The 81,870-nt window shown below is 72.7% G+C and carries 77 protein-coding genes, 2 tRNA genes and 1 pseudogene; 46 read left to right on the top strand and 34 right to left on the bottom strand.

Features of this window, described 5'->3' with window-relative positions:
* Together ABZ340_RS06855 and ABZ340_RS06850 are read right to left on the bottom strand one after the other, a co-directional pair.
* Positions 1-2,165, bottom strand: a 2,165-nt coding sequence (locus tag ABZ340_RS06855) for a tetratricopeptide repeat protein (protein ID WP_358780681.1), incomplete at its 3' end; no start/stop codon positions are given.
* Positions 2,162-2,581 carry a hypothetical protein gene (locus tag ABZ340_RS06850; protein ID WP_358780680.1) on the bottom strand — a complete coding sequence of 140 codons (420 nt, stop codon included), beginning with the start codon at positions 2,579-2,581 and terminating at the stop codon, positions 2,162-2,164. The genes ABZ340_RS06855 and ABZ340_RS06850, both read right to left, overlap by 4 nt.
* Before the next feature lie 186 nt (positions 2,582-2,767).
* Between ABZ340_RS06850 and ABZ340_RS06845 the strand changes: the two genes are divergently transcribed.
* The 3 genes and pseudogenes from ABZ340_RS06845 (at position 2,768) to ABZ340_RS06835 (ending at position 3,825) form a co-directional block, all read left to right on the top strand.
* Positions 2,768-2,899 carry a hypothetical protein gene (locus tag ABZ340_RS06845; protein ID WP_358780679.1) on the top strand — a complete coding sequence of 44 codons (132 nt, stop codon included), beginning with the start codon at positions 2,768-2,770 and terminating at the stop codon, positions 2,897-2,899.
* A 198-nt stretch (positions 2,900-3,097) separates the two neighbouring features.
* Positions 3,098-3,367 carry a type II toxin-antitoxin system prevent-host-death family antitoxin gene (locus tag ABZ340_RS06840; protein WP_358780678.1) on the top strand — a complete coding sequence of 90 codons (270 nt, stop codon included), beginning with the start codon at positions 3,098-3,100 and terminating at the stop codon, positions 3,365-3,367.
* Positions 3,357-3,825 (top strand): annotated as a pseudogene (locus ABZ340_RS06835) (type II toxin-antitoxin system VapC family toxin). The gene ABZ340_RS06840 and the pseudogene ABZ340_RS06835 overlap by 11 nt, the downstream one beginning before the upstream one ends.
* Before the next feature lie 642 nt (positions 3,826-4,467).
* On the opposite strand, the gene ABZ340_RS06830 reads toward ABZ340_RS06835, so the two are convergent.
* Positions 4,468-5,016, bottom strand: coding sequence for an NUDIX domain-containing protein (locus ABZ340_RS06830; protein WP_358780677.1), 549 nt, complete (start codon positions 5,014-5,016; stop codon positions 4,468-4,470).
* A gap of 29 nt (positions 5,017-5,045) precedes the next feature.
* The gene (locus tag ABZ340_RS06825; protein ID WP_358780676.1) at positions 5,046-6,383 is read right to left on the bottom strand and encodes a transcriptional regulator; all 1,338 of its coding nucleotides are present in this window, start codon (positions 6,381-6,383) and stop codon (positions 5,046-5,048) included.
* 128 nt (positions 6,384-6,511) lie between these two features.
* On the opposite strand from ABZ340_RS06825, the gene ABZ340_RS06820 reads away from it, so the two are divergent.
* The 6 genes from ABZ340_RS06820 (at position 6,512) to ABZ340_RS06795 (ending at position 9,656) form a co-directional block, all read left to right on the top strand.
* Positions 6,512-6,937, top strand: a complete 426-nt coding sequence (locus ABZ340_RS06820) for a hypothetical protein (protein ID WP_358780675.1) — start codon at positions 6,512-6,514, stop codon at positions 6,935-6,937.
* Positions 6,934-7,107, top strand: coding sequence for a hypothetical protein (locus ABZ340_RS06815; protein WP_358780674.1), 174 nt, complete (start codon positions 6,934-6,936; stop codon positions 7,105-7,107). The genes ABZ340_RS06820 and ABZ340_RS06815 overlap by 4 nt, the downstream gene beginning before the upstream one ends.
* Positions 7,108-7,400: 293 nt before the next feature.
* Positions 7,401-7,637, top strand: a complete 237-nt coding sequence (locus ABZ340_RS06810; RefSeq protein WP_358780673.1) for a DUF397 domain-containing protein — start codon at positions 7,401-7,403, stop codon at positions 7,635-7,637.
* A gap of 70 nt (positions 7,638-7,707) precedes the next feature.
* A complete protein-coding gene (locus ABZ340_RS06805; RefSeq protein ID WP_358780672.1) occupies positions 7,708-8,226 on the top strand; it encodes a hypothetical protein in 519 nt (172 codons plus the stop codon).
* A 14-nt stretch (positions 8,227-8,240) separates the two neighbouring features.
* On the top strand, positions 8,241-9,137 hold the full coding sequence (locus ABZ340_RS06800) for a cupin domain-containing protein (protein WP_358780671.1): 897 nt from the start codon (positions 8,241-8,243) through the stop codon (positions 9,135-9,137).
* Between the two features lie 204 nt (positions 9,138-9,341).
* Complete coding sequence (locus ABZ340_RS06795; RefSeq protein WP_358780670.1) at positions 9,342-9,656, top strand: hypothetical protein; 315 nt, start codon at positions 9,342-9,344, stop codon at positions 9,654-9,656.
* 43 nt (positions 9,657-9,699) lie between these two features.
* On the opposite strand, the gene ABZ340_RS06790 is transcribed toward ABZ340_RS06795, so the two are convergent.
* A complete protein-coding gene (locus ABZ340_RS06790; protein ID WP_358780669.1) occupies positions 9,700-10,164 on the bottom strand; it encodes a hypothetical protein in 465 nt (154 codons plus the stop codon).
* Positions 10,165-10,412: 248 nt separating this feature from the next.
* Positions 10,413-11,339 carry a hypothetical protein gene (locus ABZ340_RS06785; RefSeq protein WP_358780715.1) on the bottom strand — a complete coding sequence of 309 codons (927 nt, stop codon included), beginning with the start codon at positions 11,337-11,339 and terminating at the stop codon, positions 10,413-10,415.
* A 418-nt stretch (positions 11,340-11,757) separates the two neighbouring features.
* On the opposite strand from ABZ340_RS06785, the gene ABZ340_RS06780 reads away from it, so the two are divergent.
* On the top strand, positions 11,758-12,525 hold the full coding sequence (locus ABZ340_RS06780; protein WP_358780668.1) for an IS5 family transposase: 768 nt from the start codon (positions 11,758-11,760) through the stop codon (positions 12,523-12,525).
* A 95-nt stretch (positions 12,526-12,620) separates the two neighbouring features.
* On the opposite strand, the gene ABZ340_RS06775 is transcribed toward ABZ340_RS06780, so the two are convergent.
* Both ABZ340_RS06775 and ABZ340_RS06770 read right to left on the bottom strand, forming a co-directional pair.
* Positions 12,621-12,693, bottom strand: a tRNA-Arg gene (locus tag ABZ340_RS06775).
* Positions 12,694-12,965: 272 nt separating this feature from the next.
* Positions 12,966-13,238, bottom strand: a complete 273-nt coding sequence (locus tag ABZ340_RS06770) for a GntR family transcriptional regulator (protein WP_358780667.1) — start codon at positions 13,236-13,238, stop codon at positions 12,966-12,968.
* A 368-nt stretch (positions 13,239-13,606) separates the two neighbouring features.
* Between ABZ340_RS06770 and ABZ340_RS06765 the strand changes: the two genes are divergently transcribed.
* Entirely contained in the window at positions 13,607-13,876 is a 270-nt protein-coding gene (locus tag ABZ340_RS06765) for a hypothetical protein (protein ID WP_358780666.1), read from the top strand.
* Between the two features lie 126 nt (positions 13,877-14,002).
* Here the strand turns inward: ABZ340_RS06765 and ABZ340_RS06760 are convergent, their stop codons facing one another.
* The 4 genes from ABZ340_RS06760 to ABZ340_RS06745 all read right to left on the bottom strand — a co-directional run bounded on the left by ABZ340_RS06760 (position 14,003) and on the right by ABZ340_RS06745 (position 19,222).
* The gene (locus tag ABZ340_RS06760; protein WP_358780665.1) at positions 14,003-14,638 is read right to left on the bottom strand and encodes a TetR/AcrR family transcriptional regulator; all 636 of its coding nucleotides are present in this window, start codon (positions 14,636-14,638) and stop codon (positions 14,003-14,005) included.
* 117 nt (positions 14,639-14,755) lie between these two features.
* Positions 14,756-15,742, bottom strand: coding sequence for a DsbA family protein (locus ABZ340_RS06755; protein ID WP_358780664.1), 987 nt, complete (start codon positions 15,740-15,742; stop codon positions 14,756-14,758).
* Between the two features lie 75 nt (positions 15,743-15,817).
* On the bottom strand, positions 15,818-17,527 hold the full coding sequence (locus ABZ340_RS06750; RefSeq protein ID WP_358780663.1) for an IclR family transcriptional regulator C-terminal domain-containing protein: 1,710 nt from the start codon (positions 17,525-17,527) through the stop codon (positions 15,818-15,820).
* Positions 17,528-17,833: 306 nt separating this feature from the next.
* Positions 17,834-19,222 (bottom strand): M6 family metalloprotease domain-containing protein, encoded by a 1,389-nt coding sequence (locus ABZ340_RS06745; protein WP_358780662.1) that lies wholly within the window; start codon positions 19,220-19,222, stop codon positions 17,834-17,836.
* Positions 19,223-19,545: 323 nt separating this feature from the next.
* On the opposite strand from ABZ340_RS06745, the gene ABZ340_RS06740 reads away from it, so the two are divergent.
* Positions 19,546-20,190 carry a helix-turn-helix domain-containing protein gene (locus ABZ340_RS06740; protein WP_358780661.1) on the top strand — a complete coding sequence of 215 codons (645 nt, stop codon included), beginning with the start codon at positions 19,546-19,548 and terminating at the stop codon, positions 20,188-20,190.
* A gap of 266 nt (positions 20,191-20,456) precedes the next feature.
* A complete protein-coding gene (locus ABZ340_RS06735) occupies positions 20,457-21,986 on the top strand; it encodes an MFS transporter (protein WP_358780660.1) in 1,530 nt (509 codons plus the stop codon).
* A gap of 263 nt (positions 21,987-22,249) precedes the next feature.
* Here the strand turns inward: ABZ340_RS06735 and ABZ340_RS06730 are convergent, their stop codons facing one another.
* Complete coding sequence (locus ABZ340_RS06730; RefSeq protein ID WP_358780659.1) at positions 22,250-22,765, bottom strand: MarR family transcriptional regulator; 516 nt, start codon at positions 22,763-22,765, stop codon at positions 22,250-22,252.
* An 89-nt stretch (positions 22,766-22,854) separates the two neighbouring features.
* On the opposite strand from ABZ340_RS06730, the gene ABZ340_RS06725 reads away from it, so the two are divergent.
* The 3 genes from ABZ340_RS06725 (at position 22,855) to ABZ340_RS06715 (ending at position 26,903) form a co-directional block, all read left to right on the top strand.
* Positions 22,855-23,640, top strand: coding sequence for a class III extradiol ring-cleavage dioxygenase (locus tag ABZ340_RS06725; RefSeq protein ID WP_358780658.1), 786 nt, complete (start codon positions 22,855-22,857; stop codon positions 23,638-23,640).
* A gap of 669 nt (positions 23,641-24,309) precedes the next feature.
* Positions 24,310-25,308 (top strand): sigma-70 family RNA polymerase sigma factor, encoded by a 999-nt coding sequence (locus ABZ340_RS06720; protein WP_358780657.1) that lies wholly within the window; start codon positions 24,310-24,312, stop codon positions 25,306-25,308.
* Positions 25,309-26,186: 878 nt separating this feature from the next.
* On the top strand, positions 26,187-26,903 hold the full coding sequence (locus ABZ340_RS06715; protein ID WP_358780714.1) for a TetR family transcriptional regulator: 717 nt from the start codon (positions 26,187-26,189) through the stop codon (positions 26,901-26,903).
* A gap of 72 nt (positions 26,904-26,975) precedes the next feature.
* On the opposite strand, the gene ABZ340_RS06710 is transcribed toward ABZ340_RS06715, so the two are convergent.
* Entirely contained in the window at positions 26,976-27,980 is a 1,005-nt protein-coding gene (locus ABZ340_RS06710; protein WP_358780656.1) for a YafY family protein, read from the bottom strand.
* A 62-nt stretch (positions 27,981-28,042) separates the two neighbouring features.
* On the opposite strand from ABZ340_RS06710, the gene ABZ340_RS06705 reads away from it, so the two are divergent.
* The 4 genes from ABZ340_RS06705 (at position 28,043) to ABZ340_RS06690 (ending at position 33,866) form a co-directional block, all read left to right on the top strand.
* Positions 28,043-29,569: an MFS transporter gene (locus ABZ340_RS06705; protein WP_358780655.1), complete on the top strand. Its 1,527-nt coding sequence runs from the start codon at positions 28,043-28,045 to the stop codon at positions 29,567-29,569.
* 355 nt (positions 29,570-29,924) lie between these two features.
* A complete protein-coding gene (locus ABZ340_RS06700; RefSeq protein WP_358780654.1) occupies positions 29,925-30,686 on the top strand; it encodes a DeoR/GlpR family DNA-binding transcription regulator in 762 nt (253 codons plus the stop codon).
* Positions 30,683-31,630, top strand: a complete 948-nt coding sequence (pfkB, locus tag ABZ340_RS06695) for a 1-phosphofructokinase (RefSeq protein ID WP_358780653.1) — start codon at positions 30,683-30,685, stop codon at positions 31,628-31,630. The genes ABZ340_RS06700 and pfkB overlap by 4 nt, the downstream gene beginning before the upstream one ends.
* 148 nt (positions 31,631-31,778) lie before the next feature.
* Positions 31,779-33,866, top strand: coding sequence for a fructose-specific PTS transporter subunit EIIC (locus tag ABZ340_RS06690; RefSeq protein WP_358780652.1), 2,088 nt, complete (start codon positions 31,779-31,781; stop codon positions 33,864-33,866).
* A 234-nt stretch (positions 33,867-34,100) separates the two neighbouring features.
* Here the strand turns inward: ABZ340_RS06690 and ABZ340_RS06685 are convergent, their stop codons facing one another.
* From ABZ340_RS06685 to ABZ340_RS06675, 3 genes are all read right to left on the bottom strand, one after another.
* Entirely contained in the window at positions 34,101-34,883 is a 783-nt protein-coding gene (locus tag ABZ340_RS06685) for a DUF6227 family protein (RefSeq protein ID WP_358780651.1), read from the bottom strand.
* A gap of 157 nt (positions 34,884-35,040) precedes the next feature.
* A complete protein-coding gene (locus ABZ340_RS06680; protein WP_358780650.1) occupies positions 35,041-36,258 on the bottom strand; it encodes an Ig-like domain-containing protein in 1,218 nt (405 codons plus the stop codon).
* Positions 36,259-36,530: 272 nt separating this feature from the next.
* Positions 36,531-37,592, bottom strand: coding sequence for a P1 family peptidase (locus ABZ340_RS06675; protein WP_358780649.1), 1,062 nt, complete (start codon positions 37,590-37,592; stop codon positions 36,531-36,533).
* A 127-nt stretch (positions 37,593-37,719) separates the two neighbouring features.
* On the opposite strand from ABZ340_RS06675, the gene ABZ340_RS06670 reads away from it, so the two are divergent.
* The 3 genes from ABZ340_RS06670 to ABZ340_RS06660 all read left to right on the top strand — a co-directional run bounded on the left by ABZ340_RS06670 (position 37,720) and on the right by ABZ340_RS06660 (position 39,755).
* Positions 37,720-37,926, top strand: coding sequence for a hypothetical protein (locus ABZ340_RS06670; protein ID WP_358780648.1), 207 nt, complete (start codon positions 37,720-37,722; stop codon positions 37,924-37,926).
* A gap of 207 nt (positions 37,927-38,133) precedes the next feature.
* Positions 38,134-38,496 (top strand): YciI family protein, encoded by a 363-nt coding sequence (locus ABZ340_RS06665; RefSeq protein ID WP_358780647.1) that lies wholly within the window; start codon positions 38,134-38,136, stop codon positions 38,494-38,496.
* The gene (locus tag ABZ340_RS06660; RefSeq protein ID WP_358780646.1) at positions 38,493-39,755 is read left to right on the top strand and encodes a DUF6596 domain-containing protein; all 1,263 of its coding nucleotides are present in this window, start codon (positions 38,493-38,495) and stop codon (positions 39,753-39,755) included. Before ABZ340_RS06665 ends, ABZ340_RS06660 begins: the two co-directional genes overlap by 4 nt.
* 197 nt (positions 39,756-39,952) lie before the next feature.
* Here the strand turns inward: ABZ340_RS06660 and mscL are convergent, their stop codons facing one another.
* The 6 genes from mscL to ABZ340_RS06630 all read right to left on the bottom strand — a co-directional run bounded on the left by mscL (position 39,953) and on the right by ABZ340_RS06630 (position 46,300).
* Positions 39,953-40,465: a large conductance mechanosensitive channel protein MscL gene (gene mscL / locus ABZ340_RS06655; protein ID WP_358780645.1), complete on the bottom strand. Its 513-nt coding sequence runs from the start codon at positions 40,463-40,465 to the stop codon at positions 39,953-39,955.
* A gap of 138 nt (positions 40,466-40,603) precedes the next feature.
* Positions 40,604-41,137, bottom strand: coding sequence for an RcpC/CpaB family pilus assembly protein (locus tag ABZ340_RS06650; RefSeq protein WP_358780644.1), 534 nt, complete (start codon positions 41,135-41,137; stop codon positions 40,604-40,606).
* A 458-nt stretch (positions 41,138-41,595) separates the two neighbouring features.
* Positions 41,596-42,438: an S-methyl-5'-thioadenosine phosphorylase gene (locus ABZ340_RS06645; RefSeq protein WP_358780643.1), complete on the bottom strand. Its 843-nt coding sequence runs from the start codon at positions 42,436-42,438 to the stop codon at positions 41,596-41,598.
* Between the two features lie 182 nt (positions 42,439-42,620).
* Positions 42,621-42,932 carry an FmdB family zinc ribbon protein gene (locus ABZ340_RS06640; RefSeq protein WP_358780642.1) on the bottom strand — a complete coding sequence of 104 codons (312 nt, stop codon included), beginning with the start codon at positions 42,930-42,932 and terminating at the stop codon, positions 42,621-42,623.
* Between the two features lie 67 nt (positions 42,933-42,999).
* The gene (locus ABZ340_RS06635; protein ID WP_358780713.1) at positions 43,000-44,295 is read right to left on the bottom strand and encodes an MFS transporter; all 1,296 of its coding nucleotides are present in this window, start codon (positions 44,293-44,295) and stop codon (positions 43,000-43,002) included.
* 442 nt (positions 44,296-44,737) lie between these two features.
* The gene (locus tag ABZ340_RS06630; protein WP_358780641.1) at positions 44,738-46,300 is read right to left on the bottom strand and encodes a potassium/proton antiporter; all 1,563 of its coding nucleotides are present in this window, start codon (positions 46,298-46,300) and stop codon (positions 44,738-44,740) included.
* A gap of 346 nt (positions 46,301-46,646) precedes the next feature.
* Here ABZ340_RS06630 and ABZ340_RS06625 point away from each other — a divergent pair, with 346 nt between their 5' ends.
* Positions 46,647-49,496 carry a penicillin acylase family protein gene (locus tag ABZ340_RS06625; protein WP_358780640.1) on the top strand — a complete coding sequence of 950 codons (2,850 nt, stop codon included), beginning with the start codon at positions 46,647-46,649 and terminating at the stop codon, positions 49,494-49,496.
* Positions 49,497-49,597: 101 nt separating this feature from the next.
* On the opposite strand, the gene ABZ340_RS06620 is transcribed toward ABZ340_RS06625, so the two are convergent.
* Positions 49,598-50,212, bottom strand: coding sequence for a 5-formyltetrahydrofolate cyclo-ligase (locus tag ABZ340_RS06620; RefSeq protein WP_358780639.1), 615 nt, complete (start codon positions 50,210-50,212; stop codon positions 49,598-49,600).
* 91 nt (positions 50,213-50,303) lie between these two features.
* On the opposite strand from ABZ340_RS06620, the gene galU reads away from it, so the two are divergent.
* The 7 genes from galU to ABZ340_RS06585 all read left to right on the top strand — a co-directional run bounded on the left by galU (position 50,304) and on the right by ABZ340_RS06585 (position 55,893).
* Positions 50,304-51,206, top strand: a complete 903-nt coding sequence (gene galU / locus ABZ340_RS06615; RefSeq protein ID WP_358780638.1) for a UTP--glucose-1-phosphate uridylyltransferase GalU — start codon at positions 50,304-50,306, stop codon at positions 51,204-51,206.
* 5 nt (positions 51,207-51,211) lie between these two features.
* Positions 51,212-52,549 carry a gephyrin-like molybdotransferase Glp gene (gene glp, locus ABZ340_RS06610; RefSeq protein WP_358780637.1) on the top strand — a complete coding sequence of 446 codons (1,338 nt, stop codon included), beginning with the start codon at positions 51,212-51,214 and terminating at the stop codon, positions 52,547-52,549.
* Positions 52,550-52,635: 86 nt separating this feature from the next.
* Positions 52,636-53,145 carry a cyclic pyranopterin monophosphate synthase MoaC gene (gene moaC, locus ABZ340_RS06605; protein WP_358780636.1) on the top strand — a complete coding sequence of 170 codons (510 nt, stop codon included), beginning with the start codon at positions 52,636-52,638 and terminating at the stop codon, positions 53,143-53,145.
* Positions 53,142-53,642 (top strand): MogA/MoaB family molybdenum cofactor biosynthesis protein, encoded by a 501-nt coding sequence (locus ABZ340_RS06600; protein ID WP_358780635.1) that lies wholly within the window; start codon positions 53,142-53,144, stop codon positions 53,640-53,642. The genes moaC and ABZ340_RS06600 overlap by 4 nt, the downstream gene beginning before the upstream one ends.
* 20 nt (positions 53,643-53,662) lie before the next feature.
* Positions 53,663-54,328, top strand: coding sequence for a GNAT family protein (locus tag ABZ340_RS06595; RefSeq protein ID WP_358780634.1), 666 nt, complete (start codon positions 53,663-53,665; stop codon positions 54,326-54,328).
* Between the two features lie 173 nt (positions 54,329-54,501).
* Positions 54,502-55,719: a gephyrin-like molybdotransferase receptor GlpR gene (glpR, locus tag ABZ340_RS06590; protein ID WP_358780633.1), complete on the top strand. Its 1,218-nt coding sequence runs from the start codon at positions 54,502-54,504 to the stop codon at positions 55,717-55,719.
* A 100-nt stretch (positions 55,720-55,819) separates the two neighbouring features.
* Positions 55,820-55,893 (top strand) — tRNA-Ala (locus tag ABZ340_RS06585).
* 164 nt (positions 55,894-56,057) lie between these two features.
* Here the strand turns inward: ABZ340_RS06585 and ABZ340_RS06580 are convergent.
* Both ABZ340_RS06580 and ABZ340_RS06575 read right to left on the bottom strand, forming a co-directional pair.
* Positions 56,058-58,472: an ABC transporter permease gene (locus ABZ340_RS06580; RefSeq protein ID WP_358780632.1), complete on the bottom strand. Its 2,415-nt coding sequence runs from the start codon at positions 58,470-58,472 to the stop codon at positions 56,058-56,060.
* Positions 58,466-59,224: an ABC transporter ATP-binding protein gene (locus tag ABZ340_RS06575; protein WP_358780631.1), complete on the bottom strand. Its 759-nt coding sequence runs from the start codon at positions 59,222-59,224 to the stop codon at positions 58,466-58,468. Before ABZ340_RS06575 ends, ABZ340_RS06580 begins: the two co-directional genes overlap by 7 nt.
* A gap of 230 nt (positions 59,225-59,454) precedes the next feature.
* Here ABZ340_RS06575 and ABZ340_RS06570 point away from each other — a divergent pair, with 230 nt between their 5' ends.
* Both ABZ340_RS06570 and ABZ340_RS06565 read left to right on the top strand, forming a co-directional pair.
* A complete protein-coding gene (locus tag ABZ340_RS06570; RefSeq protein ID WP_358780630.1) occupies positions 59,455-60,735 on the top strand; it encodes a sensor domain-containing protein in 1,281 nt (426 codons plus the stop codon).
* Entirely contained in the window at positions 60,699-61,367 is a 669-nt protein-coding gene (locus tag ABZ340_RS06565; protein WP_358780629.1) for a response regulator transcription factor, read from the top strand. Before ABZ340_RS06570 ends, ABZ340_RS06565 begins: the two co-directional genes overlap by 37 nt.
* Before the next feature lies 1 nt (position 61,368).
* On the opposite strand, the gene ABZ340_RS06560 is transcribed toward ABZ340_RS06565, so the two are convergent.
* Positions 61,369-61,845 (bottom strand): GNAT family N-acetyltransferase, encoded by a 477-nt coding sequence (locus tag ABZ340_RS06560; RefSeq protein ID WP_358780628.1) that lies wholly within the window; start codon positions 61,843-61,845, stop codon positions 61,369-61,371.
* Between the two features lie 87 nt (positions 61,846-61,932).
* Between ABZ340_RS06560 and ABZ340_RS06555 the strand changes: the two genes are divergently transcribed.
* A complete protein-coding gene (locus ABZ340_RS06555; protein WP_358780627.1) occupies positions 61,933-62,736 on the top strand; it encodes an exodeoxyribonuclease III in 804 nt (267 codons plus the stop codon).
* 34 nt (positions 62,737-62,770) lie between these two features.
* Here the strand turns inward: ABZ340_RS06555 and ABZ340_RS06550 are convergent, their stop codons facing one another.
* A complete protein-coding gene (locus ABZ340_RS06550; RefSeq protein WP_358780626.1) occupies positions 62,771-63,487 on the bottom strand; it encodes a MerR family transcriptional regulator in 717 nt (238 codons plus the stop codon).
* Between the two features lie 133 nt (positions 63,488-63,620).
* Here ABZ340_RS06550 and ABZ340_RS06545 point away from each other — a divergent pair, with 133 nt between their 5' ends.
* The 4 genes from ABZ340_RS06545 (at position 63,621) to ABZ340_RS06530 (ending at position 67,414) form a co-directional block, all read left to right on the top strand.
* Positions 63,621-65,249, top strand: coding sequence for an NAD(P)/FAD-dependent oxidoreductase (locus ABZ340_RS06545; RefSeq protein WP_358780625.1), 1,629 nt, complete (start codon positions 63,621-63,623; stop codon positions 65,247-65,249).
* Complete coding sequence (locus ABZ340_RS06540; protein WP_358780624.1) at positions 65,246-66,247, top strand: alpha/beta hydrolase; 1,002 nt, start codon at positions 65,246-65,248, stop codon at positions 66,245-66,247. Before ABZ340_RS06545 ends, ABZ340_RS06540 begins: the two co-directional genes overlap by 4 nt.
* Positions 66,244-67,137: an SDR family oxidoreductase gene (locus ABZ340_RS06535; RefSeq protein WP_358780623.1), complete on the top strand. Its 894-nt coding sequence runs from the start codon at positions 66,244-66,246 to the stop codon at positions 67,135-67,137. Before ABZ340_RS06540 ends, ABZ340_RS06535 begins: the two co-directional genes overlap by 4 nt.
* Before the next feature lie 103 nt (positions 67,138-67,240).
* Complete coding sequence (locus ABZ340_RS06530) at positions 67,241-67,414, top strand: hypothetical protein (RefSeq protein ID WP_358780622.1); 174 nt, start codon at positions 67,241-67,243, stop codon at positions 67,412-67,414.
* A gap of 173 nt (positions 67,415-67,587) precedes the next feature.
* Here the strand turns inward: ABZ340_RS06530 and ABZ340_RS06525 are convergent, their stop codons facing one another.
* A complete protein-coding gene (locus tag ABZ340_RS06525; RefSeq protein ID WP_358780621.1) occupies positions 67,588-70,884 on the bottom strand; it encodes a S41 family peptidase in 3,297 nt (1,098 codons plus the stop codon).
* A gap of 322 nt (positions 70,885-71,206) precedes the next feature.
* Between ABZ340_RS06525 and ABZ340_RS06520 the strand changes: the two genes are divergently transcribed.
* Together ABZ340_RS06520 and ABZ340_RS06515 are read left to right on the top strand one after the other, a co-directional pair.
* Complete coding sequence (locus tag ABZ340_RS06520; RefSeq protein WP_358780620.1) at positions 71,207-71,809, top strand: TetR/AcrR family transcriptional regulator; 603 nt, start codon at positions 71,207-71,209, stop codon at positions 71,807-71,809.
* A 116-nt stretch (positions 71,810-71,925) separates the two neighbouring features.
* A complete protein-coding gene (locus ABZ340_RS06515) occupies positions 71,926-74,151 on the top strand; it encodes an MMPL family transporter (protein ID WP_358780619.1) in 2,226 nt (741 codons plus the stop codon).
* Positions 74,152-74,225: 74 nt separating this feature from the next.
* On the opposite strand, the gene ABZ340_RS06510 is transcribed toward ABZ340_RS06515, so the two are convergent.
* The gene (locus ABZ340_RS06510) at positions 74,226-74,642 is read right to left on the bottom strand and encodes a PIN domain-containing protein (protein ID WP_358780618.1); all 417 of its coding nucleotides are present in this window, start codon (positions 74,640-74,642) and stop codon (positions 74,226-74,228) included.
* Positions 74,639-74,935, bottom strand: a complete 297-nt coding sequence (locus tag ABZ340_RS06505) for a type II toxin-antitoxin system VapB family antitoxin (protein ID WP_358780617.1) — start codon at positions 74,933-74,935, stop codon at positions 74,639-74,641. Before ABZ340_RS06505 ends, ABZ340_RS06510 begins: the two co-directional genes overlap by 4 nt.
* Positions 74,936-75,143: 208 nt before the next feature.
* On the opposite strand from ABZ340_RS06505, the gene ABZ340_RS06500 reads away from it, so the two are divergent.
* Positions 75,144-75,644, top strand: a complete 501-nt coding sequence (locus ABZ340_RS06500; RefSeq protein ID WP_358780616.1) for a YbaK/EbsC family protein — start codon at positions 75,144-75,146, stop codon at positions 75,642-75,644.
* Positions 75,641-76,486: an EamA family transporter gene (locus ABZ340_RS06495; RefSeq protein WP_358780615.1), complete on the top strand. Its 846-nt coding sequence runs from the start codon at positions 75,641-75,643 to the stop codon at positions 76,484-76,486. The genes ABZ340_RS06500 and ABZ340_RS06495 overlap by 4 nt, the downstream gene beginning before the upstream one ends.
* A 39-nt stretch (positions 76,487-76,525) precedes the next feature.
* Here the strand turns inward: ABZ340_RS06495 and ABZ340_RS06490 are convergent, their stop codons facing one another.
* Positions 76,526-77,443: an alpha/beta fold hydrolase gene (locus ABZ340_RS06490; RefSeq protein WP_358780614.1), complete on the bottom strand. Its 918-nt coding sequence runs from the start codon at positions 77,441-77,443 to the stop codon at positions 76,526-76,528.
* A gap of 117 nt (positions 77,444-77,560) precedes the next feature.
* On the opposite strand from ABZ340_RS06490, the gene ABZ340_RS06485 reads away from it, so the two are divergent.
* From ABZ340_RS06485 to ABZ340_RS06470, 4 genes are all read left to right on the top strand, one after another.
* The gene (locus ABZ340_RS06485; RefSeq protein ID WP_358780613.1) at positions 77,561-78,190 is read left to right on the top strand and encodes a TetR/AcrR family transcriptional regulator; all 630 of its coding nucleotides are present in this window, start codon (positions 77,561-77,563) and stop codon (positions 78,188-78,190) included.
* Positions 78,191-78,348: 158 nt separating this feature from the next.
* Positions 78,349-78,696, top strand: a complete 348-nt coding sequence (locus ABZ340_RS06480; protein ID WP_358780612.1) for a DUF1330 domain-containing protein — start codon at positions 78,349-78,351, stop codon at positions 78,694-78,696.
* A 136-nt stretch (positions 78,697-78,832) separates the two neighbouring features.
* Positions 78,833-79,108 (top strand): DUF1876 domain-containing protein, encoded by a 276-nt coding sequence (locus ABZ340_RS06475; RefSeq protein WP_358780611.1) that lies wholly within the window; start codon positions 78,833-78,835, stop codon positions 79,106-79,108.
* Positions 79,109-79,264: 156 nt separating this feature from the next.
* A complete protein-coding gene (locus ABZ340_RS06470) occupies positions 79,265-80,080 on the top strand; it encodes a hypothetical protein (RefSeq protein WP_358780610.1) in 816 nt (271 codons plus the stop codon).
* Between the two features lie 19 nt (positions 80,081-80,099).
* On the opposite strand, the gene ABZ340_RS06465 is transcribed toward ABZ340_RS06470, so the two are convergent.
* Together ABZ340_RS06465 and ABZ340_RS06460 are read right to left on the bottom strand one after the other, a co-directional pair.
* Complete coding sequence (locus ABZ340_RS06465) at positions 80,100-81,296, bottom strand: serine hydrolase domain-containing protein (protein WP_358780712.1); 1,197 nt, start codon at positions 81,294-81,296, stop codon at positions 80,100-80,102.
* A 97-nt stretch (positions 81,297-81,393) separates the two neighbouring features.
* Entirely contained in the window at positions 81,394-81,840 is a 447-nt protein-coding gene (locus ABZ340_RS06460) for an organic hydroperoxide resistance protein (protein WP_358780609.1), read from the bottom strand.
* Between the last annotated feature and the right edge of the window lie 30 nt (positions 81,841-81,870).

Below are 81,870 nucleotides of genomic sequence, written 5' to 3'. Positions count from 1 at the left end.
CACTGGGTGAGGGTGGTTTCGTACAGGGGGATGGCTCGCTGTAAATCCCCTGCCGCCTGGTAGGCGCCGGCGAGGTTGTTGCGGCTGGCCAGGGTCTGGGGGTGGGTGTCGCCCAGGATCTGTTCGCACTGGGTGAGGGTGGTTTCGTACAGGGGGATGGCTCGCTGTAAATCCCCTGCCGCCTGGTAGGCGCCGGCGAGGTTGTTGCGGCTGGCCAGGGTGTGAGGGTGGGTGTCGCCCAGGACCTGCGCACGCTGGGTGAGGGTGGTCTCGTACAGGGGGATGGCCCGGTGGAGGTCTCCTGCCGCCTGGTAGGCGCCGGCGAGATCGTTGCGGCTGTTCAAGGTCTGGGGGTGGGTGTCGCCCAGGACCTGCGCACGCTGGGCGAGGGTGGTCTCGTACAGAGGGATGGCTCGCTGCAGATCCCCCGCCGATTCATAGGCGTAGGCGAGGTTGTTGCGGCTGTTCAGGGTGCGGGGGTAGGTGTCGCCCAGGACCTGCTCGCGCTGGGTGAGGGTGGTTTCGAACAGGGGGATGGCTCGCTGTAGATCCCCCGCCGCCTGGCAGGCGAGCGCGAGGTTGTTGCGGCTGGTCAGGGTGTGGGGATGGGTGTCGCCCAGGACCTGCTCGCGCTGGGTGAGGGTGGTTTCGAACAGGGGGATGGCCCGCTGTAGATCCCCCGCCGCCTGGCAGGCGAGCGCGAGGTCGTTGCGGCTGATCAGGGTCTGGGGGTGGGTGTCGCCCAGGACCCGCTCGTACTGGGCGAGTGCGGCCGCGCGCAGAGGGATGCTGTGGGCGTCGCGTCCCTGGTGGTACAGGTACTGCGCGGCGGCGTGGTAGGTGTCGGCGGTGTGGGGCGATGCCGGGCTGTGGGGCGGTGTGGAGTCGGCGACGGCGACGACGTGGGGCAGGAACTGTTCCCACCGTGAGTGGTCCGCGCCCTCGTCGGGCATGGCGTGCAGGATGAGGAGTTCGGCGTCCTGCCGGCCGGGCGGGTACCCGTCGGAACCGGCGGGCCGGTGACGCAGGACGGTCTGCACGAGGCGGTGGACGCCGATGCTCTGGCGGTCGGCGCTGTAGGCGATCATGTTGTACGCGTACAGCGCGCCCAGGGCCTCGCCGAGGGCGAGCGGGTCGGGGCAGAGCGGGGCGAGCAGGGCGCGGGGGATGGCGTCGGGCGCCAGCCAGGCCACGGCGTTCAGCAGGGTGACCGCCTGGGGGCTGCGGCGTTCCACGGCGGTCAGGGTGTGGTGCCAGATGCGGGCGATGGTGCGTTCGGGATCGATCCCGCCCGCGGCCGCGTCCATGACCTGCCCCAGCATCCGCCGGTAGTCGGCCGGCGGGGTGCCGGTCTCGAACAGGTAGGCACCCGCCTGCTCCAGCGCCAGCGGCAGACAGCCGAGGTCGGCGGCCAGGGCGGCGGCGTCCCGGCGCTGTGCCGGCGTGGGGGTGTGTTCCGGCCCGAAGGCGAGGGTGCACAGCAGGTCCACGGCCGCGTCGGGATCGAGCAGGCCCAGGGGCATGGTGGGGGCGATGGCGTGCCAGCCGGTCGCGGTGCGGCTGGTGGCCAGGTGATGCCCGTCCGGGAGGGCACCGAGGTAGTGGCGCAGGTCGGCGGGGTCTTCGACGTTGTCGAAGACGAGCAGCCAGCCGGGGTGCCACTGCAGCCACAGCATCGCCCACGCCGCCCGCTCCTGCACACCCGTGGCCGCGGCCCACTGCGGGCACAGCCGCGTGGCGAGGGAGGCCAGGCCGGTGACGATCTGCTCGGTGCTCGTGGCGTTGATCCACCACACCAGCGTGTACGTACGCCGGTAGGTGTGGGCGTAGTGCAGGGCGAGCGTGCTCTTGCCGATCCCGCCCAGCCCGTGGACCGCCCGCACCCCCGGCACCTGGGTGACCGCGGCCTCCCCCTCGGCGGTCAGCAACCGGCGCAGCTCGGCGAGCTCGTCCCGGCGCCCGACGAACACGCCGGACGCGGACCCGGGCAGGTTCCCGGCGCCCGGCGGCGCGTCCACCTCTCTGGCCCAGCGCACCGCCTCGGCCGGCAGCACCACCACCCGGGCTCCGTCCCCGGTGACCGCCACCCCGACATCGCCGCCCACCGCCATGGACCGGGCCCCCGTCGCCTGAGGGCCCTTTCCGGCTGTCGTCCTGTCCGTCATGGCCGGATCGTCGTGTGGTCCCCGGTGACGGCCGTGCCGATGGTCCTGGCGGCGATCGACCGCTCACCCGAGGCCGTCACCTGTACCGTCTCCCCGGCCGCGGGCAGCAGCCGGGCCAGTTCCGCCAGCAACTCGGCGTCCTCGCGCAGCGCACGCCTGACCTGCAGGCGCACAGCGGCCGCCGCGTCCGCGTCGTCCGGCGCCTCGGCCGCGTCCTGGACCGCGGCCTCCAGCTCCGCCCGCCCCCGCTCGTCCCGGCGGCGCCACACCGCCTGCAGGATGCGCCGCCCCAGATTCGCCGTGGCATCCACCGCCGCGCTCTCCGCCCGCGTGAACACCGCCGCCCCGTACGCACTCACCGCAGTCGCCAGATACGGCCCCGCCTGCTCCACCAACTGCACGATCTCGGCGCTCACTCGACCCCCCGGTACTCGCGGCCACAGGTGACCCAGCGTAGGAACACAGCCCTCGCTCACACAGCCCAACGCGCAAATCACCCCGAGCGGTTCCACCCGCCGCCCGGGCGGCAGATCGCGGAAGCCGGTCGTCTGGATGCCGGCGTACTGGCCGAAGCATCCGCCGGGGTTCTCGGACCGAACACGGTGAGGGCGCCCCCTGACGTCGTCGCCCGCTCCGCAGAGGCGCTCGGCGGGAGGCCGGCCCTGGTCGCGGACTTCGGCGACCACGCCCTGCACATGCCGGCCGGCGGTGATCAGAGCAGTGCGGCGGCGTAGCCGTCTCCGGGTGGCGGCCTTGGTGAGACCGCGAGCGCTCGGAGCCGGGACGGTCAGGGAGTGCTTCGGCTGCCCATGACGACGGCCGGTCAACCCGGCCGCTCGCCGCGTCCACGGCCGGAAGTTCGTCAGCGCAGGTTTCCAGTGCGTGGTGCTACCCGGTAGCACCACGCAGCACCGCACGCTGCCGTGGTGGATATGGGCGTTCAGCCCGAAATCACCCAGCGGGATCTGCGCAACCGGTCCCGAGAGATCATGGACGCCGTACAGGGCGGCCAGTCGTTCACCGTCACCCGTGACGGACACCCGACCGGGCAGCTCGTCCCTCTGCGGCGACGCCGTCGATTCGTCTCCCGCCAGGAGTTCGCCGCGATGTCCAGGACCGCTCCCGACATCGACCTCGACACGTTCCGCGCCGACCAGGGCGCCACGGCTGAGACCTACCTGGACGATCCCTATGCCCGCTGATCGCTCGACGTACGAGCAGGGACTCCTCGACACCGACATCATGATTCTGCGCCGATGGGTGGCTCCCGAGGAACTCCCGGACGAAATGGCGATCACCGCCATCGCCCTGGCCGAGCTGTCCGCCGGTCCGCACGAGGTCCGTCGCAACGACGAACAGAGCATCTACGACGAACACGTCGAACGCGCCCGCAGGCTCGACGTCCTTCAGCGCGCCGAGAACGAGTTCGACCCCCATCCCCTTCGACGCCGACGCGGCCCGCATCTACGGCCGTATCTGCGCGTCGGTGATCAGCGCCGGCCGCAAGCCACGTCGCCGGGTGGCCGACCTGATGATCGCCGCCATCGCCGTGGCCGAGGACCTTCCCCTCTTCACCACCCACCCCGACGACTTCAAGGGGCTGGACGATCTCCTCACTGTCGTGCCGGTCACCCGACCGAAGGTGCCCCACGAAGGCTGATGCCAGGGGGCCAGGCCGATGGGAACGCAACGGACCCTGCGCTGCGAGCGCGGCACGGACACGATCACGCAGCAGGGCCGGTTCGGACGGTAAGCCCCCGAACCGGCCCTTTGCCGTGTGCCCCGGCAGGATTCGAACCTGCGACCCCCGCTTTAGGAGTTAGATCACGCCTCGGCACTGCCGGGGAGCTACCCGGCGCCACTGGCCATGCCGGACCGCCTATGCGTGCTGGTGTCCGACGCCGTTGATGTCACTCGTGGATGTCAGAACAATGCAACCCCGCGCGCTCGCTGGCACGATGGGCCCGTGGTCGATCTGGAGCGCATCAAAGCAGAGAGTGTGGCCTGCTTCCGAGCACTCGATGAGAACGCCACCCTGCGGGCCCGCAGGGCGAGCCCGGGCCGCAGGGACCCCAGGGTGAGCGGGGCCCGGCCGGGCCGGACTGCCCCGACGGGTACAGCCTCCAGCCGCCGGCCGACGACCCTGATGCCCTGGTGTGCCGCCGGGACGGCGCCCCGCAGCCCGAGCCGACCACGACGACGAGCCCGCCCTTGATCCTGAGCGACCGCCGCCGTCTGTAAGAACCGCCCCCTGCATGGCTCTTCGCGGGCCGTGCAGGGGGCTGCTTCGTCATGCCTGGGATCAGCGGAGGCGGAGGTGGTGGAGCATCAGCAGCGCGGCTACGGCGTTCGCCGACCGGACCTCGCCACGGGCAATGAGCTCGGGAACCGCGGCCAGCGGCACCCACTCGCGACGTGCGGACTCGAAGTCGTCACGGGGCTCGCCCACCTTCTCGGCCCGGTCTGACCAGTACACCCGGTGGTGACTCGTGGAAATGCCCGGCATCGGGTCGACCGTGAGCAGCAGGCGCATCGGGCCCGGGCGCCAGCCAGTCTCTTCCTCGAATTCCCGCGCCGCCGCCGCAGCCGGGTCCTCGCCCTCGCCGGTCCCGCCCGAAGGTAGCTCCCACCCCCACGCGCCCGTGATGAACCGGTGCCGCCACAGCAGCAGCACCTCGTTCGCCTCGTTCACGACCGTGGCCACGGCGACCGGCCGCAGGCGGATGACGGTGTGGTCGAGGTGCCGGCCGTCGGGCAGCTCCACGTCGGCCATCGTGACCTTCACCCAGCGGTTTTCGTACACGGTCCGTTCGGACAGGTTGCGCCACTCGGACACTGGCTTGCCTCTCATCGGGTACGCCACCTATCCCAGCACACCGGTCACATCGGGATGCGCAGGGTGTTGTTGATCCGTTCGACGACCTCGGCGGTGGCGCTGCTGTCCAGGCCGACCATGCCGCGGCGCAGCTTGACCAAGCGGTCCCGCAGCCGCTGGGACTCCATACCCTGCATGGAGTCGAGCACGGTGCGGGCGGTGGCCGCCGCCAGCTCGGCGTCCCCGGCCCGTAGCTGGCAGTCCGTGAGCGTGGCCAGCCGGTGCACGCGGCCCCGCTCGTGCGTCTGGGTGGCCACAGCCTCGGCGGCGTACGCCTGCGCGGGGCCGGTGTCGCCGAGCCTCATGAGCGCGTCCGCCATGTTCGCCTCCAGGAGGCCGGGTTGCACATAGCCGGTCTCGGCCGGTTCCTCGTCAGGCCGGATCTGTCCGGCGGCCGTCTCCGCGGCCGTCATGGCGCGGCGGGCCGAGGTGTGGTCGCCCATGCGGGAGAACGCCTTCGCCTGCATCGCGTGCAGATCGCAGGCCAGCGCCGGGGAGATCGCATGCCCGGCAGTCCGCAGCCCGGCCTCGGCGAAGGCGACCGCCTGCCGATACTCCCGCATGTACAGCGCCTGGTTGACCAGCAGCGCTATCACGTACCCGCCGAACGCCCGGTCGCCGCTGGCCTTCGCCAGGCGCAGCGCCTGGTGGAAGTACCGCTGTGCGAGGCCCTGGGCGTCGGAGTCGTACGAGCAGATCCCGGCGACGGCAACCAGGCCGCCGACCGCGCGGTGCAGCTCCCGCCCAGTCGCGTCGGAGTAGGCGCCGCGCAGCAGCGGCGCGGTCTCGAAGTTCAGAAACTGGAGGACGCGGGCCTTCGTGGCGACGCCGCCGGCCTTCCGGTACATCTGCTCGTAATGGGCGCGGGCGCCGCGCAGCTGCTCGACGTCGGACATGCCGACGCGGGGAGTACCGTCGCGGGAGACATCGGCATCCTCGGGCGGGTTCTCCCACTCCCACACCGGCCCGACGGCCGGAAGACCGGTGATGACAGGCGTCTGCCGGAGGTCGGGGCGCTGCTGGTGGTCGCCGCGCCAGAGCGCGGTGGACCGTTCGATGAAACCGGCGAGCGGCGTACTGCTGGGCGGCGGGGTGTTGTCGTTGCCCATGCCGATGTCCTCCAGGGTGAGCGACCGTCCGAGGCGGGCGGAGAGGACGTCACAGATGAGCGTGGGGGTGAGGCCCCGGGGCAGTTGCCCCTTCAGCCAGCGGATCACCGAGCTGTGGTCGTAGCGCAGGGTCAGGCCACGAACGGCGCCCGCCTGGTTGATCCGCGCGGCCAAGCCCTTTCGGGAGACTCCAGCCTCGTCGAGCAGTGCGTCAAGAAGTGTGTTCGGCTCCATGCGTGCCCCCGGCTCACTCACTGTGTGGAGCCTAACGACGGAACGATCACACAGTGTGTGAATCCAGCGATGCGACTCGCACTCCGTACACACTCCCGCACCGGAGGTCAGGTCGACAGCATCGCCTCATGACGACGCACACCAGGGCCGCCGAGCCCGTAGAGACGGAGCCCGGCGTGCTCACCGACCTGCCACGGTGCCGCTCGCTGGCCAGCTCCGGAACGAGCCTGGCGAGCACCACCCAAGAGATCCCGCCCGAGGTTCTGGCCCTGCTCGTCCTGCCCGACTTCGACACGCTGACCTCGGACCAGGTTCGCGGTGCCGTCTGCGTGTGGGGCACGGAGCGGCTCACCACGGAGACCTCCGTCGACCTCGGCGAGCAGACCGGCGAGGCCGGGCACTGGTGGCCGCGAGCCTGCCACCAGCACGCCGGCGTACGCGCGTACCTGGCGCTCTATGCGCACGTCGCCCTGTGCGAGCCCTGCGTCGACGACGTCGGCCAGTGCGAGACCGGCCGCGCCCTGTCCCGGCTCATCAGGCGATACCGACGATGACGACGCCGACCCAGTACACCGCCGAGCAGCTGCGCGCCGCCGCCGAGAGTGCTGGCCGCGCGGCCGGCTACTGCTGGCTGCCGCACCCGGAGAGTGGGCTGCACTGCACCCGGCCGCCGCACCAAACCGGCCCCCACGAGCACACCTACCGGCACATCGAGTGGCACTGACTCCCGCCGGCATGCGGTGCTCCCCGCTGGCCGTGACCCGAGGCATCGCTGATGGCGTTCACCAGCTCGTGGAAGACCGCGACCCGCGGCCGGTCGACCCGCCGCTGAACTTCTCCCTCTGCACCGCCCGCAGACCAGGGCGGTGCCCCAAGCCCCCGCCCGCCGGCATCGCCTGGTGGACGGGTCTGCAAGGCGCCCGCCCCAGGCCCCAACCCTGGACAGGTCGATCCCTGGGGCGGACGGCATCACGGCCGGAGACCGTCTCTCCAACCTCAGATCACTGGAGGTCAGTGATGAAGGACCTGTACGAGCTGCCCGTGGCCGACACGCCCGTCAAGAAGTGGTGCGGCGGCAACCTCGGCGGCGACAACGAGACCTGCGTGGCCACCATCCCCCTCGCCGGTGTCGCGGACGCGTTCGCCGTCGTGGACTCCAAGCCCGCGGGTAGCGGCAAGGAGCTGCGCATGACCGGCGCGGAACTCGACTCGTTCGCCATCGAATGGGCCCGGAGCCGGGGCCTGGCGCTCTAGGCTGACCGTCCACCTCACGCACCTCACGGGCCGCCCTTGCGCGCGGGGCGGCCCGTCCCGGAAGGACGCCATGACCACCATCGCACCGGAGGAGCCGAGGCTGACCAGCCAGACCTGGCGCGGTCACTGGCACGGTTTCGGGCCCTGGATCGGCGACCCGAAAGCGTACGCCGCAGAGGGGAACAGGCGCCCCGCCCATCCCGTCTTGCCCGTAGCACCGGACATCGTTGACCGGTACCACAAGGCCGCGCAGGAGTTCAGCACCGGCACCCTGCCTCCGCTGATGACCGGGCACTGGCTGCTGAAGAAGGCGCAGGTAACTCGCGCACTGACCTGGACGGACGTCGGTAAGGCCGTCGTCTGGCTGGAGCAGCAGTACCTCGAAACCCCGCCATTCGAGCGGACGGACGGACAGCAGGCGTACGTGGGGCTGGACGTCACACTGGCGTACGCGCGGGACGCGCTGCCACGCGGCGTCGATGTCTCCTGCGTCTACTACACCCCGTCCCGCAGCCTGTTCGCCGCCCAGATCGTCTGCTGCCCGAGCCTGCACCACCCGGATCTGCCCTGCCCGCTGCCGCCCTCATGACCCGTGAGGAACCCGTGTCGCTTCGCTTGCTGCTGCCCCCCGAAGGGGTGAAAGACCTGCTGGCCTCCTGGCCCGACCAGCCCCGCGTGTACGAGCGCGGACGGACGAAGGTGGACGAGGCCATGAGTCTCGACCACTTCACCGAACTGATCGAGACCGGCTGCGTACCACCCGACGAGATCGCCGTCATCAAGGCCGGCCCGTCCAACCGAACAGCGTTCCTGACGAACGGCCGCACCGACCCGACCAAACTCAGCCGACTGCGGGACCAGGGCTACACCATCCGCTTCGGGAACATGCAGCGCTGGCTGCCCGCCTTTCACCGCATCTCGCAGGACATCCAGCAGGAGACCGGCTACTCGAACTACATGCACGCCTTCCTCACGCCCGCGGGCGAGCAGGGTCTGCTGCACCACTGGGATCAGCAGATGGCCGTCATCGTGCAGGTGGCCGGCACCAAGACCTGGCAACTGTGGAAGCCGCCGGTCGAGGCCCCGATGCGGGAGTACCAGGAGTCCTTCCGTGTGTGGCGTGAGGAGTTCATCCCCATGTGGGAGGCGGCCGGCCCGGACCTTACGGTCGAGCTGACGGCCGGGCAGACCCTGCTGCTGCCCCGAGGCTGGGTCCACAACCCGCACGCCCTGGACCAGGAGCAGCCCAGCCTGCATCTGACCTTCGCCATCCGCGAGCGCACTCCGCTCTGGCTGGCCGAACAGCTCATCGCGCGGGCGATCGAGGAACCGGACTTCCGCCGGATACTCCTGCCCGCACACCTCGAACTGCCCGCCCTTGTCGATCAGCTGAGAGATACGCGGCAGGCCCTCACGTCCTTCCTCAGCAAGCTGGACATGACCGAAATGGCACAGCGGACCCGTCTGGCGGCCCTCACCGAGCTGGAGTACACCACCTGACTGCTCCGCGCCGTCGCGCCGACCCCGCCCCTCCGCTCCCTCCGTGGTGGAGAGGCGGCCCGTATCCCCCCCGTCGGAGGCGGGCCGCTCACCGGACGAAGTCCTCCAGCGGCACACCGATCGCCTCGGCGAGCCGAATCAGTTGATGTCACTCGTGGATGTCAGAACAATGCAACCCCGCGCGCTCGCTGGCACGATGGGCCCGTGGTCGATCTGGAGCGCATCAAAGCAGAGAGCGTGGCCTACTTCCGAGCGCTCGATGAGAACGCCACCCTGCGGCACCACTTCCGCCACGCTGACGAGGAGGGCGGCTTGTGGTACATCGAGGCCGTACCCGACCGCGGCGAGTTGATCGTCATCAAGCAAGCCGAGCTCACTTCGGCAGGACAACTCCACCGGTACAGCTGGGAGTACCTGGAGGACGAGCACGGTTGCCTGACAGACCAGGCGATCGATCCTGAGGAAGACCCGCTGGAAGCCGTCACAGTCGATGAGTTCCAGCGGGTGTGGGCTCGGTAAGCGCGCCTGACGACCCCTACGTGCAGAGGCGCTGGCAGGCGCATCAGAGATGGCGCTTGGACGCGCTGACCAGTCGACTGATGTCGTCGCGGGTCTTCACCCTGCGCTGGTCCAGTTCGGTCCTGCTGTCCGTCTTGGGCAGGGCTGTGACGTCCGCAAGTGCAGCTTCTGCTGCCTCGCTCAAGGCGTCGTCATCGGTGAGCATCTGCACCCGGAAGAGAGCTTCTTGGGCGTTGGAACGCAGGTCGTATGCGCGGATTCGCACCACGCTGGGGTCCTCGTGCGGTGGTTGTTCGTGTTCGCAGAACCAGAGATGTACCAGGCAGCGGCGGTAGTTGATGAGTGCGCCGGCGTAGGCGGAGTGAGCATCGAGTCGCTCCTGGCGGAGCCTCTCATGGCGGGTGAACTGATGCCCCTTGTCGGTAGTGCGCTGCTGAAAAGCCAGGGTGAGCCCCGAGCCGAGCAGAGTCCCCAGAACGGCTATGGCACTGGCGATGATGGTCTCCACACCCCAAGCTGATCACGTATCGCCGACCGGACACAGTACCCGCTCTGCTCTTACGCCATCGTGATCTCCAACTGTGGTGGTGGGGTGCTTGAGCCTGGCCCGAGCCGTTCACCTGTGTTCATGCCCGGTTGGTCGGAGGGGTGGACAGGGCTCGGAGCCTCCCCTGAACGGCTGTGAACGGGGCTGAATAAGACGGTAAGTGAGACGGTGCCGCCGGGGCAGGCCGTTCAGGTCTTCCCAGGTGTCGCTCAGCTTGCCTGTGCCTTGTCCGCCAGCACGGCGAGGTCGGCGGTGTCTTCGGACGGTGGTGCCTCGACGGTCACCGGCTGGTTGATGTCGAGGAAGGTGATGGTCAAGTCGAGGGGGGCGCCGTCGGTGAAATCGAGCGGCTTGCCCTCGGTGTCGCCCCGTGTGGCGCGCGTATCGCCCCGCATGCGGAACTGCTTGGTGTGGTTGTCGTCTCCGATCCACAGATCCATGGTGAGCATGTCGTCGATGCGTAGCATCATGAACTGATCAAGGTTGTTGATCTGGCGCTCTCGAGCCGCCTTGTTCGCGGCAGCGTCACGGGCGGCTCTGATGTTGCGGCTGGTGACCGTTCCTCTGTAGTGAGTGGTCCGGGTTCCGCCGATCGTCTCCGTCCCAATCCTTCGCACGTCCTTGGAGGCGGTCAGGATCATGGACTGCGTGGTCGGGTTACCTTCAAACTGAGCCGGCAGTACCTGGTAGGACTGGTTGTCCATCGCGCCGTGTCCCCATACGGCCGGATGGGCGCTGAACCAGCTCTTGCCGTCCAGCTTTCCGGAGCTGATCGCAGTCCCGCTGACGTACATCACCTCGTCGACGAACCGGATCTCCAACTGGCCTTCTCTGCCCTGGTCGGTCGCGTTCATCTTCATCTTCATGACCGCCGGTTCCGTGCGCATGGATGCCTCGGCCTCCAGCCGGCCCTTCTCCGGCACGGTCCCGGTGACCCGGTAGTGGAGCGACGTGATGCGCTCAGAGTTCGCCGCCGCCTTCGCCACGGCCGTCGCAGGTGTCACCGTAGGCGAGCCCTCACTCGCGGAGTCACTCGCCGAGCCCCCTCCGCAGGCAACCGTTCCGCCAGCGAGCAGCACAGCGGCGAACGCCACGCTCGTCACTCTGCGCGGTACGGAACCACGCAATGAAATCATCATAATTCCCCCCGGAATCAGGTGGCTGAACCATTTCAAGGCTGCGAGGGTATCCCGGCGTGTGTCCTGTGATCGCTGAAGTTCTGGTGGGTCACGCGACAGACCGCACACGCCTGCCCACACGAGGCTCTGCGGACTCGGACTCTCAGCTCGGGAAGCTGCGAACATTTGCGGGTGGTTCGGCCGCTGACCTGCGCTGATGGTTGACCTGCACCCTCGCCGGTGCCGCTGGCTTTCACCGTGACTCTCCGCTGTTCCCCGCTCGATCTGGTGCGCTTGTGGTGCGGGGCCGACGGACACCGTGGCAGTGAGCCCTTTCCAACCTGGGCGCTGGACAGGACGGTTGGGCTGCCAGGCAGGTGAAGCCCCTGGTAGATGGGTTTTCGACCAAGAGAACCGTCTCCACCAGAGGCTTCATGTGCTTGTCTACCCGTCGGGCATCGACGTGTCCAGCTCTGCCCTGCGCTTCCTGTCCGCCAAGCTCCGCCGACACCGTCACGAGCTCGGAACCCGGTGGCGGCGCCTGAGCCCGGGCCGGCAGGCCCTGCTCACTCTCGCCCACCTTCGCAACGGCCTTCCGTATGCCCGGCTCGCGGCCGGGTTCGGCATCGGCACCACGACCGCCTACCGGTACGTCGCCGAGGCCGTCGAACTCCTGGCCGCACTTGCCCCAGCCCTCGAGGAGGCAGCCCGTACGGCATCGACGAAGGCATTCGTGCTGCTGGACGGCACCCTGCTGCCCATCGACCGCATCGCAGCAGACCGCCCCTTCTACTCCGGCAAGCACAAGAAACACGGGATGAACGTGCAGATCCTGGCCGATCCGTCCGGTCGGCTGCTGTGGGCCTCTCCGGCTCCGCCCGGTGCCGTCCACGACGTCCGGGCCGCCCGTGAACACGACATCGTCCGCACGCTCACGGACGCTGGCATCAAGTGCTGGGCCGACAAGGGATACCGAGGCGCCGGAGGCACGGTCCGCGTCCCGTACTGGGGACGCTGGGAGACACTTTCCCGAGGTCAGAAGGCTGTCAACCGGTCTCACGCCAAGATCCGGACCCTGGTCGAGCAAGCCGTCGCCACCCTCAAGTCTTGGCGACTCCTCCGCAAGCTGCGGTGCTCGACCACTCGCGTCACAAGCCTCGTCCGAGCCATCGTGACTCTGCATTTGGCCAGCTCAGGCCAATGATGGAAAAGGCTCAGTGGCACGCGTGTGGCACGGCCTCGAACACGATGAAGGGCCAGCCCGGGAGGAAGCCCCTCCTGAGCTGGCCCTTTGCTCTGTGCCCCCGGCAGGATTCGAACCTGCGACACCCGCTTTAGGAGAGCGGTGCTCTATCCCCTGAGCTACGAAGGCGGGGCCTGCGGAAGACCTTGCTGGAGATCCATTGAGTGGATCTTCAGGCCGGTCGCGCAAGCCTGCTGGTCGGACGGTTCCCGCGACGCCCGCCGGGAAGCCCCGGACAAGGGTGTCGCCGGATGCCCGGCTGACTGATGACAGGGTAGCGGATGCGTCTGCTTGGGGGTGGGGCATGGGCCTGCGCTTTCCCGTGGCAGGGAACGCGTGCGGTGGCTGGCGAACGGATGGAGCGCTTCGCCGGCCCCTCGGGCTCGGCTGCGGGGCCTTGCCTATGCGGAGGGCTCGGAGGTTTCAGGGGAGGGCGGCAGAGGGTCGACCACGAACGACCCGCGAGCGCGCACGGTTACGACCAATCCCCTGTCCCGGAGGATGTCCAGCGCGCGGCGGACGGTGCCCGGGCCGACCTTGTAGTCGTGCGTCATCGTCAGCTCTCCGGGGAGCCGGGTGCCGGGCGGGTACTCGCCGGAACGGATCTTCCGTTCGATGATCGCGGCCAGCTGTTCGTACACATACTGCGGCGAGTCGGGGCTGATCTTGTCCACCTTTTGACCGTAGAGCGCCACCCTCCACTGCGCATTACTTAGTACTACTACCAACCACTACCCACCACTACCGTCAGAAGGGTAAGGTTCGGGCTCAGCCAGAACGCCCCGACGGGAAGGGTGAGAGCTTCCGCGCCGGGGCTGAGCCGACTGAGTAGGAGTCGACCTATGCGCAGCCTACTGGCCGCGATCCTGCACTTCCTTCTGCCTCCGAGTGGGGCGCACCGTGCCGACGCGCCGCCGCTTCTCGCCGCCCGTCCGGCCGTTTCCGGACGACGTCCCGTGTCTTCGTGTCCGCATACGGAGATGATCGCCGTCGACGGTCTGCCTCTGGTCCGGCCGTACGTCGCCGTGTGGGAGGCCGCCGTATGAACGGGTGGCGTCCCCGCAGCATCGGTGTCGATCCGGCCACCGGCAAGGAGGCGTTCGTGGTCGCGCGCCCCGGCGGCTACCTCGAGACGCTGGCCGACCTGCATGCCCTGGAGGCAGCCGCCGTGCTGGTGGCGGTCGTCGGGGCCGTACTGGAGTCGGGTGAGGCTTCGGATGTCGAACTCGCCGCCTTCGTGTCGCCGTTGCACGCGGCGCTCGACGAGTGCGTCGGCATGATGGCGGATCGGGTGGAACGGATGGATCGCTGAGGTTGGTGGGAGGGGCGGTCGTTCGGCCGCCCCTCCCGAGGGGCGGGAGTGGAAGCCGAGGGTGTCGGGTCCCGGCGGGGCGCCTGGACGGGTCAGGGGCGAGGCCGGGTCAGGGGCGAGCCCGGGTCAGGGGCGAGGCCGGATCAGGGGCCAGGCGAGGCGGGCCAGGTGGTCGGGGCTGAGGGGGGTGTCCGGGGCGCCGGTCGCGTCGAAGGTTCCCTCGGCCCAGTGGGTGATCAGTGCGACCAGGCCGCCGCTGACGTAGTGGGCGCGTACGGCGCTGTCGATGCCGTCGGCTCCTGTGTCGAGGGCGAGTTGTTCCCGCCACGCCTCGGCCAGGCGGCGTTCCAGGCGGGCGGTGAAGCGGGAGCTGCCGTCCTCGCCCAGCATGCGGGCGTACAGGGGGCGGTGGCGGGCGACGTGGGTGAAGAGGGTGACCAGGTGGCCCGGCGGGGTGTCCGCGTCGGGTGCCCGCCGGTCGTCCGCGGCCGGCGCCGTACGGCAGGCGCGGACCGCTTCGACGAGGGCGCTCATGGCGCTGTCCGTGGCGTCGAGGAGCAGGTCGTCGCGGTCCTTGTAATGGAGGTACACCGTCGCCCGGTTGACCTCGGCGCGCTTCGCGATGTCCGCCATCGTGATCGTGTCCAGGTCGCGTTCGGCGGACAGGTCCAGGAGCGCGGTGCGCAGTCGGGCCCGGGTACGGCGGACGCGGGGGTCCAGGGAGCCCTCGGAGTCCTCGTGGGGGTGGGGGGCGTTCGGCATGCGGGCAGCTTTCACGTCTCGTGCCGTCAAAGCAACGTGTGTCGTGGGAGGGAGGGGAGGGGCGTGGGGTGTGTTCGGTGGTGGGCAGCGGGCGGTGGGGGAGGCGGGGGTTTGGGATCAGTGGCCGTACGACGGTGTCATCGCCGTCGCCAGCCGCAGGTGTCCCGCCGCCTCCGCGCTTCTGCCCTGGCGCTCCCGGGTCCGGCCCAGCAGCAGGCGGGCGTAGGAGTCGTCGGGGGAGGTGGCGACCAGGTCCTCCAGGGTCGCCGCCGCTCTGCCGAGCTGGGCGGAGTGGAAGTAGGCGCGGGCGGCCAGCGTGCGGACGCCGCGGTCCGTGGCCGTGGTCCGGTCCTCCAGGAGGGGGGCGAGCAAGGTGAGGCAGCCCAGGGGGTCGCCGAGGTCCAGCAGGGACTCGGCCTCGCGGAAGCGGCGTACTTCGGGAGGGAGGGGGCGTTCGGTCTCGCCCGCGGTGGCGTGGAGGAAGTCGGTGATGACCTCCGGCGGCTGGGCTCCGGGGAGGGCCCGGCCCGCGACGACGAGGGTCGGCGAGGTCTTGATGCCCCTGGCCTTCCCCGACAGCAGCAGTTCCCGGACGGTCCGGTCGCCCGCGCCCTGGGCCAGGAGGTCGCCGCCCTGCAGGAAGCCGGCCTGCCGGGCGATGTCGGTGAGCACCTCGGGGGCGCTGATGTCGCGGGCCTCGGTGAAGTGGGCCCGCAGCAGGCCCTCCGCCACGGTGTTCTGCAGGGAGGACCCGCCCTGTTCGTGGGCCACCGCCAGGAGGCGGTGGGCGTCGTGGCTGTTCGCCCGCCAGGCCGCTCCCCAGTGCGGGCCGATGCCCTCCTCCGCGGCGATGCGCGAGACCCGTACCCGGTTCTCGGCCGGCGAGAGGCCCGGGGAGCACTGCCGCAGCGCCCCGTCCACCAGCGGGTCGCGCAGTTCCCCGGCGAGCGGAAGGGCGCGGGGCGGGGCCATCGGGTCGATGCGGAAGGGGCGCCAGACGACCTCGACCGGCTCTCCCCGCCAGTCGGCCAGGGCCCGCTCCAGGCGGCGCTTGCCGATGTATGCCCACGCGCAGACGACGTCCGCCCAGATCTCCGCTCTCATGCCCGCGTACGTTATTCGACGCCTGTCGTTTAAGCAACAGGTGTCGTGGAGGGTGGGGGGACTCTCGTGGGGGCGTCAGGTCAGGGGGACTCGTCTGAATCTCCCCGCCACCCGCAGGTCGCCCTCGATGCGGTCCGCCGTCTCCCTCAGCTCCGGCAGGATCTCGTCGACGCACGCCTCCAGCGTGCGCCGGGCCGCGTGCATCGCCACGTTCACCGCGGCCACCGTCCGGCCCGTGCCGTCGCGGACCGGGACCGCGATCGAGCGCAGGCCCTCCTCCAGCTCCTGGTCGGTCAGGGCGTAGCCCTGCGCCCGGACCCGGTCCAGCAGGCGGGCCAGCTCCGCGGGGTCGGTGACCGTGTGCGGGGTGAGGGGGCGCGGGTCGCCGAGGGCGCGGTCCGGTGCGGGCAGGCCGGCCAGCAGGACGCGGCCCAGGGCGGTGGCGTACGCCGGCTGCCGGGTGCCGACCGTGATGTCGACGCTCATCACGCGGCTCGGGGTCACCCGCGCCGTGTACTGGATGTCCGCGACCGGGCCGGGGGCCGTCGCCGGGCCGCCGGGGCCCGGCGACGGGCGGTCCGACAGGACGGCCAGGGACGCCGACTCCTGGACGCGGTCCGCCAGGGCGGCCAGGTGGGGCTGGGCGATCTGGGGGAGGGACGTGCGGGAGAGGGGCGGGAAGCCGAGGGAGAGGACCCGGGGGGTGAGGGTGAACGCGCGGTCGGAGGCCGGCGCCACCAGGCCCGCGTACTCGTACGTGATCAGTGCCCGGCGGGCCGTCGCCCGGGCCAGGCCCGTGGCCTTCGCGACCTCGGCGAGGGTCAGCTCCGCCCGGCCCTCACCGAAGGCGGTCAGGACGGTGAGGCCGCGGGCCAGCGACTCGACGAACTCCCGGCCCAGTTCCTGCTTCGACGCCCCCGTCCAGCCGGCCAGGCCCGAGGGGGCCGCGCCGGGTACCGGCGGCGGCGCGGTGCGCAGGTCGTCCTCCATGCGGGCCACCGCCGACCGCAGGCGCGGGAGGAGGGTCTCGCGCAGCCCCTCGGCCGTGTGGCGGCTGGTGTGGCTCACCACGCTCGCCACGCACGCCACCCGGCCCGTACGGGGATCGCGCACCGGTACGGACACGGCGACCAGGCCGGGCTCGATCAGCTGGTCGTCCAGCGCCCAGCCCTCGGCCGCCGCCCGCGCCGTACGACGTTCGAAGTCGGCGTCGGGGGCGGGCCGTTCGGCGGGCGGTACGGCGGGGAAGCCGTGGTCGTGCGGGTCGGCCGCCCGGCGGGCGCGCCAGCGGCGCCAGTCGGCGTCCGTCCACTCGGCCGCGAACAGCGGGCCCGGCGCGGTGCGTTCGGCCGGGAGCAGGTCGCCGATGCGGAAGCTCAGGGACATCGCGCGGCGGCGGGTCGCCTGGTGGATGAAGCGGATGCCGTCCCGGTCGCCGACCGCCAGTGACACCGACTCGTCCAGCTCGTCGGCGAGGGCGTCCGCGCGCGCGTCCAGCAGGGCGGGCAGGCGCAGGGCGGCCAGGTAGGCGTTGCCCAGCTCCATCAGGCGGGGGGCGAGGGTGACGTCCCGGCCGTCCGGACGGACGTACCCCATGCGGGAGAGCGTCGCCGTGATGCGGTCGACGGTGGAGCGGGCCAGGCCGGTGGCCCGTTCCAGGTCGCTGAGGCTGAGTGTGCCGCCCGCCTCGGTCAGCCGCCGCAGTACGGCGAGACCGCGCAGCAGCGGGGCGACCGCCTCGGCGGGTACGGCGCCGGCACCCTCGGGGGTGTCCGTCGGGGGCATGGGGGGCATCGGGGGCATCGGGTCTTTCGGTGCGGCGGTCGGGCGTCCGTCGGGGTGTCCGTCAGGTGTCCGTCGGGGTGTCCGTCGGGGTGTTCGTCAGGTGTCCGTCGGGGCGTCCGTCGGGGTGTCCGTCGGGTGTCCGTCAGGGCGTCCATCAGGGGCGGGGAGGCCCCTACGGTAATCCGCCGGTTGCTTTGCCGGTTCCTTCGCCGGTTTCTCTGCCGGTTCCTCTGATCTTCTCTCCGCCGGTTCCTTCGGTGCCTCTGTCGGGCCCCGAGTGCTTGGGTGAGGACAGGTCGGATCAGGTCAGCTCCGTGTCACCCGTACCCGGTGGTCTCCCGACAGATCGGCTCCCGCCACCACGATCGTGATGCCCCGGTGGGGATCCTTGAAGGTCTCACCGGGGGTGAAAGCGGCATCGGAGAGCTCCGCGTGCACGTTCGGGGCGCGGGTGCAGCCGCCGCTGTCGCGGAGGGAGTCGTACACCCGCACCGGGCCCATCCCGGTGTCCACGTCCGCGTCGACCTTGTAGACGAGCACGCCCGGCCGGCACACCACCTCGTCGTTGCCGCCGCGGGTGCGCAGTTCGACGGCGTAGCCGGAGCGGGCGTCCAGGGGGACGAAGACCAGTTTCGAGCCGCCCGCGCGGGCGAGCGGGGTCAGGGTGTACTCCCTCGTGCCGGGGGTCGCCGCGCAGTGCACCTGGGCCGCGTCCAGCCAGCCCAGCTTCCACTTGTGCCAGCCGAGCAGGTCGTTGTTGGCGCCCCAGTCCTCGCTCATGATGTCCCAGTGGCCGACCGCGCCCCCGCCCTCCTGGGTGTAGAGGTCGGGCAGGCCGAAGACGTGGCCGTTCTCGTGCGGCAGGACGCGGTAGCCGGTCTTGTCGTAGGAGCCGGAGCCGTCGTCCTGGCGGGAGTAGACGAAGGACGCGTTCGCGACCGGGACGCCGTCGGCGATCGGCGCCTCGGGGTTGCCGGCGAAGGTGACGGACAGGACCGTGTCCAGGGCGGAGGGGCCCGCGTTCGGGGTGACCAGCACGTTCATCAGGTCGTACGCGCGGAAGTCGACCTTCGCGTCGGACGCCGCCACGATGTCCTGGACCAGCTCCCGGTAACCGGGGTCGAAGGGGGCGCCGCGCTCTATGCCGTACTCCCGGAACGGCTTCGGCATGCGCAGCCAGTCGCGGATGGGCGTCTCGGGGCGGTAGTCGAGACGGCCGTAGGAGCTGGTGCGGAACCACTGCTCGGTCTGCGGGAAGAACTCGCGGTAGCGGTCCAGGGCGCTGCCCTGGCCGGGCGCGTCGGAGAAGTCGATCATCAGGGTCAGGGCGCGGACGGTACCGGTGGAGCGGGCATAGCTGCCGGAGGTGGGGACGCCCTCCGACATCTGGACCTCGGGGCCGCCGCTGATCATGCAGGGGCCGTGTGCGGAGGAACGCGAGAGGGAGACCGGGCCCGCGCCGGGCGGTGTGGTGCCGGGGGCGAGGTGCCCGGTGCCGGCGGAGGTGCTGACGGCGAGGGTGAGGGCGGTGACGGTCGCCAGGGCGGCCACGCGGCGGGGGGTCGTCGGGGTGGCCGGGTGACGGGAGTCCGACGGGACGGCCGGGTGACGGGAGTCCGACAGAGCGGCCGGGCGGCGGGTGTTCGGCGGGGCGACCGGGCGGCGGAGGCGTATCCGACGGCGCTGCGCCTGCATGCGGACCTCCCGGGCCACCACGGCAGCCGCCGGTCTCCGGCTGCACCCCTTGCGATCACCCTGGTCCGAGGGGTGCGCGGGCGCGCGTTGAAGGAGACCGATCGTGGGTTTCCCGCCGGTAGCCCACACTGGGGATGTGGCGCAGACCACAGAAGAATGTTCGGTGGGGCGGAAATAACCGGGGAGCGTTTCCCCGTTTAGTCGAGTGTCCGAGCGAAACGGGGACTCGGTCCCCGGATCGTGACCGTCCAGTTCTTCCCGTCGAGCTCTTTTCGTCAAGCTCTTTCCGTCAAGTTTTCCCGTACGTCCCGAAGGAGTACGCCGTGCAGACCGCCTCCCCCGTACCGCGCAAGGCGACCCGGCCGCGCGCCGACGCCCTGCGCAACCGGGAGCGGATCGTCGCCGCCGCCCGGGAGATGTTCGTCGAACACGGCCCCGATGTGCCATTCGACGAGATCGCCCGCCGGGCCGGCGTCGGCAACGCCACGGTGTACCGCAACTTCCCGGACCGCGACGCCCTCGTCCGCGAGGTCGTCTGCTCGGTCATGGACCGCACGGCGCAGGCGGCCGAAGACGCGCTCGCGGAGAACGGCGACGCCTTCGCGGTGCTGGAGCACTTCGTGCACACCGCCGCCGACGAGCGGATCAGTGCCCTGTGCCCGATGGTGTCCAGCACGTTCGACCAGCACCACCCCGACCTCGTCGCCGCCCGTGCACGGGTCGAGCGGCTCGTCGCCCGGATCATGGACCAGGCCAAGGCGGCCGGGCAGCTCCGCGCCGACGTGGGCGTCGGCGACCTGATGGTCGCCATGGGCCAGCTCAGCCGTCCACCGGCCGGTACGCCGTGCTTCCGGGTCGACCGCTTCGTCCACCGGCATCTGCAACTGTTCCTGGACGGGCTGCGGGCACCCGCCCGCTCCGCCCTGCCGGGAGCCGCCGTGACCCTGGAGGATCTGCGCCAGGCCTGATCGATCAGTTCAGCGCTTCTCCCCAGTCGTCACTCCCGGTACCGGTACCGGCCCCGGCCCCGTGCCGGGTGTCGGTTCTCCTCTCAGCTCCTCTTCCGAGTTCCGAGTTCCGAGTTCCGAGTTCTCCTCCGAGTTCCGAGTCCTCTGACACGTCCTCTTTCGTTTCCGTCGTCGCGTCTCCCTCACCAACCACCGACCGTCCCGAAGTCCCGAAGTCCCGAAGCTTCGAGGTTCTGAAGCTCCGAAGTCCCGAAGTGGGTACACCCATGTCTGAAACAGCCCTCAAGGCTCCCGGCGCCGCCGACCCCGGCCGCTGGAAGGCGCTCGTCTTCATCGCGCTCGCCCAGCTGATGGTCGTCCTCGACTCGACCATCGTGAACATCGCCCTTCCCTCCGCCCAGCAGGACCTCGGCATCTCCGACGGCAACCGGCAGTGGGTCGTCACGGCCTACGCCCTCGCCTTCGGCGGCCTGCTGCTGTTCGGCGGCCGGATAGCCGACCTGTGGGGCCGCAAGCGCACGTTCGTCACCGGCCTGGCCGGCTTCGCCGCGGCCTCCGCGCTGGGCGGCGCGGCCACCAACGAGGCCATGATGTTCGGCTCCCGCGCCCTCCAGGGCGCCTTCGGTGCCCTGCTCGCGCCCGCCGCGCTCTCCCTGCTCGCCGTGATGTTCACGGACGCCAGGGAGCGCGCCAAGGCGTTCGGCATCTACGGCGCCATCGCCGGTGGCGGTGCCGCCGTCGGCCTGATCCTCGGCGGTTTCCTCACCGAGTACCTGGACTGGCGCTGGACGTTCTTCGTCAACATCCCGTTCGCCGTGATCGCCGCGGCCGGTGCCTGGTTCGTCGTCCGTGAGCCGGAGGGCAGCCGCAACCGCTCGGCGCTCGACATCCCCGGCGTCATCCTGTCCACCCTGGGCCTGGTCGCGCTGGTCTACGGCTTCACCCGCGCCGAGTCCGAGGGCTGGGGCGAGGGCGTGACCATCGGCATGTTCGTCGCCTCCGCCGTGCTGCTGATCGCCTTCGTGCTGGTCGAGGCGAAGGTCAAGGCCCCGCTGCTGCCGCTGCGCGTGGTCACCGACCGCAATCGCGGCGGTGTCTACCTCTCGCTCGGTCTCGCCATCATCGCGATGTTCGGCCTGTTCCTCTTCCTGACCTACTACCTCCAGGTCGTGAAGGGCTACTCGCCGGTCAAGACGGGCTTCGCCTTCCTGCCGATGGTCGCGGGCATGATCACGGGCTCGACCCAGATCGGCACCCGCCTGCTGACCCGCGTCCCGCCGCGTCTGCTGATGGGCCCCGGCTTCCTGGTCGCCGCCGTCGGCATGCTGCTGCTGACCCAGCTGGAGATCAACACCTCGTACGCCGGTGTGCTGCTGCCCGGCATGCTGCTGCTGGGCCTCGGCATGGGTACGGCGTTCATGCCGGCCATGTCCATGGCCACGCAGGGCGTCCGTCCGCAGGACGCCGGTGTCGCCTCCGCGATGGTCAACACCTCGCAGCAGGTGGGCGGCGCCATCGGTACCGCGCTGCTGAACACGATCGCCGCCTCCGCGACCACGTCCTACATCACCGACCACATCGGCTCGGCGACCTCCCGGTCGCAGCAGCAACTGGTCCAGCTGGAGGGCATGGTGCAGGGCTACACCAGTGCGATCTGGTTCGCCGTCGGCATCCTCGTCGTGGCCGCGGCCATCGCCCTGACCTTCGTCAACGCCGGCCGGCCGAACATGTCCGCGGTGACCGAGTCCGGTGAGGGCGCCGAGGGCGAGGTGCGGGTGCCGGTCATCGCCCACTGACGGCGACGGTCCGGACGTATCCCTCCGGACGTATCCCTCCGGACGTATCCCTCCGGATGTACCCCTCGGGTCGCTGCACCGCGCCGCGTCGCGCCTCGTACGGGCGGGGAGGGGACGCCCCGTCCGTACGTCCCTGGGCCTGTCCCGCCGCGCGCTCGGCGCGGCCGGGACAGGCCCGCTCCCTTTCCGCGCGCTCGGCGCAGCCGGACGGTCCTTTCCGGGTGCTCGGCGCAGCCGGGGCGGATCCGCTCCCTGTCGCGCGGTCAGCGCAGCCAGGGCAGGTCCGCGCCCGATTCGCTGGGCTGGAGTCCCTCGGCGATGATCCGCATGATCTCGCCGAGGGACTTCTGCTGCTCGGGGGAGAGGCGGTCGAACACCGCTTGGCGTACGGCGTCCACGTGGCCCGGCGCGGTCCGGCGCAGCACCTCGTACCCCTCGTCCGTGAGCACGGCGAACTGGCCCCGCTTGTCGGAGGGGCAGTCCTCGCGGCGTACCCAGCCGCTCTTCTCCAGGCGGGCGACGGCGTGCGAGAGGCGGGAGCGGGTGATCTTCGCGTACCGGGCCAGCTCCGTCATCCGCAGCCGCCGGCGCGGGGACTCGGCGAGCTTGACGAGCAGGCCGTAGTAGATGTGCGGCATACCGGCGTCACGCTGGAGCTGGCGGTCCAGGTGGTCCTCCAGCAGGGTGGCGGCCTCGATGTACGAGCGCCAGACGCGCTGCTCCTCGTCGGTGAGCCAGCGGGGCTCTTGCGCGGGTGCGGATGAGGGTGCCGTGTTCATGTATCCCACTCTACGAGACTTGTACTTGAAGGTTAAACAAAGTGGGCGTAAGGTCGGTCGCAGCAGTTCGACCCGAGGGAGCCGCCGCCATGTCCGCCGCCACCCGGGACCGCATGCCCGCCCTCTACCTCAGCCACGGTGCCCCGCCGCTCGCGGACGACCCCGTCTGGCCCGGCGAACTCGCCGCCTGGGCGGCCCGCCTGCCCCGCCCCCGGGCGATCCTCGTCGTCTCCGCCCACTGGGAGGAGGCCCCGCTCGCCCTCGGCGCCACCCGCACCGTTCCGCTCGTCTACGACTTCTGGGGCTTCCCCGAGCGCTACTACCGGGTGCGCTACGAGGCCCCCGGCGCACCGGAGCTCGCCGAGTCCGTACGGAAGCTGCTGCGCGCCCCCGGCCGGCCCGTGCAGGACATCCCCGACCGCGGACTCGACCACGGTGCGTACGTCCCGCTCGTGGAGATGTACCCCGACGCCGACATCCCGGTCCTCCAGGTCTCCATGCCGACCCTCGACCCGGCCGGGCTCATGGAGATCGGCCGCAGGCTCGCCCCCCTGCGCGACGAGGGCGTCCTGATCGTCGGCTCCGGCTTCTTCACCCACAACCTGGCCGCGCTGCGGCACGGAGGCGTCCCCGCCTGGTCCGCCGAATTCGACGACTGGGGGCGGCGCGCGCTGGAGGCCGGGGACGTGGACGCGCTGCTGGACTTCGCCCGCACGTCCCCGGCGGGCCTGCTCGCCCATCCGCGCACCGAGCACTTCGCTCCCCTCTTCGTGGCCATGGGGGCGGCGGACGCGGCCGGTGAGCTGGACAGGCAGCGGTCCGTGATCGAGGGGTTCTGGATGGGGCTGGCGAAGCGGTCGGTGCAGTTCGGCTGAGTCGGTGCAGTTCGGCTGAGTCGGGGTGGTGCGGCTGAGTCGGCGCGGTGCGGCTGAGCCGGGGTGGTGCGGCTGAGTCGGCGCGGTGCGGCTGAGCCGGGGTGGTGCGGCTGAGCCGGCACGGTGGCGGGGGAGTGCGGTGGCGCGGTGGCGCGGCGATGCGTGGTGTTGTGCGGTGCGACCGGGCAACCCTTGATCTGTGTGCGCCGTCTACAGGAGCGAGACGTGTGCGTGGGGTGGGCGCATCGCCTGCGGGTGGGTGCGTCGCTTGTGAGGCGGGTGCGCTGTCCATGAGGTGGGACGGCGGGTCGAGATGGCGGGCGTTCGGGTGTGACGGGCGTCTCTTCGGCGCGGTGACCGAAGGGGCCCTTGGGGGTCCCGGGACCCCCTTCCGCCCCCGGCCTGACCTGGTCCTCTGCGCGCCTTGTCGGCACCGTACCGACTCGTGTGGCGGGACAGGGTACTGCATGATCAGAAAAATTGAGGGGCGGCTTGGGAATTCTGTCCGGATTCCAGTCGTTGTTTCCCTCGGATGCAGGGCACCCGTGGAGAGTCCGGAGACAGGTCCGGAGACGTCCGCGGACGGTGCCGAACGTCCGAAGGACCACCCGCTGACCCTCCTCCAGCGCCTCAAGGGCCTGGGGGGACCCCAGACGCAAGGGAGCACGCATGGCAACCCGTGCCGTCGCCCGTCGTCAGTCCGCCACCGGCGAGACGGCCGACTCGGCAAGCAGCGTTCGCGCCACCAGCGGCGAGCTCGCGGACCGCGATCTGGTCGGTATGTACCTCGACGAGATCGCGCGGACCCCGCTGCTCGACGCCGCGAAGGAGGTCGAGCTGTCCCAGATCATCGAGGCGGGTGTGTTCGCGCGGCAGGTCCTCGACGGCTATGAGGAGACCGGGGCGGACGCCACCCGCGAGGAACTGGAGGCCCTGGTCGCCGAGGGCGAGCGGGCCAAGGACATCTTCATCCGCTCCAACCTCCGGCTGGTCGTCGCCGTCGCCCGCCGCTACCCCCGCAGCGGTCTGCCCCTGCTCGACCTGATCCAGGAGGGCAACGCCGGCCTGGTGCGTGCGGTGGAGAAGTTCGACTACCGCAAGGGCTTCAAGTTCTCGACGTACGCCACCTGGTGGATCCGTCAGGCGATCACGCGCTCGATCGCGGACCAGTCGCGCACCATCCGGCTGCCCGTCCACCTGGTGGAGGAGCTGGGCCGGATCCGGCGCGTGCAGCGCGAGTTCAACCGCGAGCACGGCCGCGAGCCGGAGCCCGCGGAGATCGCCGCCGAGCTCGGCTCGACGCCGGAGCGCGTCATCGACGTGCTCGACTGGGCCCGTGACCCGGTCTCGCTGAACATGTCGGTGGACGACGAGGGCGAGACCCAGTTCGGCGATCTGCTGGAGGACACCTCCGCGGTGTCGCCCGAGCAGTCGGTGCTGACGCTGCTGCGCAGCGAGGAGCTCGACGGCCTCATCGGCCGCCTCGACCCGCGCACGGCCTCCATCATCAAGATGCGGTACGGCATCGAGGACGGCCGGGAGCGCACGCTGACCGAGGTCGGCAAGGAGCACGGCCTGACGCGCGAGCGCATCCGCCAGATCGAGAAGCACGCACTGCTGGAGCTGAAGAAGCTGGCCCACGACACCGGATTCGAAGCGGCGGCGTGACACGCCACGCGCGCGCCGCGCGACCCCACGCGCGTGCCGCGCGACCGGTCGGGTCGTACAGCCGACCGGTCCTGGTCGTACAGCCGACCGGTCCTGGTCGTGCGGCCGACCGGTCCTGGTCGTACAGCCGACCGGTCCTGGTCGTACGGCCGGTCGGGCTCGTACGGGGCCGGTTGGGCTCGTACGGCTGGTTCGGCAGGTCCGGTGAATCCGGCAGGGCCAGCAGGCCCGGCAGAACTGGCAGAACCGGCATATACGTAGGCCGGGTGGATCCGGCAGGTCCGGCAGATCCAGCGCGCTCGACGGGCGCGGAGTGGTGTGTGCGGCGGCGGTGGCGTGCGCCGGGTGGCGAAAGACCGCGCAAACATGGCCGTGTAACGCTGCTTCAACTGTTCGGACGCCGGGAACAAGAATGTCGGGCCCACCAGTCCGGGAGAGCCGAGGGCCCACGGGACCAGGCGCGACCGTACGTCCGGTTCCACCAGCTCAGGCCGGGGGCCCTGCTCCCTGCCTGTCCGAGACCCACGTCCCGACGCTCCCCCCCCCAGCGCCGGGACTCTCCCCGAGCCGGGCTCGGCGCTCCTTCCCCCGGGCGCCGGAGCCCGGCTCCCTCTTTTCCTCCGTGGCCTTTCCGTCGCCTCTTCGGCCCCTGGGAGGTGTGGGCTGGCCCCTTCGCGCCGTCGGCTCCCCGACTTCTCGGCTCCCCGACTTCTCGGTTCCTCGGCTTCTCGGCTCCCTGCCCCTCCCGGCCTCCCGGGCCGCAGCCCGTTCGTGAGCTTGGAGGGCGGGTCACCCCGGACCTGAACCCCGGGGTGACTCGCCGGATGGCAGATTCTGCCACAGGGACATAGCCTGCCGAAGTGAGAAGCACCACTCCGATTTCCCCCACGGGCCCGACCGCCCGCCGGGCGCCTGCCCCGGCCCCCGCCTCCGGGTCGCTGATCGAGCGACGCAAGGCCGAGACCCGGATGGAGATCGCCCGCGCGGCGGCGGGTCTCTTCGTACGCCTGGGTCTGCGCGCCACCCGCGCCGAGGACATCGCCCAGGCCGCCGGCATCGCCCCGCGCACGTTCTACCGCTACTTCGCCACCAAGGAGGAGGCCGTCGCCCCCCTCTACGCGGCGGGCGCCCAGCGCTGGGCGGAGGCGGTCCGCGACGCCCCGGCCGGGCTGCCCCTTCCCGAGGCGCTGGAGCACGCGGTACGCCACACCCTGACCCCGGGAGCCGGTGTGTCGGCGGCCTCCTGGGAGTGGGTCCGTACCCTGGTCCGCCTGGCCGACGGCAGCCCTGCCCTGCGCAAGGTGTGGGCGGAGGCGTGCCACAGCTCGGAGCGCACCCTCACCGAGGTCCTCGCCGACCGGGTGGCCCAGGGCGACGACCGGGTGGCAGCCGCGCTCACGGACTCCGCGGAGCTGCGCTTCGCCGCCGCGGTGGCCGGCGCCGCGGTCAGGGTGGCCGTCGAACGGTGGGCCCTGGGCGCGGCCCGGGCGGAGGGCGCCGGCGCGCAGGGCCCGGCCGCCCTGGCCCTGCGCAACCTGGAGGTGCTGCGGGAGTTTCCCTGGACGGACGTCACCGAGGCGGTACGTCCGCGATGAGCGCCTGAGCCGGGCAGCCGGCAGTGAGCCGGAAGGCGGAAGACCGCAGCGGGCCGCTCGGTGCGCCTTCCGTCACCCGCCTTCCTTTCCCTCCCTCTCCTTCCTCTCCTCCCCCACCGCCGCCGCCCGGACCAGCCGAGCCCCCAACTCGCGCACGCACCGCACCAGTTCCTCCGGCTCCCGCACCCGGAAGTCCAGGCCCAGCATGGCCAGCCGTACCGCCGTCCACTCCACGGAGTCCGACACCGTCGCCCGCAGCACGCACGAACCACCGTCCACGGCTTCCGGGGGCCCGAGCCAGCCGGGCAGCCGGGCCGCGACGGTCTCCGCCGGCGCGTCGAACGCGACGACCATCTCGTAGGAATCGTTCCGCCGCTGCATCGACCGCCGCAGGTACTCCGCCGCGCTCCCCGTCGGCAACTCCCGCGGGGCGAAGCGGGTCCCGGTCGCGAACGGCTCGCTCACCCGGTCGACCCGGAAGGTGCGCCAGTCGGCGCGGTCGACGTCGTACGCCACGAGGTACCAGCGCCGCCCCGCCGACACCAGCCGGTACGGCTCGGTCAGGCGCCGTGACCCGGTGCCGTCCCCGGCGCGGTAGGCGAACCGCAGCCGCTCCCGCCCGGCCACCGCCGAGGCCATCACGGTCAGCGTCTCGGGTGCGATGCCCGGGCCGTCCCCGTGGGTCAGCGGAGTCACCGCGGCCTGGAGGGTCGCCACCCGGTGCCGCAGCCGGGACGGCAGCACCTGCTCCAGCTTGGCCAGCGCCCGTACCGACGCCTCGTCCACGCCCTCGACCGCGTGTCCCGCCCCGGCGCGCAGGCCGACCGCGATCGCCACCGCCTCCTCGTCGTCGAGCACGAGCGGTGGCATGGCCTTCCCGGCGACCAGCCGGTAGCCGCCGTCGGCGCCCTTGGTCGCCTGCACGGGATAGCCGAGCTCGCGCAGCCGGTCGATGTCCCGCCGGACCGTGCGGCGGGAGACCCCGAGCCGCTCGGCGAGCTCGCCGCCGGGCCATTCACGGGGTGTCTGGAGGAGGGAGAGCAACGTCAGGAGCCGGGCCGGAGTGTCCGTCGTCATGCGTCCGAGCGTGCCGCAGAAATAGGACATGATCTGTCCTATAGGCGGCCTAGTTTCGGGTCATGTCCTTCACCGAGAAGCAGAGCACCACCATGGGCCCCGCCGGAGACCGGCGCCGCTGGTTCGCCCTCGCGATCGTCATGACCGCGGCCTTCATGGATCTGGTCGACGTCACGATCGTCAACATCGCCCTCCCGTCCATCCAGCGGGACGAGGGCGCCTCGTTCGGCCAGATCCAGTGGATCACCGCCGGGTACGCGCTCGCCTTCGCCGCCGGCCTGATCACCGGTGGCCGGCTCGGTGACATCCACGGACGCAAGCGGATCTTCCTTCTCGGCATCGGCGGGTTCACGATCGCCTCCGCGCTGTGCGGCCTGGCCGTGAACCCGGAGATGCTGGTCGCCTCCCGCATCCTCCAGGGCGCCATGGCGTCGCTGATGGTGCCGCAGGTCCTGTCGATCGTGCACGCCACCTTCCCGGCGCACGAACGCGGCAAGGTCTTCGGCCTGTTCGGCGCGATCGTCGGCCTGGGCGCGGTCTCCGGCCCGCTGCTCGGCGCGCTGCTGACGGAGTGGAACCTGTTCGGGCTGGAATGGCGGCCCATCTTCCTCATCAACCTGCCGGTCGGCCTCGCGGGCCTGCTGCTCGGCAGCCGCTTCATCACCGAGTCGAAGGCGCCGCGCGCCCTGAAGCTGGACCTGGTGGGCGTCGCCCTGGTCACCCTCGGCCTGCTGATGCTGCTCTACCCCCTCACCCGCGGCCGCGAGCTGGGCTGGCCGCTGTGGGGGTACGTCTCCATGACCGGGGCGTTCGCCGTCTTCGCGGCGCTGGTGGCCTACGAACGGCGCAAGGCGGCGCGCGACGGCTCCCCGCTGGTCGAACTGTCGCTGTTCAAGGTGAAGAGCTTCGCGGCGGGCATCGCCGTCCAGACCGTCTTCGGGGTCGGGCTCGGCATCTTCTTCCTGGTGTGGACGCTGTACCTGCAGGTGGGGCTGGGCTGGAGCCTGCTGAAGGCCGGCCTGACCGGGGTGCCGTTCTCGATCGCCGTGTCCATGGCCGCCGGGCTGTCGGTGCAGAAGCTGGTCCCGCGCTTCGGGCGCAAGGTACTCCAGGCGGGTGCGCTGACGTTCGCGGCCGGTGTGCTGCTCTACGTCTGGGAGGCCGGGCGGTACGGCCTCGGCATCACCCCGTGGCAGATGGCGCTGCCGCTGGTGGTGATGGGCGTGGGCATGGGCCTGATCGTGGCCCCGCTGACGGACGCGGTGCTGTCGGAGGTGCCGCGTGAACACGCGGGGGCGGCGTCGGGCCTCGTCAACACCGTGCAGCAGATGGGCAACGCGCTCGGCCTCGGCCTGGTGTCGGTGGTGTTCTTCGGCGTGGTCGGCGACCACCTGGCGCCGTCCCGGATCGGCCCGGCGTACGTGGACGGCTTCCGGCACGCGCTGGGCTGGGTGGCCGCCGTGATGGGCGCCATCTTCCTGCTGATGTTCGCGTTGCCGAAGCGGCCGGCACAGCATGTGGAGGGGGCGGCCGGGGAGCGGCGGCCGGCGGAGCGGGAGGAGGAACCGGAACCGGTGCCGGCGTCCTGATCCGGAGACGCGACGGCGACAGGGCGGGGCCCGGCACATCACATCGTGCCGGGCCCCGCCCTGTCACCGCTCCTCCCCGTCTCTCCCCCCTCTCCTGCCCTCCCTTCCGCCCGCCCTCTCCCTTCCTCTCCCTTCCTCTCCCTTCCTCTCCCTTCCTCTCCCTTCCTCTCCCTTCCTCTCCCTCCCTGCTCCTCACTCCTTGCCGCCCGTCCCTCCCCTCGGGCCTGCATATGGCAAGTGCCCGTTTGTGCCCGCGGTGCGCCCGCATCTGCCCGAATGCGTTTACTTTTCGGGTATCCCGACATAGCCTCCGGGGTGAATCCACACGTTCGGGCACGGTCGGAGGAAAACAGACATGTACGCACCGGAGCGGCAACAGGAGATCCTCCGGCTCGCCCGGGACGGCGGCCGGGTGGACGTACTGTCGCTGGCCGAGACGTTCCAGGTGACGGCGGAGACCATCCGCCGCGACCTGAAGGCCCTCGACCGCGCCGGGCTCGTCCGCCGGGTGCACGGTGGCGCCATCCCGGCCAGGCGCCTCGACTTCGAACCGGACCTCGCCGAGCGCGAGTCGACCGCCGCCGGCGAGAAGGACCGCATCGCCCGGGCGGCCCTCGCGGAACTGCCCACCGAGGGCACGGTGATCCTCGACGCCGGTACGACGGTGGCGCGGCTCGCCGCCGCCCTCCCCCTGGAGGCGTCCCTCACCGTCGTCACCCACAGCCTGCCCATCGCGGCCCGCCTCGCGGACCACCCCGGCATCCAGCTCCATCTCGTCGGAGGCCGTGTCCGGCACCGTACGCGCGCCGCCGTGGACGCCTGGGCGCTGCGCGCGTACGGCGAGATCCGCGCCGACGTCCTCTTCGTCGCCGCCAACGGCTTCTCCGCCGAGCACGGGCTGACCACCCCCGACCTCGCCGAGGCCGCCGTCAAGCGGGCCGCCGTGGCCGCCGCCCGCCGGGTCGTCCTGCTCGCCGACTCCACCAAGCACGGCCAGGAGCACTTCGCCCGCTTCGGCGATCTGGGCGACGTGGACCTGCTGGTCACCGACAGCGGGCTGAGCCCCGACGACACCGCCGCCATCGAGCGCGGCGGCACGGAAGTGGTACGCGCATGATCCTCACCGTCACCCCCAACCCGTCCCTGGACCGCACCTACGAGATCCCCTCCCTCGACCGCGGCGAGGTCGTCCGCGCCGCCGGTGAGCGGATGGACCCGGGCGGCAAGGGCGTGAACGTCTCCCGCGCGGTCGCCGCCGCCGGACGGCGCACGGTCGCGGTCCTGCCCCTGGGCGGAGCGCCGGGCGCCCTCGTCGCCGACCTGCTCGACGCGCAGGGCATCGAGGTCGCGCCGGTGCCGGTCGCCGGGGCCACCCGCTCCAACATCGCCCTCGCGGAGGCGGACGGCGTCCTGACGAAGATCAACGCGCCGGGTCCGGAACTGTCGGAGGCCGAGCGGGAACTGCTCCTGGAGACGGTCCGGCGGCACGCGCGCGACGCCGACTGGATCGCCTGCTGCGGCAGCCTGCCCCGCGGGCTCGCCCCGTCCTGGTACGCCGACCTGGTCGCGCGGGCGCACACCGCCGGTGTCCGCATCGCGCTGGACACCTCCGGGCCCGCGCTGCTCCACGCGCTGCGCGAACGACCCGACGTGGTGAAGCCCAACGCCGACGAACTCGCCGAGGCCGTCGGACGCCCCCTGGCCACCGTCGGCGACGCGCTGAAGGCGGCCGAGGAACTGCGCGGACGCGGCGCCCGCACCGTACTCGCCAGCCTGGGCGCCGACGGGCAGCTGCTCGTGGACGACGCGGGCAGCTGGTACGGCCACGCACGCGTGGACGCCGTACGCAGCAACGTCGGTGCCGGTGACGCCTCACTCGCCGGGTTCCTCGTCGCGGGCGGCAGCGGACCCGAGGCGCTCGCCTCCGCGGTCGCCCACGGCGCGGCGGCCGTCCGGCTGCCCGGCAGCGTGATGCCGGCGCCGGGCGACCTGGACCCGGCCGCGGTGACGGTCACGGACCGGGTGCCGGTGGACCGCGTACTGACGGAGCCGGCGTCATGACCGCCTCCCACCCCATCGCCCTTCACCCGTCGGCCCTCACCCCCATCGGCCTCCATCCTTTGGCCCCCGTCCCCGCCCCCGTCCCCGCCACCCTCACCCTCCCCGCCCACCCCACGCCCCGGGCGATACGCGAGCGAAGGAGCCCGCGATGAGTGACATGATCACCGCGGACCTGGTCGATCTCGACCTGTCCGCCGACACCAAGGAAGCCGCGGCGCGCGCCCTCGCCGAGCGGATGGCGGCCCTGGGCCGGGTGACCGACCTGGACGGCTTCCTCGCCGACGTGGCCGCCCGCGAGGCACAGATGCCGACCGGCCTCGACGGCGGCATCGGCATCCCGCACTGCCGCAGCGAGCACGTCACCGAGCCGACCCTCGCCTTCGGCCGCAGCGCCGACGGCATCGACTTCGGCGCGGCGGACGGTCCGGCCGACCTGATCTTCCTGATCGCCGCGCCGGCGGGCGCCGACGACGCCCACCTGACCATCCTGTCCGCCCTCGCCCGGCAGCTGTTGAACGCCGAGTTCACGAGCGCGCTGCGGTCGGCGGCGGACGCGGAGACCGCGACGGCGCTGATCCGCGGCGAGGAGCCCCCGGCCACCGCCGCCACTGCCACCGCCGCCACGGACAGCACCACACCCCCGGAAGAGCCCCTGGAAGAGTCCCCGGAAGAAACCCCGGAGGAGACCCCGAAAGAAACCCCGGAGGAACCCTCGGACGAGAACCGCCGCCCGTTCCGTATCGTCGCCGTCACCTCTTGCCCCACCGGCATCGCCCACACCTACATGGCGGCCGAGGCGCTGGAGAACGCGGGCCGCGAGGCGGGCGTCGAGATCACCGTCGAGACACAGGGCTCGGCCGGTTTCACCCGGCTGGACCCGGCGCTGATCGAGGCCGCGGACGGCGTGATCCTCGCCCACGACGTGCCCGTGCGCGACAAGGACCGCTTCGCCGGGAAACCGACCGTCGACACCGGCGTGAAGGCGGCCGTCAACCGCCCCGGCGAACTGATCGCCGAGGTCCGCGAGAAGGCGGCCCGTGGAGAGGTCACCTCCGCGTCCCCGGCCGTGACGCCCGTCGAACGCGCCGGCGAGCCGGGCGAGGGCTACGGCACCAAGCTGCGCAAGTGGCTGATGAGCGGCGTCAGCTACATGGTCCCGTTCGTCGCCGCGGGCGGCCTGCTCATCGCCCTCGGCTTCGCGATCGGCGGCTATGACATCGACAAGGCCCCGTCGGTGATGGACCACTTCGTGTGGACCCAGGCCGACAGCTGGGGTGCGCTGCTCTTCCAGATCGGCGGCGTGGCCTTCGGCTTCCTCGTCCCGGTCCTGGCCGGCTACATCGCCTACGGCATGGCCGACCGCCCCGGCCTGGTCCCCGGCTTCGTCGGCGGCTCGATCGCGCTGACCGTCAACGCGGGCTTCCTCGGCGGTCTGGCGGCCGGACTGATCTCCGGTGCCGTGGTGATGGCGATCCAGCGGGTGCGGATCCCGGCGGCGCTGCGCGGCATCATGCCGGTCGTGGTGATCCCGCTGATCTCCTCGGCCGTCGTCGGCTTCCTGATGTTCGTCGTGATCGGCAAGCCCATCGCCTCCGCGCAGAAGGCGATGACCGACTGGCTCGGCGGTCTGTCCGGCACCAACGCGGTCCTGCTGGGCGCCCTGCTCGGCCTGATGATGTGCTTCGACCTCGGCGGGCCGGTCAACAAGGTCGCCTACACCTTCGCCACCGCCGGTATCGCGGTCGCCGACCCCAGCGACTCCGCCATGAAGATCATGGCCGCGGCGATGGCGGCCGGCATGGTCCCGCCGCTGGCGATGGCCCTGGCGACGACCGTGCACGGCAAGCTGTTCAACGCCGCCGAGCGGGAGAACGGCAAGGCCGCCTGGGTGCTGGGCGCCTCCTTCATCTCCGAGGGGGCGATCCCGTTCGCCGCGGCCGACCCGCTGCGGGTCATCCCGGCGTCCATGGCCGGCGGCGCGCTCACCGGCGCTCTGTCGATGGCCTTCGGCGCCACCCTGCGCGCCCCGCACGGCGGCGTCTTCGTGGTCCCGCTGATCGGCAACCCGCTGCTGTACCTGGTCGCCATTGCGGCGGGCGTCTGCGTCACCACCGCCGGGGTGATCGCCCTCAAGGGCCTGCGCGGACCGGTGCCGGGGGCGGGACAGCAGGGCCCCGGTACCGCTACGGACACGGCGGCCGGGACGGGGACGGCGAAGCAGCCGGTGGCCGCGTAGCGTCGGGAGCCACCCGAGGCCGGCCAGGCCCCGTCCCGGGGCCCCGGCCGGCCTCCGCCACGGCCACCCGGGCCAGCACATCGGCACACCCGCGACCCGGCACACCCGCGACCCGGCACACCCGCGACCCGGTACACCCGCGGTCCGGCACACCGGCCCCCGCTCCGGCGGTCCGGCACACCGGCCCCGCTCCGGCGGCCCGGCGCACCAGCGCCCCGACGACCCGCCCGCCGCTCAGGGCACCTGCGCCGCCCGCCGCTCCATCGCCTCCCGGGCGGCCTCCTCGCTGACGTACACCTCGCACATGTGGCGGCCGTCGGGGGTCGCCGTGTGCTCGACCTCCCAGAGGGAGACCTCCCGGCCGTCACGCAGCAGGAACGCGTGCTCGTAGAGGGAGAAGGACAACCCGGCGCGTCCCGGGTGACCCGGGTGACCCGGGCGACCCGCGCGCCCCGCAGGACCGGGGCGGCCGAACGCCTGGGTGATCCGGTGCGCGGACGCCTGCGCCAGCAGCGCGGCCGTGTCCGTCCCCGGCCGGTCGAGGTTCTCCGCGCGGCGCAGCAGCCGACGCGCGTGGTCCGCCGAGTCGTCCGGCGTGTAGACGTGCCGCGGACCGGGGACCGGCGACAGCCGCACCAGTACCGGCAGTTCGAAGTCCGGGGTCTCCGGCGGCAGCGGCAGCCGGGCGGTGGCGGCTCGCAGCTCCTCCTCGTCGTCGTAGACCTCGGCCTGCGGCTCGCTGCCCGGGCCGGTGTTGTGGACGAGCTCCCAGAGCGTGAGCGCCGAGCCGTCGGCGAGCAGCCACGTGTGCCGGTACGTCTCCCGGTGCAGGCCCGCGCTGTGGTGCGCGGAGTGCAGCGAACCGTCGTACGCCAGCGCGCAGTCCAGCCGCCGTATCGTCTCGTCGGGCAGTTCGAACGAGTTCAGGGCACGGCCCAGAAGCCGCGCGAGATGCTCCTCCGGAGAATCGGGCGACTCGGATGGCTCGTACGGTGCCGTCTCGTACGGAACGCTCAAGGTCTCTCCCGGCGTTGCTGCATGTCACCTTGTGGGTGCATACCGTAGCCCCTCGGTCGGACAACGTGTCCGGGAACCGAGAAAACGTACGCACGGAAAACGCGGAGGCCGCGCGAAAAGTTCCCGTACAGCCTCGCGATCAGTCAAAAACCGCTCGTCACACGGCACTTCCGGCGACCCACTCGCTCCACGGCATGTTCCATCCGTTGAGCCCGTTGTCCGGCGCGACCGTCTCGTCGGGGGAGTTCTTCACGATCACGACGTCCCCGACGAGGGAGTTGTCGTAGAACCACTTGCCCGGCGTGTCGCCCTGCGCCCCCTGCACGTCCCGGAGGCCGATGCAGCCGTGGCTGGTGCCCTGCCGTCCGAAGGGCGGATTGCCGGAGTTGTACCAGTAGTTGCCGTGGAGGTAGGTGCCGGACCGGGTCAGGCGCATCGCGTGCGGCACGTCCGGGATGTCGTACTCCCCGCCGAAGCCGACCGTCGAACCGTCCATGTGCGTCTGCACGGACTTCTCCGAGACCACCATCTGCCCGTTGTACGTCGGGTTCTCGGCGCTGCCCGCCGAGATGGGGACGGTCCTGAGCGTCCTGCCGTCCCGCACCACCGTCATGGTCTGCGTCGCGGCGTCGACCGTGGAGACCTGCGAGCGGCCGACGGTGAAGGTGACCGTCTTCTTCTGCACACCGTGGATGCCGTTCGCCCCTTCGACGCCGTCCAGGTCGATCTCCATCGTGACCTTGGAGCCGGCCTTCCAGTACTCCTGGGGCCGGAAGTCCAGCCGCTGCGCCCCGAACCAGTGCCCGACCACCTTCTGCCCGCTGCTGGAGGTCACCGTGATGTGCGACTGGACGGCCTTCCGGTCGCTGATCGCCTTGTCGAACGTGAACGACACCGGCATCCCCACCCCGACCGTCGTGCCGTCGTCCGGCGTGTAGGTGCCGATGAAGCTGTTCGCCGGGGTGACCGTGGTGAAGGTGGAGCCGGCCGCGGCGGTCCGCCCGTCCGCGTCCTTCGCGACCGCCGCTATCTCGTACTTCGTCCCGCGCTCCAGCTGCTCCTTCGGCTTCCAGCTGCGGCCGTCCGCGGAGATCGTCCCCGGTACGGCGGCCCCCGTCGCCGCCACCTTCATCGTCACCTCGGTCAGCCTGCCGTCGCCCACCTCGACGCCGGTCGAGTTGATCGACGCGCCGGTCGAGCCGTCCTTCGCGGATATGACGATCTTCGCCGCGGAGGTCTTGGCGGAGCCCTCGCCGTTCTTGCCGTCGTGGTTGTCGGCCTTGGCGTTGCCACCACAGGCCGTGAGGGCGAGGGCGCCGGTCACCAGGGCGGCGCAGGCCCCCAGTACGCGACGCGCGGTGTACGGCGTTGTCACGGGCTTCTCCCCATTCGCGTGTGTCTGTTGCGCTTCCGTGCGTGGGAGAAGAGGGACCGGCGGGCGGCCCGGTTCCCGCCGTCGGCCCCGGTCACCGTCACGTGACAGAACCGGGACAATCAGCCCCCGGGACCGGTCACTTACCGCCCGATCACCCACCACCCGCCACCCACCACCCATCACCCATCACCCATCACCCACCACCCATCACTCACCACCCGCCACTCATCACTCACCACCCGCCACTCACCGTCACCCGTCACCTATCACCGTCACCCGTCACCGGGCGTCCGCTCGGTCCGGTGGCCGCCGTACAGCTCCCCGTACGTCGGCCAAGCCCCACCGGGCCCGTCCACCGGCCCCGCGGCCCGCACCGCGCGCACGATCGCCCGCGTCACCACGTCCGCGCCCGCCGCCAGGACCTCGTTCAGCGCGAGCGGCTGCCCGGGGTCCACCGGGCGCCCGCCGGTCGCCAGGGCGAACACCGTGTCCCCGTCGTTGAGCAGATGCACCGGCCGTACGGCGCGCGCGATGCCGTCGTGGGCCGTGCCGGCCAGCTTCTGCGCCTGCGCCTTGGACAGGTCCGCGTCGGTGGCGACCACGGCGAGCGTGGTGTTCAGCGGTGGCGGCGCGTTCCGCTCCGCCGCCTCGGCCAGCCGCCGCCGCGCGGCCTCGTGGACGCCCGCCTCCGGGTAGTCCACCCGTCGGCCCTGGAACAACTCCCCGTACAGCACCCCCGTCTCCGGGTCCATCACCGATCCCGCCGCGTTGGCCACCACCAGCGCCGCCACCGTGATCCCCGAGGGCAGTACGGTGCTCGCGGTGCCGACCCCGCCCTTCAGCAGCCCGACCACGGCGCCCGTGCCCGCGCCCACGCAGCCCTGGGCCACCGGCGCGCCCGGTGTGCTCGCCGCGGCGGCCTCGACCGCGGCCCGTCCGGTCGCCGCACCGGGCCTGGCCTTGAAGTCGCCGCCGCGTCCCAGGTCGAAGACACAGGCGGCGGGCACCACCGGCACCACGTGCGCCGGGTCCGGCCCGACCCGCACCCCACGCCCCTGTTCCTCCAGCCAGGCCATCACTCCGGCCGCCGCGTCGAGCCCGTACGCACTGCCGCCGGTCAGCACCACGGCGTCCACCGTCCGCACGACGTTGCGCGGGTCGAGGGCGTCGGTCTCCTTGGTGCCGGGCCCACCGCCCCGCACGTCCACGGCGGCGACCACCCCGCCCGGTGGCGCGAGGACGACCGTCGTGCCCGTCAGCCACCCGTCACCGGTGCGCGTCGCGTGCCCCACCCGCAGCCCGGCCACGTCCGTCAAGGCGTCTTCTGCTGTCATGCCGTCAGTGTGGCCGACCACCGGTGCCCGAGAGGCGAACCACCGACGGCGTCACCCGCCCCCGCCCCCGTGGCCGCGGTCCGCCGCACACTGCCGGGGAGCGCACCCGGAGCCGTACCCTGGGGCCATGAGCACCGCCCCCGCCCCCGCCCCCGAGCCCAAGCCCGAGCCCGAATCCGAGCCGCGCGCCCCGAAGGCCGCGCTGATCTTCGACGATCCGCTGGACCAGCAGACCTCGGACGACACCGACCGCGGGTGGGGCGAGCGGGCCGACGGCGACAGCGCGGGCGACCTGAAGCGTTTCCTCGACGAGAAGCCACCGCACCACCTGTGAGCCGCGCGGACCGCCGGCTGCCGCGTCCGCCTCCCGCGCATGCTCGATCGCGCCGCTCCGATGTGCGGACCGGTCGACGGCGGCGCGGAAAAAATCTCGAAGAAACCCGAAAGAAAGTCGTCGTCGGATGTCGAGGACCCGTTTCCCGCTCCGACCAAGGGGTGACAGCGCGCCGACGGGGCGCGCGGGAGCGAGGGGACACCCGAGATGAAGTACGTCGCGATGATCTACGGCAACCAGGCCAAGTGGGACTCCTTCCCGGCCGAGGCGTGGCCGGAGGCGATCGCGAAGCAGGAGGCGTTCAACAAGAAGTACCGCGAGAGCGGTGAACTGCTGGGCGCCTACGGTCTGGCGGACGCGGCCAACGCCCAGCTCGTGCGCCGCGAGGACGGCGTCCCGGCGGTCACCGACGGCCCGTACCTGGAGACCAAGGAGTACATCGCCAGCTTCTACCTGCTGGACTGCGACAGCCTGGAGCGGGCGCAGGCGATCGCCGCGGACATGCCGTTCGCCGACGTGGAGCCGGTCGAGCTGTGGCCGGTGCTGCACGAGTCCGCGGCGGACGCGTGACCGCCGGGCGCCATGCCGCCGAGGACCTGCTGCGCGAGCTGGCGCCGCAGGTCCTCGGCGCGCTCGTACGCCGCTACGGCGTCTTCGACGCGTGCGAGGACGCGGTCCAGGAAGCCCTGCTGGCCGCCGCCCTGCAGTGGCCCGAGGCCGGCGTCCCGGACAATCCCCGGGGCTGGCTGGTCACCGTCGCCTCCCGCAAGCTGGTCGACCAGGTCCGCAGCGACAGCGCCCGCCGGCGCCGCGAGGACACCCTCGCCCTGGCCACTCCGCAGGCCGAACTGCTCGGTCACGCCGCCGACACCGTGCCCGACGCGGATCGGGACGACTCGCTGGTCCTGCTGTTCCTGTGCTGCCACCCCGCGCTGTCACCGGCCAGCCGGATCGCGCTGACCCTGCGCGCGGTCGGCGGCCTGACCACCGCGCAGATCGCCGCGGCCTTCCTGGTGCCCGAGGCGACCATGGCCCAGCGCATCAGCCGGGCCAAGCAGACCCTCAAGGCGTCCGGCGCCTCCCTGGCCGTGCCCGAGGGCGCCGACCTCACCGAGCGGCTGGCCGAGGTGCGGCACGTGCTCTATCTGGTCTTCAACGAGGGGTACACCACCACCGGCGGTAACGACGACACCGGCCTGACCGCGCCGGAACTGTCCGCCGAAGCGATCCGGCTGACCCGGATGCTGCACCGCCTGGTGCCCGACGACACCGAGACCGCGGGCCTCCTCGCGCTGATGCTGCTCACCGACGCGCGCCGCCCCGCCCGCACCGGCCCCTCCGGTGAAGTGGTGCCGCTGGCGGAACAGGACCGCGGCCTGTGGGACCGCCGCGCCATCGCCGAGGGAGTCGGCCTGATCAGCCGGACCCTGCCGCGCGGCCGGGTCGGCCCGTACCAACTGCAGGCGGCCATCGCGGCCGTGCACGACGAGGCCGAGGACACCGATACCACCGACTGGCCTCAGATCCTCGCCCTGTACGAGATCCTGGAACGGTTCGGGCCGAACCCGATGGTCTCCCTCAACCGCGCGGTCGCCGTCGCCATGGTCCACGGCCCGGCCGCGGGGCTCGACCTGGTCACGGAGCTGGAGGCCGACAAGCGCACGGCCCGCCACCACCGGCTGCTCGCCACTCGTGCCCACCTCCTCGAACTCCTCGGCGAACACGAGGCCGCGGCGGCCTCCTACCGCGAAGCCGCCCGCCGCACCGCCAGTGCCCCCGAGCGCCGCCACCTCAGCGCCCGTGCCCACCGTCTGGAGGCCCGTGCGTGACGCGCCGTGGCGGCGGGGACGGGCGCTCACCCCGCCGCGACGGAGACGGGCCCGCCGCCCTGCCGTCAGACGATCGCTCGACGACAGGCAGGGTCCGTTCCTCCGTACGGAAGGACCCCGAGGGCGGATCTGATCCATGAGCGGGTCTCGACCGCCCGGCAGCCGCTCGACGGCGGCCAGGGCGCTCCGGCGGTCCCCTACTCCGCCTGCCCTGCCTGCCCTGCCTGCCCCGTCTGCCCTGTCTGTCCCGTCCGCCCTGAGCTCCGCTGCGCCACCAGCGCGTCGCGGATCTCCTTGAGCACCTCCAGCTCGGTGACCTCCACGACCTCCTTCGTGCCCTCCTTGGCCTTCCTGCGGGCCTCCTGCCGGGCCAGGTACTTCGACATGGGCAGCACCATCAGGAAGTAGACGACGGCCGCGGTGATCAGGAAGGTGAGGGTGGCGCCGAGGACCGAGCCCCACAGGATCCGGACGCCCGTGGCGGTGTCCCCGGTGCCGGTGCACGGGCCTTTGAGGCAGGAGCTGTAGCTGTCCAGGTTCTTGGTGCCGAACGCGCCGACCAGCGGATTGATGATCCCCTTCACCACGGAGTTCACGATGTTGGTGAAGGCGGCACCGATGACCACCGCCACCGCCAGGTCGACGACGTTCCCGCGCATCAGGAAGGCCTTGAAGCCCTGCCAGACACTCGGCTCCTTCTTCTCGCTCACCTCGGGGGTTCTCCTCGCACGCACAGGGTGTGAAACAAAACGCTCCGCAACCTACGTGAGCGTTGGGCCATCCTGCCCAATCCGTTCCCTCGATCGAGGGAATTGACAGCAGGCGGCGAAGGAAGGCGAGGACGCGGCTCACCACAGGGTCACCGCCAACCGTGCCGTGACGCCCGCCCCGGCGAGGCGGGCCGCGGTGGCGCGCGGCACCGAGAGCACGACCAGTGCCCCGTTCCCCTCCGGATCGGCGGCCCTCTCTGGTGCCTCTGGCGCCTCCGGCACCTTCGTCACCCGCGCCCCGCGAGCGACGACCCGTGCCTCACCGCCGGTCGCGGTGTCCTCGGCGGCGATGACGTCGACCCGGTCGCCCGGCCGTAGCAGCCGGACCGTCGCCGCGTCGGCGATCCGCACCGGTGCCGCCACCGTGCCGGCGGCATGGCGCGGTCGTACGGGGCGCTCCCGTGCGGGCGCCGTGGCCGGCTGCGCGTGGGCGGGACGGGACGCCTGCCCCTGCGGATGCCCGCGGGCCCGGTCGGTGTCCCGCGGGCCGACCGCCACCAAGACCGCCGCGGTCACGGCGAGGCCGACGGCCACGGTCCGCCTGCGGTGCCGCACCAGCCGGTGCAGCGGATACCTCCCGCCGCGCACCCGCACGGGGTCGAACTGCGGCACCTCACAGGTGGGCGGGGTGTCGGCGCCGAGCGGGTGCGGGGGAGCGGGGGAAGAGGCGGGAGGGGAAGGAGCGGAAGGAAGGGAGGAAGAGAAGGGCGGGGAGGAGTGGGCGAAGGGCACGGAGACCACCACCTGCGACGAGGGACCGGCTGGCGCTCTCCACGATGAAGCCTCGCGCCACCGCCTGCCGGAGCCCGTGCGTTACCAGCCGGTTGTGGACAACTCCCTCACCCGAACGAACAGTTCCAAGGCCACCCTGTCCGTGTCCGCCCGTACTCGTCAGCCCGCCTGCGCCTGTCCGTGTCCGCCCGTACTCGTCAGTCCACCTGCGCCTGTCCGTGTCCGCCCGTACTCGTCAGTCCACCTGCGCCTGTCCGCGTCCGCCCGTACTCGTCAGCCCGCCTGCGCCTGCCCGCGTCCGCCCGCGCTCGCCGGTCCACCCGTCCACACCCGCCCGTCTACGGCAGCGTGATCCCCGGGTCCATCCCGCCCAGCGCCGTCGCGCACGGGCAGTCCCGCTCCCCGGCCGCCGGCAGGGCGGCCACCGCGTCGAACAGCACGCCCCGCAGCCGGTCGACGTTGGCCGCGAACACCCGCAGCACCTCGTCGTGCGAGACCCCCTCGCCGGTCTCGGCGCCGGCGTCGAGGTCGGTGACCAGGGTCAGGGAGGTGTAGCACAGCTCCAGCTCGCGGGCGAGGGCCGCCTCGGGGTGGCCGGTCATGCCCACCACCGACCAGCCCTGCGCCTGGTGCCAGAGCGATTCGGCGCGGGTCGAGAAGCGTGGTCCCTCGACCACGACCAGCGTGCCGCCGTCCACCGGTTCCCAGTCCCGGCCCCGCGCCGCCTTCAGCGCGGCGGCCCGTCCGGCGGGGCAGTACGGGTCGGCCAGCGACACGTGCACCACGTTCGGCACGGTGCCGTCGGGCAGCGGCAGTCCGTCGAAGTAGGTCGAGACCCGGGACTTCGTACGGTCGACGAACTGGTCCGGCACCAGCAGCGTGCCCGGCCCGTACTCGGGGCGCAGGCCGCCGACCGCGCAGGGGCCGAGGACCTGGCGCACGCCGGCGGACCTGAGCGCCCACAGGTTGGCCCGGTAGTTGATGCGGTGCGGCGGCAAGTGGTGGCCGCGTCCGTGCCGGGGCAGGAAGGCGACCCGCCGGCCGGCGACCTCGCCGAGGAAGAGGGAGTCACTGGGAGGCCCGTACGGGGTGTCCACCTGGACTTCGGTCACGTCGTCGAGGAACGAGTAGAAACCGGATCCGCCGATCACGCCGATCTCGGCGTTCAGGTTGTTCGCCATGCCCGCACCCTAGCCGCCGCCCCGGACGCGCCGGAGGCCGCCGCCGGGAAACAGCCAGACCCCGAAAACAGCCAGGCCCCGAAAACAGCCGGACCCCGGAAACAGCCAGGCCCCCGGAAACACCGGGACCCCGCCGCCGTCGGCGACAGGGTCCCGTGAAAAGCGCAGTGAGCCGGGCGGCCTCAGGCGGCGGTGCTGCCGGCCGAGCTGCCAGCGCTCGACGACCCGGAGTCCGAGGACGACGAGGACGACGAAGAAGAGGACGAAGACGCCGAGGGGGACGACTTCGACGACGCCGGCGAGCTGCTCGACGAGGAGCCGCGGCTGTCGTTCCGGTAGAAGCCGGAGCCCTTGAAGACGATGCCGACCGCCGAGAACACCTTCTTCAGGCGGCCCTTGCAGCTCGGGCACTCGGTCAGGGCGTCGTCGGTGAACTTCTGCACCGCCTCGAGGCCCTCGCCGCACTCGGTGCACTGGTACTGGTAGGTCGGCACTGTCTTCCTCCTGGCACTCTCACTCAATGAGTGCTAACGACGATCCATAGTGACGTATTCCGTGGGATCAGTCCACTGCGGCGGGGGCGCGGTGACCGACACCACGTGCGACGGTACGGCCGTGGGGGCGCGCCGCCAGGCGGGACCGCAGCGTCAGCAGGGTCACCAGGGCCAGCACCGTGCCGCCCATCGGGACCAGGAACCCGGCGCCGCCCCAGAAGCGGTCCTCCAGCTGTCCGGAGACCGTCACGGCGGCGGCCTGGCCGAGCGCCACCGCGCCCGTCAGCCAGGTGAACGCCTCGGTGCGGGCACCGGCCGGGACCAGGCCCTCGACCAGCGTGTAGCCGGTGATCAGGGCGGGTGCGATGCACATGCCGACCAGCAGGCCGAGGCCGGCGAGGACGAGCACCGAGTGCGCGGCCCACAGGCCGGACGCGGTCAGCGCGAGGGCGGTGTAGCCGACGAGCAGGCGGCGCTGCGGGGACACCTTCCAGGCGATGGCGCCGCAGACGACGCCGGAGAGCATGTTGCCCGCGGCGAAGATGCCGTACAGGACGCCGTTCAGGCCGGGCTCGCCGATCGACTCGGTGAACGCGGCGAGCGAGACCTGCATGCCGCCGAAGACGGAGCCGATGCCCAGGAAGGTCACGATCAGCACGCGCACCCCGGGGACGCGCAGTGCGGAGACGTGCTCCACGCGCGCGTGCCCGCCGTCGGCGCCGCCGACCGGCGGCTGGGTGCTCTTCTGCGCGGCGAACAGCAGACCGCCGACCAGGGTCAGCGCGGCCTCCGTGACCAGGCCGGCGGCCGGGTCCACGGCCGTGCACAGGGCGGTGGCCAGCAGCGGGCCGACGACGAAGGTCAGCTCGTCGGTGACGGACTCGAAGGCCGCCGCGGTGGTCATCAGGGGAGAGCCCTTGAGCTTCACGCCCCAGCGGGCGCGCACCATGGGCCCGATCTGCGGCACCGAGGCGCCCGTGGGCACGGCGGCCACGAACAGGGCCCACAGGGGCGCGTCCGCGAGGGCGAGGGCGGTCAGGGTCAGGCCCGACACCGCGTGCACCAGCACGCCGGGGAGCAGGACGGCGCGCTGCCCGTAACGGTCGGCGAGCCGGCCGCTGTAGGGGGCGAACACCGCCATGGAGACACCGGTGACGGCCGCCGCGGCGCCCGCCGCGCCGTAGGAGCCGGTCGTGTGCTGCACCAGCAGCACGATGGAGAGCGTCAGCATCGCGAACGGCTGGCGTGCCGCGAAGCCGGGCAGCAGGAACGTCCAGGCGCCGCGGGTGCGCAGCAGCTGCCCGTATCCCGGGCGGGAGGGGGCCGCCGAGGTCTTCGGCTGCCCGGCGTCCATCGAGTCCATCGAGTTCTGCGAGTTCTTCGAGTCCATCGAGTTCTTCGACGTGGTGACCGTGGGTCCCACGGCCGTGCCTTTCCGCCGCCTGGTAGCGCGGCCCCTCGAAGCGGGGGTGTGGGCGCCGAGAGCTGTCCTCTTGCGCGGACTGCGGTAGATACCGGCGCCCATTGCGGGAGGGGGCGTTCCGGCCGCCATACGGTCGCGCCAGCTCTGCGTCAGGCAGAGTTGGTTCGATCAGGTGTGACGCCTTCATACTACAGAGGCCACGGACGGCGCCTCCTGTGAAAACGAGCACTCCGCACGCTTTCACCTGCGATTACCGCCCTCCACGAGGACCGCTTCCCCGCGCTCACCGCCCTCCGCGAGGACCGCCTCCCCGCGCTCACCGCCCCCCGCTAGGGCCGTCCCTCCGCGCTCACCGCCCCCCCCCCACAAGGACAGCCCCCGCTCACAGCCCCCTGCGAGGACCGTTCACCTCCCCCGCCGTGCCCAGCCACCCGGCGAGCTTGCCGCCCCGGGTGACGGCCCGCAGCCGCTTCTCGGCGGCGTCCCGTACCGGGTCGGTGGCGACCACGAGCAGTTCGTCCCCGCGCCGCAGCACCGTCGTGGGCAGCGGCACGAACGACGTGCCCTCGCGGACGACGAGGGTGACGGCCGCCCCGGCCGGCAGCCGCAGCTCGTTGATCTCGACGCCGTGCATGCGCGACCCCTCGGGGATCGTCACGGACAGCAGATGCCCGCGCAGCCGCTCCAGCGGCGCCGACTCGATGCCGAGGTCGGCGGCCTCCGAGTCGTCGCCCAGGCGGAGCCTGCGGGCCAGCCACGGCAGCGTCGGCCCCTGGATCAGGGTGTAGACGACGACCAGTACGAAGACGATGTTGAAGATCCGGCGGCTGTCCGCGACGCCCTCCACCATGGGGATGGTCGCCAGGATGATGGGCACCGCGCCGCGCAGCCCCGCCCAGGACATCAGCGTCTGCTCCTGCCAGGGCACCCGGAACGGCAGCAGGCACGCCACGACGCTCAGCGGGCGGGCCACCATGGTCAGCACCAGCCCGATGAGGAGGGCGGGCAGGATGTCGTCGCCCAGTTCGCTCGGGGTGACCAGCAGGCCGAGCAGGACGAACATGCCGATCTGCGCCAGCCAGCCGAGCCCTTCGGCGAACCCGCGCGTGGCGGGCCAGTGCGGGAGCCGCGCGTTGCCCATGACCATCGAGGCGAGGTAGACGGCCAGGAAGCCGCTGCCGTGGGCGAGGGCGCCCGCCGCGTACGCCGTGACCGCGATCGCCATGACCGCGATCGGATACAGGCCGGAGGCGGGCAGGGCCACGTGCCGCAGGCCCCAGGAGCCCAGCCAGCCGACCGCCAGCCCGAGGGCCGCGCCGATGGCCAGCTCCATCGCTATCACGCCCAGCAGCACGTACCAGTGGTCCACCGGCCCGGCGGTGGAGAAGGAGACGACGAGGATGACCACGGGGGCGTCGTTGAAGCCGGACTCGGCCTCCAGCGTGCCCGTCACGCGCGCGGGCAGGGGGATGCGGCGCAGTACCGAGAAGACGGCCGCCGCGTCCGTGGAGGACACCACCGCCCCGATGATCAGTGCCTGCCGCCACTCCAGCCCGACCAGGTAGTGGGCCGCCGCGGCCGTCACCCCGACGCTCACCGCGACCCCGGCCAGCGCCAGCGCGGAGGCGGCCGGCAGGGCCGGCCTGATCTCCTTCCACTTCGTGCCCAGGCCGCCCTCGGCCAGGATCACGACCAGGGCCGCGTACCCGATGACCTGGGTCAGCTCGGCGTTGTCGAAGTGGATGTCGCCGATGCCGTCCTGGCCCATGGCGATGCCGATGGCCAGGTAGACGAGCAGGCTGGGCAGCCCGCTGCGCGAGGAGATCCGCACCGCCGCGACGGCGACGAGCAGGACGAGCGAGCAGACGAGCAGGAGCTGGTTGAGGTGGTGGACAGTCAGCGGCCGTTCCCTTCCCTGGTGTACGCCCCGGTGTACCCGTGCCACGCATGTGTGCGCCCGCCGGTCGCGTGGGAGAGGCACGCGGTCCGCGCGGGGCGGCGTACATGGTGCGGGCGAGTGGTGGACGTGTGAGGCGGGCATGGGCGCACGAGGGCGCCACACCACACCTCTCCATGGCACACGGAGTCACCGCATCCGTGACCGACTACTTCGTTACCTTACCTAACTCTTGACGATTTCTTGACGCTCGCCTTGGCAAGATCGAACGCCCGTCCGCGCCGGTTCCCGACTCCGCGTCAAGGGGGACCGGGCCCTGCGCCTATGGTTGCTCCAGCGCTCAGTCAGAATTTCAGCCCGACCTGCCGCTCGTGTTAGGACAGCAAGGACAGCGATGCCCCCCACCAACACCGCCTCTTCGGGTAAGCCGCCCGGCAAGTCCGGCAGGAAGAAGGGGCGCAAGGCCCGACTGATCATCCTCGTGCTGGTGCTGGCCGTCATCGGCGGCCTCGCCTACGGGGGCTACTGGTCGGTCGGCACCGTCCGTGCCTCCTTCCCGCAGACCAAGGGCTCGATCACGCTGGAGGGCCTGTCGGGCCCCGTCGACGTCAAGCGCGACGGCTACGGCATCCCGCAGATCTACGCCTCCTCCGACGAGGACCTGTTCATGGCGCAGGGCTACGTCCAGGCGCAGGACCGGTTCTACGAGATGGACGTGCGCCGCCACATGACGGCCGGGCGCCTGTCGGAGATGTTCGGCGAGGGCCAGGTCGACAACGACGAGTTCCTGCGCACGCTGGGCTGGCACCGGATCGCGAAGGAGGAGTACGACACCAAGCTGTCGGACTCCACCAAGAAGTACCTCCAGGCCTATGCCAAGGGGGTCAACGCGTACCTGGAGGGCAAGGACGGCGAGGACATCTCCCTGGAGTACGCCGCCCTGGGGTTCACCAACGACTACAAGCCCGAGAAGTGGACGCCGGTCGACTCGGTCGCCTGGCTGAAGGCGATGGCGTGGGACCTGCGCGGCAACATGCAGGACGAGATCGACCGCGCCCTGATGACCAGCCGCCTCGGCCCGAAGCAGATCGCCGACCTGTACCCGCAGTACCCCTACAGCCGCAACAAGGCGATCGTCCAGGAGGGCCAGTACAACGAGCTCACCGAGACGTTCGAGGCCGGTGGCGGCGGTGCCTCGTCCGGCTCCGGCGGCACCTCCACGGGCGGCACGGGCCTGTCCGGATCGGCCGGCACCGGCGCGGGTGCCGGAACCGGCACTTCGGGCACCACCGGCACAGGCACGGGAACCGGCACGGGCACGGGCACGGGTACGGCGGGCGCCTCCGCCCTGCAGAGCCAGCTCTCCGGCCTCCAGGACGTCCTGGACGACCTGCCCACCGCCGTCGGCGTGAACGGCAACGGCATCGGCTCCAACTCCTGGGTGATCAGCGGCGAGCACACCATCACCGGCAAGCCGCTGCTGGCCAACGACCCGCACCTGGCGCCGTCGCTGCCCTCGGTCTGGTACCAGATGGGCCTGCACTGCCGCAGCGTCTCCGCCAAGTGCCGGTACGACGTCGCCGGCTACACCTTCGCGGGCATGCCGGGCGTGATAATCGGCCACAACCAGGACATCGCCTGGGGCCTGACCAACTCCGGCGTCGACGTCTCCGACCTGTACCTGGAGAAGATCACCGGCAACGGCTACCAGCTCGACGGCAAGGTGGTGCCGTTCAAGACGCGCGAGGAGACCATCAAGGTCGCCGGCGGCGCGTCCAAGAAGATCGTGGTCCGGGAGACCGACAACGGCCCCCTGCTGTCCGACCGCGACGACGAACTGGTGAAGGTCGGCAAGAAGGCCACCGTCGACACCGCCGCCCCCGACCGCGGCGACGGCTACGGCGTCGCCCTGCGCTGGACCGCGCTGGAGCCCGGCCGGACCATGGACTCCGTCTTCGCCATGGACCGGGCGGAGAACTGGCAGGACTTCCGCGAGGCCGCCGCGCTGTTCGAGGTGCCCTCGCAGAACCTGATCTACGCCGACACCGACAACCACATCGGCTACACCCTGCCCGGGAAGATCCCCACGCGCGCGAAGGGGCACGACGGCTCCATCCCCGCGCCGGGCTGGGACTCCGACTACCGCTGGACCGGGTACATCGACCAGGACAAGCTGCCCTACGAGTACGACCCGGAGCGCGGCTACATCGTCACCGCCAACCAGGCCGTCGTCGACCAGGACGAGTACCCCTACACGCTCACCACGGACTGGGGCTACGGCACCCGCAGCCAGCGGATCACCGACCTGATCCAGCAGAAGATCGACGACGGCGGCAAGATCTCCACCGACGACATGCGGCAGATGCAGCTCGACAACAGCAGCGAGATCGCCAAGCTGCTCGTGCCGAAGCTGCTGAAGATCGACACGGGGGACAAGGACGTCCGCCAGGCGCAGAAGCTGCTGGAGGGCTGGGACTACACGCAGGACGCCGACTCGGCCGCCGCCGCCTACTTCAACGCGGTCTGGCGCAACATCCTCAAGCTGGCCTTCGGCAACAAGCTGCCCAAGGAACTGCGGGTGAAGGGCCAGTGCCTGTGGGTGGACCCGGTCAACACCACCGGGCCCGCGGACGACACCGAGAAGGTCCGCGAGTGCGGCCGGCGCGCCGCCGCGCAGGCGCAGCCCGACGGCGGCGACCGCTGGTTCGAGGTGGTCCGCACCCTGATGGACGACCCGGACAGCGACTGGTGGACGACGCCGAAGTCGGGCACCCGCCCCGGCGCCGACAACCGCGACGAGCTGTTCAAGCGCGCCATGATCGACGCCCGCTGGGAGCTGACCGCCAAGCTCGGCAAGGACATCGACACCTGGAGCTGGGGCCGCCTGCACCGCCTGTTCCTGAAGAACCAGACCCTGGGCACCGAGGGTCCCGGCTTCCTCCAGTACGCCCTCAACCGCGGCCCCTGGAAGCTCAGCGGCGGCGAGGCGGCGGTCAACGCCACCGGCTGGAACGCGGCCGGCGGCTACGGGGTGGTGTGGGTGCCGTCCATGCGGATGGTGGTCAACCTCGGCGACCTCGACAAGTCCCGCTGGATCAACCTCACCGGCGCCTCCGGGCACGCCTACAGCGCCCACTACACCGACCAGACGAGCAAGTGGGCCAAGGGCGAACTGCTGACGTGGTCGTTCTCGGACAAGGCGGTCGACGACAGCACGAGCGACACACTGGTGCTCAAGCCCTGACCCCGGGCCCGGACGGGGAAGCGACACGGAAAACGGCCTCCACGCACGCGTGGAGGCCGTTTTCCGTTACCGATGCACCCGGCCCCCCGACCGGGCCCGCGTCAGCGGAACCTGCGCACCCCCGACGGCGTCACCACCGCGTCCACCGGCCGGTCGTGCGGCTCGGCGGGGACCCGCGCGACGACCTCGGCGTCGTACAGCAGCACCACCAGCGCGGGCCGCGCGCCCGCCCGCTCCAGGCGCGCCAGGACCCGGTCGTACGACCCGCCGCCGCGCCCCAGCCGCAGACCGCGCCCGTCGACGGCCAGCCCCGGCAGCAGCACCACGTCGGCCCCGGTCACGGCATCCGGGCCCAGGCGCTCGCCGGCCGGTTCCAGCAGCGCCATCCGCCCGCCGTGCCGCACGCGCGCGAGGGAGCCCTCCCCGCCGTACTCGCCCCAGTCCAGGTCGTTGTCGGGCAGCAGCACCGGCAGCAGGACGCGCACACCCCGCGCGCGCAGCGCGTCCAGCAGCGCGAGCGTCCCGGGTTCGGTGCCCACGGAGACATACGCCGCCACCGTGCGCGCGTGCGCCACCTCCGGCAGTTCCAGCGCCCGCCCGGCCAGCGCGACGGCCGCCTCCCGCACGTCGTCCCCGGTCAGCCCGTTCCGCGCCGCGAGCACCTCCCGCCGCAGGGACCGCTTGTCAGGCCCGGCCGCACGCCCGTCGTGGCTCATGTAGCCTCCCTCCATTCACAGTGTGCTCATATGAGCGGCAATTGCCCCGGAGGTGCCGATTCCGTGCAAGGCACCGGATAAGGTGGCCGCCATGACTCAGTTGCACCCCAGGATCAGCAAGGCTGTCATCCCCGCAGCCGGCCTCGGCACCCGGTTCCTGCCGGCCACGAAAGCCACTCCCAAGGAGATGCTGCCGGTCGTCGACAAGCCGGCGATCCAGTACGTGGTGGAGGAGGCCGTGGCCGCCGGCCTCGACGACGTCCTCATGGTGACGGGCCGCAACAAGCGCCCCCTGGAGGACCACTTCGACCGCAATTACGAACTGGAGTCCGCCCTCGAGAAGAAGGGCGACGCCGAGCGGCTGGCCAAGGTCCAGGAGTCCAGCGACCTCGCGACCATGCACTACGTCCGCCAGGGCGACCCCAAGGGCCTCGGCCACGCCGTGCTGTGCGCCGCCCCGCACGTGGGGGACGAGCCCTTCGCGGTCCTGCTCGGCGACGACCTGATCGACCCGCGCGACCCGCTGCTCCAGCGCATGATCGACGTGCAGGAGCAGTACGGCGGCAGCGTCATCGCCCTCATGGAGGTCGCCCCGGAGCAGATCCACCTCTACGGCTGCGCCGCCGTGGAGACCACCGAGGACGCCGACGTGGTCAAGGTCTCCGGGCTGGTCGAGAAGCCCGACCCGGCCGACGCCCCCTCCCACTACGCCATCATCGGCCGCTACGTCCTCGACCCGCACGTCTTCGACATACTGCGCACCACCGAGCCGGGCCGCGGTGGCGAGATCCAGCTCACCGACGCCCTCCAGCAGCTCGCCGCGGACGAGAAGGTCGGCGGTCCGGTGCACGGCGTGGTCTTCAAGGGCCGCCGCTACGACACCGGCGACCGCGGCGACTATCTGCGTGCCATTGTCAGACTCGCGTGCGAACGTGAGGACCTGGGCCCGGACTTCCGGACCTGGCTCCGCAGTTACGTAGCCGAGGAGATGTAGGAACGTTGAGCAGCGCCGCGCCCCGCACCACCGGCCACGACCCCGCCGGACCGGACCGCCTCTGGTCGGTCGACGACCACCTGGAGGACATCCTCGCCACCGTCCGCCCCCTGGAGCCCATCGAGCTGAACCTGCTCGACGCCCAGGGCTGCGTCCTGGTCGAGGACGTCACGGTGCCCGTCTCCCTGCCGCCGTTCGACAACAGCTCCATGGACGGGTACGCGGTGCGGGTCGCGGACGTCGCGGGCGCGAGCGAGGAGTACCCGGCCGTCCTGGAGGTCGTCGGCGACGTCGCGGCCGGTCAGGCCGACCCGCCCTCCGTGGGACCCGGCCAGGCCGCCCGCATCATGACCGGCGCCCCGCTGCCGCCCGGCGCCGAGACCGTCGTCCCCGTGGAGTGGACCGACGGCGGCCTGGGCGGCGGCCCGGTGAGCGGCATGCGCGCCCGCGCCCTCGCGCCCGAGGGCGCCGAGGGGCACGTGCACGTGTACCGCCCGGCCGGGGCCGGCGCGCATGTGCGCGCCCGGGGCAGCGACGTCGAGGCCGGTGACCGCGCCCTGGCGGCCGGCACGGTCCTCGGCCCGCCGCAGATCGCCCTGCTCGCCGCGATCGGCCGCGGCACGGTCCGGGTCCGCCCGCGCCCGCGCGTGGTCGTCCTGTCCACCGGCAGCGAACTCGTCCAGCCCGACGAGCAACTGGGCAGCGGTCAGATCTACGACTCCAACAGCTTCGCCCTCACCGCCGCCGCCCGCGACGCCGGCGCGATCGCCTACCGCGTGGGCGCCGTCGCCGACGACGCCGAGACCCTCCGCGACACGATCGAGGACCAGCTGGTCCGCGCCGACCTGATGGTCACCACCGGCGGCGTGAGCGTCGGCGCGTACGACGTCGTCAAGGAGGCCCTCGCCCACGTCGGCGACGAGGACGAGCCGGGCGCGGGCGTGGAGTTCCGCAAGCTGGCCATGCAGCCCGGCAAGCCCCAGGGCTTCGGCTCGATCGGCCCCGACCACACCCCGCTGCTGGCCCTGCCCGGCAACCCGGTCTCCTCCTACGTCTCCTTCGAGCTGTTCGTCCGCCCCGCCATTCGCACCCTCATGGGCCTGGAGGACGTCCACCGGCCGACCGCCCGCGCGACCCTGGCCGCCGACAAGGCGCTGACCTCGCCGAAGGGCCGCCGGCAGTTCCTGCGCGGCCGATACGCCGACGGCACCGTCACCCCGGTCGGCGGCGCCGGATCCCACCTCGTCGCGGCCCTCGCCCACGCCGACGCGCTGATCGTCGTCCCCGAGGACACCGAGTCGGTCGAGCCCGGCGCCGAGGTCGAGGTGGTCCTGCTCGGCTGACCCGCGGGAGTTGGCGGTACCGTGTCGCGCACAGCAGGCCCGCGCGCCGCACCGCGCCGGGCCCGGACCGGGAGCGCCACACGAGCATGAGCACGCAGGACCGACGTACGCAGGACCCAGGTACGCAGGAACGGCTGACGCACATCGACGAGGCGGGCGCCGCCCGCATGGTCGACGTGTCGGGGAAGGACGTGACCGCGCGCACCGCCCGCGCGAGCGGACGCGTCCTCGTGGCGCCCCGCGTCGTCGAGCTGCTGCGCGGCGAGGGCGTCCCCAAGGGCGACGCCCTGGCCACCGCGCGGATCGCGGGCATCATGGGCGCCAAACGGACCCCCGATCTGATCCCGCTGTGCCACCCTCTGGCGCTGTCGGGTGTGAAACTGGACCTGTCGGTCGCGGACGACGCCGTGGAGATCCGGGCCACCGTGAAGACGACGGACCGCACGGGCGTCGAGATGGAGGCCCTCACCGCGGTCTCCGTCGCCGCGCTCACCGTGATCGACATGGTGAAGGCGGTCGACAAGGGAGCGGTCATCACGGACGTGCGGGTGGAGGAGAAGACGGGCGGCAAGTCGGGCGACTGGAGCCGGTCATGACGTACCGCGCGCTGGTGGTCACGGCCTCCAACCGGGCCGCCGCCGGGGTCTACGAGGACCGGGGCGGCCCGCTGATCGCCGACGGCCTGCGGCGCCTGGGGTTCGCCGTCGACGGCCCGCGGGTCGTCCCCGACGGCGACCCGGTCGAGGCCGCCCTGCGGGAGGGCGTCGCCGCCGGGTACGACGCCATCGTCACCACCGGCGGCACGGGCATCTCGCCCACCGACCGCACCCCGGAGGCGACCCGCGCGGTGATCGACCGCGAGGTGCCGGGCATCGCGGAGGCCATCCGGGCGTACGGCCGGGACAAGGTGCCGACCGCGGTGCTCTCCCGGGGCCTGGCCGGAGTGGCGAAGGGCACGCTGATCGTCAACCTGCCGGGGTCCACCGGCGGGGTCAAGGACGGGCTGGCCGTGCTGGAGCCCCTGCTGGTCCACGCCGTCGACCAGATCCGCGGCGGCGACCACCCCGGGTCCGGCGGCGGGGGTGCGAGCTGAACGGCGCGCCCTGGCCCGCGGTGCTGGCGGACGGCGATGTCCTCCTCCGGCCGATAAAACTGCGCGACCAGCGGGCCTGGCGTGAGGTCAACCGGCGCAACCGGGACTGGCTGCGCCCCTGGGAGGCGACCATTCCGCCGCCCACGCCGAGCGGGCCGGTCACGCACCGGCCGACCTACCGCCAGATGGTCCGCCACCTGAGGTCCGAGGCGAACGCGGGCCGGATGCTGCCGTTCGTCGTCGAGTACCAGGGCCGCCTGGTGGGCCAGTTGACGGTGGCCGGGATCACCTGGGGCTCGATGTGCTCGGGGCACATCGGCTACTGGGTGGACGAGGCGGTGGCCGGCCGCGGGGTGATACCGACGGCCGTCGCGCTGGTCGTGGACCACTGTTTCCGCACCGTCGGCCTGCACCGCGTCGAGGTCTGCATTCGCCCCGAGAACGGACCGAGCCGCCGGGTCGTGGAGAAACTCGGATTCCGCGAGGAGGGCCTGCGCCCGCGTTATCTCCACATCGACGGCGCCTGGCGCGACCACCTCGTCTTCGCCCTGACCGCGGAAGAGGTCCCGGAGGGACTCCTGAGCCGCTGGCACCGCACCCGCGCCCAGCGCGAACAGAACGTCCAGAACGCGCAGAACGGGCATAACGCTTCGGGGAATCCCACCCGCCCCGGAAACTGGAATTGAATAAATGTTCGAAATTGATCGGGTGGCGACCGCGGCGAGGTATTGAAATTCGCGGGCCTGGTGTCCGAGTGATCACATCGGTCACAAAAAAAGTTCGAAATATCAGCCAGATCGTGCGACACACCGGCGCAATTGGCAGATGGCCTCATGCAAACCCCTCTACCGTGTGAGGCGTGAGCAGCAGCGGCCTCATCTACGCAGTCATCGTCGGGGCCTGGGCCGCCTACTTGGTGCCGATGTGGCTCCGTAGGCAGGACGAGCTGAACGAAGCCCGTCCGACGGAACGCTTCAGCACCGCCATCCGGCTCCTGTCCGGACGGGCGGGCATGGAGCGCCGGTACGCCAAGGACCTGCGGGCGCGCTCCGCCGAGGAGGCGGAGTACGACGTCGACCCGGACGCCGTCACCGACTCGGTGGACGTCCGGGCCTTCGCCGTGTCCCGGACCCGCCGGCAGGCCCAGGTGGCCGTGCAGCCGCCCGCCCCCGAACGGACCGGGCCCGCGCACGGGGAGACGGGCGAGCCGGTCCACGACGACGAGCGCGAACCGGCCCCCGCGCCGTCCCGGGGACCGGGACGAGCCGCCCGCCCCACGCCCTCCGCACAGGCGGCTGCGGCACGCGCCCGGCGTTCGAAGGTGCTCGCGCGCCGCCGGCGCACCACCGTGGTGCTGTTCCTCGCCTTCACCCTCGGGTCGATCGTCGCCGCCGTCGGCGGACTCGCGTTCCTGTGGGCGCCCGGCGTGCCCGCCGTGCTGCTCAGCGCGTACATCGCCTACCTGCGCCGCCAGGAGCGCCGCCGCTTCGCCTTCCAGATGGACCGCCGCCGTGCCGAGGTCGCGGCGCAGCGCCTGCGGGAACGCCGCCAGCCGCGCCGCCGCCCCGCCGCCGGCCCGGCGGCCGACCCCGACGCCGAGGAGCCCGACGAGGGCCCCGGGGCGGAGACCGACCCCGGCCTGTCGGCGCTCGCCGCCGACCGGCGGGCGCTGGTGGAGCAGACCGACCACGCCGAGTGGGTCGACCAGCAGCGGGAACGGCAGCGGCGGCCCGGCCAGGGCGAGAGCTGGGAGCCCGTACCGGTGCCGCTCCCGACGTACGTCACCGCCCCCGTCGCCCCGCGCGCCACGCCCGACGTGGACCTCGGCGCCCCGGACGCCTGGAGTTCGGCGCGGTCCAGCTCCGTGGCCCCGGAGGCGGACGGGTCCGCCCCCGCCCCGACGGCCGAGGGTCTCGTGCCGGCTCCCGAGCCGGCCCGGTCCGACGACCGGGCGGAGGGACCGGCCCGCCCCGGGTCCCGCCGTGCCGCCTCCGCCCGCCGCGCCCGCGAACGCGGCCGTACGCCCCTCTTCGACCAGTACGAGGACGGCGACCGGCCGCGCGCCGCCAACGAGTAGGCCGCTGCGCCCCGATGTGACCTGCGTCGCTCCTGGGCGCCGTGACGGGCGCGGGTTTTTGAGCAGGCCGATCGGGATGCTAAAGTTTCACTCGTTGCAAGGGCCTGTGGCGCAGTCCGGTAGCGCACCTCGTTCGCATCGAGGGGGCCAGGGGTTCAAATCCCCTCAGGTCCACCGCAGCGCCGATCCCGAGTCAGCTCGGGTTCGGTTGACGAAATCCCGCACGATCTTCGGATCGGGCGGGATTTCGTCGTTTACGGGGGCGTGTGCCGCTCCGGCCGGGATCGCCGCCGCCCGCCGCGCCGTCGGCATCACCGTCCGGGCGGACCGACGGGCCGTCAGCGGCGCAGGGCCAGGCCCGCCGGTACCACCGCCGACACCACCGCGATCACCGCGCACGCCCCGGCCGCCGCGCCGAGGGCGGGCCACGGCAGGGCCGTCCCGGCCGGGGCCGACAGCAGGCGCAGGGCGCCGTCCATGCCGAGCAGGTTCAGGGCCGCCACCAGGACCCCCAGCACACCGCCGACGGCGGTGACGGTCAGGGACTCGGCGGCGACCAGGCGCAGCACCTGGGCGCGGGTGGCGCCCGCCAGGCGCAGGGACGCGAACTCCCGCCGCCGGTCGGAGGTCGCCATGACCAGGGTGCCCGCCAGCGCGATGCCCGCGTAGAGCAGGGCGATCCCGAGGACCAGCAGGAAGCCCGCCCGGGTCCGGCCGTCCGTGTGCGGGGACGTCTCCCGCAGCCAGGCGCCGGCGGTGAGCACCCGGCCGCCCGAGGAGCGCGCCGCCTCCCGCAGCGCCGCCGCCACCGCGGCCCGGTCCGCGCCGTCCGCCACCCGCACCTCGGCCCGGTCGGGCACGGCGCCCGGCGCGTTGGCCGCGGTGACGTACACGCCGTTGTCACCCGTGCCGGCCGGCATCACCGCGGCGATCCGCAGCGTCCGGCGCGTCCCGTCGCCGAGCCAGACGTCCACGCGCTGCCCGACGGTGTGCCGCTCCCACTCCTCGTTGACGATGATCGAGCCGTCGTCGAGGCCGGTGACCCGGCCGTCCGCCAGCGGCAGCCGGGCCGTCGCCGCGAGCGCCGCCGGGTCGGCCGCGCGGGCCTCGGAGCGGACCAGGGCGACGCCCTCCTCCAGGACGTACACGGCGCTCGGCGCGGTCACGGACACCTCGGCGCCGGGTACCGCACGCAGCCGGCGCACCGCTGCCGGGTCCAGGCCGCCCGGTGCCGTCACCACGAGGTCGGCGGCGGTGCGCTGCCGCTGCTCCGCGGCCTGCGCCCGGTTCAGCGTCGCCGTCGCGCCGAGCAGCGATCCCGTCAGCGCCACCGTGACCAGCACGGGCGCCGCGACGGAGGCGGTGCGGCGGACGGCCGCGGCGGCGTTCTCCCGCACCAGCATCCCGCCCGCGCCGGGCAGCCGGGACGGCAGCCAGGCGATCAGCCGGACGAGCGGGCGCACCAGGAGCGGGGACAGCAGCGCCACCGCCGTGATCAGCAGCATCGGGCGGCTGATGTACGTCTTGCGGTGCAGCAGCTCGGCCGGGTCGGTCAGCAGGGCCGCGGCCAGGGTCGCCACGGCCGTCAGCAGCAGGGCCGTACCGCACAGCAGGCGGCCCCGGGTCAGGGTCCCGGCGTCGACGGACGCCTCGCGCAGCGCCTGGGCGGGGCCGGTGCGCCCGGCCCGCCAGGACGCGGCCACGACCCCGCCGAGCGCCACCGGCAGGCCCGTCCAGAAGGCGAGGTGGTACGGCCAGGTGTGGTCGCCGATGGCGAACCAGGCGGGCGCCAGGCCCTCCCGCACCACCCACGCGGCCAGGTGCGGGGCGGCGTACGCGCCCAGCGCGCAGCCCGTGGCCGAGGCGGCCACGCCGACCAGCAGCGCCTCCGCGCCCACCAGGCGGCGGACCTGGCCCGGGGTGGCGCCCGCCAGGCGCAGCAGCCCGAACTCCCGGCGCCGCTGGGCGACGGAGAAGGCGAATGTCGACGCCACCACGAACACCGACACGAAGGCGGCCACGCCGCCCGCCGTCCCGAACAGCGCGTTCAGCGCCGTGACCGCCTCCCGGTCGCGGTCCGGGTCGGCGTCCGCCAGGCGGCGGGCGTCCCCGGTGAGCACCCGGGCGGTGCCGCCCACCGCCTGCCGTACCCGGCCGGGGTCCGCGTCCACGACCAGCTGGGTGCTCACCGGCGCCAGCCGCGCGGCGCGCGCGTCGGTGTAGAAGACGGCCCGCTCGAAGCCGCGGTCGGCGGCCGTGCCCACCACGCGCACGGTGCCGTGACCGGTGCGCAGCCGCTCGCCGACCGCCGCCCAGGCGCCGGTGACCACCACCTCGTCGGCCGTCCGCGGCGCGCGGCCCGCGGTCAGGCCGTACGGGGCGAAGGCGGCCGTCGACCACGGGTGGCCCACCAGCGGGCCGGGCGCCCCCTCGGCCCGGACCGGGAAGGAGCGGTCCTCGGTGACCGGGCCCAGGGCGCGCAGCGCGGCCAGGGTCCGTTCCGGGACCGGGCGGGGGTGCGGCAGCGGCTTGCTGCGGACCCCGATCGGAGTGGACACGCTCAGGGTGTCCTGCCCCCGCACCACCACCGGCGCCGCGGCGAACCGCTCCGGGGCGCGCTGCGGGGCGTCGGCCGCCGAGGCCAGGGCCAGGCCCATCACGGCGAGCAGGGCCACGCCGAGCGCGAGGGCGACGAAGCTGCCGGTGAAGGTGGTCCAGCGGGTGCGCAGGGTGCGCAGGGCGATGCTCAGCACGGCAGGGTCTCCGAGGTGGTCAGCGGGGTCTCCAGGGTGGTCATGCGTGCCGCGATCTCCCCGGCCGGGGCGCCGGCCAGCTCGCCGTGGACCCGCCCGTCGACGAGGAAGACGACGCGGTCGGCCCAGGAGGCGGCGACCGGGTCGTGGGTCACCATCACGACCGTGCGGCCCTCGGCGTCGACCATGCCGCGCAGCAGCGCCAGCACCTCCCGGCCGGTCACCGAGTCCAGCGCGCCGGTCGGCTCGTCGCCGAACAGCACCTCCGGCCGGGTGATCAGGGCGCGGGCCAGTGCCACCCGCTGCTGCTGGCCGCCGGACAGCTGGGCGGGCCGGTGCCCGGCCCGCTCGGCGAGCCCGACCTGCCGCAGCACCTCCCGCACCTCGGCCCTGCGCGGGCGCCGGCCGGCCAGCCGCAGCGGCAGGGCGACGTTCTGCGCGGCGGTCAGGGACGGCACCAGGTTGTACGCCTGGAACACGAACCCGATCCGCTCGCGGCGCAGCAGGGTCAGCCGCCGCTCGCTCAGCCCGGTCAGCTCCGTCTCCCCGAGCCGCACCGAGCCCGCCGTGGGCCGGTCCAGCCCCGCCGCGCACTGCAGCAGGGTGGACTTGCCCGAGCCGGAGGGCCCCATGACGGCGGTGAAGGTGCCGCGCGGGAAGGCGAGCGAGACGCCGTCGAGCGCGGTCACCCGGCCCTCCCCCGAGCCGTACTGCCTGCGCACCGCGCGCAGTTCGATCGCGTTGGGTTCCATCTGTCCCCGTGCCCCCACTCGTTGCCGTGTTCGTCGCCGTACCGGTGTCGTCGTACCGGTGTCGTCGTACCGGTGTTCGTGCCGGTGTCTGCCGTGGGCTCCACGAAACCGCAGGACGGCACGGTGGATCAGTGCGGCAGGGGCGAGACTTGGGGTAGGGCCAGGCATACCCCCCGGCCTCCCGCCACGCCCATGGTGCGGGCGGGCGGCCCGCCCCTACGGTGATCCGCATGACGGTGTGGCGGGCGCTCGGCGAGCGCGGATACCTGGGGTCGGTCTGGCCCTGGCGGGCGGTGGCGTTCCTGGCGAGCGGGGCGCTGCTCGGCGCGGTCGTCCTGGTGGTGACCGTCAGCGGGGTCGTGGTCGGCGGAGCGCTCGCCGTCGTCCTGCTGGGGCTGCCGCTGCTGGTGCTCACCGCGCTGACCGGGATACCCGTGGCCGCCGTGGAGCGGTGGCGGCTGCGGCTGGCCGGGCTGGGCCCGGTGCCGGGCGGGCAGCACCGGGTGCCCGACCGGCACGGACTGGCGTCCTGGCTCACGACGCGGCTGCGCGAGGCGGTGACCTGGCGGGAGCTGGCGTACGCGGTGCTGCTGGGCCTGGTGCTGTGGCCGCTGGACGCGCTGGCCGTCCTGGCCGCCGTGGGCCTGCCGCTGTCCATGGTGGCCGCGCCGGTGCTGGTCGCCGTCGACGGCGAGGCGAAGGTGGTCAAGCTGTTCCTGGTGGACACCTGGGCGGGGGCCTGCGCGGTCGCCGCGCTCGGCCTGGTGCTGCTGGCGGCCGGCGCCTACGCCCTGGGCGTGGTGGCCGGGGTGCGGGCCGAGCTGGCGCGGGCGCTGCTCACCGCGAAGGACGGCGACAGCGACCGGGTCACCGAACTGGTGCGCTCCCGGGCCCGGCTGGTCGACGCGTTCGAGACGGAACGGCGGCGCATCGAACGCGACCTGCACGACGGGGCCCAGCAGCGGCTGGTCGCCCTCAGCATGACCCTGGGCCTGGCCCGCCTGGACGCCCCGCCCGGACCGCTCGCCGACCAGCTGGCCCAGGCCCACGAGGAGGCGGGCCGGGCCCTGGCCGAACTGAGGGAACTCATCCACGGCATCCACCCCAAGGTCCTCACCGACTACGGCCTCGAAGCCGCCGTCGCCGACGCCGCCGACCGCAGCCCGGTCCCCGTCGACCTCGACCTGGACCTGCCCGGACGGCTGCCCGGGCCGGTGGAGACGGCCGCGTACTTCGTGGTGTGCGAGGCCCTCGCCAACATCGCCAAGCACAGCGGGGCGGGCCGGGCCGAGGTGAGCGGCGGGTATGCCGACGGGCGGCTGGTCCTGGTGGTCCGCGACGACGGCCGCGGCGGGGCGGACGCGGACGGCGGCAGCGGCCTGACCGGACTCGCCGACCGGGTGTCGGTCCTCGATGGCAGACTCTCCCTGTCCAGCCCGCCGGGCGGACCGACCCTGCTGCGTGTGGAGATCCCTTGCCGGCCGACCGACCAGAACGCCCCCTGCGCATAGTCCTGGCCGAGGACAGCGTCCTGCTGCGCGAAGGACTCATCGGCCTGCTCACCCGCTTCGGGCACGAGGTCGTCGCCGCGGTCGGCGACGCGGACGCCCTGATCGCCGAGACCGCCGCGCACACACCCGACATCGTCGTGACGGACGTGCGGATGCCGCCCGGCTTCCAGGACGAGGGTCTGCACGCGGCGGTCCGGCTGCGCCAGGAGCGGCCCGGCCTGCCGGTGCTGGTGCTCAGCCAGTACGTGCAGCGGGCCTACGCCGGTGAACTGCTCGACTCCGGGGACGGCGCCGGCGTCGGCTACCTCCTCAAGGACCGGGTCGGCCAGGTCGAGCAGTTCATGGACGCGCTGGGCGAGGTGGCGTCCGGCGGCACGGTCGTCGACCCGGAGGTCGTACGGCAGCTGCTGCGCCGGCGCCGGGACCCGCTCGCGCGGCTGAGCCCGCGCGAGCGGGAGGTGCTGGCGCTGGTCGCCGAGGGCAGGTCCAACGGGGCGATCGCCCGGGAGCTGGTGGTGTCCGAGGCGGCCGTCGGCAAGCACATCGGCTCCATCCTCACCAAGCTGGACCTGCCGCCGGCCGACGACACCCACCGGCGGGTGCTGGCGGTGCTGGCCTTCCTGCGGGGGTGAGCTAGAGCTTCTTGGCGTAGCAGAGGCTGCTCTCGTGGAAACGGTAGTAGCCGAACTTCTCGCACGGCTCGTAGCCGCTGGACAGGTACAGCGCCACCGCCTCCGGCTGCTTGGTACCGGTCTCCAGCACCATGCGCGTCCGGCCCGCCGCCCGCGCGTCCTCCTCCAGCGCGGCCAGGATGCGCCGGGCCAGCCCCCGGCCGCGCATCTGCTCGATCACGAACATCCGCTTCAGCTCGGCGTCGCCGTCGCGGTAGTTCTCCTCGTTGGCGTCCTGCGCCCGCCAGCCGCCGGAGGCGACCGGGACGCCGGCCTCGTCGTACGCGAGCAGGTAGAGGCCGTTCGGCGGCGCGAAGTGCGACGGTTCCAGATAGGTCGCGTCGCCGCCGTCGCCGTAGCGCACGGCGTACTCGGCCTGGACCTCGTCGTTGAGCTTGACGGCGTCGGGGTGGTCGAAGGGGACCGGGCGTATGTCCATGCTGCCTGCCGTATGTCGATGCGATGGTGGAGGGTGCCGAAGCGGTCCGGAACAGGACCTCGTCCAGTGTGCCGGTAAGGTGCCCGGATGCTCACCGTGACCTCCGTCAACGTCAACGGCCTGCGCGCCGCCGCGAAGAAAGGCTTCGTGGAGTGGCTCGCCGCCACCTCCGCCGATGTGCTCTGCCTCCAGGAGGTGCGCGCCGAACCGCACCAGCTCCCCGAGCAGGTGCGCGAGCCCGAGGGCTGGCACGTGACGCACGCCCCCGCCGCCGCCAAGGGCCGCGCCGGCGTCTCCCTCTACAGCCGCCGCGAGCCCGACCGCGTCCAGGTCGGCTTCGGCTCGTCCGAGTTCGACGCGAGCGGCCGGTACGTCGAGGCCGACCTGCCCGGTGTGACGGTCGCCTCCCTCTACCTCCCCTCCGGCGAGGCCGGCACCGAGCGCCAGGACGAGAAGGTCCGCTTCATGGGCGAGTTCCTCGCCTACCTCAAGGAGCTGCGCGAGCGCGCCGCCGCCGACGGCCGCGAGGTCGTCGTCTGCGGCGACTGGAACATCGCCCACCGCGAGGCCGACCTGAAGAACTGGCGCGCCAACCGCAAGAACTCCGGGTTCCTGCCCGAGGAGCGGGAGTGGCTGGGGCGGGTGCTCGACCCGGTGGACGGCGGGTACGTGGACGTGGTGCGGGCGCTCCATCCGGGGGTGGAGGGGCCGTACACGTGGTGGTCGTACCGGGGGCGGGCCTTCGACAACGACGCGGGGTGGAGGATCGACTACCAGATGGCGACGCCCGGGCTGGCGGGACGGGCGGTGAAGGCGGTCGTCGAACGGGCCGCCAGTCACGCCGAGCGGTGGTCGGACCACGCGCCCGTCACCGTGGTGTTCGGGGACTGACGGAGGCCGGGGGCCGGGGGTCGAGGCCGGGGGATCAGCCCTCCTTGCGCAGCCGCCGGTCCAGCGCCAGCGACAGTTCCGCCTCCACCACGCTGCGGGCCAGGGGGCGCAGGCGGGGCAGGTCGGCCTCGGTCGCGTGGCGCAGGATCAGGTCGGCGAAGAGCCCGGCGAGGGCCTCGGCGTGCTCGCGGACGCGTTTGCCCGCCGCCAGCACGTCGGCGAGCGGGATGCCCTCGCGGACCAGGGCCGAGGACACGTCCAGCAGGCGGCGGCTGATGTGGACGATCTCGTCGCCGTCGGTGCCGAGGTAGCCGAGCTCCAGGGCGGCGGCGAGGTTCTCGGGGGTGGCCTGGCCCGCGAAGCGGTCGGCGAGTTCCTCGGGGGTGAGGCGGACCGGGGTCTCCTCGGTGGGCTCGCCGTAGCCGAGCAGGTCGCCCACGTCGCGGCCGTGGTCGAAGGCGTCGGCCAGCTCCGCGATGCCGCTGAGGGTGTGGCCGCGCTCCAGGAGGGCGGAGATGGTGCGCAGGCGGGCCAGGTGGTGGTCGTCGTACCAGGCGATGCGGCCCTCGCGGCGGGGCGGGGGGAGCAGTCTGCGTTCGCGGTAGAAGCGCAGGGTGCGCACCGTGATGCCGGCCAGCCGGGCCAGCTCCTCCGTGCGGTACTCGCGGGGTGCCGCGGAACCGGCGGGCCCGGCGGGTCCGGTGTCCTTGCCGGCTCCGGGGTTCTCGGTGCGTCCAGCGTCTTCTGCCACGCCGGAAGCGTAGGGCGTACCGGCGGTAACTTTCCTCGCCCCACCCCCTACCGGTCGGTACGCCGCTCCTCTACTCTCCCCATTGCGCCAGTGTTCACTGGCAGAGTCCGAGGCGATGTGTGGAGGCGTCGGAATGGCCGAGCACGAGCATGTACGCGTGGCGGTGGTCGGGTCCGGGTTCGGCGGGCTGGGGGCCGCCGTGCGGCTGCGCCGCGAGGGGATCACCGACTTCGTCGTCCTGGAACGGGCCGGCAGCGTCGGCGGCACCTGGCGGGACAACAGCTATCCGGGATGCGCGTGCGACGTCCCGTCCCACCTGTACTCCTTCTCCTTCGCGCCCAACCCCGACTGGCCGCGCACCTTCTCCGGCCAGCGGCACATCCGCGCCTACCTGGAGCACGTGACGGACACCTTCGGGCTCCGCCCGCACATCCGGTTCGACGCCGAGGTGAAGCGGATGACCTGGGACGCCGAGCGGCTGTGGTGGGAGATCGAGACCGGCGGCGGGAGGCTGACGGCCGACATGGTCGTCTCCGCCACCGGGCCGCTGTCCGACCCGAAGATCCCGGACATCCCGGGGCTGGACACCTTCCCCGGCAAGGTCTTCCACTCGGCCCGCTGGGACCACGACTACGACCTCACCGGCAAGCGGGTCGCGATGATCGGCACCGGCGCGTCCGCCATCCAGATCGTGCCGGCGATCCAGCCCCGCGTCGGCCGCCTCACCCTCTTCCAGCGCACCCCGGCCTGGGTGATGCCCCGCGCCGACCGGGCCATCGGCCCCGCCGAGCGCGCCCTGCACCGGGCGCTGCCGCTCACCACGCGGCTCCGCCGCGGCCTGCTGTGGGGCATCCGGGAACTCCAGGTCCAGGCGTTCACCAAGCACCCGAACGAACTGGGGCTCGTGGAGCAGCTCGCCAAGCGGAACATGGCCCGCGCCATCAAGGACCCGGCCCTGCGCGCCAAGCTGACCCCCGACTACCGCATCGGCTGCAAGCGGATCCTGCTCTCCAACGACTACTACCCGGCGCTCGCCCGGCCGAATGTGGACGTCGTCGCGAGCGGACTGGCCGAGGTGCGCGGCTCGACCCTGGTCGCCGCCGACGGCAGCGAGGCCGAGGCCGACGCGATCGTCTTCGGCACCGGCTTCCACGTCACCGACATGCCCATCGCCGAGCGGGTGGTGGGCGCGGACGGGCGCACCCTCGCCGAGACCTGGAAGGACGGGATGGAGGCGCTGCGCGGTGCCTCGGCGGCCGGCTTCCCGAACTGGATGACGATCATCGGGCCCAACACCGGCCTCGGGAACTCGTCCATGATCCTCATGATCGAGTCCCAGCTGAACTACCTGGCCGACTACCTGCGCCAGCTGGACGTCCTCGGCGGCCGGGTCGCCCTCGACGCCCGCCCCGAGGCCGTACGGGCCTGGAACCGGCGGGTGCAGGAGCGAATGAAGCGCACGGTGTGGAACACCGGCGGCTGCACGAGCTGGTACCTGGACGCGAACGGGCGCAACACCACCGTCTGGCCGGGCACGACGAGCGAGTTCCGGCGGGCGACGCGGCGGGTGGACCTGATGGAGTATCAGGTGTTGCGGCCTCCGGCGAGGAAGAACGTTCCTGCCGGTGCCGGTGCCGGTGCCGGTGCCGGTGCCGGTGCCGGTGCCGGTGCCGGTGCGGGTGCGGGTGCGGGCGTGGATGCCGGCGCGGGCACGGGCACCGGTACGGACACCGGTACGGAGAAGGCCGGGGTGACCGCGTGAGCCCTCGCCGCCCCCGCGTCCCCGTTCCCCCGCCCGGCTCCGCCGCCGGCCCCTACGCCCCGCCCGCCCCCGCCCGCGAACTGACCGTCCGCTCCGCCGACGGCGCCCGCCTGCACGTCGAGGTGCACGGCCCCGACGGCGACCCGGACGCCCCGGCCGTCGTCCTCTCCCACGGCTGGACCTGCTCCACCGCCTTCTGGGCGGCGCAGATCCGCGCCCTGGCCGCCGACCACCGCGTCATCGCCTACGACCAGCGCGGCCACGGCCGCAGCCCGGCCCACCCGGTGTGCACCGCCGACGCCCTCGCCGACGACCTGGAGGCCGTGCTCGACGCCACCCTCGCCCCGGGCGAGCGGGCCGTGATCGCCGGGCACTCCATGGGCGGCATGACGGTGCTGGCCGCGGCCGGCCGGTCCGCCCTGCGCGAGCGCGCGGCGGCCGTACTGCTGTGCAGCACCGGCAGTTCCCGGCTGGTCGCCTCCTCGACCGTGCTCCCGCTGCGGGAGGGCCCGCTGCGGACCCGGCTGACCCGGCACGTCCTCGGCTCCCGCGCCCCGCTCGGACCGGTCACGCCGCTCAGCCTGCGCGTCCTCAAGTACGGGACGATGGGCCCGGGTGCGGCCCCGCACATGGTCCGGGCGTGCGCCCGGATCGTGCACGCCTGCCCGCGCTCGGTGCGCCACGCCTGGTCGCGGGTGCTCGACCTGCTCGACCTCGACCACGCGGTACGGCGGTTGACGGCCCCGACGGAGGTGCTGGTCGGCACGGCCGACCGGCTGACCCCGCCGGTGCACGCCCGTGCGCTGGCCGCCGCGCTGCCGAACTGCCTCGGCCTCACCGAACTGCCCGGCGTCGGCCACATGACGCCGGTCGAAGCACCGGACCTGGTCACCGGGAAGATCCGCGCCCTCGCCGCCGCGCACCTGCCCGCCCGCACGTCCGCCCCCACGCCCACCGACTCCCCCACGCCCGCCGCACACGCCGAGGAGAGCGCATGAGCAAGGTCAGCCTGGAAGGACGGGTCGCCGTCGTCACCGGAGCGGCGCGCGGCGTCGGGGAACTGCTGGCCCGCAAGCTCTCCGCGCGCGGGGTGAAGGTGGCCCTCGTCGGGCTGGAGCCGGACGCGCTCAAGCAGGTCTCGGCGCGGCTGCACAGCGACAGCGACCACTGGTACGCCGACGTCACCGACCACGAGACGATGGCACGGGTCGCGCGGGAGGTGAAGGAACGCTTCGGCAGGGTCGACATCGTGGTCGCCAACGCGGGGGTCGCCACCGGCGGGCCGTTCACCGACTCCGACCCCGAGGCATGGCGGCGGGTGATCGAGGTCAACCTCGTCGGGTCGGCGGTGACCGCCCGCGCCTTCCTGCCGCCGCTCCTCGACAGCCGGGGCTACCTGCTCCAGATCGCGTCCCTGGCCGCCCTCACGCCCGCCCCGATGATGACGGCGTACTGCGCCTCCAAGTCCGGTGTGGAGGCGTACGCGCACAGCCTGCGTGCCGAGGTCGGCCACCGGGGCGTGAAGGTCGGCGTCGGCTACCTGTCGTGGACCGACACCGACATGGTGCGCGGCGCCGACCGGGACGACGTGATGCGGGAGCTGCGGCAGCGGCTGCCGTGGCCGTCGAACAAGACGTACCCGCTGGGACCGGCCGTCGACCGGCTCGTGGAGGGCATCGAGCGGCGGTCCACGCACGTGTACGGACAGTGGTGGCTGCGCGGCATGCAGGGCGTGCGCGGGTACCTCCCGGCGGTCATCGGGACGGTCGGCCAGCGGGAGATGCGGCGCTTCGCGGACCGGCTCACCGGCATGCGCATGGGCCTGGTCGGCGCGGGCGGCGCGGCCGACGAACAGCACCGGACGCAGGTGGGTACGGAGCGTCACTGATCGACATGCGCAGCGTCACGGCCCGTGTGAATCTGATCGAGCCCGAACCCGTCCGGTACGGGGGCGGGCCCGATTTCCCCACCCACTACGGGAGTGAACCCACATGGGCATGAAGGACCAGTTCCAGGAGAAGTCCGAGCGTCTGCAGGACCAGGCCCGGCAGCGGGCCGAGCAGGCCAAGGAGCAGATGCAGAACCGCCGCCGCCGCGACGACGACGACCTGGACACCGAGCGGCAGACGCAGGAGGACCGCCTCCGCCAGGACTACGACGCCTGACGCACTGCTGAGCGAAGGGGCGCCCCTCGGCGAGGGGCGCCCCTTTCCCGTGTCCGGGGCCTTTTCCCGTGTCCCCGGCGGTTTCCAGGGGCCTTTTCCGTGTCCGTGGCCCTTTTTCCGTGCCGGCGGCGCAGGGCCAGGGCTCGCGGCTCCGGGGCTCACGGCTCCAGGGCTCACGACCTCGGCGGCAGCGGCGGCCGGGTCCGGTCCGGCACGTCCCGGTAGTCCGGCGGCGTGGCGGGCGGGTTGGTCTCCAGCAGCTCCAGCGCCAGCCGGACCGCGTCGCCCAGCACCGGGTAGCGGCCCTCGGCCCAGTCCAGCGGGGTGCGCAGCGCCTCCAGGTCGGGGGCGACGCCGTGGTTCTCCACCGACCAGCCGTAGGCGTCGAACCAGGCCGCGTTCATCGGCACCGTGATGACCGTGCCGTCGCCCAGGCGGTGCCGCCCGGTCATGCCGACCACGCCGCCCCAGGTGCGCTGCCCGACCACCGGGCCCAGCTTCAGCAGCTTGAACGCGGCGGTGATCATGTCGCCGTCGGAGGAGGTCGCCTCGTCCGCCACCGCCACGACCGGGCCCCGGGGCGCGTTCGACGTGTACGACACCGGCTGGGCGCCCCGGGTCAGGTCCCAGCCCAGGATGGTGCGGGTCAGCTTCTCGACGACGAGTTCGCTGATGTGCCCGCCCGCGTTGCCGCGCACGTCCACGATGAGCGCGGGCCGGGACACCTCCATGCGCAGGTCGCGGTTGAACTGCGCCCAGCCCGAGCCGCCCATATCGGGGATGTGCAGGTAGCCGCACCGCCCGTCGCTCAGCTCCCGCACCACCTCCCGGCGTTTGACCACCCAGTCCTGGTAGCGCAGCGGCCGGTCGTCGATCAGCGGCACGACGGCCACCCGCCGGGGCGGCCCCCCGGCCTCCGGCTCGAACGTCAGCTCCACGGTCGTCCCGCCCGAGCCCGCCAGCAGCGGATACGGCCCCGCCACCGGGTCCACCGGGCGGCCGTCGACGTGGGTCAGGACGGCGCCCTCGCGGATGCCGGTGCCGGCCAGCGGGGAGCGGGCCTTGGAGTCGGAGGAGTCGCCGGGCAGGATGCGCTTGACGATCCAGCGCCCTTCCCGGCACGCGAGGTTGGCGCCCAGCAGGCCCTGCCAGCGCTGGTAGTGCGGCGGGCCCTCGTTGCGGCGGGCGGCGGAGACGTAGGCGTGCGAGGTGCCCAGTTCGCCCAGCACCTCCCGCAGCAGGTCCGCGAACTCGTCCGGGGTGGCGACCCGTTCGACCAGCGGGCGGTACTGCTCCAGCACCCCGTCCCAGTCGATGCCGCACATGCCCGGCTCCCAGAAGAAGGCGCGGGTCAGCCGCCCCGCCTCCGCGTACGCCTGCCGCCACTCCGCGCCCGGGTCGGCCTGGTGCAGGATGCGGCGCAGGTCGATCCAGGTGGTGGAGTCGCTGTCGCCGGGCTCGGTGGCGGGCACCGCGCGCAGGTCGCCCTCGTCCAGGACGACGAGCCGGGTGCCGTCGCCGCTGACGGCGAACGAGTCGAGGTGGCCGACGAGTTCGGTCTTCTTCGCCTTGGTGAGGCCGAAGTGCTCCAGGGTGGGCCGCTCGCTGGGGTCGTTGGGGTTGGCGAACGTCTCGCCCAGCGCACCCGAGATCGGCCAGCGCAGCCACACCAGCCCGCCGCCCGCGACCGGATGCAGCGCCGAGTACTTGGAGGCGGTGACGGGGAAGGGGGTGACCCGGTTCTCCAGGCCCTCCACCTCGACGGTGACCGCGCCGCCCTCGCCGGGCTCGTCCTCCACCGGGTCCAGGCCGCCGGCGGCCGGGCGGCCCTCCGGGTTCAGCGCGAAGGGGGAGGGCGTCGCCGAGGAGAGGGGCACGAGGTAGGGGCGGCAGCCCAGCGGGAAGGACAGGTCCCCGGTGTGCACGTCGTACACCGGGTCGAAGCCGCGCCAGGACAGGAACGCCAGATAGCGGCCGTCGCGGGTGAAGACGGGGTTCTCGTCCTCGAAGCGGCCGTTGGTGACGTCGACGACGAACCCGTCCTTGATCCGGGCCATTTTGATCTGCCGCAGCGTCCGCCCGATGCCCGGGTGGGACCAGGTCAGCCAGGCCCCGTCCGGGGAGAAGGCGAGGTCGCGCACCGGCCCGTTGTCCGACCGGACCAGCTCGGTGACGTCCGCCTCCGCCTCCGCCTCCGCGCCCGGCCCCGCCCCGGCCTCCCCCTCCGGCTCCACGGCGGCCGTCTCGTCGGGCACCGGGAGCAGCAGCAGCCGGCCGTCGTGCGAGGCGAGGGCGAGCCGCTCGCCCTCGGGGTCCGAGGCCATCTCCAGCACCCGGCCCAGCTTCCCGGAGGCCAGCCGCCGCGGCGTACGGCCCCCGGTCGCGCGCGGCAGGTAGGCGATCTCGACGGCGTCCTCGCCGTCGGCGTCGGTCACGTACGCGATCCGCCCGCTCGCCCCGAGCATCTCCGGCAGCCGCACCCGTACCCCGGGGGTGTCGGCGAGGGTGCGCGCCGGGCCGTCCCGGTGGGTGAGCCAGTACAGGCTGCCCCGTACGACGACGGCGCTGGCGCGGCCCGTCTCGTCCACGGAGAGGCCGCCCACGTGCTGCGCGGCGGGCACCTGGTAGGGGCGCCGCCCCGCGCGCGGCCCGCTCAGCCGCACCTCCAGCCGGCGCGGTTCGCTGCCGGGGGAGAGGTCGTCGACGATCCACAGGTCGCCGGCGCACTGGTACACCACCCGCGTGCCGTCGCTGGCGGCGTGCCGGGCGTAGAAGGCGTCGTGGTCGGTGTGGCGGCGCAGGTCGGAGCCGTCGTACGCGCAGGAGTAGAGGTTGCCGACGCCCTCGTGGTCGGAGAGGAAGGCGATCCGGCCGCCCACGAACATCGGGGACTGGAGGTGGCCGCCGAGGTCGGGCAGCAGCCGCTGCCCGTGCAGCCACAGCCGGCCCGTCGCGCCGCCCCGGTAGCGCTTCCAGGCGGCGGGTTCGTGCGGCGGGACGCCGGTGAGCAGCAGCGTCTTGCGCTCGCCGTCGAGGTCGGCGACCTGGAGGTCGCCGACCGGGCCCCAGGGCAGCTTGCGGCCGGGGTCGCCGTCCGGGGTGATCTTGTAGGCCCAGGTGAGGTGGGAGAACGGCTCGCCGTGGGAGGAGACCGCGAGGACGGCGGCGTCCGCGTCCCGGTCGGCCGGTGCCCAGCCGCACACCCGGGCGTCCGCGCTGCCCCAGTGGCTGAGCTGCCGCCCCGGCCCGCCGTCCACCGGCACCAGGTACACCTCCGGCACCAGGGTGCGCCAGCTGGTGTACGCGATGTGGCGCCCGTCGGGGGAGAAGCGGGGGTGGCCGGCCTTGGTGCGGTCGACGGTGAGCCGCCAGGCGCGGCCCGGGGCGTCCAGGGGGGCGAGCCAGAGGTCGTCCTCGGCCACGAAGCACAGCAGGTCGCCACTGAGGTGCGGAAGGCGCAGATAGCTCACCTTCCCATGCTTGGCCGGGGGCCGGAGACGGGCAACTCGGGCGGACCTGGGGTCACCCTCCGGACGCGGGCAACTCGGGCAGACCGGGGGGCACCCTCCGGACGCGGGCGGCCCGGGTGGCCGGGGGTGCCCTCCGGACGCGGGCGGCCCGGGTGGCCGGGGGTGCCCTCCGGGGAGGCCCGGCCGCCCTTATGCGCCGCTGACAGTCGTGACCGAGAACACGTACGAAACCGTTTCGTTTCGCTTGTGGGGTGGGCTACATTCGTCACGTACGAGACCGCCGGCGTCCGGCGGGTCCACGGCGAGCGGAAGGGTGAGGGACATGGCCGAGGCCGCGACGGCGCGCCGCAGCCGCATCACCCCCGAGCGCGCGGCCGAGCTCTACGCGGCCGTGCTCGACCTGCTCCGGGAGGTCGGCTACGACGCCCTGACCATGGACGCCGTCGCCGCCCGCACCCGGTCCAGCAAGGCGACGCTCTACCGCCAGTGGGGCGGCAAGCCCGAGCTGGTCGTCAGAGCGCTGCGCCACGGCAAGCCGGGGGGCATCGCCGACGTCGACACCGGGTCCCTGCGGGGCGACCTGCACGCCCTGGTGACCCGCGAGGACGACTGCGTCATGGAACAGAACTCCGCGCTGATGCGGGGCCTGTCCATGGCGGTGCACACCAACCCGGATCTGCGGCGGGCGTTCAAGGAACTGCTCATCGAGCCGGAGATGGCGGAGTTCCGGCGGGTGCTGCGGCGCGCGGTCGAGCGCGGCGAGGTCCGCGAGGACGCCCCCGCGCTGGAGTACGTCGTGCACATGCTGGTCGGCGCGTTCGTCACCCGCACGCTGATCGACGATCTGCCGCCCACCCAGGGGTTCCTCCTCTCGTACATCGACGCCGTGGTCCTCCCCGCCCTCGGCGTGCCCACCACCCCCTGACCCGTCCCCGCGGGCCGGACACCCCCTGACGTCACACCGCTCACGTCGTCGGGCCGATCCCCTCTGCCCTGAAGACCCCATGCCAGACCCCACGACCTGACCGGGAGTACGCCCTCGTGGCCACGTTCCTCTACAAACTCGGCCGGCTCGCCTTCCGGCGACGGCACGTCGTCGCCCTGATATGGGTGGCGCTGCTGGCCCTCGCCGGTGTCGGCGCGGCCAGCGCCCCGCCCGCCGGCTCCACCTCCTTCTCCATCCCCGGCACCGAGGCACAGAAGGCCTTCGACCTGCTCGAAGAGCGCTTCCCCGGCGCCAGCGCCGACGGGGCGACCGCCCGCGTCGTCTTCAAGGCGCCCGACGGGGAGACGATGACGGACGCCGGGAACAAGGCGGCCGTCCAGAAGACCGTCCGGGAGCTGTCCGACGGCTCCGAGGTCGCCTCCGTCACCGACCCGTACACCGCGCACGCCGTCAGCAAGGACGGCACGATCGCGTACACGCAGGTGAAGTACGACGTCTCCGGCATGGAGCTGGAGGAGTCGACGAAGGACGCCCTCCAGGACGCCGCGCAGCAGGCGCGGGACGCCGGACTGACCGTCGAGATCGGCGGTGACGCGCTCAGCGCGATGCCGGAGACCGGCGCGACGGAGATCATCGGCATCGCGATCGCCGCCGTCGTCCTCGTCGTCACCTTCGGCTCGCTGGTCGCGGCCGGGCTGCCGCTGCTGACCGCGCTGATCGGCGTCGGCATCGGCGTCTCCTCGATCACCGCGCTGGCCAACGTGCTGGACCTGGGCTCCACCACCTCCACGCTGGCCATGATGATCGGCCTGGCGGTCGGCATCGACTACGCCCTGTTCATCGTCTCCCGCTACCGCGCCGAGCTGGCCGAGGGCCGCGAGCGCGAGGAGGCCGCCGGGCGGGCCGTCGGCACCGCGGGCTCGGCCGTCGTCTTCGCCGGCCTGACCGTGGTCATCGCCCTGGTGGGCCTCGCCGTCGTCAACATCCCGATGCTCACCAAGATGGGCGTCGCCGCCGCCGGAACGGTCGTCATCGCGGTCCTGATCGCCCTGACGCTGATCCCCGCGCTGCTCGGTTACGCGGGCCGCAAGGTCAAGCCGGCCGGCGAGAAGAGCAGGCTGCTGGGCGGCGGCCGGGCCGCGAAGAAGGCCGCGGGCGAGCCCGCCGGGACCGCCCGGCCCAACATGGGCACCCGCTGGGCGAACTTCGTCGTACGCCGCCCCGTCGCCGTCCTCCTGCTCGGCGTCGTCGGCCTGGGCGCGGCGGCCGTTCCCGCCGCCTCCCTGGAGCTGGGCCTGCCCGACGACGGCTCCCAGCCCACCTCCACGACCCAGCGCCGCGCCTACGACCTGCTCTCCGAGGGCTTCGGCCCCGGCTTCAACGGGCCGCTGATGGTCGTCGTCGACGCCCAGGCGAGCGACGCCCCGAAGGCGGTGTTCACCGACGTCGTGGAGGAGATCAAGGGCCTGAAGGACGTGGCGGCGGTGACCCCGCCCGCGCCCAACCAGGCCGGCGACACGGCGACGATCACCGTCGTCCCGCAGTCCAAGCCGTCCTCCGTCACCACCGAGGACCTGGTCCACTCCATCCGCGACGCGGGCGCCGGGGTCAAGGCCGACACGGGCGCGACCGTCCTGGTCACCGGCTCGACGGCCATGAACATCGACGTCAGCCAGAAGCTCAACGACGCGCTGCTGCCGTACCTCGTCCTCGTCGTCGGCCTGGCGTTCCTGCTGCTGATCGTCGTCTTCCGCTCGGTCCTGGTCCCGCTGAAGGCCGCCCTCGGCTTCCTGCTGTCGGTCCTCGCGGCCCTCGGCGCGGTCGTCGCCGTCTTCCAGTGGGGCTGGCTGGCGGACCTGATGGGCGTGGAGCAGACCGGCCCGGTCATGTCGATGATGCCGATCTTCATGGTCGGCGTGGTCTTCGGCCTCGCCATGGACTACGAGGTCTTCCTCGTGACCCGGATGCGGGAGGCCCACGTCCACGGCGAGACGCCGAGCCAGGCGGTGGTGACCGGCTTCCGGCACGGCGCCCGGGTCGTCACGGCCGCCGCCGTCATCATGATCGCCGTCTTCGCCGGCTTCATCGGCTCCTCCGAGTCGATGGTCAAGATGATCGGCTTCGGCCTGGCGATCGCCGTCTTCTTCGACGCGTTCGTCGTCCGCATGGCCCTCGTCCCGGCCGTCCTGGCCCTCCTCGGCCGCCGCGCCTGGTGGCTGCCGAAGTGGCTGGACCGTGCACTGCCCAACGTCGACGTCGAGGGCGAGGGCCTGCGTACGCAGACCGACCCCGACGCGGACCGGGAGGCCGTGCGCGTCTGACGCGCCGGACCGCCCGGGGGAAAACCGGCCGGTGAGGGTTCTCCGTGCGGACGGAGGGCCCTCACCGGCTTCTTTCACATCGGAGCGGCGTACACGTTCCGCTCCGCCAGGTCCGTGAGGACCCGGGCAGCGGTGCGGTAGTCCTGGTCGTCGTGCAGGACCACCAAGCCGTGATGAGCGGCTGTGGCGCAGACGAGCCAGTCGACCGTGGACAGGCTCTGGTGCTGCCCGCGCTGAGCGAGCCTGTGCTGAGCCGCTTCGATCCAGCGCCAGGCTCCCTTGGGAACGGCGACGTCCGGATGAAGGTCGGCAAACATGTCCGTCATGTGCTCGTACTCGTCGAGGCTGCGGGCTGATTGCAGGAATTCCGTGCGCTGAGCCGCGCACGAACCGATCGCCCCGTCGTCCAGTTCGTGCGACCAGAGCGCATTGAGCTTCCGGTCACGCTGTAGCCGCCACACGGCGGTCGAGTCGGCAAGATAGCGGATCACTGTCGGGCGATGTCCTTCTCGGCCCGGTCACCGGCGCCCTTCTCGACCCGGTCACCGGCGCCCTTCTCGGCCCGGTCACCGGCGCCCTTTTCGGCCGTGTGACGACGCCAGAAGCCGTCCTCGTCCCACTGCTGGGCACGCTCAAGGTGCCGCAGCCGGGCTTCGGTGCGCCGTCGGCGTTCGGCATATTCGCGCAACGCCAGGTTGACCATCTCTTTTTTGGTCCTTGCTCCGGACAACCTCATCGCCTCGGCGAGAGCCTCGTCGTCGATGTCGATCTGAGTGGCGGACATAGCACCTCCCTGACGTGTGCTTCATATGAAGGTAGCCAATGTTCCATACGCAGACCAGGTTTTCAGCCGGTCGTGACCGGGGGCAGGGCGGATGGCGTCAGCCCGGACGCCATCGCCGCGCAGCCGAGAGCCCGTGCCGCCTGGTTGTCCGACCGCGGTGCGGTAACTCGGTCGCGTGCCCTGCACAGGCACCGTTAGCGTGCGTCGCATGACGACACCTGCCGACTCAGCACCCCACCCCCGTTTCGCCGAGGCCGTGGAAGCGCTCGGTCTCGGTGATGTGATCCCCCGGGTCCGCAGCTTCCCGGAGGCCACCCGCACCGCCGCCGAGGCCGCCGCCGCGATCGGGTGCGAGCTGAGCCAGATCTGCAAGTCGCTGATCTTCGCGGCGGACGGGGAGCCCGTCCTGGTCCTCATGGACGGTGCCTCCCGCGTCGACGTCGAGCGGGTGCGCGGGGAACTCGGCGCCGCGAAGGTCACGCGGGCCGACGCCAAGGCCGTGCGGGAGACCACCGGGTACGCCATCGGCGGGGTCCCGCCCTTCGGGCACCGTACGAAGACCCGGGTGCTGGCCGACCGGTCCCTCCTCGCGCACGACGTCGTCTGGGCCGCCGCCGGGACGCCGTACACCGTCTTCCCCATGGCGCCGAAGGACCTCGTCGCCCACGCCGGTGCCGTCCTCGTGGACGTGCGCGAGCGCACCGCGTGACGCCTGCGGTCACGGCGGCCGTCCTGCTGGCCGCCGTCACGCACGCCGGCTGGAACGCCATCGCCCACAAGATCACCGACAAGTTGGCCGGCTTCACGCTGATCGCGGGCGGCGGGACGCTGATCGGGCTGGCGATGACGCCGTTCACACCGTTCCCGGCGGCGGGGGCGTGGCCGTACCTGCTCGCCTCGGCCGCCCTCCACCTCGTCTACTACGCGCTGCTGATGAAGTCCTTCCGGCTGGGGGACTTCGGGCAGGCGTACCCGATCGCGCGCGGCAGCGCGCCCCTGCTGGTCACCCTGCTCGCCGCCGTCTTCGCGCACGAGGTGCCGGACGGCTGGCAGGCCGCCGGGATCGCGCTGTCCTGCGCGGGGCTGACCGGCGTCGCCCTGTGGGGGCTGCGCGGGCGGCGGCCCGACTGGGCGGCGATCGGCGCGGCGCTGGCGACCGGCGCGGCGATAGCGGCGTACACCGTCGTCGACGGGCTGGGCGTGCGCGCCTCCGGGTCCTCCCTCGGGTACATCGCCTGGCTGATGGCGGTGGAGGGCGTGGCGCTGCCCGCGTACTTCCTGTACCGCCACCGCCGCCGGGCCTGGCCGCTGCTGCGGCCGGTCGCCGGGCTCGGGCTGCTGGGCGCGGCGATGTCCGTGGCCGCGTACGGGCTGGTGCTGTGGGCGCAGACCCGGGCCGAGCTCGCGCCGGTCGCCGCGCTGCGGGAGTCGTCGATCCTGGCCGGCGCGGCGATCGGGGCCGTGTTCTTCAAGGAGCGGTTCGGGGCGCCCCGGATCGTGGCGGCCGGGCTGCTGGTCGCCGGCATCGGGCTGATGCTGCACGCCGGGTAGGCCGCCTCCCGCCCCGGCGGTCCGGCGCCCCGGCGCGGGTCAGTCGACGGAGTCCATGAAGGCCGTCATCCGGCGGTTGATCTCCTCCGCGTGGTCGATCTGGGGCCCGTGGCCGGTGCCGTCGACGATCTCGGCCCGGGCGCCGGGTACGAGGCGCGGGACGCGCTCGACCTGCCTGCGCGGGTGCACGAGGAGGCTGCGCCTGCCGAGCACCAGGTAGAGCGGGGTGCGCAGGGTGGACAGCTCGCCGTCGGACAGGGGCAGGGGGGCGGGGCGGCGGATGCGGTAGGCGCGGACGCCCGTCCTGATCATGGTGCGCAGTTCCGGCACGACGAGGACCGGCTGCTCCAGCCAGGCCGCCAGCCGCGGGCGCAGCGCCTTGGGCGCGAAGGTCGCGAAGAGGCTGGCGAAGATCCAGACGAAGAAGCGCAGGCCCACCTTCTCCAGGCCGCCGGGGTCGAGCAGGGTGACCGAGGCGAGGCGGCCGGGCTCGCGGTGCGCCTGGTTCAGGGCGAGCCAGCCGCCGTAGGAGGAGCCGACCAGGTGCACGCGGTCGAGCCCGAGCCCGGCGAGGGTCTCCTCCAGCCACCGGGCGGCGTGTTCGGGCTGGTGGACGGGTTCGCGCTGGACGCTGCGGCCGGGGTCGCCCGGGGTGTCGATCGCGTAGACCGGGCGGACGGCGCTGAGGGCGGGGGTGTTCGGGTACCACATGGCGGAGCAGGAGCCCGCTCCGTGCACCAGGACGACGGGGGTGCGGGAGCGCGCGGCGGGGTCCGCGGGGTCGTACCGGTAGACGTGCGTGGTGCCGAAGGAGGTCTCCACGTCGGTCTCCGCGGCGGCGGGCGCTCCCAGTGCGTAGACCGCGTCGCAGGCGGCGAAGTACCGGTCGCGCCAGGCGTCGCTGACGAAGCGGCCGACATCGGCCTGGGTGCGGGTTGCGGTCGGGGACACGGCCACCTCCGGGGTCGATCCTTCGTGGTACGAACGTATCACGTTGGTGATACGGTTGTATCATCAACGGGTGCCGGCGGGACCGGCCCCGGCCGGTGGACAGGGTGAGTGGAGGAGGGGCCGATGCCCAAGCGCGTGGATCACGCGGAGCGGCGTACGGAGATCGCCGACGCGCTGCTGCGCGTGGCGGCGCGGCGCGGGCTGCACGCCGTGGGGATGCGCGACGTGGCGGCGGAGGCGGGCGTGTCCCTGCGGCTGGTGCAGTACTACTTCGAGACCAAGGAGAAACTGCTCCTGCACGGGCTGCACCGGCTGGCCGAGCGCTTCGGGGAGCGGGTCGCCGCCCGCCTCGGGGCCGCCGGCGACGATCCGGGGCCGCGCGCGACGATCGAGGCGGTGCTGAGGGCGGCGCTGCCCGCCGACGAGGAGAGCCGCACCTTCCACCTCGTCTACACCTCGTACGCCGTCCTGTCGGCCACCGACCCGGCGCTCGCCTCCCAGCCGTTCATCAAGAACCCCGACGCCGCCGAGGGCGCCGTGACCGGACTCCTGCGGCAGGCGGCGGAGCGCGGTCTCCTGCGGCCCGGCGTGGATCCGGAGGTGGAGGCCGTCAGCCTGCTCGCCCTGTCCGCCGGACTCGGCACCAGCGTCCTCGTCGGCCAGCGCGGCCCCGAGGAGGCCGCCGCGGTCCTGGGGCACCACCTGGACCGGATCTTCCGGGACGGCCGTGCCGGCGCGGGGACGCGCACGTGACGCCACCGCCCGGCCGCCCGCCGGCACCGGACGGCCCGGCCGGCACCGGACGATCCCGCCGGGGTCGCTTACCTCTGGGGTCATCGACGCCGGCACGGCACCCTGCCACGATCACCGTCATACGCACTCCCGCTCCGACCACCGACCGGAAGGACGCCATGCCCGCCTACGTCATAGCCCACCTGCAGGACGCCGCTCCGCACCCCGAGGTCGCCGACTACATCGAGCGGCTCCCCGGCACTTTCGAGCCGTACGGAGGCCGTTACCTCGTCCACGTCACGCAGCACGAGGTGCTGGAGGGCGACTGGCCCGGCTCCGTCGTGATGATCGGCTTCCCCGGGGCCGCCGAGGCCCGCGCCTGGTGGGACTCGCCCGCCTACCAGGAGATCGCGCCGCTGCGCTCACGGCACATCGAGGGCGACATCATCCTGGTCGACGGCGTCCCCGAGGGCTACGACGCGTCCGTCACCGCCAAGGCGATGCGGGAGGCCATGTCCGCCGAGTAGCCCCGGGGGGAACGGGGCCCGCAGGGCCGCCGGAACGCCCCGGTGGGCCGCCTTCCACGATTCCGCGGGGATTCCGTGGGTGCGCCCGCCCGCCGCGAGGAGCACCCTGGAATCAGGTGTTCCGGAGGTGATCGTCATGATGCACACCGCTGTGGGATGGCACGTCGAGCTGGAGTTCATGGAGGACGACCAGCACACCAAAGCGGTCGCCATGGTGCGTCTGCCCGACGGCAGCGCCGTACGGGCGCACGGGCGGGCCAGCCGCCACCACTCCGACCCCAACCAGCCCCGGGTGGGTGAGGAGATCGCCGGTGCGCGGGCGCTGAACGAGCTCGCGATGCGGCTGCTCGACAAGGCGCACGGGGAGATCGACGAGACGGCGGGACGGGTGTCCCACCCGATCCACGTCTAGGTCCGCCCGCAAGCACGCAGGTCCGCCCGAGTCCGTTCCGGGCATCTGGCCGGACGAGTGAACGAGAGGGGAACACGAGAACAGATTGAACGGAAACCGCCGCCCCGCCCGTTAGGAAGATCCCAACATCGGCGATCTTCGAGAAGGGCGGTACCGATGCGTACCACCATCAAGCGGGCCGGGGCGGCGACCGCCGTCACGGTCACGGCACTGACCGCGTTCGCGGCCCCGGCGACCGGGGCGGCCGGTGAGCCGGAGCCGCGCCCGGCGTGGGTGACGGTCGGCACGGCTCCGCCCGGCAGCACTCTGGAGACCGTGCGGGGCACCAAGAACCGGGACGGCAGCTGCGCCTTCACCTTCGCGCTCTCCCTCGCCCCCGGCGAGAAGGCCGTCCGCGGCGACCAGGTCCGCGTCGACCCGGCGCGCTGCGTCACCGAGGTCGCCGTCACCCGTGACGCCGCGGCCTCCGACAAGACACCGGCGGCATCGGGAGCGTCCGTCAGGAGGGAGCAGGTCCGGCCCACCCCCCAGGGCACCGTCACCCGCGAGACCCGCGACGAGCCGCGCGCCTACGTCCGCGCCCGCGGCCACCTCAGGACGTCCTGGCGGGACACCTCGGGCCGGGAGGCCCACGCGGTCAGGAACGACGTCGACTGGAACTGGAACGCGCAGAACTGCGTGACGCCGAACTGGGGCGGCTACGGCTACAACTGGTCGACGGGCGACGGGTGGGAGCTGCGCGCGGACGACTGGCGCAACGTCTACGACTGCTCCCGGCAGACGTCGAGTTCCGCCGTCCGCTACGGCAACAACGGCGTCTTCTGCCCGGGCCAGGCCACCGACGCGCACTACGACCGCTCCACCGTCCACGGCACCTGGGACGGCCGGCTGGAGGGCGAGTGGAAGTCCTGGATCGCCGGCGGCTGCGCCGACCGGCTCGCCTTCCACCACGAGCTGCGCCGCAGCCTGTGACCGCCCGGGTGCCGGGAGGTCAGGCGCCCTGGGCCAGCGCCTCCCGCACCGCCCGCACCAGCGCCTGCGCCCGCGGGTCCGCCGTCACCGTCTTGCGGAAGCCGTTGGTGACGTAGCCGAGGGCGATCCCCGACTCCGGGTCGGCGAAGCCGAGGGCGCCCCCGCGGCCGGGGTGGCCGAAGGAGGCCGGGGACAGGAACGGGGAGGCGCTGCCGTGCAGCATGTACCCGAGGCCGAAGCGGGTGCTGACGACCAGGACGCGGTCCGGTCCCGCCGACTCCTCGGCGCGGGCCAGGGCGGCCGTCGCCGGGTCGAACAGCCGGACCCCGCCGGCCCGGCCGGTCACCTCCACCTCGCCGATCAGCGCCGCGTAGAAGCGGGCCAGGCCGTCGGCGGTGGCGATGCCGTTGGTCGCGGGCAGGGCGGCCGCCTTGTACGCCGGGTCGTTCTGGTCGGGGAACGGGGTGATCGCGGCGAAGGCGCGGCGGGTGAGGGAGGCCGGGTCCTCGTACGCCTCGGTGACCGCGCGCCGGGGCCGCAGCCGCAGCCCCCCGGACGGCTCCGGTCCTTCGGCGGGGCCGGACCGCCCCACCCGGCCCGCCTCCGCCTCCGGCAGCCCGAGCCACAGCTCCAGGCCCAGCGGGGCGGCGATCTCGGAGGCGATCCACTCGCCGGTGCCGCGCCCGGTCACGCGCCGCACCAGCCCGTCGATCATCCAGCCGTACGTCAGCGCGTGGTAGCCGTGGTCCGTGCCCGGCTCCCACACGGGCGCCTGCGCGGCCACCGCCTCCGGTCCGCGCGCCGGGTCCAGCGCCTCGCCGGGGGTGAGCGGACGGTCCAGCACGGGCAGCCCCGCCCGGTGGTTCAGCACGTGCCGGACCAGGACCCGTTCCTTGCCGTGCGCCTTGAACTCCGGCCAGTAGTGCCCGACCGGCGCGTCCAGGTCCAGCTCCCCGCGCTGGTGCAGCAGCAGGAGTACGGCGGCGGCGACGCCCTTGGTCGCCGAGCGCATCACCTGGGCCGTGCCCCGCTCCCACGGCTCGCCGGTACCGGCGGCCCCGTCGATGTTCTTCGTCCCGCCCCACAGATCGACGACCTTGCGCCCGTCCCGGTAGACGGCGACCGCCGCGCCCCGCTCCCCGAGCGCGGCGAAGTTCCCCGCGAACGCGTCCCGGACCGGCTCGTACCCCTCGGCCACCGTGCCGTTCACGACCACGTCCACGCCCACGTTCGCGTCCACGCCCGCACTCTCCTCGACTCGCCTGCGACAGTGGATGCAACCCCCGGCTTCCGCCTGCGATTCCTGTGTCCGGCTAGCCGAGCACGATCGTTACATCGATGTTGCCGCGCGTGGCGTTGGAGTACGGGCACACCTCGTGGGCCTCGTCGACCAGCTTCGCGGCGAGGCCGGCGTCCAGGACCGGCAGGGAGACGCTGAGGGCGACCGCGAGACCGTAGCCGCGCTGCCGGTTGGGTCCGATGCCGACCTTCGCGGCGACCGTGGAGCCGCTCAGGTCGTAGCCCGCGCGGTTGCCGACCATGATCAGCGCGTTGTGGAAGCAGGAGCTGTACCCGGCCGCGAAGAGCTGTTCGGGGTTGGTGCCGTCGCCGTCGCCGCCGAGCTGCGGGGGCATGGCGACCTTCAGCTCCAGCCGGCCGTCCTGGCTGGTGACGTGGCCCTCCCGGCCGCCGTGGGCGGTGGCCTCGGCGACGTACATGATCTTTGTCGGGCGGGTGTCGACGGCGGTGCTGTCGGTCATGGCCGGCCTCTTCCCCAAAGCGCGCGCTGG

Origin of the sequence: Streptomyces sp. NPDC006134, assembly GCF_040628835.1 — a bacterium.
Lineage (GTDB): Bacteria > Actinomycetota > Actinomycetes > Streptomycetales > Streptomycetaceae > Streptomyces.
This window is presented reverse-complemented; position numbering and strand designations above follow the sequence as displayed.

Bases quoted from the DNA above. Each gene is read 5' to 3' on its own strand.
- ABZ340_RS06530 (WP_358780622.1), top strand. From the start codon at position 67,241: ATGGGCATGAAGGACCAGTTCCAGGAGAAGTCCGAGCGTCTGCAGGAC.
- ABZ340_RS06805 (WP_358780672.1), top strand. From the start codon at position 7,708: ATGACCACCATCGCACCGGAGGAGCCGAGGCTGACCAGCCAGACCTGG.
- ABZ340_RS06785 (WP_358780715.1), bottom strand. From the start codon at position 11,339: ATGATTTCATTGCGTGGTTCCGTACCGCGCAGAGTGACGAGCGTGGCG.
- ABZ340_RS06730 (WP_358780659.1), bottom strand. From the start codon at position 22,765: ATGAACACGGCACCCTCATCCGCACCCGCGCAAGAGCCCCGCTGGCTC.
- ABZ340_RS06600 (WP_358780635.1), top strand. From the start codon at position 53,142: ATGACGTACCGCGCGCTGGTGGTCACGGCCTCCAACCGGGCCGCCGCC.
- ABZ340_RS06670 (WP_358780648.1), top strand. From the start codon at position 37,720: ATGAGCACCGCCCCCGCCCCCGCCCCCGAGCCCAAGCCCGAGCCCGAA.
- ABZ340_RS06625 (WP_358780640.1), top strand. From the start codon at position 46,647: ATGCCCCCCACCAACACCGCCTCTTCGGGTAAGCCGCCCGGCAAGTCC.
- ABZ340_RS06545 (WP_358780625.1), top strand. From the start codon at position 63,621: ATGGCCGAGCACGAGCATGTACGCGTGGCGGTGGTCGGGTCCGGGTTC.
- ABZ340_RS06825 (WP_358780676.1), bottom strand. From the start codon at position 6,383: ATGGAGCCGAACACACTTCTTGACGCACTGCTCGACGAGGCTGGAGTC.
- ABZ340_RS06840 (WP_358780678.1), top strand. From the start codon at position 3,098: ATGGGCGTTCAGCCCGAAATCACCCAGCGGGATCTGCGCAACCGGTCC.
- ABZ340_RS06645 (WP_358780643.1), bottom strand. From the start codon at position 42,438: ATGGCGAACAACCTGAACGCCGAGATCGGCGTGATCGGCGGATCCGGT.
- ABZ340_RS06475 (WP_358780611.1), top strand. From the start codon at position 78,833: ATGATGCACACCGCTGTGGGATGGCACGTCGAGCTGGAGTTCATGGAG.
- ABZ340_RS06830 (WP_358780677.1), bottom strand. From the start codon at position 5,016: ATGAGAGGCAAGCCAGTGTCCGAGTGGCGCAACCTGTCCGAACGGACC.
- ABZ340_RS06725 (WP_358780658.1), top strand. From the start codon at position 22,855: ATGTCCGCCGCCACCCGGGACCGCATGCCCGCCCTCTACCTCAGCCAC.
- ABZ340_RS06705 (WP_358780655.1), top strand. From the start codon at position 28,043: ATGTCCTTCACCGAGAAGCAGAGCACCACCATGGGCCCCGCCGGAGAC.
- ABZ340_RS06735 (WP_358780660.1), top strand. From the start codon at position 20,457: ATGTCTGAAACAGCCCTCAAGGCTCCCGGCGCCGCCGACCCCGGCCGC.
- ABZ340_RS06665 (WP_358780647.1), top strand. From the start codon at position 38,134: ATGAAGTACGTCGCGATGATCTACGGCAACCAGGCCAAGTGGGACTCC.
- ABZ340_RS06710 (WP_358780656.1), bottom strand. From the start codon at position 27,980: ATGACGACGGACACTCCGGCCCGGCTCCTGACGTTGCTCTCCCTCCTC.
- ABZ340_RS06485 (WP_358780613.1), top strand. From the start codon at position 77,561: ATGCCCAAGCGCGTGGATCACGCGGAGCGGCGTACGGAGATCGCCGAC.
- ABZ340_RS06620 (WP_358780639.1), bottom strand. From the start codon at position 50,212: ATGAGCCACGACGGGCGTGCGGCCGGGCCTGACAAGCGGTCCCTGCGG.
- ABZ340_RS06720 (WP_358780657.1), top strand. From the start codon at position 24,310: ATGGCAACCCGTGCCGTCGCCCGTCGTCAGTCCGCCACCGGCGAGACG.
- ABZ340_RS06560 (WP_358780628.1), bottom strand. From the start codon at position 61,845: ATGGACATACGCCCGGTCCCCTTCGACCACCCCGACGCCGTCAAGCTC.
- ABZ340_RS06690 (WP_358780652.1), top strand. From the start codon at position 31,779: ATGAGTGACATGATCACCGCGGACCTGGTCGATCTCGACCTGTCCGCC.
- ABZ340_RS06755 (WP_358780664.1), bottom strand. From the start codon at position 15,742: ATGAGAGCGGAGATCTGGGCGGACGTCGTCTGCGCGTGGGCATACATC.
- pfkB (WP_358780653.1), top strand. From the start codon at position 30,683: ATGATCCTCACCGTCACCCCCAACCCGTCCCTGGACCGCACCTACGAG.
- ABZ340_RS06810 (WP_358780673.1), top strand. From the start codon at position 7,401: ATGAAGGACCTGTACGAGCTGCCCGTGGCCGACACGCCCGTCAAGAAG.
- ABZ340_RS06575 (WP_358780631.1), bottom strand. From the start codon at position 59,224: ATGGAACCCAACGCGATCGAACTGCGCGCGGTGCGCAGGCAGTACGGC.
- ABZ340_RS06815 (WP_358780674.1), top strand. From the start codon at position 6,934: ATGACGACGCCGACCCAGTACACCGCCGAGCAGCTGCGCGCCGCCGCC.
- ABZ340_RS06555 (WP_358780627.1), top strand. From the start codon at position 61,933: ATGCTCACCGTGACCTCCGTCAACGTCAACGGCCTGCGCGCCGCCGCG.
- ABZ340_RS06535 (WP_358780623.1), top strand. From the start codon at position 66,244: ATGAGCAAGGTCAGCCTGGAAGGACGGGTCGCCGTCGTCACCGGAGCG.
- ABZ340_RS06500 (WP_358780616.1), top strand. From the start codon at position 75,144: ATGACGACACCTGCCGACTCAGCACCCCACCCCCGTTTCGCCGAGGCC.
- ABZ340_RS06820 (WP_358780675.1), top strand. From the start codon at position 6,512: ATGACGACGCACACCAGGGCCGCCGAGCCCGTAGAGACGGAGCCCGGC.
- ABZ340_RS06675 (WP_358780649.1), bottom strand. From the start codon at position 37,592: ATGACAGCAGAAGACGCCTTGACGGACGTGGCCGGGCTGCGGGTGGGG.
- moaC (WP_358780636.1), top strand. From the start codon at position 52,636: ATGAGCACGCAGGACCGACGTACGCAGGACCCAGGTACGCAGGAACGG.
- ABZ340_RS06745 (WP_358780662.1), bottom strand. From the start codon at position 19,222: ATGCAGGCGCAGCGCCGTCGGATACGCCTCCGCCGCCCGGTCGCCCCG.
- ABZ340_RS06480 (WP_358780612.1), top strand. From the start codon at position 78,349: ATGCCCGCCTACGTCATAGCCCACCTGCAGGACGCCGCTCCGCACCCC.
- ABZ340_RS06700 (WP_358780654.1), top strand. From the start codon at position 29,925: ATGTACGCACCGGAGCGGCAACAGGAGATCCTCCGGCTCGCCCGGGAC.
- ABZ340_RS06570 (WP_358780630.1), top strand. From the start codon at position 59,455: ATGACGGTGTGGCGGGCGCTCGGCGAGCGCGGATACCTGGGGTCGGTC.
- ABZ340_RS06760 (WP_358780665.1), bottom strand. From the start codon at position 14,638: ATGCCGAACGCCCCCCACCCCCACGAGGACTCCGAGGGCTCCCTGGAC.
- ABZ340_RS06635 (WP_358780713.1), bottom strand. From the start codon at position 44,295: ATGGACTCGATGGACGCCGGGCAGCCGAAGACCTCGGCGGCCCCCTCC.
- ABZ340_RS06505 (WP_358780617.1), bottom strand. From the start codon at position 74,935: ATGTCCGCCACTCAGATCGACATCGACGACGAGGCTCTCGCCGAGGCG.
- ABZ340_RS06460 (WP_358780609.1), bottom strand. From the start codon at position 81,840: ATGACCGACAGCACCGCCGTCGACACCCGCCCGACAAAGATCATGTAC.
- ABZ340_RS06470 (WP_358780610.1), top strand. From the start codon at position 79,265: ATGCGTACCACCATCAAGCGGGCCGGGGCGGCGACCGCCGTCACGGTC.
- ABZ340_RS06750 (WP_358780663.1), bottom strand. From the start codon at position 17,527: ATGCCCCCGACGGACACCCCCGAGGGTGCCGGCGCCGTACCCGCCGAG.
- ABZ340_RS06520 (WP_358780620.1), top strand. From the start codon at position 71,207: ATGGCCGAGGCCGCGACGGCGCGCCGCAGCCGCATCACCCCCGAGCGC.
- ABZ340_RS06765 (WP_358780666.1), top strand. From the start codon at position 13,607: ATGAACGGGTGGCGTCCCCGCAGCATCGGTGTCGATCCGGCCACCGGC.
- galU (WP_358780638.1), top strand. From the start codon at position 50,304: ATGACTCAGTTGCACCCCAGGATCAGCAAGGCTGTCATCCCCGCAGCC.